This is a genomic window from Mesorhizobium sp. CNPSo 4671 (genome assembly GCF_057784245.1).
Genome location: NZ_JBWLUW010000003.1, coordinates 224,572 through 337,230 on the forward strand (window position 1 = coordinate 224,572; position 112,659 = coordinate 337,230).

Genomic DNA, 112,659 nt, shown 5'->3' on the forward strand with positions numbered 1-112,659 from the left:
GGGCTGGTCTATCTGTTCGGCGGCGACAAGCTGGCCCGCGACGTGTTTTCGCGCATGGTCTATGGCAGCCAGATCGTGCTGATCATCGCTCCGGCGGCGACCGGTTTCGCGCTCATGGTCGGCATCACGCTCGGCCTGCCGGCCGGCTATTACGGCGGCAAGATCGACACCGTGCTGTCGTTCCTGGCCAATCTCGTGCTGGCCTTCCCGGTCATCCTGTTGTTCTACCTCCTGGTGACGCCGGGGATCATGGACACGCCGATCCCCTACGCGCTGGCCGGCGTCTTCTTCCTGTTTCCGATCATTTTCTTCTGCGTGCTGTTCTGGACACGCTTCAAGAACCGGCCGGACCGGATCTACATCCTGCTCGGCCTGACGCTGATCATCGGCGGCTGGATCTACCTCGGCCTTGTCTTCGACAGGGACCCGCTGCACATCGTCCACATCGACCCCAACCAGTTGAACATCTTCGTGGCGGTGGTGTTCGCCTCCAGCCCCGGCGTGTTCCGCATCGTGCGCGGCCTGGTGATGGACATCAAGACACGCGACTATGTGGCGGCGGCGCAGACGCGCGGTGAATCGCCCTGGTACATCATGCTGTGGGAGATCCTGCCCAATGCGCGCGGACCGCTGATCGTCGATGCCTGCCTGCGCATCGGCTACACGACGATTCTGCTCGGCACGCTCGGTTATTTCGGCCTCGGCCTGGCGCCGGAAAGCCCCGACTGGGGCACGGCGATCAAGGATGCCAGTCGGCTGCTGCGTTCCTTCATCCACCCGGCGCTGCCGCCGACGATCGCGCTGATGTCGTTCGTGCTGGGCTTGAACCTGCTCGCCGACTCGCTGCGCGAACAATCGATGAAAGACTGATTGACGGGCTCTGGCCCGCATCTGGTAGAATTTGGATTGGAGCGACCCATGAACGAGGCAGTTCGAAATCCCGCAGAGCCGATCATCGAGATCGAAAACCTGTCGATCTCCTTTTTCACCCGCAAGGGCGAGATACCGGCCGTCATGGATTTTTCCTGCACGGTCATGCCTGGCGAAGCGATGGGCATTGTCGGTGAATCGGGCTGCGGCAAGTCGACCGTGTCGCTCGGCATCATGCGCGACCTCTCCAACATCGGGAAGATCGTCGGCGGCAAGATCAAGTTCCAGGGCAAGGACATGGGCGAGCTCTCCGACGAGGAGCTGCGCGCCATCCGTGGCAATAAGATCGCGATGATCTACCAGGAGCCGATGGCCAGCCTCAATCCGGCGATGAAGGTCGGCCAGCAGTTGATGGAAGTGCCGCTGATCCATGACAAGGTGTCGAAGGAAGAGGCCTACAAACGCTCGCTCGAAATGGTGCGCGCGGTCAAGCTTCCCGATCCCGAGCGCATGATGCGCTCGTACCCGCATCAGCTCTCCGGCGGCCAGCAGCAGCGCATCGTCATTGCCATGGCGCTGCTGTCGAAGCCGGCGCTGCTTCTGCTCGACGAGCCGACGACGGCGCTCGACGTGACGGTGGAGGCGGGCATCGTCGAACTGGTCAAAGGGCTGGGCGAAAAATTCGGCACGTCGATGATCTTCGTGTCGCACAATCTCGGCCTCATCCTGGAAACCTGCGACCGCATCACCGTGATGTATTCGGGCGAGGCGGTGGAGACCGGCAAGATCAAGGACGTGTTCGACCGGATGCGCCATCCCTATACGCAAGGGCTGTTCCGTTCGATCCCGCTGCCGGGCGCCGACAAGAACTCGCGGCCGCTGATTGCCATTCCCGGCCAGTTGCCGCTGCCGCATGAGCGGCCCAAGGGCTGCAATTTCGGTCCGCGTTGCCACCATTTCGTCGAGGGCGTCTGCAACGCCGCCGAAATCCCGATGATCGAGGTCGCCGGCCACGAGGGCCATTTCTCGCGCTGCGTGCGCTTCAACGAGATCGACTGGGAGGCGCTGCCGCCCGGCGCCAAGAAGGTCAATGAGCGCGTCGTGCCCGGCGCGCCGGTGCTCAAGATCGAGGATCTGCGGAAATACTACAAAGTCGGCGGCAGCGAGGTGTTCGGCTCGAGCGAGGGCCGCGTCGTCAAGGCCAACGAGACGATCTCCTTCATGGCGCGCGAATCCGAGACCGTCGCCATCGTCGGTGAATCCGGCTGCGGAAAGTCGACGCTGGCCAAGGTGCTGCTCGGACTAGAGACGGCGAGTTCAGGCACAGTCACGCTGGGCAACAAGCAGATCCAGTCGACCGGCATCGAGAGCCGCAGCGTCGAAACCGTGTCGTCGATCCAGATGGTGTTCCAGAACCCGTTCGACACGCTGAACCCCAGCCATTCGGTCGGCTCGCAGATCATCCGCACGCTTGAGAAATTCAACGTCGGCAAGACGGTCGCCGACCGCCGCAAGCGTATGCTCGAACTGCTCGACCTGGTGAAGCTGCCGCGCGCCTTCGAGACGCGCAAGCCGCGCCAGCTGTCCGGTGGCCAGAAGCAGCGCATCGGCGTGGCGCGCGCCTTTGCCGGCGATGCCAAGGTGGTGGTGGCGGACGAGCCGGTCTCGGCGCTCGACGTGTCGGTGCAGGCGGCGGTGACCGAACTGTTGATGGACATCCAGCGCAAGAACAAGACGACGATGCTGTTCATCAGCCACGATCTGTCGGTCGTGCGCTACATCGCCGACCGCGTCGTCGTCATGTATCTGGGCTACATCGTCGAACAAGGCACGACCGACCAGATCTTCGCGCCGCCCTATCACCCCTATACCGAGGCGCTGCTGTCGGCGATCCCGATCGCGGACACCAGCGTGGTCAAGAAGCACATTGTGCTGGAAGGCGACATTCCTTCGGCGATGAACCCGCCGTCCGGCTGCCCGTTCCAGACACGCTGCGGCTACAAGAAGCTGGTGCCGGACAATCTGTGCGAGACCAAGGTTCCGCCGGTCAAGCATCTCGGCGACGGCCATATGAGTCTGTGCTGGCTGGCCGACGACGTGCTGGCCAAGATGGAGCCGGTGATCAAGTTCGACAAGGAGCATGCGGCCCACGAGGGCGTGCCGGAAGATGCCCACGGCACTGGGCTGGGTTCGACAGGAACAGCGCCCAACCGGCCGCGTGGCAAATCGTCGACCGCGGAAGCGGACGCGATCGGCGATGCTGTGGAGCAGGGCCAGGCTGGGATGCGAGCCCGTCGCCACAAAGTAAGCGACGAGTCCTCCGAAACCGGTGTTAAAAAGCCGAAAGATACGACAAGGCGACACTGACCCGGGACGGCGCTAGTTTCCGCATTGCCGTAGCTGCGCGTCGTAGTCACGCGCCATCTTGTCGGTGGCCCGGGCGTAACCCTGCACGCCGGCGTCGCCACGATTGCCGCGGCCATAGGCGGTCCAGCCGAGATAGTAGGCGAGGTAGAGATTGTAGGTGTCGTTGCGCGCGACGCCGTAGGTATCTGCTGTCTTGGAATGATACCAGCCGACGAAATCGACGGCGTCGGCGAATTTGGTGCGCCGCGCCGCCCAATTGCCGGTTTCGCGCTGATATTGCGACCATGTGCCGTCGAGCGCCTGCGAGAAGCCGGTGGCCGAGGACACGTGCTTCCAGGGAATGAAGCCGAACAGCTTGGTGCGCGGCGGCCGGGCGTTGCTTTTGAAGCCGGATTCCTTGCGCACCGTCGCCATCAGCACCGGCACGGGGACGCCGTATGTCCGAGAGGCGCGTTCGGCCGCCGACTGCCAGTTGTCGAACCAGCCATCATTCTGGTCGAAGACGGCACAGACATTGTTGATGTGGCTGGGCGCGGTCGCGCAGGCCGAAAGTGCCAGCAACACGCCAACCGCTACAATTTTACTAAAACTCGACCTACGCATTGGATGAGCAATAGGCCGAAATCATAAAGGGAATCTTGCTGTCGCCGTTAACGCCTCGCCAGCGCGAGCGCTCGGGAAAATGCTGTATCGATATTCCGACGCCAAATGTCGCTTTTTATAAAGACGCGCTGTGAAAATGCCGCCTTGGCTAAAATCACGCCTGTAAACGGCGTATTTCTGACAGCTCGTCCGACCTGCCAAGGCTTTGATGCTTGGCATGAATGAACCAAGACGCAAGCGCGGCGCCGAGCGCACCAGCAACCGGGGGCCAGCGCCCATCCCACAACTGCCGCAAAGGCGCGTGACCAATCCCTATCCACCGATGGCGTTGCTGTCGCCCGACCAGATCGAGGCGATCCACCAGGCATCGATGCATATATTGGAAAATTTCGGCATCGAGGTAATGAGCCCGAGGGCGCTGTCGCTGTTCGAGAAGGCGGGTGCTGTGGTTGATCACGCCTCGGCGAATGTCCGCATCGATCGTGGCATGGTCGCCGAGGCGCTGAAGACGACGCGGTCCAGCTATACGCTGACGCCCCGCAACCCGTCCAACACGATCTATCTTGGCGGCAACACCATCAATTTCACGCTGGTTGCCGGGCCGCCCAATGTGCATGACATGGAACGCGGCCGCCGCGCCGGAAATTTGCGCGACTATGCCGATCTCACCCGGCTGGCGCAGCATTTCAACTGCGTCCACATGCTCGGCAACCAGGTCTGCGCGCCGGTCGAGCTGCCGGCCAATTCGCGCCATCTCGACACCTACTTCACCAATCTGACGCTGACCGATAAGAGTTTCCATGTCTCGGCGATCGGCCGGGGCAGGGCGCTCGACGGCATCGAGATGATGGCGATCGCGCGCGGGCTGACGCTGGACCAGATGCGCGACGATCCGGGCATCGCCACCATCATCTCGGTCAACTCGCCGCGCCGCTTCGACGAGATGATGGCCGAGGGGCTGATGACCATGGCCGAATTCGGCCAGTCGGTGGCGGTGACCCCGTTCACGCTGATGGGAGCGATGAGCCCGGTGACGCTGGCGGGTGCCTTGGCGCAACAGAATGCCGAGGCGCTGTTCGGCGTCGTGCTGACGCAGCTGGTGCGGCCTGGGGCGCCGGTGATGTATGGCGCCTTCACCTCCAATGTCGACATGAAGTCCGGCGCGCCGGCCTTCGGCACGCCGGAAAACACCAAGGCCAACATCGCCTCGGGGCAATTGGCGCGGCGCTATGAGCTGCCTTACCGGACAACACCCGGCTCGGCCTCCAACGCGGCGGACGCGCAAGGCGCCTATGAGACGCTGATGGCGCTGTGGGGCGCGGTGCTTGGCCATGGCAACCTCGTCTATCATGCCGCCGGCTGGCAGGAGGGCGGGCTGACGGCGTCGTTCGAAAAATTCATTATCGATGTCGAGATGATCCAGCACATGATGGAGTTCCTGCGACCGATCGTGGTCGACGAGGCGGAGCTTGCCGTCGAGGCGCTGGGCGCGGTGCCGACCGGCGGCCATTTCTTCGGCGAGCCGCACACGCTGGAACGTTACACCACCGCCTTCTACCAGCCGATGCTGTCCAACTGGCAGAATTACGAGGCCTGGCAGGAGGCCGGTGGGCTCGATGCGACAGCGCGCGCGACGCGGCTCTGGAAGAAGGCGCTGGAGGACTATGTCGAGCCGGCGATGGATATCGCCGTGCGTGAGGCGCTGGAGGCCTATGTCGCCAGGCGCAAGGAAGCGATCGGGCAGGGCGAGCCGTGAGTTCTTTAGCGTCGGCGCGCGGCACCCCTCTCTGCCCTGCCGGGCATCTCCCCCTCAAGGGGGGAGATCGGCTGTTACATTTGCTTTCGCCAATCGCCAGCGTTGAAAGGTGGGCAGCTAGGTTGCCACTGCTAATCTCCCCCCTTGAGGGGGAGATGTCCGGCAGGACATAGGGGGGTGCCTGGCGCTTCCCGTGCCGATTCATCTCGCCAATCCAACACACTGAATTAACGAGAAAAACCTCATGAAATCGCATGCAAAGGTCGTGGTCATCGGCGGCGGGGTCGTCGGGTGTTCCGTGCTGTTCCATCTTGCCCGCCATGGCTGGACCGACGTGGTGCTGCTGGAGCGCGACGAGCTGACATCCGGCTCGACCTGGCATGCGGCGGGCGGCATGCACACGATCAATGGCGATCCCAATGTCGCTAAGCTGCAGAAATACACGATCAGCCTCTACAAGGAGATCGAGGAGCTGTCTGGACAGGCAACCGGCGTGCACCTGACCGGCGGCGTGCTGCTCGCCGCGACCGAGGCGCGGCTGGACTGGCTGCGCGGTGTCGTCGCCAAGGGCCGCTATCTCGGCATCGACCTGGAAGTGATCTCGCCGAACGAGGCGGCTGAAATCATGCCGCTGCTCGATCCCAAGCAGTTCGTCGGCGCTGTCCGCAACAAGGAGGATGGCCATCTCGATCCCTCTGGCGTCACCCACGCCTATGCCAAGGCCGCGCGAAAACTCGGCGCCGAGGTCGAGCGCTTCACCAAGGTCGAGGACATTGTGCGGCGGCCCGACGGGCTGTGGCACGTCATCACCAACAAGGGCGAGGTGGTGGCTGAACATGTCGTCAATGCCGGCGGCCTGTGGGCGCGCGAGGTCGGCCGCATGGTCGGGCTCGAACTGCCGGTGCTGGCCATGGAGCACATGTACCTGATCACCGAGGACATGCCGGAAGTCGCCGCCTGGAACGCCAAGACGGGTACGGAGATCATCCACGCCGTCGATTTCGACGGCGAGCTCTATCTGCGCCAGGAACGCGGCGGCATGCTGATGGGCACCTACGAGAAGGCCAACAAGCCGTGGTCGGAACACCAGACACCATGGAATTTCGGCCATGAACTGCTCGAGCCGGACATCGACCGCATCGCGCCGTCGCTCGAAGTCGGCTTCCGCCACTTCCCGGCTTTCCAGCACACCGGCATTAAGCAGATCATCAACGGGCCCTTCACCTTCGCGCCCGACGGCAATCCGCTGGTCGGGCCGGTGCGCGGCCTGCCGGGCTTCTGGGTCGCCTGCGGCGTCATGGCCGGCTTTTCACAGGGCGGCGGCGTCGGGCTGGCGCTGTCCAACTGGATGATCGAGGGCGACCCCGGCGCCGACATCTGGGCCATGGATGTGGCGCGCTATGGCGACTGGGCGACGATGGCCTACACCAACGCCAAGGTGCGCGAAAACTATTCCAGGCGCTTTTCGATCCGCTTCCCCAATGAGGAACTGCCCGCCGGACGGCCGCTGAAGACGACGCCGGTCTACGATCTTCTGTCGGCCAAGGGTGCGCAGTTTGGCGTCGCCTATGGGCTGGAAGTGCCGCTCTGGTATGCGCCGGAAGGCATCAAGGACGAGTTCTCCTGGCGGCGCTCCAGCGATTTCACCCATGTTGCAAGCGAGGTTGCGACGGTCCGCGACGGCGTCGGCCTGGCGGAGATTTCGAGCTTTGCCAAATACAAGGTGACGGGCGAGGGCGCTGCTGCCTGGCTCGACCGCCTGCTCGCCTGCAAACTGCCGAAACCCGGCCGCATGACGCTGGCGCCGATGCTGAAAGAAGATGGCAGACTGATCGGCGATTTCACGCTGGCCAATCTGGGCAGCGATGGCTGGTTCCTTGCCGGCTCCGGCATTGCCGAGCAGTACCATATGCGCTGGTTCGAGGCGCATCTGCCTGGGGACGGTTCGGTCCAGATCGAGGCGGTGGGCGCGAAACTCACCGGCCTTGCGATCGCGGGGCCGAAGGCGCGGGAGGTGCTGGCCAAGGTCAGTCGCGCCGATGTTTCGAACGCGGCGTTTCCCTTCATGGCGGTGGCTAGGATGGATATCGGCATGGCGCCGTGCCTGGTCGGCCGCGTCAGCTACACCGGCGATCTCGGTTACGAGATCTGGGTGGTGCCCGAATATCAGCGCGCGGCCTATCATGCGCTGATGGCGGCGGGCGAAGAATTCGGCATCGGCCTGTTCGGCTCGCGTGCCCTGAATGCGCTCAGGCTGGAGAAGAATTACGGCTCATGGGGACGCGAATACCGGCCGATCTACGGGCCGCTCGAAGCCGGGCTCGACCGCTTCGTCGCCTATGGCAAGGAGGCGGACTTCATCGGTAAGGCGGCGGCGCTTGCCGAGCGCAAGCAAGGCGGCAAATTGCGGCTGCGTGCCTTCATTGTCGATGCAGACGACGCCGATGTCATCGGCGACGAGCCGATCTGGTTCGGCGGCGCGGTACGCGGCTGGGTGACGTCGGGCGGCTACGCGCATCACTCGAAAAAGTCGGTCGCCATCGGCTATGTGCCGAAGGAGATCGCCGATGAGAGCGACGGCTTCGAGATCGAGCTGCTGGGCAAGCGCCTTGCCGCGCGCATCCAGGCGGCGCCGCTGTTCGATGCCAATTTCGAACGGATGCGAGGGTGAGGGCTCACCCCCGCATGGGGCATCAGGCCTTGCTGCGATTGTCCAGCGCGAAGGCGCCGGCGCCGGCGAAGACCAGATAGAGGAAGATGAAGCAGAAGGAGATCGCCGCGTCGCCGCCATTGTTGGCCGGGAAGAAGTCGCGCGGGTAGTGTGCCATGAAATAGGCGATCGCCATTTCGCCGGCCAGGAGGAACGCGACGGGCCGAGTGAACAGGCCAAGCGCCAGCAGGATGCCGCCGGCGAATTCGAGGATGCCGGCGGTCGCGGTCAGCCCGTTGAGGGCGTGAGGCTCGGCGCTGATGGGGAAGTTGAACAGTTTCTGGCTGCCATGCTCGATAAACTGCAGCGCGGTCATGATGCGCAGCACGCCGAGCGCCTGCGGTCGGTATCGGAAGAGGCCTTCGAAAAGCTTCATCTAAAACTCCATTTTCACCCTCCCGATCCGGCCATAGATTGTTGCCCGGCGATGGACCATTCACTTCCCATGGCGTGCCATCAACAATCGGTGATTGGCAATGTTTCCCGGTATGCCCTTTGATATTGTTCTCGCTTGGGTTGCACTTGTATCGCTATGGTTGTAGCAATATGGACACTCTGAACATGTGGGTTCCCTTGCCATGAAAAAAGCCGTCATCAGCCTATTCGCACTCCTTGCAGGTACCAGCTTCGCCATGGCGGAGGACGCCGGCTGCGAGGCCTTCAAATGGCCGGTGACGCGGGAACAGGCGCTGTTTGCCGCGGCGCCTGCCACGCCGGCTGGAGCGGAGCTGGCGGTGGGCGCTGCCGCGGATCTGGCATTGGTCCCGGCGGAGAAAGCTGGTTTTACCCTGCCGCCCGAGCGCGCGCCGGCGGAGGGCACGTTCGGCGCCGTCGCCAGCGTGGAGGTCCCGGCCGAGGGGGCCATTCAGATCAGCCTGTCGGGTGAGGCCTGGGTCGATGTCATCCAGAACGGCAAGGCCATCAAGTCGGCGGGTTATAGCGGCGTGAAAACCTGCCCGGGCATTCGCAAGAGCGTGCGCTTCAAGCTCGCAGCCGGACCGGCCATCGTCCAGTTCAGTGGCGCGAAAAAGCCTGAGCTGAAGGTCGCGGTGCTGACGCCGGAGTAAGGCGGCAGGCAAGGCCGTCGCTTCGTGTCAGCGGTGATTTTGCCGTCAGCGCACCGGCGCCATCAGCGCGAAATGCGCGCCTTGCGGGTCCTGGCATTGCACGATCCAGCTGCCGCCGGGCACTTCCATCGGCCCCATCAGGATCTTGCCGCCACTGTCGGTGACGCGTTTTGCGGCCGCGTCGATGCCGGTGACGTTGAAATAGAACTGCCAGACCGGGGCCGGGATTTGCGCAGGCTTGTTCATGATGCCGCCGCCGGATTCGGGGCCGGCCGTAAACGTCTGGTAGGTGCCCATCGGGCCCATGTCGAAATCACCGGCATTGGCCCAGCCGAACTGGCCGGAATAGAAGTCGAACGCGGCCTTCCAGTCGCTGGTGTACAGCTCGTGCCAGCCTATATGGCCAGGTGTGCTGGCCGGCACGACAGGCTGGTCGGGGCCGTTCGGCTGCAGGAGCATAAAGGTCGCGCCCTGCGGGTCGGCGACGACGGCAAAGCGGCCGACGCCCGGAATATCGCTGGGTTCACGGTGGATGCCACCGCCGGCCGCCTTCAAGGCTTTCGTCGAGGCGTCTACGTCCTTGGTGTGGATGTAACCAAGCCATGCGGGCGGCATGCCCATCTTGGCGGCGTCCTCGGGCATCGTCATCAGGCCGCCGACGCCACGCTCGCCAACATTCATGACGATGTAGCGCGGCATGCCGGGCGCCTTGTCGAAAGGCTGCGCCGTCCAGCGGACGACCTTGGTGTAGAAGGCCTCGGCGGCGTCGAGGTCTGAAGTCATCAGCTCGTACCAGAAGAAGGGCATCGGGGATTTCGGCATGGTCGGTCTCCTCACGGTTCAGCATCGATCGTTGTCCGATCCACCGCAGGACGATCCTGGAGCCGGACATCCGACAACCGCCCGCACAATAATGACTGTCCATGACATGCGTTCCCCGGTTGCATGCCATGCGGTTTTCGATTTCTGTACGGCAAGGGGGTTGTTCATGCGCCTTATGTCGCTGCCACGCCAGATGTCGCTCACGCCTGAGCTCGTCGCACTGTGCCACAGGGAAGAGGCCGATCCCGGCCCGGATCCAAGTTGGACGGAACTGAACGATGAGGATTTCAGGGTGCTGGCCATGCGGCTTGCCGGTGAAGCCGACGAGGGGCCGCTCTGGGTGTTCGCCTACGGCTCGCTGATCTGGAAACCGGAATTCGAATCGGTCGAGCAACGGCTCGCCACGGCCTTCGGCTGGCACCGCTCCTTCTGTCTCGACATGGTGCGCTGGCGCGGCAGCGCCGCGCAGCCGGGGCTGATGATGGCGCTCGAACGCGGCGGACGCTGCAACGGGGTGATCTACCGCTTGCCGGAGGGCGAAAAGCCGGCTCAGATCGAAAGGCTGCTGCGCCGCGAGATCAGCGACCATGAGAGCGTCAGTTCGGTCCGGTGGCTGCCGGTGCATACGGCGCAAGGCGGGCTGCGGGCGCTCGGTTTCTGGGTTGGCGTGAAGGGGCGGGGAACGTCACTTGGCCAGCCGCTGGACAGAGTGGCGAGCATCTTGGCCAGAGCCTGCGGCCATATCGGCTCCGGCGCCGAATATCTCTACAACACGGTCAGCCATCTCGAAGCGTTCGGCATCCATGACCGCAATCTGTGGCGGCTGCAGCAACTGGTGGCGGACGAGATCCGGGCACTCCATGGCCGGCCAGCCGGCGAGGACCATCCACCTCGGCAAGAGCAGCCATCCACGGCATAACATGAGTAAAAAATTCATGTTTTTATTCAGCCTTTTCAGCGACTTGCGCTGAAAATTGACCAATTGATAAAAAAATAAAACGTGCTAGCCTTCCCCAAAACGAAAACATGGGGAACTGACAATGCCAAACGGCCAGTTCAAGGAAGGTATCGTCGGCGGGCGGCTTGCCGCCGAGCAGTACGCGGACAATTTCTCCGACCTGCATCCGCCGCTCGATCACCATGAGGCGCTGGTCGAATCCGACCGCTGCTATTTCTGCTACGACGCACCGTGCATGAATGCGTGCCCGACCTCGATCGACATTCCGCTGTTCATCCGCCAGATCTCGACCGGCAATCCGATCGGGTCGGCCAAAACCATCTTCGACCAGAACATCCTTGGCGGCATGTGCGCCCGCGTCTGCCCGACCGAGACGCTGTGCGAAGAGGTCTGCGTGCGCGAGGTGGCGGAAGGCAAGCCGGTGCAGATCGGCCGCCTGCAGCGCTATGCCACCGATGTCGCCATGGCCGAGAACAAGCAGTTCTATCCGCGCCCGGAGCCGACCGGAAAGACGGTCGCCGTGGTCGGCGCCGGTCCGGCCGGCCTTGCCGCCGCGCATCGGCTCGCCCGCCATGGCCATGACGTGACCATACTGGAGGCGCGGCCGAAGGCTGGCGGGCTCAACGAATACGGCATCGCCGCCTACAAGAGCGTCGACAATTTCGCCCAGGCCGAGGTCGACTATGTCACCGCGATCGGCGGCATCGACATCCAGAACGGCAAGGCGCTCGGCCGCGACTATCAGCTCTCCGACCTGATCCGCAATTACGACGCGGTGTTCCTCGGCATGGGGCTCGGCGGCGTCAATGCGCTGCGCGCCGATGGCGAGGATGCCGCCGGCGTCACCAATGCGGTGGAGTTCATTGCCGAACTGCGCCAGGCCAGCGATCTCTCCGGCCTGCCTGTCGGCCGCCGCGTCGTCGTCATTGGCGGCGGCATGACGGCGATCGACGCCGCCGTGCAGTCGAAACTGCTCGGCGCCGAGGAGGTGACGATCTGCTACCGGCGCGGCCAGGAGCACATGAACGCCTCCGAGTTCGAACAGGATCTGGCCGCCGCCAACGGCGTCACCATCCGCCACTGGCTGCAGCCGAAGCGGGTGATCGCCGAGGCCGGCAAGGTGTCGGGCATCGAACTTGAATACACCTCGCTTAGGGGCGACAAGCTTGCCGGCACGGGCGAGACGCTGACGCTCGTCGCCGACCAGGTGTTCAAGGCGATCGGCCAGAGTTTTGTCCCGGCCGCGCTCAATGGCAGTGGCGCTGCGATCGAACTCGAAGGCGGCCGCATCAAGGTCGATGCGGAAGGGCGCACCTCGCTGGCGAAAGTCTGGGCCGGCGGCGACTGCATCTTTGGCGGCGACGACCTGACCGTCTCGGCCGTGGCGCAAGGGCGGGATGCTGCGGAGAGCATACACAGGAGTCTGACGCAGGGATAAGGATCATGGCCACGGTGGAACCGGGCGTCGCCCGTCACTATGACATATCGGGTCTCGAGCAGCGTATCCTTGACGCGCTTGCCGACACTGGCGTGGACATTGCCCATCTGCGCGCCGGCGATCTCGAAGCGGTCGACGAATTCCACATTGGCGGTATCGCTGCCACCAGGGAACTGCTTGGCCAGATGGGTTTGAAGCCGGGAGCCAGGCTGCTTGATATCGGATCGGGAGTGGGTGGTCCCGCCCGTTTTGCGGCCAACGACGTCGGCGCCGATGTCACCGGTATCGATCTCACGCAAAGCTATGTCGACATCGCGACCAGCCTGTCGAAGCGCACGGGAATGGCCGAGATGACGCGCTTCGTGCAAGGCAGCGCGCTGGACATGCCATTCGCCAACGCCAGCTTCGACGCGGCCATGATCCTGCATGTCGGCATGAACCTTCCCGACAAGGCAAGGCTGATGAGCGAGGCCGCGCGCGTGCTCAGGCCGGGCGGCGTTTTTGCGGTCTATGATGTGATGCGGCTCAAGGCCGGCGCGCTGACCTATCCGCTGCCATGGGCATCGGATGAGACCATGTCCTTCGTCGCCACGCCCGACGACTATCGCTCGGCGGCTACGGCTTCCAGCTTCTCCGTAATCACTGAGCGGCAGCGCGGTGCTTTCGCCGTCGAATTCTTCGCCGCGATACGCGCCCGGATGGCCGCCGCGCAGGCCGAGGGCAAGACGCCGCCGCCCGGCGTCGGCCTTGTCATGGGCGAGGATGCCCGCACCAAGATCGCCAATATCACCGCCGCGCTTGAAGGCGGCATTCTCGCACCCGTCGAACTGCTTCTTCGTCTCGGCTGAAAGGGACCTGTTATGGCAGACCTCCGCAACAATTTCGTCGGCATCAAATCGCCAAATCCGTTCTGGCTGGCCTCGGCGCCGCCGACCGACAAGGCCTACAACGTCATCCGCGCCTTCAAGGCAGGGTGGGGCGGCGTGGTGTGGAAGACGCTTGGCGAGGAAGGCCCGCCGGTGGTCAACGTCAACGGCCCGCGCTACGGCGCGATCTGGGGTGCCGACCGCCGTCTGCTCGGCCTCAACAACATCGAGCTGATCACCGACCGCGACCTGCAGACCAATCTGCGCGAGATGAAGCAGGTCAAGATGGATTGGCCCGACCGCGCGCTCATCGCCTCGATCATGGTTCCCTGCGAAGAGGCAAGCTGGAAAGCCATCCTGCCGCTGGTCGAGGAGACCGGCGCCGACGGCATCGAGCTCAATTTCGGCTGCCCGCACGGCATGTCGGAACGAGGCATGGGTGCGGCTGTCGGCCAGGTGCCGGAATATATCGAAATGGTGGTGCGCTGGTGCAAGCAGTACACGCGCATGCCCGTCATCACCAAGCTGACGCCCAACATCACCGACATCCGCAAGCCCGCGCGGGCTGCTCATGCAGGTGGAACAGATGCGGTGTCGCTGATCAACACCATCAATTCGATCACCGGCGTCGACCTCGACAGTTTCGCGCCGATGCCGACCATCGACGGCAAGGGCACGCATGGCGGCTATTGCGGCCCGGCCGTGAAGCCGATCGCCATGAACATGGTGGCCGAAATCGCGCGCGATCCCGAAACGCGCGGCCTCCCGATCTCGGGCATTGGCGGCATCACCACCTGGCGCGACGCGGCCGAATTCCTGGCGCTCGGCGCCGGCAATGTGCAGGTCTGCACGGCGGCGATGACCTACGGCTTCAAGATCGTCCAGGAGATGATCGCCGGTCTGGAAAACTGGATGGACGAGAAAGGCCACCGCTCGCTCGACGACATTATCGGCCGCGCCACGCCCAACGTCACCGACTGGCAGTATCTCAACCTCAACTATGTCGCCAAGGCGCGTATCGACCAGGACGCCTGCATCAAATGCGGACGCTGCCACATTGCCTGCGAGGACACCTCGCACCAGGCGATCACCAACATGGTCAATGGCGTGAGACACTTTGAAGTGATCGAGGCCGAGTGCGTCGGCTGCAATCTGTGCGTCAATGTCTGCCCGGTCGACAATTGCATCACCATGGAACCGTTGGCCGCCGGCGCGATGGATGAGCGCACCGGCAAGCCGGTGTCGCCGATCTACGCCAACTGGACGACGCACCCGAACAACCCGATGGCCAAGGTGGCGGCGGAGTAGGGATTCGTCACGAGAAGGGCGCCGAGGTTGCAGCAGTTCCCTTCTCCCCGTCATTATACGGGGAGAAGGTGCCGGCAGGCGGATGAGGGGCAGCGCGACCTTGAGATGATCTGCCCGCCAGTCCCCCGCATTTCATGCGTCCCTGACGATCTGGCGCAAGCGCCCTGTGTGTTCGCACAGGGCGCTTTTGTATGGTCCTAGCCATTAGATCGCAAAGTTGGCGCTGCCCCTCATTGCCCTGCCGGGCATTTCTCCCCGTATAGTGACGGGGAGAAAGGCGCCGTCATCGCCGATTTCGCCAATCACCAACGTATTCTCGTTTCAAAAGCAGGGGGCTCCATTTTTCCTATTGCAGATAAAAATTATCCACGATAAAAGATATCCATGAATAGGAGGTTGGCATTATGAAGCTGGGCGAGGGCGTTGAAGCGGCCATCCACTGCGCGGCCACGCTGGCAAGCGTCGAGGGCAACAGCACCATGCCGGGTGCGGCGCTGGCCGAGTGTTTCGGCCTGTCGTCGAGCTATCTCCTGAAGCACCTCAACATGCTGACCGCCGCGCGCATCCTGGAATCGGTGCCGGGTCCCGCGGGCGGCTACCGGCTGGCCCGGCCGGCCGAACGCATCACGCTGCTCGACATCGTCTTGGCCATCGAGGGGCGTGAGCCGGCGTTTCGCTGTGGCGAAATCCGCCGCAACGGTCCGGTCAAGCTCGATGCTTCGGCCTATGTCAAACCCTGCGGCATCAATGCCGCGATGCTCAAGGCCGAGCGCGCCTATCGGGCGGCGCTGGCCGAAGTGAAGCTCTCCGACGTCGTGGCGAACTACGCGGCCGAAGGCGATCCGAGATCCTTTGCCGCCAGCTGTGCCTTCGTCGCGCGCCACCAGCGGCCGCAGAAACCCAGTTCAACCCCTTCAAAGCAGATGTGAAAGGACATCAGATGAAACAGAGACTTCAATTTTTCGCCAAGGCGCCCGAGATCATGAAGTCGGTGTCGGCGCTCAACAAGGCGGTCGACGAATGCGGGCTGGAGGTCGGCCTGCTGCACCTGATCAAGCTCAGGGCTTCGCAGATCAATGGCTGTTCCTACTGCGTCGAGATGCACAGCCGCGAGGCGCGGCGCGACGGCGAAACCGAGCAGCGGCTCTATCTCGTCGCGGCCTGGAAGGAATCGCCGCTGTTTTCCGAACGTGAGCGCGCCGCCTTCGCCTGGACGGAGGCGGTGACCCTGATCGCCAACAATGGCGTCTCGGATGAGCTCTATGCCCGCACGCTCGAGCATTTCTCGGAAGAGGAACTGGTCAAGCTGTCCGTCGCGCTCGGCATGATCAACACCTGGAACCGGCTGTGCATTCCGTTCCAGGCCATTCATCCGATGCCAGCCGCCAAGGCAGCCTGATTTTTCTTGTTGCCATGGGAGCGCCGTCGAGGAGTCGGCGCTCCAACTGTGTTCAAGGGGAGTGTTTTATGCCTGCCGATTTACCATCGACCTTGTTGTTTCTCGGCCGCCTGTTGCTCGGCGGCGCCTTCGTCTTCGCCGGCCTGCGCAACATCCAGAACGCGGCTTTCCTCACCGGGCTGATGGCCGCGCGCGGCGTGCCGCAGGCGCGGCTGGCGCTGTGGGCCGGCATTGTGCTCCAAGTCATTGCCGGAGCCCTGGTGATAGCTGGCCTTTGGGTGACACTCGCCTGCGCGGTGCTGGTGCTGTTCCTGATCGCGGCCACGCCGATGTTCCACAATTTCTGGGATCACCAAGGCCCGGACCGCGCGGCGCGCATAAACGGCTTCGTCGGCAATGTCGCGCTGACGGGCGGTTTCCTGACGCTGATCGCGCAGTCCGTTTAAAGGCTGAGGTCACGCCGCGAACCGCAGGCCACCATCGCAGGTCAGCACCTGGCCGGTCATGAAACCGTTGGAGACGAGGAAGGCTATCGCCGAGGCGACGTCCTCGGCGCGGCCAATCCTGCCCACCGGCGTCTTGCCGGCATATTCGGCAAAAACCGCCTGCCGCTGCTCGTCCGGCAAAAAGTCCCACCACGGCGTGTCGATGACGCCGGGGGCCACGACGTTGACGCGCAGCGGCTTCAGTTCGACAGCCAGGATCGGCGTTACGGTCAGCAGCATGCCGTTGACGGCACCGATGCCGGCGACGCCGGGCATGGTGACCTGCGCCGACACCGCCGAGATGAAGGTGACCGATCCCGATCTGTTGAGCGTCGGCAAGGCGGCCTGCAGGCAGGACAGTTGCGGCCGCACCTTCTCCTCGACGCCGCTGCCGATATCGGCAAGGTCGAGGGTCTCGAAGGGGCCAAGACCCTTGCCGCCGCTTGCGGCCAGAACGAGGTGGTCGAACGGGCCGAGGCACTCGAAGAATTGGCGAACTTCGTCCGGCTTCGACGCATCGAATGCGGCCTTGTGGGCGGCGCCGCCAAGGCTTTTCCAGGCGCTGATGAGCTTGTCCTGGTTGCGGCCGGTGATCGTCACCTTCATGCCCGGGCCAAGCAGTTTTCGCGCCGTAGCCAGGCCGATGCCGGACGAGCCGCCGATGATGACTGTGTGTTCGGTTCTGTCGGTCATGAATGCTGTTCCTTCTGTTCTGCGGAAGCCAAGCCGACAAGGTCGAGGCTCAGGCTTCGCAATTGTTGTCTTGCCCTGGCGTCGTAGGCCTGGGCGTCGGCACGGGATTCACGCAGGCCGTCGAAATAGTGGCCGCTGCGCCCTTCAAGCGCGGGTGAGGTGGCGAGGTTGACGATGGCGTCGGCGCCGGTTTCGACAGAGCTCCATGGCGTCACGCCGGCCTGCCTGACCATGGTGGTGTTCATGTAGCTCGCCGGATGCAGCGCATTGACGGTGACGCCGGTGCCTTTCAGTTCCTCCGCCAGATCGACGGTGAACAGGATCTGCGCCAGCTTGCTCTGACAGTAGGCGCGCACGCCGCTATAGCCATGGGTCAGCATGACATCGCTGAAGTCGATCGCCTGCTGGCCCGCCGAGGCGACATTGACGATGCGCGCCGGCGCGCTCGCCTTCAGCAGCGGCAGAAGTTCCGAGGTCAGCAGGAAGCCGGCGAGATAGTTGACCGCGAAACGCAGTTCGTAGCCATCGGCGCTGATCTGTCTTTTGGCGCCTGCCGTGCCGATGCCGGCATTGTTGATGAGGATGTCGAGCCGGTCCGTTCGGGCACGCACGGCCTCGGCAAGGCGGCGAACTTCGGCCAGCGAGGCGAGGTCGGCGGCGAAGAACTCGGCTCTGCCGCCGGCGGCCTCGATTTCGGCGACCACGGCCTTGCCACGCGCGGCATCGCGGCCGTGCACCAGCACGCGGGCGCCGGCGGCACCCAGCCTTTGCGCGACGACGCGGCCGACGCCGTCGGTCGAGCCGGTGATGAGGATTGTCTTGTCTTTCAGGTCCATGTCGGGAGCCTCCTGTCTGTTGCTCCAGACGCAAGATGGGACGTCCCACGGATCTCAAACAGTTCAAACTTTATCCTGGTATCAGTACTGCTATAATAGACATCATGGACGCTCCCCCTCATTCCGCTGAAGACAGCCGCCGGCGCGAACTCGGCGCTTTCCTGCGCTCACGCCGCGAAAGGCTGACGCCCTCGGCGACCGGCATCACGACCGGCCTCAGACGGCGCACGCCAGGCCTGCGCCGCGAGGAGGTGGCGATGATCGCAGGCGTCGGCACCACCTGGTACACCTGGCTGGAGCAGGGCAGGGACGTGCGGCCTTCCGTGGAGGTGCTGACGGCGCTGTGCGGGGCGCTGCGCCTCGACGCCGCGGAGAAACGGCATCTCTTCACGCTTGCCGGCCGTCAGCAGCCGGAGCGACGTCGCATTGCGGCTGGAAAGGTCGATGGCCCGTTGCTGCATATGCTGCAAAGCCTGGTGCTGCAGCCTGCCTATGTCGTCGGCCCGCGCTGGGACGTGCTGGCCTGGAATGACGGCGCCGTTGCTATTTTCGGCGATTATGGCCTGCTTGAGGGCGACGCCCGCAACATCATCCACGGCGTGTTCACCGATCCGCACCGGCGGCATTTGCTGGCCGACTGGGAACAGCTCGCCCGCGCGACTCTTGCCGCGTTCCGCGCCGAGAGCGCGAAATATGTCGGCGATCCGGATTTCGAGCGGCTGATCGCGCTGATGATGCGCTCAAGTCCCGAATTCCGGGAATGGTGGCCGCAACGCGACGTCGTGCACCGCTTGTCCGGCATGAAGCATCTGCGCCATCCGATCGCCGGCCCGATGGTGTTCGAGCATATGAGCCTGTCGATCGATGACGGCTCCGATATGAAGCTGATCGTCTACACGCCGCTCGCCGAGCAGAACTCGATCGCCAAGCTGCAGAAACTGCTGGACGACCTTCCGGCCGAGCGGCGCAGCGCCTGAGAGGGGTCAGCCCCTCGGCTTCAGCCCCTCAAGAAACAACTGCTCCAGGAACCGTGCCGCGTCCTCGAAGCGGCCGTCGCCGCCGCGGTTCGGTCCGAGCACGGCGCGGACCTGGACGTCGAAATCGGCATAGTGCTGCGTGGTTGCCCAGATCGAGAAGATCAGGTGCCAGGGGTCAGTCCGGGCGATCTTGCCGGCACGCATCCAGCCCTTGATGACGGCGGCCTTCTCGTCGACCAGCGTCTTCAACTCGCCGGCCAGCAGCGGCATGATGCGCGGCGCCCCTTGCAGGATTTCATTGGCGAAGAGCCGGCTCTCGCGTGGAAAATCGCGCGCCATTTCGAGCTTGCGCCTGATGTAGCTCCTGAGTTCGGTCATCGGGTCGCCGATGTCGTCGAGCTCGCGCAGCGGCGCCAGCCAGGTGTCGAGCAGGCGCTGCATCAACGTCTCGTGAATGTCTTCCTTGCGGCGGAAGTAATAGAGCAGGTTCGGCTTCGACATGCCGGCGGCTTCGGCGATCTGGTCGATGGTCGAACCGCGGAAGCCATGGGTGGAGAACACTTCGAGTGCCGCCTCCAGGATAAGTTCTCGCTTTTCCTGCTGGATGCGGGTGCGGCGAGGCGCTTCCGTGCCGGTGTTCACCGTTGCGAACCCTCGTGTTGCCAAATCTCGCATTCAAGGTCATCTGGACCAATTCTCTGGACCAGTTTTTCTCTGGGCTGTGGAACGCACTTCAGGAGCCGCATTTCCGCTAGTAATCCCTTGACCGCCGACAGGGCGGTGCTAACGTTTGTCCAATCGGTCAAAAATTTGCGTAGCATGAAAACGGCGCAAAGACCAAGCGTTGGACGCACCGAAACAGGTTACAAGGGGAAGTCTTGGTCATGTCCAACCGGCTGAAAGTCACGCCGAACGATCTCAGCGCATTCTGGATGCCGTTCACGGCGAACCGGCAGTTCAAGCAGGCGCCACGCATGTTCGTGTCCGCCAAGGACATGCATTACACCACCAGCGACGGCCGCAAGGTGCTGGACGGCACCGCCGGCCTCTGGTGCGTCAATGCCGGCCACTGCCGCCCGAAGATCACCGAGGCGATCCAGCATCAGGCCGCCGAACTCGACTACGCGCCGGCCTTCCAAATGGGCCATCCCATCGTGTTCGAGCTGGCCAACCGCCTGGTCGACCTCGCGCCCAAGGGCATGGACCATGTCTTCTTCACCAATTCCGGTTCGGAATCGGTCGAGACGGCGCTGAAGATGGCGATCGCCTATCACCGGATGAAGGGCGAGGGCGCGCGCACCCGCCTCATCGGCCGCGAGCGCGGCTATCACGGCGTCAATTTCGGCGGCATCTCGGTTGGCGGCATCGTCTCCAACCGCAAGATGTTCGGCACGCTGCTCGGCGGCGTCGACCACATGCCGCACACGCATCTGCCGGAGAAGAACGCCTTCTCCAAGGGCGTGCCGGAATATGGCGCGGAGCTCGCCAACGAGCTGGAGCGCATCGTCACATTGCATGACGCCTCGACCATCGCCGCCGTCATCGTCGAGCCGGTCGCCGGCTCCACCGGCGTCATCCTGCCGCCGAAGGGCTATCTGCAGAAGCTGCGCGAAATCTGTACCAAACACGGCATCCTGTTGATCTTCGACGAGGTCATCACCGGTTTCGGCCGTCTCGGCGCGCCCTTCGGCGCTGACTATTTCGGTGTCACGCCTGATATCATGACCACCGCCAAGGGCGTCTCCAACGGCGTCATCCCGATGGGCGCGGTGTTCGTGAAGAAGGAAATCCACGACGCCTTCATGACCGGCCCCGAGCACATGATCGAGTTCTTCCACGGCTACACCTATTCGGGCAATCCGATTGCCTGCGCCGCGGCCCTGGGCACGCTCGACACCTACAAGGAAGAGGGCCTGCTCACCCGTGGCGAGGAACTGGCGCCCTATTGGGAGGACGCGCTGCACTCGCTGAAGGGCGAGCCGCATGTCATCGACATCAGAAACATCGGCCTGATCGGCGCGATCGAACTGGCACCGATCGCCGGCAGCCCGACCAAGCGTGCCTTCTCGGCCTTCGTCAAGGCGTTCGAGCGCGGCGCGCTGATCCGCACCACCGGCGACATCATCGCGCTGTCGCCGCCGCTGATCATCACCAAGGGCCAGATCAACGAACTGATCGACCATGTGCGCGAAGTGCTGAGGTCGATCGACTAATCCTATCCACCCAAGCGGGCGGCAGCGGGAACCGCCGCCCGCTTGGCGACATGAAATGAAAGGACTTTGAATGGCCGCCCCAGGCGAGAATCTGCGAATCAATTCAGACCGTTTGTGGGACTCCCTGATGGAGATGGCGAAGATCGGCCCCGGCGTTGCCGGCGGCAACAATCGCCAGACCGTGACCGACGAGGACGGCGAGGGCCGGCATCTGTTCAAGCGCTGGTGCGATGCCGCCGGGCTCGAAATGGGCGTCGACGAGATGGGCACGATGTTTGCCCGCCGCGAAGGCACCGATCCCAGCCTGCCGCCGGTCTATGTCGGCAGCCATCTCGATACGCAGCCGACCGGCGGCAAATATGACGGTGTGCTCGGCGTTCTTGGCGGCCTGGAGATCGTGCGCTCGCTCAACGATCTCGACATCAAGACAAAACATCCGATCGTCGTCACCAACTGGACGAACGAGGAAGGCGCGCGCTTCGCGCCGGCGATGATGGCGTCGGGCGTGTTCGCCGGCGTGCTCGAACAGGCCGATGTCTACGAGCACACCGACAAGCAGGGCAAGAAATTCGGCGAGGAGCTCGAGCGCATCGGCTGGAAGGGCACCGAGAAGGTCGGCGACCGCAAGATCCACGCCTTCTTCGAACTGCATATCGAGCAGGGGCCGATCCTTGAGGACGAAGGCATCGATATCGGCGTCGTCACCCATGGCCAGGGCCTGAAATGGCTGCAGGTGACGCTGACCGGCAAGGAAGCCCATACCGGCTCGACGCCGATGCCCAAGCGCCGCAATGCCGGGCTCGGCATGGCCCGGGTGATCGAGCTGGTGCACGAGATCGCTATGGACTACCAGCCCGACGCCGTCGGCGCGGTCGGCCACATGGAAGTGTTCCCGAACTCGCGCAACATCATCGCCGGCCGCACCGTCTTCACCATCGACATCCGCTCGCCCGAGAAGGAGGTGCTGGACGCCATGGATGGCCGCATCCGCGAAGGCATCGACACGATCTGCGAGGCGCTCGACATCCAATACAAGATCGAGCAGGTCGGTCATTTCGACCCGGTGACCTTCGATGCCGGCTGCGTGAAGGCCATCCGCGATGCCGCCGACCGCCTCGGCTATACCCACCGCAACATCGTCTCGGGGGCCGGCCACGATGCCTGCTGGATCAACCGCGTCGCGCCGACCGCCATGGTGATGTGCCCTTGCGTTGACGGGTTGTCACACAACGAGGCCGAGGAAATCACCAAGGAATGGGCTTCGGCGGGCGCCGACGTGCTCTTCCACGCGGTGGTGGAGACGGCTGTCATCGTGGAGTGAGCTTAGCCATCTAGATTCCAAACGCCGCTCATAAAGAAGCGCGAAGAGAACAAGGGAACAGAAAATGACCAAAGTCATCAAGAACGGCACCGTCGTCACCGCCGACCGCAGCTGGAAGGCCGATGTGCTGTTCAGCCACGGCAAGATCGTCGCCATCGGCTCGGACCTGCACGGCGACCATGAGTACGACGCCACCGGCTGCTATGTCATGCCGGGCGGCATCGACCCGCACACCCATCTCGAAATGCCGTTCATGGGCACCTATTCGGCCGACGATTTCGAATCCGGCACGCGGGCAGCGCTCGCGGGCGGTACCACGATGGTGGTGGATTTCTGCCTGCCGGCGCCGCAGCAATCGCTGCTTGAAGCCCTGCAGATGTGGGACAACAAGACGTCGAAAGCTGCCTGCGATTATTCCTTCCACATGGCCATCACCTGGTGGGGCAAGCAGGTGTTCGACGAGATGGCGACCGTCGTCGACAAGGGCATCACCTCGTTCAAGCACTTCATGGCCTATAAGGGCGCGCTGATGGTGGATGACGACGAGATGTATGCGTCGTTCCAGCGCTGCGCCGACCTTGGCGCGCTGCCGCTGGTGCATGCCGAGAATGGCGACGTGGTTGCAGCGCTCTCGCAAAAACTGCTCGCCGCCGGCAACAACGGCCCCGAGGGTCACGCCTATTCGCGTCCGCCGGAAGTGGAAGGCGAGGCGACCAACCGCGCCATCATGATCGCCGACATGGCCGGCGTGCCGCTCTATGTCGTGCATGTCTCCTGCGAGCAGGCGCACGAGGCGATCCGCCGGGCGCGGCAGAAGGGCATGCGCGTCTTCGGCGAGCCGCTGATCCAGCATTTGACGCTCGATGAGAGCGAATATTTCAACAAGGACTGGGATCATGCGGCGCGCCGCGTGATGAGCCCGCCCTTCCGCAACAAGCTGCATCAGGATTCGCTGTGGGCCGGCCTGCAGGCCGGATCGCTGCAGGTTGTCGCGACCGACCATTGCGCCTTCACCACCAAGCAGAAACGCAACGGCGTCAGCGATTTCACCAAGATCCCGAACGGCACTGGCGGCCTCGAGGACCGTTTGCCGGTGCTGTGGACCACGGGCGTCAACACCGGTCGGCTGACGATGAACGAGTTCGTCGCGGTGACCTCGACCAACATCGCCAAGATCCTGAACATGTATCCGAAGAAGGGCGCGATCGTCGAAGGCGCGGATGCCGACATCGTCGTCTGGGATCCGAAGCGGAAGAAGACGATCTCGTCGAAGAAGCAGCAGTCTGTCATCGACTACAATGTCTTCGAAGGGTTCGAAGTGACCGGCCTGCCGCGCTTCGTCTTCTCGCGCGGCGAACTGTCGATCGAGGAAGCCGAGGTGAAGGCGAAGCCCGGCCATGGCCAATTCGTCGGCCGCGAGCCGAACGCCGCGGTCAACCGGGCGCTGTCGACGTGGAAAGACATCACCGCGCCGCGCAAGGTGGAACGCACCGGCATCCCGGCGACGGGGGTCTAGGCTTGGCGCGTTCCGCCGCGCTCATCCTGGTGGTCCTGGCGGCAGTTGCCGGTGGTCCGGCGACCGCGGCCGGCGTGCTGGCCGGCTCCTGGGGCAATGATGTCGGTTGTGCCGGCGTAAAGGCCGGTTATCAGGACAGCGATGCCTATATCCTGCTGACCGCGGAAGGCATCGAAACCTATGGCGGTGGTTGCCGGTTCGAGCAGCAGTTGACGTCGGCGCCGGGTACGCAATCGCTTGATGCAACCTGTTCGGCCGAGGGCGAGGCGGGGACGACGATCGAAACGATTGTGGTCACCAACAAGGGAGGGGATGGTTTCTTCGTCACCATTCCCGGCCTGGAAGAACTGGGGCCGCTGCAATCATGTTCTTGACGTTTTGAGCAATGGGATCTGGGGGATGAGTATGCGCGGTTTTGGTTTGTCTGTTGCGATGGTTGTCGTTTTAGCTGCCGGTCAGGCTTTCGCGGCAGGCATCGACCTGTCGAAGCCCTATGGCGACAAATATGGCTGCATCAACCGCAACGGCCAGGAAGTCGCCGCCGATCAGATGCTGCTTTTGACCGACAAGGAATTGATCACCGCCGCCAGCGCCTGCACGTTCACGAAGACGCAAGCGCAGGCTGACGGATCGCTGGTGGTGACGGCGACATGTGAGGCCGAAGGCGAAGACGGACAGGCGCCGACCAATTTCACCATCAAGCGCAGTGCCAAGAACGCCAAGAAGCTGACGATCACCGATGCGGACGGCAACGTCATGGGGGAAGTCTCGCGGTGCAAATGACCGCGATCCCGTCGACCTCAGGCGACCAGCGCATCCAGTTCCGGCAGCAGGACGACGCTTTCCTGTTCGTTGGGATCGGTGCGCGCAATGACGGCCGAAGAGGGAGCGTTGCTCAGATTGGCCGGCAGATGCGGCACGCCGGCCGGAATGTAGAAGAGGTCGCCAGCCTTGACGACGATGTGGTGCTCGAGCCGGTCGCCATACCAAGTATGGACCTCGCCGGAGAGCACGTAGATCGCCGTTTCATGGTTCTCGTGCAGATGCGCCTTGGCGCGGGCGCCGGGCGGCATGGTGAGCACGTGCATGCAGATGCCGGAGGAGCCGACCGACTCGGTGGCGATGCCGGCGAAATAGGTCAAACCCTGCTTGCCTTCATAAGTGCTTTCAGGGCGGATAAGATGACAAGTGGGCGACATCGGGAACTCCGGGCGTCGATTTGAGTGGGACAGGCTTAGTGGGACAGGGCCAAATGGGACAGGGTAAGTGGAAAACAACATCGCGATAAAAGCAATCGGATTCCGGCCGGCGCCGCTGTGGCGGGAACAGGCAGGCAACGGTCGATGACAGGGATTTCGCCAGCCGTCGTCGCGGCAAGCAAACTTGGCCTCACCTTCCAGACCAATGACGGGCCGGTGCAGGCGCTGTCCAATGTCGACCTGACCATCGGCAAGGGCGAGTTCGTCTCCTTCATCGGACCGTCGGGCTGCGGCAAGACCACGCTGCTGCGTGTCATCGCCGATCTGGAGAAGCCGACCTCGGGGACGATCTCGGTCAACGGCATGACCGCGGAGCAGGCGCGCGAGAAACGCGCCTATGGCTATGTCTTCCAGGCCGCTGCGCTGTTTCCCTGGCGCACCATCGAACGCAATGTCGGCCTGCCGCTGGAGATCATGGGCCTGTCCAGGGCGGAGCAGGCAGAGCGCATCAAGCGCACGCTCGACCTCGTCAACCTCTCAGGCTTCGAGAAGAAATACCCGTGGCAGCTGTCGGGCGGCATGCAGCAGCGCGCCTCGATCGCCCGCGCGCTTGCCTTCGATGCCGACCTGCTTTTGATGGACGAGCCGTTCGGGGCGCTGGACGAGATCGTGCGCGACCACCTCAACGAGCAATTGCTGCAACTGTGGGCGCGGACCAACAAGACCATCTGCTTCGTCACCCACTCCATCCCGGAAGCCGTGTATCTGTCGACGCGCATCGTCGTCATGTCGCCGCGCCCGGGCCGGGTCAGCGACATCATCGAATCGACGCTGCCCAAGGAGCGGCCGCTCGACATCCGCGAGACGCCGGAGTTTTTGGCGATCGCCGCGCGGGTGCGGGATGGGCTGCGGGCAGGGCACAGCTATGATGATTGAGGCGGCCCGCTAGATGGACTCCTTCCGCGACAAGCTCGTCCCCGTCACCTCCATCCTCGCCGGCGTGGTCGTGCTCTGGTACGTCTTCGCCGTCATCCTCAACGCGCCATTCCAGCGCGATCTCGACACCCGTGCGAACGAGACGCCCGGCGCGGTCGAGTTCATCGGCAAGACGCTGGCGCAGCCGAAGCCGACGCTGCCGGCGCCGCATCAGGTGGCGGTGAACTTCTTCGAAAACACTTTCCTGCGGCCCATCAATTCGAGCCGCAGCCTCGTCTACAACGCCTGGGTGACGCTGTCGTCGACGCTGCTCGGCTTTGCCTTTGGCACCGCGCTCGGCATCATCATCGCCGTCGGCATCGTGCATGTGGCGACGCTCGACCGCAGCCTGATGCCGTGGATCATCGCCTCGCAGACCATCCCGATCCTGGCGGTGGCGCCGATGATCATCGTGGTGCTCGCGGCTATCGGCATCACCGGCCTGATCCCGAAGGCGATGATCTCGACCTATCTGTCGTTCTTCCCGGTCACCGTCGGCATGGTGAAGGGGCTGCGCTCGCCCGAAATCATGCATCTCGACCTGATGCACACCTACAATGCCAGCCCCTCGCAAACCTTCTGGAAACTGCGCGTGCCGGCCTCGGTGCCGTTCCTGTTCACTTCGATGAAGGTGGCGGTGGCCGCGAGCCTGGTCGGCGCCATTGTCGGCGAACTGCCGACCGGTGCGGTAGCCGGCATCGGCGCCAAGCTGCTCGCCGGCGCCTACTACAGCCAGTCCATCGACATCTGGTCGGCGCTGGTCGCCGGTTCGATCGTGGCGGCGCTTCTGGTCATGGTGGTCGGCATTGCCGGCCGCATCGTCGACCGCGCCATGGGCGGGAGGCCGGCATGAACTGGCTGAGACCCTCCTGGCAGGCGGTGCTGGCGATTGTGCTTTGCTTGATTGCCGTTGTCTTTAAGGATCCCAATGCTGGCTTAAATTATTGGCAAAGTTGGGGGCCGATGATCAGCTTGGCTGTGTTGACTAGCTTGATCTCGATGATCAGGTTAGGCCCCGCCGTCGAAGCGCTGGTGCTCCTTATCGGCGCACATCTCGTCGCCTGGTTGTTGATCCGCGGGATTGGCAGTTTCGAAGGTGAAGTGTTGGTTCCATATCTCATGGCCTTGATTGCGGCCTGGGTGCTTGGGATCAACCTTGCGACGCTGGCGCCATACTTTTTGCTCCTGACCAGCGCTTGGCTGCTCGCTTGGCGAGGTGTGGCAGTGCTGTCATCGTTGCAGCCCATTGAGAAGTGGGCCAGGATCGCCCTTCGCCTGATCATCCCCGCCATCTTCGGCGCCTGGATCCTGATCATCTGGGAAGCGGTGACGCGGGGCGCCGGCATCCCCTTCATCCTGCTGCCGCCGCCCAGCGCCATCGGTGCGCGCATTGCCGGTTCGCTGCCGGTGCTCGGGGCGGATGTGCGGCAGACCATCTTCAAGGCGGTGATCTTCGGTTATGTCGTCGGCAGCGGCGCCGGCTTCATCACCGCGATCCTTGCCGACCGCGTGCCGTTCCTGCGGCGTGGGCTCCTGCCGATCGGCAACATGGTTTCGGCCCTGCCGATCATCGGCGTGGCGCCCATCATGGTGATGTGGTTCGGCTTCGACTGGCAGTCCAAGGCGGCGGTCGTCATCATCATGACGTTCTTCCCGATGCTGGTGAACACGGTCGCAGGCCTTGCCGCCTCCGGCCATATGGAGCGCGACCTGATGCGCACCTATGCGTCGGGCTACTGGCCGACGCTGATCAAGCTCAGGCTGCCGGCGGCGGCTCCCTTCATCTTCAACGCGCTGAAGATCAACTCGACGCTGGCGCTGATCGGCGCCATCGTCGCCGAGTTCTTCGGCACGCCCGTCGTCGGCATGGGCTTCCGCATTTCGACTGAGGTCGGGCGGATGAACATCGACATGGTCTGGGCCGAAATCGCAGTTGCAGCACTTGCGGGTTCGGTCTTTTATGGCGTGGTCGCTCTTGTCGAAAGAGCCGTCACGTTTTGGCATCCCTCTGTCCGTGGTGGATAGGGGCGGTGGGTTTAAGGGTGCTAACCTCAGAGGGTAAAAAGATGAAAAGACTGATTATTCCCGTTCTGGCCGGCGCAATGTCGCTGGCCGCGTTCCAGGCAATGGCCGCCGACAAGGTGACGTTGCAGCTGAAATGGGTCACGCAGGCGCAGTTTGCCGGCTACTATGTCGCCAAGGCCAAGGGTTTCTATGAGGCCGAAGGCCTCGACGTCGATATCAAGCCGGGCGGCCCGGACATCGCGCCCGAGCAGGTGATCGCCGGCGGCGGCGCCGACGTCATCGTTGACTGGATGGGCGGTGCGCTCGCCGCGCGCGAAAAGGGTGTGCCGCTGGTCAACATCGCCCAGCCGTTCAAGAAGGCCGGCATGGAGCTGGTCTGCCCGAAGGACGGCCCGATCAAGACCGAAGCCGACTTCAAGGGTCATACGCTGGGCGTCTGGTTCTTCGGCAATGAGTATCCGTTCTATGCCTGGATGAACAAGCTTGGCCTCAAGACCGATGGCGGCCCGGACGGCGTCACTGTTCTCAAGCAGAGCTTCGACGTGCAGCCGCTGATCCAGAAGCAGGCGGATTGCATCTCGGTCATGACCTACAACGAGTACTGGCAGCTGATCGACGCCGGCTACAAGCCGGAACAGTTGACCGTTTTCAACTATTCGGCGATGGGCAACGACCTGCTCGAGGACGGGCTCTATGCCTCTGAGGACAAGCTCAAGGACCCGGCCTTCGCCGACAAGATGGTGCGTTTCGTGCGCGCCTCGATGAAGGGCTGGAAATACGCCGTCGACAACAATGACGAGGCTGCCGGCATCGTCATGGACGGCGGCGGCCAGGACGAGAATCACCAGAAGCGCATGATGAGCGAAGTCGCCAAGCTGGTCGACAATGCCGACGGCAAGCTCGATCCGGCGACCTATGAGCGTACCGCCAAGGCGCTGCTCGACCAGAAGATCATCACCAAGGAGCCGAAAGGCGCCTATACCACCGCGATCACCGACAAGGCGATCAAGTAAGCCTGGCTGGAATATCTCGATGTTAAGACCGGCGCCTCTGGCCAAGTGTCAGAGGCGCCGTTCCTTTATGGTGTTCATGACGAAGCTGGTCTCGATCGAGGCGACGCATTTCAGCCGCGCGATCTTCTCCTTGATGAAGCGCTCGTATTGTTCCAGGCTGCCCGTCACCACCTTCAGTACATAGTCGCGCGAGCCGGTGACGAGATGGCACTCCAGCACCTCTTCCCAGCCGCGGATCGCGTCCTCGAACATCACAATCTCGTCCTCGTTCTGGCGGCTGAGCCGGATGGTGGCGATGGCGACCATGCTCCAGCCGAAGGCGGCGGGGTCGACCAGCGTGGTGTAGCCCCTGATGACGCCGGTCTCCTCCAGCCGCCGCACGCGCCTGAGGCAAGGCGACGGCGACAGGCCGATGCGCTCGGCAAGCTCATTGTTGGTAATGCGGGCGTCGGCCCGCAATTCCCTGAGAATCCTGAGGTCGAAATCGTCAGCTATCTTCTGCTGCATTTTTGCTCTCTCGCGGCAATTTGTTGCCGGCATGCAGCCATGCGAGCCCAAGAATAGCAAGGACTGGCTGATCGGGATCGCATAAATTGCGGTCCGATATCCCTTGAACGCAGGAAAAGGCCATGACCGCGCCACGCCCGTCGAAAACCCATATCGGCAACCACAAGCTCCATCCGGAGACGCTGATGCTGAGCTACGGTTTCGACCCGCAGCTTTCGGAAGGCGCGGTCAAGCCGCCGGTGTTCCTGACCTCGACCTTCGTGTTCAAATCGGCGGAAGAGGGACGTGACTTCTTCGACTACACGTCGGGTCGCAAGGAGCCGCCGAGCGGCACGGCATCCGGCCTTGTTTATTCGCGCTTCAATCATCCCAACAGCGAGATCGTCGAGGACCGGCTGGCGATCTATGAGGGAACGGACGCCTGCATCCTGTTTTCGTCTGGGATGTCGGCGATCGCCACCACACTCCTCGCCCATGCCCGCCCGGGCGATGTCATCCTGCACTCGCAACCGCTTTATGGCGGCACCGAGACGCTGCTGACCCGCACGCTGTCCGGCTTCGGCATCGGCGCTGTCGGCTTCGCCGATGGCGTCGACGAGAAGGCGGTGCGGGCGGCGGCCGATGCCGCGGTGGCGAAGGGGCGTGTTTCGGTCATCCTGATCGAGACGCCGTCAAACCCGACCAACAGCCTGGTCGATATCGCGCTGATGCGGACGATCGCCGACGAGATCGGTGCAGGCCAAGGGTCGACGCCGATTATCGTCTGCGACAACACGCTGCTTGGCCCGGTGTTCCAGCGGCCGATCGACCACGGCGCCGATGTCTCCGTCTATTCGCTGACCAAATATGTCGGCGGCCATTCCGACCTGATCGCGGGCGCGGCCATGGGCAGCAAGGTGGTCACCAAGCCGATCAAGGCGCTGCGCGGCGCCATCGGCACGCAACTCGACCCGCATTCCTGCTGGATGCTCGGCCGTTCGCTGGAAACGTTGTCGATCCGCATGGAGCGTGCCAACGACAATGCGCGCCTGGTCGCCGAATTTCTGCGCGATCACGCCAAGGTCGAGAAGGTGCATTATCTGCCCTTCCTCGGCGAGGATACGCCGGCGGGGCGCGCCTATCTCAGGCAATGCAGTGGCGCCGGCTCGACCTTTTCCTTCGACATCAAAGGCGGAGAGAAGGCGGCTTTCGCCTTTCTCAACGCCCTGCAGATCTTCAAGCTGGCGGTGAGCCTCGGCGGCACGGAGTCGCTCGCCAGCCATCCGGCGGCCATGACCCATTCCGGGATTCCCTTCGACGTGCGGCAGCGCATCGGCGTGCTGGAGACCACGGTCAGGCTGTCAATCGGTGTCGAGCATCCCGACGATCTGATCGCCGACCTGACGCAGGCGCTGGCGGCGGTCTGACGGCTCTCTTCTCGAAACTGAAAAGGGGCGAGCGATCGGCCCTTCTTGTTTTCCCGGTCACAAAAACGTGTGCAGGGAAACATTGCGCCGCCCAACCGTTGCGTTGGAGCATGCGCGCGTCGGGGGACCGTGACCCATGCGACAGCCAATCGGAGGTTATTCATGCGCACACATTCTTTCCTGCCGGTATTTTCGGCGCTGGCCGTTTCGACCGCTTTCCTGCTCGCATCGCCGGCCATGGCCGAGGTGGTGAAATACAAGGCGACGCTCGATGGCAGCCAGCAGAGTCCGCCCGTCACCACCAAGGGCAAAGGCACCGCTACGCTCACCTTCGATACCACCAAGAAGAAGCTCAGTTGGGACGTCAAATATTCCGGCCTCAGCGGACCGGCGACGGCAGCGCACATTCACGGCCCGGCTGCGATGGGGGCGAGCGCCGCTCCCGTCATCCCCTTCAAGGGCAAGCTTAAGAGCCCGATCAAGGGGTCGGCAACGCTGACGGACGCCCAGGCAGCCGACCTGGCGGCCGGCAACTACTATGTCAACGTCCACACCGCAGCCAACAAGGACGGCGAGATCCGCGGCCAAATCGAGGCAGCGAAATAGCGGAAACCGCTTAGAAAAAGGGGCGGGCGACCGCCCCTTTTTTGTTTGGATCACGCCTTGTCGCGGATTTGCGTCATCGTCCGGGTCGGCGTGATCGCTTCGGGATCGAGCCTGATTTCGACGATGGCCGGCTTCCCGCTGGCCCGGGCACGCTCGAAGGCCGGCGCGAAATCGGCCGTCTTCTCAACCGTCTCGCCATGGCCGCCATAGGCGCGCGCCAGCGACGCGAAGTCGGGGTTTTTGAGATCGGTGGCAACGACGCGGCCGGGATATTCGCGCTCCTGGTGCATGCGGATGGTGCCGTAAATGCCGTTGTTGACGACGATCACGATGATCGGCAGGTCGTATTGCACGGCGGTGGCGAATTCCTGGCCGTTCATCAGGAAGCAGCCGTCGCCGGCGAAGGCGATCACGGTGCGATCCGGATAAAGTGCCTTGGCGGCGACCGCGGCAGGGGTGCCATAACCCATAGAGCCGGAGGTTGGTGCCGCTTGCGTGGCAAAGCGGCGGAAGCGATGGAAGCGGTGCACCCAGGTGGCGTAGTTGCCGGCGCCGTTGGCGAAGATGGCATCGTCCGGCAATACCTGTTCCAGATATGTCATGATCGGGCCCATCTGCACGTCGCCCGGACCCGTCTGCGGCGGTGTCGACCATTCGAGGTAGGCGCTATGCGCTTTCGCCGTCTCGGCTGCCCAGGATGGCGTGCCGGCCGGCTTGCGCTTGGCGAAAGCCTCGACGAAGGCGGCGGGCGAGGCGTTGATCGCCAGCGTCGGCCGGTAGACGCGGCCGAGTTCGCCGGCGTCGGCATGGACATGCACCAGCGCCTGATCGGGGTAGGGGCTTTTCAGCAGCGTGTAGTCCGAGGAGGGCATCTCGCCCATGCGGCCGCCGATCAACAGCACGACGTCGGCCGCCTTGATCTGGGCCGCCAGCTTCGGATTGATGCCGATGCCGACATCGCCGGCGTAGTTCGCATGAAGATGGTCGAACAGCATCTGGCGGCGGAAGGAGCAGCCGACGGGGAGCGACCATGCCTCCGATATTGCGCGCATGCGCGCGACGGCTTCCTCATTCCAGCGCGTGCCGCCGAGGATGACGAACGGCCGCTTGGCGCCGGCAAGCAGCCTTTCCAGCGCGTCGAGTTCGGCCCCGCCGGGATAGGTCTCGACCGGCGTGTGGGGAAGCGCTGCCGGCGCCTCGACCTCGCTGGTCAGCATGTCTTCAGGCAGCGAGATGACGACCGGCCCAGGCCGGCCCGACGTCGCCACCGCGAAGGCGCGGGTGACGAATTCGGGGATGCGCGCGGCGTCGTCGATCTCGACCACCCATTTGGCGATGTCGCCGAAGAACCTCTTATAGTCCACCTCCTGGAACGCCTCGCGTTCCTTGGCATGGCTGGCGACCTGGCCGATGAACAGGATGAGCGGCACCGAATCCTGCATGGCAATGTGGATACCGGCGGAGGCGTTGGTGGCGCCGGGGCCGCGGGTGACGAAGCAGATGCCGGGCTTGCCGGTCAGCCGCCCCTGGCAGTCGGCCATCATCGCGGCGCCGCCTTCCTGGCGGCAGACGATGGTGCGGATCGCCGAGTCGTGCAGCGCGTCGAGCACCGCCAGATAGGATTCGCCCGGCACGCAGAAGATGCGGTCGGTGCCGTTGGCTTCCAGCGCTTCGACGATCAGTTGTCCACCGGTCTTCATTTCCCAAACCTCTCCAGTTCGGCAAGGATTTCTTGCGTGTGTTCGCCAAGGCGCGGCGAGGGGCGTTCATAGACCAGCGGTGTTTCAGACATCACCATCGGCGCGCGTACCGAGGGCAGACGGTTGCCATGGCCGTCGTCGAGGTCGAGCCGCATGCCGCGCGCGATCGTCTGCGGGTCGGCGAACATCTGGCCGATAGTGTTGATCGGGCTCGCCGGCACGCTTGCCGCCTCCAGCTTTGCCAGCAGCGGGTCGCGATCGACCGTGCTCAGCACCTCGACGATGCGTTCGCGCAGCTTCACCCGGTTGGCGACCCGGGCCGGATTGGTGGCGAAGTCGGGATTGGTCGACAGCTCATCCAATCCGACGGCGGCGCAGAATTTGGCGAACTGACCGTCATTGCCGACCGCCAGGATGATGTGGCCGTCGCGGACCGGCACCACTTCGTAAGGCGCGATGTTCATATGCGCATTGCCCATCTGCACCGGCGACTTGCCGGAGACGAGATAGTTGAGGTTCTGGTTGCCGAGCGCCGAGATCTGGGTGTCGAACAGCGCCATGTCGATATGCTGGCCTTCGCCGGTCCGGTCGGCATGCCGCAACGCGGCCTGGATGGCGATGACCGAATAGAGCCCGGTGAAGATGTCGGAGATGGCGACGCCGGCCTTTTGCGGCTCACGCCCGACTTCGCCGGTGATCGACATCATGCCGGCCATGGCCTGGATGATGAAGTCGTAGCCGGCGCGCGGCGCGTAAGGTCCGTCCTGGCCGAAGCCGGTGATGGAGCAATAGACGAGGCGCGGGTTGATCTTGCGCAGGCTGTCATAGTCGAGCCCGTATTTTTTCAATCCGCCGAGCTTGAAGTTCTCGATCAGCACGTCCGACGTGGCGACCAGCCGGCGGATGGTTTCCGCCCCCTCCGGCGTCGAGAAATCGATGGCGATGGAACGCTTGCCGCGATTGCAGGAATGGTAATAGGCGGCCGACAGGTTCTCGCCGTCATGGCTCATGACGAAGGGCGGTCCCCATTTGCGGGTGTCGTCGCCGCCATCTGGGCTTTCGACCTTGATGACATCGGCGCCGAGATCGGCAAGCAATTGCCCGGCCCAGGGCCCGGCAAGGATGCGGGCGAGTTCGACGACGCGGACGCCTTTCAGGGGTGGTTCGGCCATAAATCACCGTGATTGCTGCGAAAGCAGAGCCTCTATCAAGCCGGGCCGCGGCTGTCACGGCCCTTGCGATGGGCCAACGGGCCGGTTCGAAACGGATGCGGGTCGCTATTTCAGCACGCTGTCGGCCCAGGCGGCGAAATCGTCCATGATGATGTCGCGGTTCACCTCGTTCAGGCTTTCGTGGCGAGTGTCGGTGTAAATCTTTGAAACGAGATTCGAAAAGCCCATCCTGCGCATGCGGTTGGCAAGGTGGGTGATGCCTTTGCCATAGTCCGAAGCGGGGTCTTTGTCGCCGCCGACGATGGCGACGGGAAGGTCGCGCCGGACGTCGGCGAAGGCGGCATCCTTGCCGCCGTTCAGCGCCATCGAGACCACGTCGCGCCACATCGAGATCGAGGCATCCCAGCCGCACAGCGGATCGGCGATATATTTCGCCACCTCCGCCTCGTCGCGCGACAGCCAGTCGAACAGCGTGCGGTGGTTGGGCACCGCCTTGCCCCAAGCCTGGAAGGTGAGTCTCGGCAGCAGGCGGGAGGGGACATCGGAGCCCAGCCGCATCCGTTCCCAGGCTAGGACGCCGAGCGCCACCTGGCCAAGCAGGCCTTGCGAAAAATTGCCGTTCCAGATCGCGGCGGCATGGACGCGCGGGGAGTGGCTCAGAAGGTAGTTCAGCGCCACCGACGCGCCCATCGAATGGCCGAAAAGGATGACCGGCAGATCAGGGCATTCGCCGGCGATGAGGTCTTGGATGGCATCGACATCGGCGATCACCTTGGCCGAGCCATCCCTATCGGCGAATCTACCGAGCGGTGCGTCTGGCGCCTTGGTCGCGCCATGACCGCGATGGTCATGGACATAGACGTGGAAGCCGCGCGTAGAGAGAAAATCGGCAAAGCGGGCATAGCGCGCGGCGTGCTCGGCCAGCCCATGATTGATCTGGACGACGGCGCGTGGCTTGCTGTCAGCCTGCTTGACCAGGAGATTGAGATCGGCGCCGGTCGGTGAGCGGACCATGCGTTGCTGATTGAAAGGCACGGCCGCCCTCTCTCCCTCATTTTATCGTTGTTGGTTTTGTTTGCGCTGACGCCGGTTTTGCGTCAATCCACAGCAACTGTTTTTGCGCGACGATCTTTCTTGCCACGGGCCAGCAAAATATCGCAATTCTGACATGGAGACAGCTTCAGTCTGTCGCCCACTTTCTCAGCCGGGGATTTGTCATGCGCATTGGTGTCGTTTTCGGATTGGCCATGCTGGCGGTTTCGCTGGCCAATGCTGCGCATGCCGAAGTCAAGATGAGCGGCACCTTCGTTGCCGACGCGGCCTGCCCGGCAACGCAGGCCATCAAGAACGGCAAGAACCCCGGCAATGTCTCGACCGATGCCGGACAGAGCTACCAGTTGCTTGCCGGCAACAAGGATGCGCCGACGCATTATCTGATCCTGGTGCCGGGCGCCGATCCGGAGCGGCGCTGGGTGAAGGTCACTTGCGGCCATCTGTCGGGCAGCAGTGCGGCGACGGTGCCGGCGGCCCCTGGCGGGCAAGGCAAGCCGGCCGCGGCGGGAAAACCCGAATATGTCTTCGCGCTGAGCTGGCAGCCGGCTTTTTGCGAGACCAAGTCGAACAAGACCGAATGCAAGGCGCAAAACCCGAACGAGTTCGATGCCACCAACTTCACCTTGCACGGCCTGTGGCCGCAGCCGAACGGCAATTTCTATTGCCAGGTGGCGGCAGGCGACAAGGCCAACGACAATCCGGCCCATTGGAAGGACCTGCCGCCGGTCAATCTGGAGGCCGGCACCCGCAAGGAGCTCGATCAGGTGATGCCGGGCACGGCCTCCCAGTTGGAACGGCATGAATGGATCAAGCACGGCACCTGCTATGGCAAGAGCCAGCAGGAGTATTTTTCCGATGCGCTCGGCCTGATGCGGCAGGTCAACGCCTCGCCGGTGCGTGAACTCTTCGCCAAGACCATTGGCGGCAAGCTGACGGCGGACCAGATCCGCGGCGCCTTCGACACCGCCTTCGGCGCCGGAGCAGGGGATCGCGTGCGGGTATCCTGCGTCATCGATCCTTCGAACGGCCGGCGGCTGATCGGCGAACTGACGCTCGGCCTTGCCGGCCCAATCGGCCCGAATTCTTCGCTCAAGGACTTGCTGCTTGCCTCCGTGCCGACCAACAAGGCCGGTTGCCCGACCGGCACCGTTGACGCGATCGGGTTCCAGTAAGGACGCCGCGGGCTTTCGATACGCCGTCGCGGCTGTCGCCGGCCAGTGAACTGGTGCTATGCTGTCCCGGCATCATTGAACGGGGGCGGCAATGAATGGCATAACAAGCAGCGCGCTGGCGCGGCTGGCCTTCTGGGCCAAGGGCATGGTTTCGATCAACGACGCCCGGATGGAGTGGCCGGGTTTTTCCTACAGCGATGCCGAGTGGGCGCGCATGCGCACGCTGTCCGAGCCGATCGGCACCGGGACCTACCAGCTGTTCACCATCGTCAACGCGGTGATCTTCATCGCCATCGCCGCGCTCGGCATTTTCGGCGTCTTCCTGCCGCTTGCGACGCGGCTGTTTCCGGTGCCGGCTGAAACCAGCGCGCTGAAGTTTTCGCTGCTTCTGGCCGCCTGCGCCTTCCTCATCATCGGGCTCGGCCTGCCGATCTCGATGCGCCTCTCGGCCATGCTGCTGGGCGGCAAGACGGTGCGCGCGGCGCTGGCCCCCGCTGCCGGCGATGAGGCGCTGGCCGCAAAAGTGTCCTGGCAGATCAACCGCATCATGCTGATCATGTGCGGGCTGCTGGTGCCGGGCATTCTTTTGTTCATCGCCTATGACATCCAGGCCGGGCCGATCATCACGGCGCTGAAATGGCTGGCGATCGCGCTGATGGCGGTCTCGACGCGAACAGGTATTGCGCGACAGAGAAAATCGTAGATCAGAACTGCGCCGACTTCGTCCAGGCAGTGGCGGTGTCGGGCTCGTGGCCGCCCGGCTCGCCGACGACGCGATCGCGTCCTGTCGACTTCGCCTTGTAGAGGCGCTGGTCGGCGAGCGCGAACAGATCGGCAAGGCAGCGTGTCGTTTCGCCGACGGTTGAAACGCCGGCGCTGACGGTCAGCTCGAAGCGGCTGGTGGCGGCCGATGCCTTGACAGCGTGGCGGATGCTCTCGCCAAACAGCCTGGCGACCGGATGCGGGCGCGAACTCAGGATGGCGAATTCCTCGCCGCCGATCCGGAACACCTGGTCTTCGGCGCTCGCCACTTCGCGAAGCAGGCTTGCGAGCGCCTTCAGCACCTTGTCGCCTTCGGCATGGCCGAAACGGTCGTTGATCGACTTGAAATGGTCAACATCGACGATCAGCAGGCTGAGCGGCCTCGCCGTGCGCAGGCTGACCTCGACAGCGGCTTCACCGTCGGCGTCGAAGCGGCCGCGGTGCAGCAGGCCGGTCAGGCCGTCGCGGCCGACATGTTCGACCAGCGCTTCATAGCGTTCGCGATAGGTCAGCGTTTCGAAAATATCGGTCAGCCCGCGCGGCAGCGGAATGTCACGGGCCTCGAACCATTTGAGATAAGCCACGAGCATGGCGCTGAAGGTCAGCGCCGCCGCCATCTTGGCGAACCAGCCGCCGAAGAAGACCGCGATCGGCGCGCCGGCGACGAAATGCAGCGCCGTGAAGAAACCGGCCTGGTCGAAGGTCAGCACGCAAGCGACGCAAATCAGGATGCGCGCGAATTGCGCCTGGCGCAGGTGCCGGCCAAGCTTTTCATAAAGCAGGATGATCAGGATGGCGTCGATGAACAGCAGGGTCGTGCCCCACACCATCAGCCAGCCCATCTCGTCGATGAAGCCGATGTCGGGAAGCTTGCCGTCGGGGAGCGGTGCGATGACGTGCAGGCGCAAAAGCAGCACCAGCCCGATCATCAACGCATTGCCGAGCAGCAGGCCGTAGATCGGCTGGCGCACGGTGGCGGCGTCCTCCTTGATGTAGAGCAGGAGCAGCATCACCAGCTTGCCCGAAAACAGCACCGCCGAGCCCGGCGAGACCAGGCCGAATGGCAGCGCGACGTAAAAGACGCTGGCGAGATAGGTTTCCAGGAAATGCATGACGCCGAGCGCGCAGACGAAGACGCCGAGGCCAATGCGCTTGCGGAAGCGGAAAAGCGTCACCATGACGCTGAAGTAGACGACCGCTTCGGCAAGGAGCAGGAAACTGTTCAGCAATGCCGTCGATCCGCTTTCTCTACCGGAATCGCGGCCAGCCAGCGATTCCACCCCGATCCTGTTTTGACGCGGAAGGGTTAACCAGAGATTTCAACATGCCTCGCGACCGGTGGAAAACTTCGGCGGTCGGCGCACACTTGACCGTGTGTTCGGCTTGATCTGGCAAAAGCGATTGCCGTTCGGCCCCGCATCGCCTACATAGCGCCCAACCTCCATTCAATTCGACAATCCAGTCAGTTTTCAGGGAAAAGCGCGCGTGGCACGCCAGTTCATCTATCACATGGCCGGCCTCAACAAGGCCTATGGCACCAAGAAGGTGCTCGAGAACATTCATCTGTCCTTCTATCCCGATGCCAAGATCGGCATTCTCGGCCCCAACGGCGCCGGCAAGTCGACGATCCTCAAGATCATGGCCGGCATCGACAAGGAGTGGAGCGGCGAGGCGTGGCTGGCCGAAGGCGCCACCGTCGGCTACCTGGCGCAGGAGCCGGCGCTCGACCCGAAGAAGACGGTGTTCGAGAACATCATGGAAGGCGTCGCCGCCAAGACCGCTATCATCGAACGCTACAACGAACTGATGATGAACTATTCCGACGAGACGGCCGACGAGTCGGCCAAGCTCCAGGACGAGATGGACCGGCTGAACCTGTGGGATCTCGAACAGCAGGTCGAAATGGCGATGGAAGCGCTGGGCTGCCCGCCCAAGGATGCCGATGTCACCAAGCTTTCGGGCGGTGAGCGCCGCCGCGTCGCGCTTTGCCAGCTCCTGCTGCGCCAGCCCGACCTTCTGCTGCTCGACGAACCGACCAACCATCTCGACGCAGAAACCACGGCGTGGCTGGAAAAGCATCTGCGCGCCTATCCCGGCGCCGTGATGATCATCACCCACGATCGCTACTTCCTCGACAACGTCACCGGCTGGATTCTCGAACTCGATCGCGGCCGCGGCATTCCCTATGAGGGCAACTACACCAAATATCTCGAAGCCAAGGCCAAGCGCCTCAAGCAGGAAGGCCGCGAGGACGATGCCCGCCAGCGTGCCATCGGCCGCGAGCGCGAGTGGATCCAGTCGAGCCCGAAGGCCCGCCAGACCAAATCCAAGGCACGTATCCAGGCCTTCCAGGACCTGCTGGATGCAGCCGACAAGCGCCGCCCGACCGACACGCAGATCGTCATCCCGCATGGCGAGCGGCTCGGCAATGTGGTGATCGAGGTCGACGGCCTGTCGAAGGGTTTTGGCGACACGCTGCTGATCGAGGGCCTGGAATTCAAGCTGCCGCCGGGCGGAATTGTCGGTGTCATCGGCCCGAACGGCGCCGGCAAGACGACGCTGTTCCGCATGATCACCGGCCAGGAAAAGCCCGATGCCGGCACCATCCGCGTCGGCGAGACGGTCAAGCTCGGTTATGTCGACCAGAGCCGCGATGCGCTTGATCCGTCGAAGACGGTGTGGGAAGAAATCTCGGGCGGCGCCGAAGTGGTCAAGCTCGGCAAGTTCGAGGCCAACACGCGCGCCTATTGCGCATCATTCAACTTCCGCGGCGGTGACCAGCAGCAGAAGGTCGGCAATCTCTCCGGCGGCCAGCGCAACCGCGTGCACCTGGCCAAGATGCTGAAGACCGGCGGCAATGTGCTGCTGCTCGACGAACCGACCAACGATCTCGACACAGAAACGCTTGCCGCACTCGAAGACGCGCTGGAAAATTTCGGTGGCTGCGCGGTCATCATCTCGCACGATCGCATGTTCCTCGATCGTCTGGCCACGCACATCCTCGCCTTCGAGGGTGACAGCCATGTCGAATGGTTCGAGGGCAATTTCGAGGACTACGAGCAGGACAAGATCCGTCGGCTCGGGCCCGAAGCCGTCAACCCGCACCGCATGACCTACAAGAGGCTGACGCGGTAGGGGACAAACCGGGGCGGCGAATTCTCAAGGCGATATGAGGAGTTCAAATGGCTGACTGGTCCGCCGCCCAATATCTGAAATTCGAGGACGAGCGCACGCGGCCGGCGCGTGATCTCGCAGCGCAAGTGCCGGTCGATTTTCCGCGCCGGGTCGTCGACATAGGTTGCGGGCCCGGCAACTCGACAGAGCTTCTGGTAGAGCGCTGGCCGGATGCGCAGGTGAGCGGCTTCGACACCTCGCCCGACATGATCGAGAAGGCGAGGGCGCGCCTGCCCAATGTCAGCTTCGATCTTGCCGATGCATCGACATGGCAGCCGGCCGAGCCGGTCAATGTGATCTTCGCCAACGCGGTGTTCCAGTGGCTGCCCGAGCATCCGGCAGTCTTCCAGCGGCTGATGGGCTTTCTCGCCCCTGGTGGCGCGCTCGCCATCCAGATGCCGGACAATATGGCCGAGGATTCGCACCGGCTGATGCGGGAAACAGCGGCAGAAGTGCCGTTCGCGGCGAAGATCAAGGATGCGGCGCGCGCGCCGCTGCGGCCGGTGTCGTTCTACTATGACCTCTTGTCGCCGCTCTCCGACCGGCTCGACATCTGGCACACCGTCTACAACCATCCGCTGGCCGATGCCGAGGCGATCGTCGAATGGGTGAAGTCGACGGGGCTGAAGCCGTTCCTTGATCCGCTCGATGCCGACGAGCGCAAAATCTTCCTCGACAGCTACACCGCAAAGATTGCCAAGGCTTATCCGAAGACCGCCAACGGCAAGGTGCTGCTCCGCTTCCCGCGCATCTTCATAGTCGCCAAGCGGGCAGGCTAGGAAAGAATTACCCACTTTGTGTGCGGCCCTTTGCGGCGGCTTGACCCGGTTTAACCGCCGTGCCCAACTCATCGCGTGGGATCACGATGGCCCGTGTGGCAGGGGGTGAATGATGACTTTGAAAAGATTGCTTTACGGTGGCGGCGTGTGCGCGGCCGCACTTCTGGCGTTCTCGGTTTCGGCGGAAGCCAAGCGGGCGCGCTGCTTCACCACGGATGACGGCTATTTCGCGTGCAGCTATCGCGCGATCGACGATGCCGGCAGCTTCCGCATCTCGGCGCCGGGCTATCCGACCTATGTGTTGGAGATCGATGGGCCGGGCTTTGCCTATGGCTATGTCAATCTCGGCCGCCGCAACGTGCCGTTGCCGGGACAGTTTGTTCGCAGCCGCGACGACGGCGCCTGCTGGAACAACCCGCAGACCAACACCAAGCTGTGCGCCTGGTGAGATCGGATTCAAGCCGGCCAAAACCTTTGGTTTAAGCCGGCGTAAACCGGCCGGATGAGAAAAGTGTTGCGCCGAAGCGTTTCGGCGCCCACATGAAGCCGCAATGCTGCGGATGGGACTGACTGAAACATGCATCGCGTCATCATCAGCGGCATCGGCGCTGAAATTCCTGAAGCTGTCATCACGAATGAAGAACTGGTCGAGAGCTTCAACAGCTGGGTCGACACCGAGAACGCGCGGCGCCAGGGCACCGACGAGCCCTTGCTGCAGAAATCCGACAGCGACTTCATCGTCCATGCCTCAGGCGTGAAATCCCGCCATGTCATCGAGCGCGAAGGCATTCTCGATCCGACCCGCATGACGCCGCGCATTCCGGCGCGGCCGGATGATGCGCTGTCGCTGGAAGCCGAATTCGGCATCGCCTCGGCCAGGAAAGCGCTCGACCATGCCGGACTTGAACCGTCCCAGATCGACCTGATCATCTGCTCAGCCTCGCATCACCAGCGGCCCTATCCGGCGATCGCCATCGAAATGCAGGAGGCGTTGGGGACCAAGGGCGCGGGCTTCGACATGGGGCTTGGTTGTTCGTCCGCGGCGGCTGCGCTGCATATGGCCGTCAATCTGGTGCGCTCGGGCGCGCACAAGCGCATCCTGGTGACGACGCCGGAAATCATCACCGGCCATCTCAATTTCCGCGACCGGCAGACGCATTTCATCTTCGGCGACGCCTCGGTGTCGATGGTGGTGGAGGGACTTGCCCAGGGCGACAAACGGCCGGGGCGTTTCGAGGTGTTGGACACCCGCCTGTGGACGCAGATGTCGAACAACATCCGCACCAATCTGGGCTACCACACCCGCACCGCCCAGGATGATCCCTACATGATCAACCTGGAAGGCAATCTGATCAAACAGGTCGGCAACAAGGTGTTCAAGGAAGTCACCGTCGCCGGCCAAAAATTCATCGTCGAGTTCCTGGCCGAGCACGGTCTGACGCCACAGGCCGTCCGGCGCTTCTGGCTGCATCAGGCCAATGCGCGCATGAATGCGATGATCCTGAAACTGTCGTTCGGCCACGATGTCGATCACGACCGTGCGCCGATGGTGCTGGAGCGGCTCGGCAACACGGCGGGTGCCGGCGCCATCGTCGCGCTGTCGGAGAACCATGCCGACATGAAGCCCGGTGATTTCGGCTTGATCTGCGCCTTCGGCGCGGGGTATTCGATAGGCGGCGCGCTTATCCGAATGCTCTAAGCGATGTCGCGCTGACGCTGGCCTGAAAGGCCATTCGGACCTTCGTCCGCAGTTCGGCCGCTTCGCGCCCGTTTTCCACTCCCATTCAGCCTGACCTGACCCTCGACGCAACCCGTGTTGGGGCTCGGCTTGAATCGACGCGATCTCGTTTCAGAAAGGAGAGTTTCCAATGGTTGATGCCCGATGCAGTTGCGGCGCTCTCACGCTGACGCTTCAAGAACCGTCAAAACTGGTTGTCGCCTGCCATTGTCTCGACTGCCAGCGCAGAACCGGCTCACCCTTCGGCGTCGGTGCCTTTTATCCTGCCGACGCCGTCGCCATCTCTGGAACCGCGAAGGAATTCACCCGTGAGGCGGCGAGCGGCGGCAAGGTGCACAACTACTTTTGTTCCAACTGCGGCTCGACGGTCTATTGGAAAGCCGACAGGCTGCCGTCGATGATCGGCGTCGCCGTCGGCGCGCTGGCTGACCCGAACTACCCGCCTCCTGTCCGCTCGGTCTTCGAACAGTCGAAACATGATTGGGTTCAAATTGACGGTGCCGTCGACCATTTTCGGCAAGGCAGCGGGGCGAGAAAATCGGGCTGAGCCGGCGTTCCAACGCGCCTTGCCGTGTCAGGCCGGCGTAAAGGGAACCAGCATCGGCACCCGCCGCGCGTAATCGTCATAGGCAGGGCCAAGTTCGCCGCGCAGGAAACGTTCCTCGAGCTTTGCCTTGATGATGATGCCGATAGTGAGCAGTGCGACACCTGCAATGCCCCAGACAGTGCCTTTCGCCGCCATGGTGGCAAGAAGCGCCAGCAGCAATCCTGTGTAGATCGGATGCCGGACCAGCCCATAGGGGCCTGTATCGACCACACGGTGGTCTGCCTTCGCGGTGACCGAGGCCGACCACAGCCTGCCCAGATGGATGCGTGCCCACCACGAGAAGATGAGGCCGATGGCGATCAGGGCGATGCAAACCCAGGCCTCGGCCAAGGTCGGAGTCCACAATCTCAGCCTGCCTTCGTAGCCGTGCGCCGGGACGAACAGCAGGACGGTGCCCGCCAGCCAGAAGATGCGATAGCGGACCTCCGCGCCGATGGTGGCGCGTTTTTGAGCCGGATCAGCCCACACGGCAGCCGCAATCCAGGTGACCACCCAGACGAGCCAGAGCAGCCCGATTATCGTCACCGGTCGCATGAGTGCCTCCGCAGTGTCAGGTCTTTTTATGCATGTCGTTTTCCCAAAACCGAGGTCACTTTTGGGCGACATGCATCAGACCACCATGAAAGCGATCCGACGCGGCGGCAATGCGGCACCAATTCCCATTTCCGGTAAGAAGATCGTGATCCCTTCTTCATTCACTGGCGAACATCCACTGCACGCCATAGGCGTCGACCAGCATGCCGAAGCTGCTCCCCCAATATTGCCGCGCCAGGGGCACAGTGATGCGGCCACCGACGGCCATGCGGGAGAAGAGGTCCTGCATGGCGACGAGGTCGTCGAAATCGAGCACCATGGCGGAGCCTTTCATGGGCTCCGCATCGTCATTGTCGGAGGCATGGAACAAGACGCCCGGGCCTTCGAAGCGCGCGTGCAGGATTTTTCCGCGCATGGTTTCTGTGCGCACCGGCATGCCGTTGTCACCCCAGCGCAGCAGGATCGTTGCCCGGCCAAGGCCGCACTGTTCGTAGAAGGCCAGTGCCGGCTCGCAATTGGTGGTGAAAAACAGCGAAGGGGAGAGCCGCATTAAATCTTCCCTATCAGATCAGTGCGCGGCGGCGGTGGCGGCGGCAATGAGAGCATCGCCGGTAAATTGCCTGTCGCCGATGCCCCAGCCGCCGTCGGGCGCGTTGACGATGTTGATCCAGGTGTTTTCGGGCCTGTGCTCGGGCACGCAGAGTTCGGCGACAATCCCGGCGGCCGTGGTGATGAAGACCTGGCGGGCCTCGATCGAGCCAAGGCCGATATTGGGCAATTTCAACTCGACCATCACCACGGGCCGATTGGTGCCGCCGGCATAAATGTGGTGCGGCGGCAGGACATGGACTGTGCCGCCGACGATCGACGTGAAGAAGGAATTGCCGCTGGCGCCGGAGGCCTCGATAAGGGCGGCGCTGAGGCGGGGCAGGATCTCGCGCTCTCCGGCCTCTGTCAGGACGCTTTCCGGCGCGGTCACGGTAATGGGCATTCGGTCTCTCCTTGTCCTCGGGCTGCACGGCCTTGCCGGAAGATCGTCTTCCGCCTTGCCATGTTTCGTATCAATTGTTACGTTATGTGGAGTGAGCAAGTCAACGGGTTTCGTATCGATCACTATGGATAATTTGGAAAAGCCGCGCGGCGGCCGGCCGCGCGCGTTCGACCCCGACCGGGCACTGGATGCGGCTATGCATCTGTTCTGGGAGCATGGCTATGAGGCGACGTCGCTGGCCATGCTGCGGGAGGCGATGGGGCTGACGCCGCCGCAGATCTACAACGCCTTCACCGACAAGGAGACTTTGTTCCGCAAGGCGCTGACGCGCTACCACGAGACGGAGATCAGCTTTGCGCTGGAGGCGCTGAGCGCGCCGGTCTCGACACGGGAGGCGATCCGGCGGTTGCTGCTGGGGGCGGCGGAGGCCTATTCCAGGCCCGGCAAGCCCGGCGGCTGCCTTTTCGTCAGCGGTGCCCTGGCGGCCTCGCCGCAGGCGCAAGCCATTGCGGATGAACTCAAGGCCTATCGCAAGGCGAGTGAGGCGGCGATCGCGGAGCGGCTGGCCAAGGGGAGGGCGGTGGGCGATCTGCCGGAAGGCTTCTCCGTCGAAAGCTTCGCCAAATATATCGCCGGCGTCATGAACGGCATGTCGATCCAGGCGCGGGACGGTGCATCGGTCGAAGAGTTGCGCCTTTTGGCCCAAACCGCTCTTGCGGCCTTGCCGGCCGAAGAGCAAAAACGGGAAGCATGATTCAAGGACGGAACGCCATGCTGGATCTCTTCCCCGAGGCCGAGAAACCGGTCGAAATCATCCCTGCCAAGAAGCTCTCCGCCCTCGCGGCAGCGCTCTATGTCGCGCCAGCGGATCATTTCCAGACAAAACCGGTGGAGGAGTTGCGGCTCGGCTTCGACGGCATTTTGGGCGATTTCCACGCCGGATCGACACGGCGCTCGGGCGGGCGCGAACCCTGGTATCCGCGCGGCACCGAAATGCGCAACGAGCGGCAGCTATCGATCGTGGCTGCGGATGAACTGGCCATCGTCGCCGAGCGGATGGGCTTGGCCGAGATCAAGCCGGAATGGATCGGCGCCAATCTGGTGGTCGAAGGCGTGCCGCATCTGTCGATGCTGCCGGCCGGCACGCTGCTGTTCTTCAAGGATGGCGTGACCCTGAAGGTCGACGCCCAGAACGGACCATGCCGCATTGCTGGGCGGTCGATCGCTGAAAATGCCGGAATGGCCGACATCGAAGCCGGCGCGCTGTTGTTCCCCAAAATGGCAAAGCGGTTGCGTGGTGTCGTCGCCTGGGTCGAGAAGCCCGGAACGATCAGGGCCGGCGAAGAGATTTCGGCGCGAGTGCCGGAACAGTGGATTTATCAGGCATAGCCGCGCGTTCTCATCGTGGCCGAAGGGCTACGCCGCCGATGAACGGCGTAGCAGAAGCGCCGGGCCTCAGCCCTTGCGGTTCTTCCTGGCGCCTTGCGCCATGACCGACACGTGGTCCCATTTGTCCCAGGTGGCGAGGCGGTTGGCGTATTCCTGGCGGATCATCGGCAGGCCGCCGTCACCGAAGAACACTCTGAGCGGCGGCTCGGCCGCGTCGACGATGGCCAGCATCGCCGGACCGGTGGCTTCGGGATCGCCGGCGACCGAGTTGGCGCGGCGCTCGGCCATCTTGGCGCGGGCGGGCGCATAGGCCTCGATCGGCTTGGACACCTTGGCGGAGGCGCCGGACCAGTCGGTGGAGAAGCCGCCCGGCTCGACCAGCGTGACATGGATGCCGAATTCCCCAACCTCGATGCTCAGCGACTGGCTGAAGGCCTCCAGCGCCCATTTCGAGGCGTGGTAGAGGCCGAGCGAGGCGAAGGCATTGACGCCGCCGATCGACGAAATCTGGATGATGTGGCCGGACCCCTGTGCCCGCATGATCGGCAGGACCGCCTGCGTGACCCACAGAGCGCCGAACACATTGGTTTCGATCTGGTCGCGGGCTTCCTGCTCGCTGACTTCCTCGATGGCGCCGAAATGGCCGTAGCCGGCATTGTTGATGACGACGTCGAGCCGGCCAAAACGCTTGTGCGCCTCGGCGACAGCGGCATCGACGGCTTTCTTGTCGGTGACGTCGAGCTTTATCGCGGCGATGTTGTCGCCATACTTCTCGACCAGATCGGCGAGCGTGCCGGCGTCACGGGCTGTCGCGGCAACGCGGTCGCCACGCGCCAAAGCGGCCTCGGCCCAGACGCGGCCAAAACCCTTCGACGATCCGGTGATGAACCAAACCTTGTTTGTCATGATGTGGAATCCTTGCCCCTGCGGGCGTGATTTTGGGTGGAAGCGGAGGCTTCTCCGCTTTCGGGCATATACGGTCTATGGCGCGGTTTTCCAGAGGCGAGGGGAAATCTTTTTGAACAAGAGGCCCTTTGATCAGGGGTAATTCACCTGAGACGACCACGCCGGATCGTCGTGCTTTCGCCAGTAGAGTGCCATCAGCCGGCTGGTGATAGGCCCGATCTTGCCATCGGCGATCGCCGCGCCATCGATCTCCGTCACCGGCATGATGCCGCCGGCGGTTGAGGTGATGAAGACCTCGTCGGCCGCCTTGAGCGCGGCGACGCTGACATCGGCCGCGGTGGCGACAAGACCTTCCTCGCCACAGAGATCGAAGACGGTGCGCCTTGTGATGCCGGGCAGCACGCCGATGGCCGGCGTCGACAGTCTGCCGCCCTTGACGCAGAAGACGTTGAAGCCTGGCCCTTCGGCGGCGTTGCCGTTGAAGTCGAGGAGGAGCGCGGTCTCGGCGCCGCGGTCATAGGCATCGTAGAGGCCGCGCACCAGGTCGAGCCAGTGGTAGTTCTTGATTGCCGGATCGATCGAAGCCGGCGGGATGCGCATCTTGTCGCTGATGGCGACGCGCAGGCCGCGTTGCAACTGCTCGGCATTGGCGACCGAGCCGAAGGGCACGGCGAAGGCCATGAAGCGGTTGATCGCCTGGCGCGGATCGCGGCTGAAGGTCGGCGAGGCGCCGCGCGTGCACAGCATCTCGACATAGGCGGCGCGATGGCCGGACAGCGCCACGCAATTGTGCAGGATTTCAGCCACGCCATCCCTGTCGAAGGGGATCGCCATGCGCAGTTTTTCCAGCCCGCCGAAGAAGCGATCGAGATGCAGATCGAGGCGGAAGAAGCGGCCGTCCCAGACATGCACCGTGTCGTAGGTGGCGTCGGAATGCAGGAAGCCCCAATCCAGCACCGAGATCTTGGCTTGCGACATCGGCAGGTACTGGCCGTCGAGGAAGGCGATGCCCTCGGGATAGGCATGCGGGTCGACATGGCGATCGCTCACCGCTGGCAGCGGCTTTGAAGCCTGTGTTGCCGTCGTCTGGTCCATCGGGGCCTCCTCGCGCAGGATCATCAGCCTATCGGCGCCGGGTAGAAGGCATAGAGCCAACTCCTCGGTGCTGTTCGTCCTCCATGACGATCTGGCCGATACACTGGATTGGAATTGCCTTATGGTCGAGGGACACTGAGCTGGAGGGGATATGGGCAAGCTTGGGGCTGTCATCGCAACCATGATGATCTTCGCCACCGCGGGTGAAGCCAGCGCGCAATGCACGAAAGAAGGCGACGAGCTCTGCCAAAACGGCCAGACCTATCGCTGCGAGCAGACCGGCAGCGAACTGACGCCGATCTTCCAGAATGTACCTTGCGCGGTAAACGTGCCGGCGCAGACGCTGACCGGCACTTGGGTCGGCAGCGGCCACCAGAGCCCGGCGGGTGACGCCGGCGCCGACTGGTCGATCGCCATGACGATCAGGGATGACGGCGCGTCGATCGACTATCCGTCACTCGGCTGCGGCGGATCGCTGTCGCAGACGTCGCAGGATGAGACGTCAGCGGAGTTCCACGAGAGCATCACCTATGGCCAGGACAAGTGCATCGATGGCGGCGATATCACCGTCCGGTTTTTCAAGGGGAACCTGTCCTGGACCTGGGTCGGCCAGGCCGACGGCCAGCCTTACAATGCGATCGCCGTGCTGACCCGGCAGTAAGACTGTTTGGAAATCCTACTCCGGCGGCCATCTGATGGCGTTTTCTGCGCTTCCGGTGCTCACGGACCCAAATGTCCGCTGCGCTCCGGTTCTCGAAAACACCACCAGCTGACTCACCAGAGCGAATTTCGAAACAGTCTAGGCGGGCTGCGCCTCATTCCTCTTCATCGTCGGCGTCGAGCAGGCGTGTCGCGCGCCAGCGGGTGAGCACGATGTTGGTCTGCTCGATGACGAAGAACCGGGCGGAGTCGCGGTCATAGCCCTCGGCCAGCAGCTTTTCGTAATCGGTGTGCATGTGGCGGATGTGGGCAATGGTTGCCAGCCACACGGCGATGCCTGGCGGCAAGGTCTTCATATGCACCGCGCCGGCGTCTGTGCGGATCTTCTCCATGTCGGCATAGGGCGCCAGCGGCAGAAGGGCGGTCAGCGCCTTGGCGATGGCGCGGCGGCGGCCGGTTGGTGCTGTCATCGTTCATCGCGTCCTTCGACAGTCGCCTCCGGTATGGCGTCGGTCGAGGCGAAGTAAGGCTTGATGTCGATGACCGGCGTGCCGTCGAGCACGTCGATGGCGTCGAGATTGATGCGCCCGGTGGCGATGTCCAACCCAACGAGCCTTGCCACATGCAGGCCGACCGGGTTCGGCCGGGCAGGGGAGCGCAGGCCGAATACGCCTTTCGCTTCAGCTGCATGGCGCGGTTTCTGCACAATCAGACTCCGCGGTGCATGGTGCAGCCAGGACAGGATGATGACATGGCTGGCGCGCTCCAGGCCCTGCAGCCCACGGCGATAGGGCGCGTCGATGGTCAGCACCGCCGGCTGCCCGGTCTCGCGGGCCGTGCGCATGTTTTTCGGACAGCTCTCCCGTGACGTCCAAGGCGAGGCGATGCGGCCGATGAAGACGACACCGCCATCCGCCGGCATCGTTGCCGGATCCTGTTCCAGCCTCTGCTCGCCTTCGCGTGCCTCGAACATTTCGCGCGGCCCGGTCATTCTGCCCATCTCTGCTTTGGCGTCTGTCATTGTCCCAAGACCGCACCACATTTTTGGGCGGCACGCACCGGAAAATCACGCATGCGGCATTTTCTTGTCCGGAAGCGACATAGCGCTTGCAAGGTTTTGAAAATCGACATAAACATATGTTTATATCTTTTTCAAAGTGAATGCGCTGAAAAGAGTACGCTGATGCATGTCTCGCTCGACACCATGGTGGATACGCTGAAGGCGGCGGCCGAATCCAGCCGCCTGCGCATATTGGCACTGTTGTCGCGCGGCGACCTTACCGTTTCCGATCTTACCGAAATTCTCGGCCAGTCGCAGCCGCGCGTGTCGCGGCATTTGAAGCTGCTGCTCGAGGCCGGGCTGATCGACCGCTACCAGGAAGGGTCATGGGCGTTCTTCCGCCTGTCGGATGCGGATTCCGCGCGTGACTTCGTCATGGGGCTGGTTGCCAGCATTCGCGGCGCCGATCCGCAGGTCGAGCGCGATCTCGAGCGGCTGGCCTCGGTCAAGCGCAAGCGGCAGGACCGCGCCACCGAGTATTTTTCCGTGAATGCGGCGAGCTGGGACCATATCCGTTCGCTGCATGTGCCGGACCGCGCGGTCGAGGCGGCGATGTTGAAGCTGGTCGGCAAGCGGCCGTTCCAGGCGATGCTGGATCTCGGCACCGGCACCGGGCGCCTGCTCGAAATCTTCTCGCCGCTCTACCGGCGCGGCGTCGGCATCGACATGTCGCGCGAGATGTTGACCGTGGCGCGCGCCAATCTCGACAAGGCCGGCGTTTCGAACGCGCAGGTGCGGCAGGGCGATATCTTTTCACCGCCGGTTGAGCGCGATGGCTTCGATCTGGTCACCATCCACCAGGTGCTGCACTATCTTGATGATCCGGCCCGCGCCATCCACGAGGCGGCGCGGCTTTTGCGCCCGTCGGGCCGGTTGGTCATCGTCGATTTCGCGCCGCACACGCTGGAATTCCTGCGCGACGAGCATGCGCATGTCAGGCTCGGCTTTTCCGACCGGCAGATCGGCGAATGGTTTGCCGAGGCAGGGCTTGATCTCGAGGATGCCCAGGAGTTCGAGCCGCGCGGCGGCAACGAGGCCAGGCTTACCGTAAAACTCTGGCTTGGCCGCGACCGGCGCCTGCTGATCGCCGATCCCGCCAACGACCAGACCAAAGTGAACTCGATAGGGGAAATCGCCTGATGAACCAGTTCCGCTTTTCCCGCCGCCCCGACATTGGCGACAAGGTCAAGGTTTCCTTCGAATTCTTCCCGCCCAAGAACGATGAGATGGAGGCGCGGCTCTGGGACACCGTCACGCGGCTGGAACCGCTGAAGCCGAAATTCGTCTCGGTGACCTATGGCGCCGGCGGCTCGACGCGTGAGCGCACCGCGCGCACCATCAGCCGCATCCTGAACGAGACCAGCCTGACGCCGGCCGCGCACATGACTTGCGTCGACGCTGCCCGCCATCAGGTCGACGCCGTGATCCAGGAATTCGCCGATATGGGCGTGAAGCGCTTCGTCGCGCTGCGCGGCGATCCGGCGGCCGGCGTCGGCACCGCCTACCGTCCGCATCCGGACGGCTACGCCAATGGCGCCGAACTGGTCGGCGCGATGAAGGACGCCGGCGATTTCGACATTTCGGTCTCTGCCTATCCGGAAAAGCATCCCGAAAGCCCCGATTTCGCCACCGACATCGACATGCTGAAGCGCAAGGTCGACAATGGCGCGACGCGGGCGATCACCCAGTTCTTCTTCGACAACGATCTCTACGAGCGCTATGTCGAGCGCGCGCGCCGGGCCGGCATCTACATCCCGATCGTTCCCGGCATTCTGCCGGTGCATAATTTCACCCAGGTCGCCAATTTCTCAGCACGCTGCGGCGCGCTGGTGCCGGCATGGCTGGCCGAGCGCTTCGACGGCCTGCAGAACGACCCGCAGACGCATGCGCTGGTGGCGTCCGCCGTCGCCGCCGAACAGGTTCTCGATCTGGTCGAGCGCGGCGTGGGCGACTTCCATTTCTACACGATGAACCGCGCCGACCTCGTCTTTGCCATTTGCCACATGATCGGCATCCGCTCGCACGAGGCGGAGGTGGCAGGCTCGGCTGCGGCGTGAGGCAGGGCTGAACAGCAAAAGGCCGGGTAAAAACCCGGCCTTTCGAATTGCTTAGACTATCTGGTGCTGGTCTTCCCCGTCTTGGCGGGTTCAGGGAAGGACGCCCATAATGAGGGCGCCGATGAAAGCAAACGCAGCACAAATCATCAATGCGTTGATCGGCCTCGTGAGTCCCATGACATAGCCTCCTCTTAAAGAGCTATGCCTGAGAGTCTAGGTTCATTTGTGCCACAGGCAAGCGGAAAATGTGCTGCATTGCGACGTGATTGTGAAGATTGCGACCTCGGTTTCGCCGTTAGCCGTTGAAACTCCTGCGCAAAAACCCGCTTCGGACCTGTGAATAAATTGTGGCGGGATGGTGTCGCCAGTATGTCATGGCAGCGCTACCACCGCGAAAGTCGACTTCGACCTTGGCGCCGATACGGAGATTCAATCCAAGTCGTCAGAGCGTCCAATCGGACGAGCGGCGCTCTACCGTCGACCGAACACGCGCCCATCGATCGTGACCAGGCCGAGGCCGATCAGCACCACGCCGCCGATCTCGAACAGTTCCAGCCGCTCTCCCAGGAAAAGAAAACCGAGCAGCATGGCGCTGGCCGGCACGATCAGCGTCACCAGCGAGGCATTGGTGGCACCGGCCGAAGCGACCAGGTTGAAATAGAGGATATAGGCAAAGGCGGTGGAGAGCAGCGCCAATGCCAGCACCGCCGCCCAGACCGGCGGCGACGCAGAAAACAGGCCGGCGGGGCCATGCGCCAGCAGCACGACCGGGATCATGATGATGGTCGAAGCGGTCAGCTGCCCGGTGGCGATGACCGGCGAGGGCACGCCCTTGAAGCGGCGGGCAACCATCAGCGCGACGCCATAGGACAGAGACGCGCCGATCAGTGCGAATTTCGCCCAGACCGGACCGCCGAGCCCGGCGAGTAGGCCGGGACCGATCATGACAGCGGTGCCGGCGACGCCGAGCCCGATGCCGGCGAGCTTGTTCCAGGAGAGCTTCTCGTCCGATGTCATCGCGTTGGCGAGGATCAGCGTCCAAAACGGCGTCGTCGCGTTCAGCACTGACGCGACGCCGGCCCCAAACTCGGTCTGGCCGGCGAAGATCAGCGAGAAGGGGATGACATTGTTGGTCAAGGCCAGCAGGAAGAACAGGCCGGCATGCGGAAAGGCGAGGCGGAAGGACGGACCGCGCAGGCCGAGATAGATCTGCAGCGCGATTGCCGCGATGGCGACGCGGAACAGCACCAGCACCAGCGGGTGAAGCTCCGCCACCGCGATGCGGGCGAAGAAGAACGAACCGCCCCAGATCGCGCCAAGCAGCAGCAACCGCCCCCAGTCGGTGAGCGTCATCGGTCCGCGTGGTGCGGATGTCGCGGCTATTGCCATGTCTATCGTCCTCCCCAAGACGGTCCGAATACCAGTCGGTCAGACACAGGGCATATCCGGTTCGGCGACAAGGGCCACCCGAAACCTGATCGCTGGCAAACGATGCTGCCAAAAACTAGAGCCGCTGCGTGAGTGCCGCGAGACACAGAATTGTTTTCATTAGTCGCTAGCTTGGATTAATTGTGCGCAGCCGAGATCGAGGATTCGTCAATGCAGCGATTCGAGAATGCCCGCGAGGCGGCACTGGCGCTTCGTCCGGACGATCCGGTCTATTGCTTCCGCCCGCAGGTGCTGAAGGCCGATGCCAGGCAGTTCATGGGCATGTTCCCCGGCAAGACCGCCTATGCGGTCAAGACCAATGGCGAGCAGATCGTGCTGAAGACTTTGGTCGAGGCCGGCGTCACCGCCTTCGACGTCGCTTCGCCCGGCGAATTCGCCGCCGTGCGCGCCGTCTCCCCCGATGCCGAGATGCTCTACATGCATCCGGTCAAGGCGCAGTCGGACATCAAACTGGCGCTGGAGAAATACGGCATCCGGGTCATTTCGCTCGATCATGAGGACGAGATCACCAAGCTGACGCGGGTGGTGCGGGCACTCGACATCGACCCCGGCGCCATCAGCGTCTTCGTGCGCATCCAGACGAAAGGATCGGCGGCCTACGAACTGTCGAAGAAGTTCGGCGCTGGCCCGGCCTATGCCGTGGAACTCGCCGAGCGGCTGAACCGCACCGGCTACAAGGTTGGCCTGTGTTTCCATGTCGGCAGCCAGATCGAGGATCCCGACACTTATGAGCGGGCGCTGGCCTCGGCCGACTGGGTGCGCAACCGGCTGACTTTTGACCTCGCCGGGCTCGACGTCGGCGGCGGCTTTCCGGCCGAGTATGGGCACGATCCCAATCGCAAGCTGATCGAGATGCCATCGCTCGGCCAGATCATGTCGCGGTTTTCCGGCGACCTGAAAGAATATCAGTTCGACCAGATGCCGCTGGTGGCCGAGCCGGGCAGGGTGATCGTGGCGCGCTGCCTGTCGCTGATCGTGCGCGTGCTGCTGCGCAAGGGCAAGCGGCTCTACATCAATGACGGCATCTGGGCGTCGCTGTCGGATTCATGGACCGGCAAGATCACGCTGCCGGCGCGCTTCATTCCCGATCCGGCGATCAGGACCCGCAATGGCGATGAAAAGAACATCGTGCCGTTCAAGGTCTGCGGCGCGACCTGCGATTCCGTCGATATCCTGTCCAGGCCGTTCTGGCTGCCGGAAACCGTCGACACCGGCGACTGGATCGAAATCGGCCATATCGGCGCCTATTCGCTGTCGCTACGCACGCGCTTCAACGGCTTCTATCCCGACACATTCGTCGAGGTGACGACGCCATTCGACGAGGGCGACGCGCCGCAAGGCTTTGCCAGCCTGGAGACGATGGCGGACTAGGCCACACCACCGCCGGCCTGGATGTTCTCGCCGGTCAGCCAGCGGGCCTCGTCGCTGGCCAGGAAGACCGCGACATCGGCAACATCGTGCGGTGCGCCGATCCTGCCGAAAGGCGACATGCCGGCCGCGACGGCGCGGTCGCGTTCGGGAAGCAGGTCCGTGTCGGTGAAGCCCGGCGACAGTGCATTGACCGTGACGCCGCGCGGCCCGAGTTCACGCGAGAGCACGCGGACGAACTGTTCGACGGCGCCCTTGCTGCCGAGGTAGAGCGCCGTCTGTGTGAAGAACATCTTCGTGCCGCCAGTGGAGACAGCGATGATACGGCCGCCGTCGCGCACCCGGCGCGCTGCTTCCTGAAGCGTGAAGAAGGTGCCCCTGGCATTGGTGCCGAAGACAAGGTCGAAATCGGCTTCGGTTGCGTCGGTCAGCGGTTTGATGACGGCGACGCCGACATTGGCGACGACGATGTCGATGGCGCCCAGCTCACTCTCGGTCTGGTCAAACAGGCTGCGAATATCCGAAACGCTTGATATGTCGGCCTGGAGGGCGAGCGCCTTTCCTCCCTTGCCGACGATGCCGGCCACGACCTCATCGGCGGCTGTCTGGTTGCCGACATAGTTGACGACGACGGCGGCGCCCCGTGCCGCGAGCCCTTCGGCGATGGCCCGGCCGATGCCGCGTGAACTGCCGGTGACGATTGCGGTTTTGCCGTGCAGGGACTGGGACATGATCAATTTCCTTCAACCATTCTGGCCCGCAGATTTGCCTGCAATGGGGCTGACGGCTGAGAGATAGCGTCATGGAATTGATCAGATAATGACCTATTATCTGATCAGCTTGTTAATCCATGGATACACAATGCGCGGATCCGAATTCACCGAACTCAAGGCATTTTCCGCAATCGTCGAAGAGGGCAGTTTCGTCCGTGCCGCCGCAAGGCTGCGTGTGTCGCCGCCGGCGCTCAGCCAGTCCATCCGGCAGTTGGAGGCGCGCGTCGGCGTCAGGCTCCTTAACCGCACGACGCGCAGTGTCTCTGCGACCGCGGCTGGCGACGCGCTTTTTTCGCGCCTTGCTGTCGCCTTTGGTGAACTGGAAAGCGCCATTGCCGACGTCCATGCAGCGCGCGACCGGCCGGCGGGTTCGTTGCGCATCAATGTGCCGCGTGTGGCCGCGACGCGGTTCATCGCGCCGATCCTCGGGGATTTTCAGCGCAGCTATCCCGATATCGCGCTGACCGTCATCGTCGACGACAGGCTGGCCGACATTGTCGGAGGCCGGTTCGATGCAGGAATCCGGCTCGGCGAGCGACTGGAGAAGGACATGGTGGCGGTGAAACTGAGCGAGGATTTGCAGATGGCCGCGGTGGCCGCTCCCGCTTACCTCGAAAACCGGGCCATACCTCGTCATCCGCAGGAACTGCACCAGCACCAATGCATCAAATTCGAGTGGCCGGGCGGCGGCAACCTCTATCGATGGGAGTTTGCGCGCGGCAAACGGGCCCTCGAAATCGCCGTCGAAGGCAGCCTGACCGTCAACGATACCGAACTGATGCTCAATGCCGTGCTGGATGGCGTTGGCATTGCCTACATGTTGGAATACCAGGTTCGGCCCTGGATCGAGCAAGGCAGGCTGGTCCGTTTCCTGGAAGCCTGGTCGCCCAGCTTTCCCGGCTTTTATCTATACCACCCCAGTTCGCGGCATGTGCCGCCGGCCTTGCGGGCGTTCATCGATTTCATGCGGGGGAGGAGGTAGGCGGTAGCCGGTAGCGACGGCCTCAAGAATGGCGGCGCGTCACAGCTTCGCCAAAAGCTCCGGCGTTGGCCAGCCGTCCACCGGCAGGCCAAGCCGCATCTGCTCCTTGCGGATGGCTTCGCGGGTGTTGGTGCCCAGAATGCCGTCGACCGTGCCGACATCGTAGCCCCTGGCTTCGAGCTTGGTCTGCAGCGCCTTCATCTGCTCGTTGTTGAGGCCTTGTTCCGGGTTGCGCGGGTCAAGCGGCGGCGCGCCGGCGAGGCGCGCGGCGAGATTGGCCGCGGTCAGCGCATAGGTGAAGGACTGGTTCCATTCGAGGTAGACGTCGAAATTGTCGTAGGTGAGGAAGGCCGCTCCCTTGCGACCCATGGGTAGCGCCAGGCCGGCCTTCAGGCCCTTGTCGACCAGCGGCGAGCCGTCGGGATTGGTGACGCCCCACTGCGCCCACTGGGTCAGCGGCAATTTGTTGGTGCGCCCGGTCTGGTCCCAGGGCATCTCGTCGGGCACCCGCACTTCCTGGATCCAGGGCTCGTCGCGCTTCCAGCCGCGCGACAGCACCTTGCTGGCCGTGGTCATGATCACGTCGGGCACGCTCTTGCGCAGGTCGACCTTGCCGTCGCCGTCACCGTCGACGCCGTGCGTCAGATAATCGGAAGGCAGGATCTGCGTCTGGCCGATCTCGCCGGCCCAGGCGCCAGTGACATCGGCCGGCAGCACGCCGCGATCGATCAGCTCCAGAAGCGGCACCAACTGCTGGCGGAACAGCTGTGGGCGGCGGCAGTCGTGCGAAAGCGTCACCAGCGCGCTCAGCGTGTGGAAATCGCCCTGCACGGCGCCGAAATCGGTCTCCAGCGCCCAGAAGGCGGTGATGACCGGCGCCTGGACGCCGAACTGCTGGTCGGCACGGGCGAAGATATCGGAGTATTTCTTCATGTTCGCCGCACCTTGCTTCAGCCGGTAGGCGGAAATCATGCGGTTGGAGAATTCGATGAAGGTCTGGGTGAAGACGCCCTGGGCGCGGTCGCGTGCCAGCGCCCGCTCGTCGAAGGTGGCGTCTTCCAGCGCGTCGAGGCCGACCGCGCCGACACCGGCCGCCTTGGCTTCTGCCGCCACGCCCTGTTTCCAGGTTTCGAAGTCGCCGCCGCATTCCTGCGCCATCGCCGGCAAGGCCGTGGCGCACAGGAATAGCGCCGCGAGGGCTTGAGAACGCAGTCGCATCAGCTTCCTTTCGAAACGAAGAGGGCATTGTCGTGCTTGGCTGGATGCCCAACGCCCTGAATTGCCGGCGGTTGCACTCTTTACCGCTGGCTGTGTCGAAAAGCAGGCGGCAGGCCCGGTGTCAACGGTTCTTCTGCCGCAGCCCGTTATTCCTCAAGACGGCTGCTGCGCGATCACATAGCGGAACCGGTTTCTCAAACGGAGCGATCCGTCGCCATCGAGGAAAGGGCTGAGCGCGTTACATAGCGCATCCTGCACTGCAATGACGCCGGCATAGCGCTCGGCGCGGGTGATGGGCGCGGCCGCGCCGAGCGCGCGCCTGGCTGTCTCCAAGTCGGGATAGACAAACACACGGTCGGTTTCCTTGGTGCTGATCGGCGTCAGGCCGACCTTGCGCATCCAGGTTTCCATAACGCCTTCCTGATGGAAGGCTGGAGCCGCGGCGGCGCCGGCAGGCGCGGGCGGAAGTAGCGCCATGACCTTGGGGACGATCCTCGAGGTTATGTCGCAGTCGGCGGGTGGTCCCCAGACAAACATCACAACCGCTCCGCCCGGTCGGCAGACCCGGCTGCTTTCGGTCAATGCGCCGAGCAGGTCGCCTGCGAATTGGAACGCATTGAAACTCGTGACCAGGTCAAACTGACGGTCAGCGAATGGAAGGGCTTCCATCTCACCGACCTCAATCTGCGCCTTCGGCAGTCGACGGCGCGCTACCGCTACGAGCGCTTCGGACGCGTCGAGCCCTACTGGCTCGGCCCCCAACTCAAGCGCCGCCAGGAGGGCTTCACCGCCGCCACAACCCACGTCCAGCATGCGCGTGTGGCGTCCTGCACGGGCCTGACGCAGCACCTCGTCATAGAGAGGGCGCCAATAAGGCTCCTGGACGAGAGCCCAGTCCTCAGCCTTCGCGCCCCAAAGCGGGCCCTGGATGGTTGCGGTTCCCATGTCGAGTTCGCCCCTACTGGATATCTCTCCTCTGTGACTGTGACGCGATAGGATGCGCCGGGCGTGTGAGGCCTACAAGGGAGGTTCGGATGCGAACACCAAGTACTGGCTTGGACGGGTGCCAATCGTCAGCCTCTTGTTGCCGCTGACGTCGCTGCCGTTGAACCTGGTTCAACGAGTGTTCTGCCGCAGCCACTTGTTCCATGCGGCTTCCGAGCCGTTGAAGACGTTGATGTCGGACTTGCCGGTCATGCCTGGGACGATGCCGGTTCCGGTGTACTGCCAGAAGGTGAAGGGGTGGCTGCCGTATTTTTCGCGCGGGTGGCCAGCGACGGAGCGCAGCCAATAGGGGTAACCGCGGAAGGTCGACAGCTCGTTGTCGTCGAAGAAGTCGACCGAGGTGTAGATGATCGGCTTCTTGCCGTAATGCCGCTCGACGATCTCGAGGAAGGTGGTCATCTCCGCGCGCACCGTGGCAGCGTCGGGACGCAGCCTGCAGGTCGGCGATTTGGGGTTCCATTCCATGTCGAGCACCGGCGGCATCGCCGAGCGGTCGACGGGAACGTTCTGGATGAACCAGCGCGCCTGCTGGGCGGCGGGGGTGCAGAAATAGAAGAAATGATAGGCCGCGCGCGGAACACCGGCGGCTTTCGTGCGCGCCCAATGCTCGCTGAAATACTCATCGAAGCGATCGCCGCCCTCGGTGGCCTTGATGAAGGCGAAGGAAATGCCGCTCGCCTTGGCCGTCGGCCAGTCGACCGAGGTCTGGTATTTGGAGACGTCGGTGCCGTGAACGGCATAGTTCCACGGCGCCCCACTGTCCCATTCATGCGGCTTGGAATCCTCGAAGCGCGGCGCGCGCACGGCGACCGTCGTGCTGGACGACGATGGCGACAGCGGCGACAGATCGTCCACGGTCGAGCAGGCGCCAAGCAGCGTCAGCATGAAAAGAGCCGCAAGACGGCGCATCACAACTTCCAAGCCGGAATCAGCCGGTCGCTGATGGGTCTGTGAACTGATGGCCGGTCTGGCCCCTCCGAACGATCGCCCCACGCATCGTCCAGCATATCCTGTGATGGCCGATCATGGTTGATAATCCGTTGATGGCGCTCGACAAGAGCTCCGATTTTGCGGAAGCAATGGCGGCAATTCGATGACATAAGGGTCGGGCGAAAGCCCGGGAGGAAGCAGATGCGGATCGTCGTCAAGATCGTCAAGTGGCTGCTTGGCCTGATCGTGCTGGCGGTCGTTGCGCTGTTTGCCTGGCTTTACATCGCGCCGCCCGAACTGATCCGCGTTGGTTCGGGCTATTCTGCCAAGATCGTCTGCTCCAACGTCTTCATTGCGGGACGCGATGCCAACGAGGTGCTTGCCGTCGACGTGCAGGCGCCCGGCCACCCGCTGCTGCGGCTGATGCGGGTCTCGGTCGACAAGAACCGGGGGACGGTTTCGGCGGCCCTGCTTGGCTTCCTCGGCAAGAGCGAGGCGGTTTCCCGTGACGGGCTCGGCTGCGCCTCGGTTCCGGACGGCGATGTCGGCAAGGCGCGGCGCACGGCGGTCCATGCCGAGCCCGCGGCAACCAGCCAGGATACGCTGTGGCCCGAGGGCGAGCGGGTCGAGGCGTCGCAGGATCCGGTGATTGCTAAGCTGCTCGACGATGCGGCGCTGATCGGCACCGGCATGCGCGCGGTGGTCGTGGTCAAGAACGGCCGCGTCGTTGCCGAACGCTATGGCGACGGCTTTTCCGCCAAGACGCCGCTGCTCGGCTGGTCGATGACCAAGACGGTGAACGCCGCCATCATCGGCACACTGGTCAAGGACGGCAAGATGGCTGTCGACAACAAGGGCCTGTTCGCACCGTGGAAGGCTGACGGCCGCGCCGCGATCAGCCTTGCCGACATGATGGCAATGTCGAGCGGGCTGGAATTCAATGAGGACTATGGCGACGTCGCCGATGTCACGCGCATGCTCTATCTCGAACCCGACATGGCGGGCTTTGCCGAATCAAAGCCGCTGGCGGGCGAGGTCGGCAGGGTGTTTTCCTATTCGAGCGGCACGGCGGTGATGCTGTCGCGGCTCTGGCAGGACGCGATCGGCGACAAGGCCAAGGCGCTGACATGGCCGCGCAGTGCGCTGTTCGAGCCGCTCGGCATGCACAGCGCCGTGCTCGAAACCGACGAGCAGGGCACGTTCGTCGGCTCATCCTATCTCTACGCCACCGCGCATGACTGGGCCCGCTTCGGCCAGTTCCTGCTGCAAGGCGGAGTGTGGAACGGCGACCAGGTGCTGCCGGCGGGCTTCGTCGACTGGATGCGCGAGCCGGCGCCGGCCTCGAAAGTCTACGGCAAGGGCCAGCTGTGGATCGAGGCGCCGGGCGATGAGGACAGTCCCGGCGCCGGCGTCGCCGCCGGCCTGCCCAAGGACACTTATTGGATGGAGGGGCATGACGGACAGACGGTCACCATCATTCCCTCGGAGCAATTGGTGGTGGTGCGGCTGGGGCTGACACCGGCCAAGCTCGGCTATCGCCCGCAGACGATGGTGGGGGCGCTGGTGAAGGCGCTGCATTAGCTAGTTGCGCGGTCCAATCACGCCAAGCCAGGCATAACCGCGATAAAGCGTGCGGAAACGGAAGGTTCCGCCGGTTCGCCGAGATTCCGATTCCAGGACTTCGCGCAACGATTCACGCGGCGAGACGTGGAATTTTTTCAGCCAGCCGCGTAGCATCGCTCGGAACCAACCCGGCAGGCCTTCCTGCTGGCCGAAATCGACGACATGGAGGGAACCGTTCGGGGCGAGTGCGGCCAGGGCCGCCGACACCGTCTTTTCCCAACCGGGGATCATCGACAGCGAATAGGAGACGAACACGCGGTCGAAACGTTCGATGCCGTAAAGGGAACCCGCATCGAAGTCAGTGGCGTCGCCTCGTGCCAGCGTGACGCGGCTGGACAGGCCTTCACGATCGATCGCCTTGCCGGCGGTCTCCAGCATTTCAGCCGAAATATCCAGGCCGAAGAAGCGGGCGTCGGGGTAGCGGCGGGCGGCCAGGATGATGTTGCGGCCGGTGCCGCAGCCGAGTTCCAGCACGGTGCCGCCAGTCGGCACCTCGAGCCCCTCGATCAGCCCGTCACGGCCGAGCAGATAGTATTTACGGGTCAGGTCGTAGATGTGGCGCTGCCAGCGGTAGACGCCGTCCATCAGTTCGGCATGGTTGGCCTTGAATTCGGGGCTGGCCGGCAGTTCCGTCGTGTTCATGCGGCGCGCTTCACATAGAGGTGGAAGCCGCCATAGATGGCCGAGCGGTCGCGGGCGGAGAATTCGCGCGACGCCTCGTCCTGATAGTCCCACTGGTCGAGCAGCGAGGTTGAGACACGGCCGGGCAACAGGCTGGGCTCGGCGGCGGTGCGGAAGATGACGCGGGCGCCGGTGGAGGCGGTGCGGCTGATTTCCGACCACAGCGCGTTGAGCTGGTCATCGGTCATCCAGTCCTGCGCATCGAGCAGGATGAAGCGGTCGACGGTGCCCGCATCCTTGCCGGCCAGGAACTCGATCAGATTGGCATGATGGATGGCGACGCGGTCGATGTTGTCGCGGATGGTGTCGTAGTTCTGCTTTTCCAGATAGGCGGGCAGGGCGGCTTCGCCCGGCTCGGGATAGCGGCGGGCGAAGGCCTGCCAGGCGAAGTAGTTGTTTTCCAGCGGGAAATCGCAGGCGAGCTTTTCCAGCCGGGCCTTCAGCACGCTGGCCATGGTGCCGTCGCCTGATGTGATCAGCGAATCATACTGCGCCGGCGGAATGCCGAGGCCGAACAGCGAAGCCTTGCGCGACGTCGCCCATTTCAGAAGCTTCTTGTCGAAGACCGGCGCCAGCTCTTCGTTGAAGAAACGGCGCTGTTCGCCGATATTCCTGGCTTCCATCATGCGGGCCGGGTTGACGCCGAAGAACTTCGCCGTGCGGTGACCCATGGCGATGAACAGGCCGAGCAGGCCGGTCTGGTAGAAATTGCGGTCGAAAACGCCGATGCGCCGGCGGCCGCGCCAGTTGCGGCGCTCCCAGTACTGGCGGCTGACCGGATCGAGATGCGGCGCGATGAAACGATCGTAGGCTTGCGAATTATGGCTGGTGTCGGCGGCGCCGAAGAAGCGGAATAGGTCGCCCTGCGAGGGCAGGCGGCGCACCGCCTCCAGCTTCATGCGGTTCAGCGCGACGTGGGCGGTGTTGAGGTCGACGGCGTCGACCCTTGCCGGCGAGCGGGTGAGGTAGGCCAGAATGTTGCAGCCGCCCGAGGCGATGGTGACGACGCGGTGGCCCTGGCCGAGCTGCATGGCCTCCATGTCGACATCGGGGTCTTCCCAGATCTGCGGATAGACGAGGCCGGAAAACAGGAAGGCGAACAGCCGCTCGGAGATGCCGGCTTTGGAAAGCGCGCGGTTCTGGTAGACGGCCTTTCCAACTTCCTTGCCGCGGCGAAAAACCAGATCCGAGGAGACGTCCGTCATGACAAAGTGATTCCCCATTTGCTTTGGCGCAAGCGGGTAACGCAGGGTCATGACAGGCCGGTGACAGTCGGAGACATCGATAATTCTACTGCAGCGGTCATCTGGTGCGGCTTTCTGCGCTTCCGGTGCTCACGGACTCCAATGTCCGCTCCGCTCCGGTTCTCGAAAGCCACGCCACCTGACTCGCCGCAGCGAATTCTCGAAGCCTCCTCAGGCGCGTCCAAATCCACCCGGTGTCGGCGTCGTCAGGATCACCGCCTCGCCGGCGTCGAGCACGGTCTGGTCGCAGGCCTTCAGCACCTCGACCGCCCCATCCTTGCGGCGTATTTTGGTCGAGCCGACCTCGCCGTCGCCGCCGCCGTCCAATCCTTGCGGCGGGCGGTTGCGGTGTGACGACAGGATCGCGCATTCCATCTTCTCGAGGAAGCGGATGGTGCGTTTGGTGCCGTCGCCGGCGCTCCATTTGCCCTTGCCGCCGGATCCCTTGCGGATGTGGAAATCCTCCAGCACCACGGGAAAGCGCAGTTCCAGCACTTCGGGATCGGTGAGGCGCGAATTGGTCATATGGGTGTGCACGCCCGACGTGCCGGCAAAGCCGCGGCCGGAGTTCATATGGCCGGCCGGCGAGCCGGAGCAGATCGTCTCGTAATACTGGTATTTCTTGTTGCCGAAGGTCAGGTTGTTCATCGTGCCCTGCGCATTGGCCATCGCGCCCATGGCGCCGAACAGCGCGTTGGTGACGTGCTGCGAGGTCTCGACATTGCCGGCGACGACGGCGGCGGGGTAGGCGGGCTTCAGCATGCAGCCGTCGGGAATGACGATGTTGATCGGCCTGAGACACCCGGCATTCATCGGAATCATGTCCTCGACCATGACACGGAAGGCATAGAGGACCGCGGCGCGGGCAACGGGCTCCGGCGCATTGAAATTGTTCTTCATCACCGGCGACGTGCCGGTGAAGTCGACCGTCGCTTCGCGCTTTTGCCGGTCGACCGATATCTTCACCTTGATCACCTGGCCGGTGTCGGTGGGATATTCATAGGCCGATGTGTCCGGCAACCGCTCGATCACCCGCCGCACGCTTTCGGCAGCATTGTCCTGGACGTGGCCCATATAGGCCTCGACGACATCGAGGCCGAAATGCGCGACCATCTTGCGCAGTTCGGCGACGCCTTTCTCGTTGGCGGCGATCTGCGCCTTGAGGTCGGCGATGTTCTGATGCGGGTTGCGGGCCGGGTAACGGTGGTCGGTGAGCAGCGCATGCAGCTCTTTTTCGCGGAATTTTCCGCGGTCGACGATGCGGAAATTGTCGAACAAGACACCTTCCTCGTCGACCGTGGTGGCGAGCGGCGTCATCGAGCCGGGGGCGGTGCCGCCGATATCGGCGTGATGGCCGCGCGAGGCCGCCCAGAAAAGGATTTTTTTCGGGGCGTCGTCGAAGACCGGCGTCACCACGGTAATGTCAGGCAGATGCGTGCCGCCATTGTAGGGGGCGTTCAGGGCAAAGACGTCGCCTGGGTGGATGTCGCCGGAGTTCAGCCGGATGATGGTCTCGACCGAGCGATCCATCGAGCCGAGGTGCACCGGCATGTGTGGCGCGTTGGCGACCAGCGCCCCGGTGTGGTCGAAGACGGCACAGGAGAAATCCAGCCTTTCCTTGATGTTGACGGAGTAGGCAGTGTTCTGCAGCGTCACGCCCATCTGCTCGGCGATCGACATGAACAGGTTGTTGAAGACTTCCAGCATCACCGGATCGGCGTCTGTGCCAAGTGCGGCGGCGCGCGCTTTCCTTGCCGTGCGGCGGATCACGACGTGGTTGAGGTTGGTGATTTCGGCTTGCCAGCCCGGCTCGACGACGATGGTCTGGTTGGGTTCGATGATGAGGGCGGGGCCTGCGACCAGATTGGATGGGCGCAGGTTTTCGCGACGATGGATGCCGGCTTCATGCCACCGGCCTTCGGTGTAGATGCGCCGCGTTCCGGAAGCGCCGGCTTCAACCCTTGCCGGTCCGGCGGGCGCATAGGCTTCGGCGCTGCTTTCACCGATTTCGCTGCCCTCGACACCGACCGTCTCGACGATCATCGGCTTGTCGTCATAGACGAAGCCGAATTGCGCCTTGTGGGCGATTTCGAAATCGCGCTTGGCCTGGAAAATCGAGTCGTTTTCGAATTTCACCGGCAGCGTCGTGTCGGTGCCGTCATAGCGGATATGCAGCACCGGCTTGGCGGCAACCGCGTCCTCGGCGATGCCTTGCACTGCCAGCTCGGCGATGACGGCCTTTTTCAAGACGGCGATGAGGGCGTCGATGTCGGTTCTGGACTCTTCGGCCAGCGGCTTGAGCAGCGCCTGCTGACGTGAGGCAAAGACCGAGGCCAGGCCGATGCCATAGGCGGAAAGCAGGCCGGAGAAGGGGTGGATCAGCACCGCTTCCATGCCAAGCGCATCGGCGACCAGGCAGGCGTGCTGGCCGCCGGCACCGCCGAAGCAGTTGAGCAGATATTCAGTGACGTCATAGCCACGCTGCACGGAAATCTTCTTGATGGCATTGGCCATGTTCTCGACAGCGATGGTGACGAAGCCTTCGGCGACAGCTTCCGGTGAGCGGCCGTCGCCGATCTCTGCGGCCAGTGCCGCGAATTTCGTCCGCACGGTCTCGACGTCCAGTGGCTGGTCCTGGCCCGGGCCGAAGATCGCCGGGAAGAAATCCGGCTGCAATTTGCCGAGCATGACGTTGGCGTCGGTGACGGCCAGCGGGCCACCGCGCCGGTAGGCGGCGGGGCCGGGATTGGCGCCGGCGGAGTCCGGTCCGGCGCGAAAACGGCCGGCCTCGTAATGCAGGACCGAACCGCCGCCGGCGGCGACGGTGTGGATGCGCATCATCGGGGCGCGGACGCGCACGCCGGCGACTTCGGTGTCGAAGGCGCGCTCATACTCGCCATCGTAATGGGCAACGTCGGTGGAGGTGCCGCCCATGTCGAAGCCGATGACCTTGTCGAAGCCGGCGAGCTTCGCCGTCTCGACCATGCCGACGACGCCGCCAGCCGGACCGGACAGCAGCGCGTCCTTGCCCTGGAACATGTCGGCGGCGGTGAGGCCGCCCGACGACATCATGAACATGAGGCGAGGGGTTTGGTCGCTCTCGCGCGCCGCACCCAGTTCTCCCGCCACCCTTTGCACATAGCGCGACAGGATGGGCGAGAGATAGCTGTCGACCACGGTGGTGTCGCCCCGGCCGACCAGCTTGATCAGCGGCGAGACCTCGTGGCTGACGGAGACTTGGGCGAAACCGATCTTGCGGCAGACCTTTGCCACCGCCTTCTCGTGGTCGGGATATTTCCAGGCATGCATGAAGACGATTGCCACGGCATTGATGCCGTCGGCCTTCGCCAGCTCGATCGCAGGCCGGCACGCGGCGATGTCGAGCAGCCGTTCGACGGAGCCATCGGCGAGCACGCGCTCGTCGATTTCGATGACCCGCTCATAGAGCTGCTCGGCAAGGATGATCTCCTTGGCGAAAATGTCGGGCCGCGCCTGGTAGGCGATCCTGAGCGCATCGCGAAAGCCCTTGGTGATGAGCAGGAGCACGCGGTCGCCCTTGCGCTCAAGAAGCGCGTTGGTGGCGACCGTGGTGCCCATCTTGATGTCGCCGATCCGGCCGGACGGGATCGCGGTGCCCGGTCCGACGCCGAGCAGGTCGCGGATGCCCTGGATGGCGGCATCGGCATAGGCTTCGGGATTCTCCGAAAGCAGCTTGCGTGGATGCAGTTCACCCAGCGGGTCACGGCCGATGACATCGGTGAAGGTGCCGCCGCGGTCGATCCAGAAATCCCATTTCGCGGCCATGGCTGAAGTCTCCGGCATTTTCGTTTCCAGCTTTCGTTGTTAATGCGCCAAAGCGCCGGCAGCAACGCATCCCGTTGATGTTACATGCGGAAACGCAACGTTACGAAACTCATGGCCGCGTGGCGCATTTCCTCTGTAACCGTTCACTGCAACGTGAGCGTGTGTTGAAGGAGAGATAGTATGAAAAAGCTCATTTTGGCTTCTGTGTCCGCTCTTGCCCTGCTGGGCGTCGCAGCCTGCAGCGACAGCGGCAAGGGCACTGACACCACCACTACGCAGAGTACCAATCCGCCGGCTGCCGAGCAGCCGATGAAGCCCGCGGCCCCGGCCGACAATTCGACCAAGCCTGCCGAGCCGGCTCCGGCAACGCCTGCTCCTGCGCCCGCGCAGTAGTTTGTAAGCTGTAAAGCATGTCTTGGGAGGAAGGGCCGGCGTCTCGCCGGCCTTTTCTTGTGAGGGCGGACCGACAAGGTGCCTCTGGTTCAAGGGCCTGGCAGCGGCCGTTATTGGCTTGATAGCGGGGACCGGTTGGCTCTATGAAGCGGGCCATGTCGATTTGGGACCGCCTCGGCGAGTTTATCACACGGGTATCATCTTCAGCGACGTCGGGCGTTGCCGACGTTGTCGAGGCCGTGCGCACAGTGTTCTCCGGCGATGCGGACCTGCGCCGCCGCGTTGCCTTTTCGGTGGCGATGATCGCGCTCTCGGCCAAGATGGCCAAGGCAGACGGCATCGTCACCCAGGATGAGGTGCGCGCCTTCCAGGAAATATTCGAAGTGCCGCCGAAGGAGACGCGCAACGTTGCCCGGCTGTTCGATCTCGCCCAACGTGACGTGGCCGGTTTCGAAACCTATGCCGAGCGTATGGCGCAACTGTGCGGTTCCGGGCATTCGAACTGCGTGATGCTGGAAGACATACTCGACGGCCTATTCCACATCGCCAAGGCCGACGGACTGGTGCACGAGCGCGAAGGCATCTTCCTGCACCGTATCGCCGAGATCTTCCGCATCGACGATGCGCATTACGAATCGATCCTGGCCCGCCACGTCAATCTTGGCGCCGGTGATCCCTATGTCGTGCTCGGCATCGAGCGCGGCAAGCCGTTCGAAGAGGTCAAGAAGCGGTATCGCAAGCTGGTGTCGGACAATCATCCGGACCGGCTGATCGCGCGCGGCCTGCCGCAGGAATTCATCAAGATCGCGACGACCAGGGTCGCGGCGATCAACGCCGCTTATGAGATGATCGAGCGGGGCCTGCGGCACGTATGAGCGGTTTCCTGCCCGACGAGCCGAGTGCCGAGGTCAGGGTGTCGCCGAATTTCGGGCCAAGGCGCGATACGCCGAAGCCCGACATGATCGTGCTGCACTATACCGGCATGGCGACAGGTGCCGGAGCGGAAACCTGGCTGTGCGATCCGGCGAGCGAAGTCTCCTCGCACTATCTCGTCCATGAGAATGGCCACATCGTGCAGATGGTCCGGGAAAGCGACCGCGCCTGGCACGCCGGCAAGAGTTCCTGGTTCGGACGCACCGACATCAACTCCTGCTCGGTCGGCATCGAGATCGTCAATCCGGGACATTCGCTGGGCTATCCCGGCTTCCCCCGGCGCCAGATCGATGCGGTGATCGGCCTGTGCAAGGGGATTGCCAGGCGGCATGCGATCCCCGCCATGCGGGTGCTGGCGCATTCCGACGTGGCACCCGGGCGCAAGATCGATCCGGGCGAGAAGTTCCCTTGGACCGCCCTGTTCAAGGCCGGTGTCGGCCATCTCGTGCCAGCCGCACCCATCAGGCGCGGGACCGCGCTGAAGCTCGGCGACAACGGTGCCGACGTCGAGGCGCTGCAGTCGATGCTGGCGCTCTATGGCTACGGTGTCGAGATATCAGGCATTTTCGATGATCAGACACGGATCGTCGTCGAGGCTTTCCAGCGGCATTTCCGGCCGCGCCGGGTCGACGGGCTGGCCGACGGCTCGACGATGCGCACGTTGCAAAAATTGCTCGCTTCCATAAGCCGCTGACCCCGGGGCAAGGCGCCGTTCAAGTAATCTTTTTCCCCGGTCAGGTTACAAACTGTCACTCAAAGTGACTTGCCCCGCCTTCATTGGCGCCAAATCGGGCCTCAAAGGGCAGTCCGTACAGTTTGTCGGACCTCTAGCCCCCGGATGTTCCGCTATTAATCAAGCAGCGCCACGCGAACATCTTCGCGTGGTCCAGACAGAACAGGATCACATGCAGAAATTGACCGTTGTAACGGCAGCTCTTGCTGCCGGCGTAATGACTTTTGCCTTCAGCGCGGCTAACGCTGCGCCGTTAAGCCCACGGGCCGATCAGGGGCTCGTCGTGGTGACCGCCAAAGGCAAGGCCATTTCCGCCAAAGGCAGCAAGAGTGTGAAGGCATCGGCGAAGCAGGCTTCCGCGAAGGTGGAAAAGGCCAGCTGGGCCAAGGCGAAGAAATCCACCGCCAAGGCCAAGCGCGGCCGCAAAACCATCGACATGACGACGACAGCATCGATCGGCCTGAGGAATGTCGCGGCCTCGACGGCGGCGGTGGCCAGCGGCGGCCAGTATTCCGCGATCGTCGCGCGCTATGCGGCAAGCTACGGCGTTCCGGTCTCGCTGGCTCATGCCGTCATCACGATCGAGAGCAACTATCGGCCGAACATGGTCGGCAGCGCCGGCGAGATCGGCCTGATGCAGATCAAGCCAGCAACCGCGCGGATGATGGGCTATAACGGCTCGGCCAAGGGCCTGTTCGATCCCGACACCAACATCAAATACGGCATGAAGTATCTCGCCTTGGCGCAGAACCTTGGCGGTGGCACGACCTGCGGCACGATCCTGAAATACAATGCCGGCCATGCCGCGACGCGGATGAACCCGATCTCGGCCGCCTATTGCAGCAAGGTCAAGGTTCAGATGGCCGCGCTCTGACAGCAAGTTGCGAGAGCCGGTAGACAAGCCGGCTTTTTCGTTTGCGTTTTCCCGGCTGAACCCCTTTATACGCCTTGCCAGCTGGCTGGGCGGCCGCACTCGCAAACGCCGAAAGGCCGCGAGTGAGGAAAGTCCGGGCTCCATGGAGACACGGTGCCGGTTAATGGCCGGCGGGGGCGACCCCAGGGAAAGTGCCACAGAAAGCAAACCGCCACGACTTTGTCGGGGTAAGGGTGAAAGGGTGGGGTAAGAGCCCACCGCGCGACTGGCAACAGGAGCGGCACGGTAAACCCCACCGGGAGCAAAACCGAATAGGGGCGGTGCGAGGGGTAACCCTCGAGGGCTGTTTCCGGCTCACCGTCCGGGTAGGTTGCGTGAGGCGCATGGCAACATGCGCCCAAGATGAATGGCCGCCACGTTCTCGTCCCGCAAGGGGCGAGGGCCATACAGAACCCGGCTTACAGGCCAGCTGGCAGTTTCGTCCTCGAAGAGAAATCCTTTGAGATCAGCAGGTTGCGCCTTCGGGTGCGCCCTGTCGATCCAGATTTTCTAGCTGTTGCTTTTACGAACCGTAATCGGTCGTCGCTTGAAGCTGGTGCGATTAAATCGTACCATTGTACGAGAGCAATACCAGGAGCCAATCATGGGACAGGTGAACAAACGTAGCATCACGCTGTCGCCAGAACTGGCGCAAGCGGTGGACGACGTGGTCGCCGCCGGCGAATATGCCTCGGCGAGCGAGGTCATCCGCGATGCGCTGCGGCAATGGAAGGACCGCCGCGATCTCTTCGGTTATACCATCGAGGAGTTGCGTAGACTGGTGCAGGAAGGGATCGATAGTGGGCCGGCGCTGGAGGGATCCCCTATCCTCGAACGAGCGCGCGCCAAATATCTCAAGATGGCTGAGGCAAAAGGCCTTGAGGAGTGAAATACCGGCTGCTTCCTCAAGCAGTGGTCGATCTTGAGGGGATTGGCGATTACATCGCCAGCCATAATCCCAATGCCGCAGTCCGTTTCGTGGATGCCTTGGAACGACGATGGAACTTACTCACCCTCCATCCCTTTTCAGGCGCGCCGCGGGACGACATCGCGCCGGGCATTCGCCATCTGGTCATTGGCGAATACCTGACTTTGTATCGGGTCGGCGGCGACGCGATCGAAATTCTTCGCGTGCTGCACGGCCATCGCAATATCGAGGCCGACGACCTCGGGTCGTGATCGGTTCGGTCAGCCGCTGATCCTATCCAACGATGCCTCGATCGCCGCCCAAAGCTCTTCCACAGGTTCACAGCCTACCGACAGGCGCACAAAGCCGGCAGGAACCGCATCGCCTCGTTTCAAGCGCCGCTCTGCCGAAGAATGAACGCCGCCGAAGGATGTCGAGGCCTGCAGCAACTCGCAAGTGTTGATGAAATCCTCGGCCTTGTCCTCCGAGGCGAGTTCGAAAGAGATGAGGAAGCCGAAGCGTTCCATCTGGGCGCGGGCGAGGTTGTGCGACGGATCGCTTTCGAGGCCGGGAAAACGCAAGCCGCTGACCGCGTTGTGGCTTTGCAGCCGTCGCGCGATCACTTCCGCCGAGGAGCACATGCGGTCGAAGCGCACATCGAGCGTTTCCAGGCCGCGGTGCACCAGCCACGCTTCGAACGGTCCCGGAATGCCGCCGGCGGTCTCGCGCCAGCCTGTCACGGCCGCGATGATTGCTTCATCGCGGCTGGCGACATGGCCGAACAGCACGTCGGAATGGCCGTTGGGCGCCTTGGTGTCGGCGGCAACCACGATGTCGGCACCATGGTCGAGCGGGCGCTGGCCGAAAGGCGTCATCGTCGTGTTGTCGACAACGACGATCGCGCCGGCCCGGTGAGCGCTCTCGGCGACGGCCGTGATGTCGCAGATGTCCAATCGCGGATTTGAAGGGGTTTCGACGTAGACGAGGCGATAGCCGTCGAAGCCGCCGTCGAGGAAAGTCGATGTCGGTCGTAAATCGAAGTCAATACCGAACGGTTTCAGGAAGCGTTCGGCCAACGCCCGTGTGGCATGGTAGCCGTCCGAAGGCAAAAGGATGCGGTCGCCGGATTTCAACAGTCCGAAAAACACCGCCGAGATTGCCGCCATTCCCGAAGGGAAACCGACACATTGCGCGTCTTCCAGATGCGCCAGCATGTGCTCGACTGCATCCCACGTCGCGTTGCTGTAGCGGCCATACTGACTGTAGTCGGTCCCTTCTCCCGGGTTGTGGAAGATGGCGGCCATGGTCAGCGGCAACGGAATGGGGTCGCCTTTGGCAAGGTTGTCGCGGCGCAGATGGGCGAGGGACGCGGCGCGTGACCTGGCTGTTTCGGACATGGATTTTCAAACCTTGTTGCTAAGCGGAAGACACGGCTGACGCTATGCGCGGCGGCCGTGCGCGGCAAGCCGCCTCTGTTTGGGCCAAAGCGCTCTAAACGCTTCGTTAGGCTTAATGGATCATAAAAATGGGACGTGCCGAAACGGCTGCTCTGATTGGTCGCGATGCGCGTGTTTGTGAAGCCTATTCCCGTTGACGCCCATAGTGCCCCATGATATCCCATTTCGACATCAAAGCCTTCGTTCCGTGTCAGGGTAAAGCGTACGCCAATCGGGCAGCCGCGGCGGCTGCGCGTTTGCCGGTTTTTGCCCGTATGGGCGAGGCTGATACGGGGCAGGGAGCGCGCAGCGGTGGCGCGTGCAAGACGATGAAGAGGGGTGCGGCGGCGCAAGCGGCTGTGACGTTTAATGGACCGGTTTCTGTCGAACACGGTGAGCAGGATCGATGCGAAGGGTCGGGTTTCCGTTCCGGCGCATTTCCGCACCGTCGTGCAGAAGCGCGGCTATTCGGAACTCTACGCACTGCGCTGTCTGGATCTGCCAGCGATGGATGTCGGCGGGTTGGATCTGCTCGATCGCTACGAGCAGCGCATCGCGCAAGAGGATCCATTCCTGCAGACGGCGGACGACATGTCGTTCTTCTGTCATGGCGATGGAGCGTTCCTGAAACTCGACCAGGATGGCCGCATCACCATGACCGATTTCATTCGCGAGCATACCGGCATCTCGGCGGAGGTGGCCTTTGTCGGGCGCGGCAATTTCTTTCAGATCTGGGAGCCGGGACGGCTTGCTGCCTATGGGGCGCAGGCGCGGGCCAGGCTTTTGCAGCTTCGGCAGGGGACGAAGCCTGGGGAGCGACCGGAATGACGGTGGGCCACGGCGATGATACCAACGCCGTTGGCGGATCGGTCCGCCACATTCCGGTCCTCCTTGGCGAAGTGCTCGAGGCGCTGGCGCCGGTGGAGGGCGACATCATCATCGACGGCACGTTCGGCGCCGGCGGCTACACAAGAGCCATCCTGGCGACCGGGGCGTCCGTTGTGGCGATCGACCGCGATCCCGACGCCATCGCTGCTGGGCGCGATCTGGAGGCGCAATCGGGCGGCAGGCTAAAACTGGTGCAGGCGCCGTTCTCGACGCTCGACGAACATGTTGAGAGCGCCGACGGCGTCGTGCTCGACATTGGCGTGTCCTCGATGCAGCTCGATCAAGCGGAGCGCGGCTTTTCCTTCCGTTTCGACGGACCGCTCGACATGCGCATGGCGCAGGCTGGCCTGAGCGCCGCCGACGTCGTCAACAGCTTCAAGCCCGGCGACCTTGCCCGCATCTTCGGCTTCCTCGGCGAGGAGCGCCATGCCGGGCGCATCGCCCGCATGATCGAGGCGCGCCGTGAAAAGCGGCCGTTCGAGCGCACGCTGGAACTGGCCGACGCCATCGAGACGCATATCGGCCGTGCGCCGAAGGACAAGATCCATCCGGCGACCCGCGTCTTCCAGGCGCTGCGCATTTACGTCAATGACGAGCTCGGCGAACTGGCCAAGGCGCTGTTCGCGGCCGAACGCGCATTGAAGCCCGGCGGGCGCCTCGCCGTAGTGACGTTTCATTCGCTGGAAGACCGCATCGTCAAGCGCTTCATCGCCGACCGGGCCGATGTCGCCACCGGCTCACGTCATCTGCCCGAGGCGCAGGCGCGCACCGCGACCTTCCGTAAGGCCGGCGGCGGCGTGACGGCTGATGACGCCGAGGTGGCGGCCAATCCGCGTGCCCGTTCGGCCAGGCTGCGCGCGGCGATCCGCACCGAAGCGCCGGCGCGCGCCGGCGACTTTTCGATTTTCGGCCTTCCAAAGCTTCCCGGCATCGACCTGCCGGGGGAGAGGTAAAGCACGTGTTCCGTACCAGCGACATTGTCCTGATCGCCGTCATGGTTTCGGCGGCGGCCCTGACCTACAAGACCAAGCGCGAGGCCGAGGACCAGCTGGCAGCGGTGCAGAAGATCCATAACCAGATACGCTATGAGGAGGAGACGATCGACCTGCTCAAGGCCGACTGGAGCCTGCTCACCCAGCCGTCGCGGCTGCAGAAGCTCGCCGAACTCTACAAGTCGCAGCTTGCGCTCGAGCCGGTCAGTGCCCGACAGATCGTCGGTTTGGGCGATCTGCCGGCCAAGGCCTTGGACATTCAGGACATTCTGAAGGGGCGCCAGGACAGCATGGCCGACAATTCCGACAAGGCGCCGTCCGGCGACAAGGATCCCGTCGTGACTGGAGGCATCGCCCAATGATCGGCAAACTGCTGAGGCGTCGCGCCAGGACGGGCGAAGACAGATCTATCGTCGTCGAAGGCGCCCGTAAGGCGACCGGCGGCAAGGGCAAGGCGCGCATCGTGATGACGATGGCGGTGTTCTTCGGCATCTTCTCGACCATTTCAGGGCGGCTGGTCTATCTCGGCTTCCAGACCCCAGATTTGTCGGGCGGCCCGCAGAGCCGGATCACTGCCTCGCGGCCCGACATTGTCGACCGCAATGGCGAAGTGCTGGCGACCGACATCAAGACGGCGTCGCTGTTTGCCGAGCCGCGCCGCATCGTCGATGCCGACGAGGCGATCGAGAAACTGTCGACCGTACTGCCCGAGATCGACTACGAGCAGACCTACCACAAGCTCAAGAGCGGCGCCGGCTTCGTCTGGCTGCAGCGGCAGCTGACGCCCAAGCAGCAGGCCGACATCATGCAGCTCGGCATTCCCGGTTTCGGCTTCCGCACGGAGAAGCGCCGTTTCTATCCGAGCGGCGAAACCTCGTCCTACATTGTCGGCCTGACCAACATCGACAACCAGGGCATCTCCGGCATGGAGAAATATATCGACGAGCAGGGGCTGAGCGACCTGCAGGCGTCGGGCCTTGCGGTGGCCAAGGATCTCAAGCCGGTGAAGCTTTCGATCGATCTGCGTATCCAGCATGTGGTGCGCGACGAGATCGCCGCCGGCCTCGAGCGCTACCGCGCCATCGGCGCCGGCGCCGTCGTGCTCAACGTCAAGACCGGCGAAGTGGTGGCCATGGCCTCCGTGCCGGATTTCGATCCGAACAATCCCTACAATGCACAGGAAAAGGACCGGCTGAACCGGATGTCGGCGGGCCTCTACGAGATGGGCTCGACCTTCAAGAGCTTCACCTCGGCCATGGCGCTCGATTCCGGCAAGGCGACGATGAACAGCCGTTTCGACGCTTCGCATCCCATCCGGGTCGGCCATCAGGCCATTCACGATTTCCACGGCAAGAACCGTGTGCTGTCGCTGCCAGAGGTGTTCCTCTATTCATCCAACATCGGGTCGGCCAGGGAGGCCGAGCTGGTCGGCATCGAAGGGCACCGGGAATTCCTGCATCGCCTTGGCATCCTGGAACGGATGCAGACCGAACTGCCGGAAGTCGCCCGCCCGACCGAACCGAAGGTGTGGAAACAGGTCAACTCGTTCACCATCGCCTTCGGTCACGGCGTGTCGACGACGCCGCTGCAAGCGGCTGTCGGTTGCGCGGCGCTGATGAATGGCGGCTTCCTGATGAATCCGACCTTCCTGGTGCGTACGCAGGAAGAAGCGATGGCAACCGCCAAGAGAGTTGTGAGTGAAAAGACGGTCGAGGGCATGCGCTACCTCTATTCGCTCAACGCCGAAAAAGGGTCGGCCAGAAACGCCAGAGTCCCCGGCTACCGCGTTGGCGGCAAGACCGGAACGGCTGAGAAGGTCATCAACGGCCGCTACTCGAAGGAGTTGAATTTCAACACCTTCGTCGCTGCCTTCCCGATGGACGATCCGCAATATCTGGTGTTTACGATCGCCGACGCTCCGCACCCGGAAAAGCCGGGGATGACCGACGTCGCGGCGGCGAATGCTGGGGTTATGGCCGGCAATATCATCAGGCGCTCAGCGGCCATGCTTGGCGTGAAACCAGATTTCAGCCATGAAAATGGTGCAACGTTGGTTTCCTATGAGTGATTCTTAGGGCGCGCCGGCGACTGCGCGCTATTTTATTGCGGTGAACGGAACTCGATGAAGCTCAGAGATCTAGCCGGTATCCTACCAGTCGAAGGAATAGCTTCCGCCGATCTGGAGATTACCGGAATTTCGTCCGATTCCCGCCAGGTAAAACCGGGCGTCGTCTTTTTTGCGCTCGCCGGCACCAAGGCGGACGGTGCGGCCTACGCTGCCGACGCGGCCAAGCGCGGCGCGCTGGCGATCGTGGCAAGCAAAGGCAGCTCCGTTGCCGGACTGCCGGTTCCGGTGCTGGCGGTCGACGATCCGCGCCTGGCTTTGGCGCTGAGTGCTGCCCGCTATTTCGGCAAGCAACCGCAGACCATGGTCGCGGTGACCGGCACCAGCGGCAAGACCTCGGTCGCCGCCTTCACGAGGCAGATATGGGAGCAGGCGGGCTACGCAGCAGCCTCGATCGGGACCACCGGCGTGGTGGCGCCCGGCCGCAACGAATACGGCTCGTTGACGACGCCCGATCCGGTGGCGCTGCACCAGTTGCTGCGGGAATTGGCCGATGCCGGCGTAACCCATGCCTCGATGGAGGCTTCCAGCCATGGGCTCGACCAGCGCCGGCTTGACGGGGTGAAGCTCGCCGCCGGCGGTTTCACCAATCTCGGCCGCGACCATATGGATTACCATCCGACGGTCGAGGATTATCACCGCGCCAAACTGCGCCTGTTCGACACGCTGCTGCCGAAAGGCGCGCCCGCGGTGATCTTCGCGGACGATCCGTGGTCGGCGCCGACGATCCAGGCGGCACAGGCTGCCGGGCTCAAGGTGCTGACGGTTGGCCGCCATGGTGATTTCCTCACGCTGAAGCGGGTTGAGCACGAGCGCCACCGCCAGCGCGCCGAGGTCGAGGCCGAGGGCGTGCTTTACGAAATCGACCTGCCGCTGGCCGGCGATTTCCAGATTTCGAATGCGCTGGTTTCGGCGGGCCTCGCCATTTCCACGGGAACACCTGTCGCCAAGGCATTGGCCGCATTGGAGAAATTGAAGGGCGCGCCGGGCCGGCTCGACCTTGTCGGCACCACCGCCAGCGGCGCGCCGGTCTATGTCGACTATGCCCACAAGCCCGATGCGCTGGAGAATGTTCTGGCCTCGGTGCGGCCGTTCACCACCGGCCGCGTGATGGTCGTGTTCGGCTGCGGCGGCGACCGCGACCGGGGCAAAAGGCCGATCATGGGCGAGATCGCGACCAGGCTTGCCGATGTCGTTATCGTCACCGACGACAATCCGCGCTCCGAAGTGCCGGAAACCATCCGCGCCGCCATTCTGGCCGCCGCACCTGGCGCCATCGAGATCGGCGACCGGCGCAAGGCGATCCATGAGGCTGTCGCCATGCTTCATGCCGGCGACACGCTGATCGTCGCCGGCAAAGGCCATGAGGAAGGCCAGACGATCGGCTCCGAAACCCTGCATTTCTCCGACCATGAGGAAGTCCGCGCGGCGCTGCGGGAGCGTGCCGCATGAGTTTGCTGTGGACCTCCGAGGCACTGGTTGCCGCCATGGATGGCCGGCCGCTCGGCCCGATGCCCGAGGGCATATCGGGCATTTCGATCGACAGCCGCAGCCTGCAGCCGGGTGATGCCTTCTTCGCCATCAAGGGCGAGGTGATGGACGGTCATGACTTCGTCACCGCTGCTATCAAGGCCGGTGCCGGCGTGCTGGTGGTGGCGGAAGGCAAGCTGCCGTCGCTCGGCCGGCTGACGGCCCCGATCATCGTCGTCGAGGATGTGCTGACCGCGCTGGAAAAGCTCGGTGTCGCGGCACGCGCCCGCTCCCAGGCCAAGATCATCGCGGTGACGGGTTCGGCCGGCAAGACCACCACCAAGGAAGCGTTGCGCCACGTGCTGTCGGCCGTCGGCAAGGTGCATGCCTCGGCGCAGTCCTTCAACAACCATTGGGGCGTGCCGCTGACGCTGGCGCGCATGCCCGATTATTGCGACTATGCCGTCTTCGAGATCGGCATGAACCATCCCGACGAGATCCGGCCGCTGGTGAAGATGGTGCGGCCGCATGTCGCCATCGTCACCATCATCGCGGCCGCGCATCTCGGTTTCTTCCGCAATCTCGACGAGATCGCCAAGGCCAAGGCCGAAATTTTCGAAGGGCTGGAGCCCGGGGGTGCCGCCGTCCTCAACCGCGACGATGCGCGTTTCAAGCTTCTCGACAAGATGGCGCATGCCGCCGGCATCGAGCATGTCTACGGCTTCGGCGAGAATGCGCGCTCGACGTTCAAGCTCACCAAATGCGAATTGCACGCCGACCATTCAGACATTGCCGCCAGGATCGGCGGCCATGACATGATCGCCCGTATCGGCGCGCCTGGCCGCCACATGGTGCAGAACGTGCTGGCGGTTCTGGGCGCGGCGCAGCTGGTTGGCGCCGATCTCGACAAGGTGGCAATCGCGCTGAACGATCTCTCGGCCGAGCGCGGCCGTGGCAAGCGCCATGTGTTGCGGCACCCCGGTGGTCCGATCACGCTGATCGACGAGAGCTACAACGCCAATCCGGCCTCGATGGCGGCGGCCATGGCGCTGCTCAACGCGACGCCGGTGAAGGGTGAGGGGCGCCGCATCGCCGTGCTTGGCGACATGCTCGAACTCGGCGATCACTCGGCCAAGCTGCATGCCGCGCTCGCCGATCTCATCGTCGGCACCGGCACGCAGACGGTCTTTCTCGGCGGCCCGGAAATGCGGGCGCTGGCGGAAGCGCTGCCTGAAGACATCAAGACGGAATACCGTGCCGGCGTCGAGGAACTGAAGCCGGTGCTGCTTGCTGCGCTGAAGCCGGGCGACGTAGTGATGATCAAATCGTCGAAGGGCATCGGTTTTGCAAAACTGGTCGATGCGCTGCTGGGCAAATACCCGGCTGAAACGACAACCAGCAAACTGACCTAAGTCGGGGGACGAAAGCGCATGTTTACACTGCTGGTCGATTTCGCGGACAAGATCTCGGTCTTCAATGTCTTCCGCTACATCACCTTCCGCACCGGCGGGGCGCTGATCACCTCGGCGCTGATCGTCTTCATCTTCGGGCCGACCATCATCAATTCGCTCAGGCTGCGCCAAGGCAAGGGCCAGCCGATCCGCGCCGACGGACCGCAGACGCATTTCAAGAAGGCCGGCACGCCGACCATGGGCGGGCTGATGATCCTGTCCGGCATCATCGGCTCGTCGCTTCTATGGGCGAACCTGTCGAGCATCTATGTCTGGGTGGTGCTGCTGGTGACGCTGGGCTTCGGCTCGATCGGCTTCTACGACGACTATCTGAAGGTGACCAAGCAGTCGCATCTCGGCTTCTCCGGCAAGGCACGGCTGGGGCTCGAATTCATCATCGCCGGCATCGCCGCCTGGGTGATCATGCATAACGGCCAGGCGCCGTTCTCGTCATCGCTGACATTCCCCTTCGCCAAGGAATTCATTGTCAATCTCGGCTGGTTCTTCATCCCGTTTTCCTGCTTCGTCATCGTCGGCGCCGGCAATGCGGTGAACCTGACCGATGGCCTCGACGGGCTGGCGATCGTGCCGATCATGATCGCGGCGGCATCCTTCGGCGTCATCGCCTATCTCTCGGGCAATGCGGTGTTCGCCGAATATCTGCAGATCCATTTCGTTCCCGGCACCGGCGAGCTCGCGGTCGTGCTCGGCGCCGTCATCGGCGCCGGCCTCGGCTTCCTCTGGTTCAACGCGCCGCCGGCGGCGATCTTCATGGGCGACACCGGCTCGCTGGCCATGGGCGGCCTGATCGGCACGGTGGCGGTCGCCACCAAGCACGAGATCGTGCTGGTCATCGTCGGCGGCCTGTTCGTGGTCGAGATCCTCTCGGTCATCATCCAGGTCGGCTACTTCAAGATGACCGGCAAGCGCGTGTTCCTGATGGCGCCGATCCACCATCATTTCGAAAAGCTCGGCTGGACCGAGAGCCAGGTGGTGATCCGTTTCTGGATCATCGCCGTCATCCTGGCGCTCGTCGGCCTCTCCACCTTGAAGCTCAGATAGGGAGAACTTCCTTGATCCCCGCCGCATCCTTCGCAGGCAAGCACGTCTCGCTCTTCGGGCTCGGTGGCTCGGGGATCGCGACCGCGCGGGCATTGATCGAGGGCGGCGCGCAGGTGCTGGCCTGGGACGACAATCCCGACAGCGTCGCCAAGGCGGCCGCCACCGGCATCGCAACCGCCGATCTGCGCAGCGCCGACTGGGCGAAATTCTCGGCCTTCGTGCTGTCGCCCGGCGTGCCGCTGACGCATCCCAAGCCGCATTGGACGGTGGAACTGGCGAAGTGCGCCGGCGTCGAGGTGATCGGCGACATCGAACTTTTCTGCCGCGAGCGGATCTTGCAGGCACCAACGGCACCTTTCATCGCCATCACCGGCACCAACGGCAAGTCGACGACGACGGCGCTGACGGCCCATATCCTGAAGGCTTCCGGCCGCGACACCCAGATGGGTGGCAATATCGGCCGTGCGGTGATGACGCTCGATCCGCCGAGGCCTGATCGCCACTATGTCGTCGAGTGCTCGTCCTACCAGATCGACCTCGCGCCCACGATCAACCCGACGGCCGGCATCCTGCTCAACCTGACGCCGGACCATCTCGACCGTCACGGCACCATGCAGCACTACGCCTCGATCAAGGAGCGGCTGGTGGCCGGCAGCGAGACCGCGATCATCGGCATCGACGATTCCTGGTGCGCACAGATCGCCGAGCGGCTCGAGCGGGCGGGGCGCCAGGTCATCCGCATTTCCAAACGGCTGCCGTTGACCGACGGCTATTTCGCCGACGGCACCAATCTGATGGAAGCCGTGCACGGCCGCTACAGCAAGGTCGCCTTCCTAGAAGGCATCGGCTCGCTACGCGGCCAGCACAATGCGCAGAACGCGCTTGCAGCGGTCGCCGCGTGCCTGAAGGTCGGGCTCGACCTCGGTGAAATCCAGTCCGGGCTCGAAAGTTTTCCGGGCCTTGCCCACCGCATGGAGCAGGTCGGCCGCAAGGACCATGTGCTGTTCGTCAACGATTCGAAGGCGACCAACGCCGATGCGGCGGCACCCGCCCTGTCGAGCTTTCCGCGTATCTACTGGATCGCCGGCGGCCTGCCCAAGGAAGGCGGCATCGAGCCGTTGCGCGGCTTCTTCCCGCGCATCGCCAAGGCCTATCTGATCGGCGAGGCGGCGCCCGCCTTTTCGGCGACGCTGGGCGAGGCGGTGCCCTACGAGATATCGGGTACGCTGGCCGCTGCGGTCGAGCATGCCGCGCATGACGCGGCCAAGGATGACAGCGGCGAGGTGGTGGTGCTGTTGTCGCCGGCCTGCGCCAGTTTCGACCAGTTCAAGAATTTCGAAGTTCGCGGCGAAGCCTTCAGGCAAGCTGCGAGCGCTATAGATGGCGTCAAACCCATCGGAGGGGCACGATAATGCAGAGCCGTCTCGATAAAAGTCCTGTCGCAACCTGGTGGTGGACGATCGATCGCTGGTTCCTGGCGGCGTTCCTGTCGCTGATGGGCCTGGGCATCGTCCTGTCCTTCGCCGCCAGCCCGGCGGTGGCCGAGCGCATCGGCCTCGACAGTTTCCACTTCGCCACCAGGCAGATCATCTTCACCGTGCCGGCGCTCGGCGTGATGCTGGCCGTGTCCTTCCTCGATTCCAGGCAGATCCGGCGCATGTCGCTGATCATGCTGTGCCTGATGCTGGTGCTGATGGTGGCGGTGCTCTATGTCGGCGTCGAGGTGAAGGGCGCGCGGCGTTGGGTCTCGCTCGCCGGCCTGTCGATCCAGCCGTCGGAGTTTTTGAAGCCAGCCTTCGTCATCATGTGCGCCTGGCTGTTCGCCGAGCACAAACGCCAGCCCGACATTCCCGGCAATCTGTTCGCCATGTTGCTCCTGGTGCTGGTCGTGTCACTGCTGGTGGCGCAGCCGGACCTCGGCCAGACCATGCTGACGACCGGGACCTGGGGCATCATGTTCTTCATGGCGGGGCTTCCCTGGCTGTGGATCATCGTGCTGGGCGCGGCTGGGGTCGGCGGCGTCTTCGCCGCCTATACGGTGTTTCCGCACGTTGCCTTGCGCATCGACAAGTTCCTCACCGGCGAGGGCGACACGTTCCAGGTCGACATGGGACGCGACGCGCTGATCAATGGCGGCTGGTTCGGCGTCGGGCCGGGCGAGGGCACGGTCAAGCGGGTTATCCCCGACAGCCATGCCGACTTCGTCTTCTCGGTCGCGGGCGAGGAATTCGGGCTGATCATGTGTTTCTTCATCATGTCGATCTTCGCCTTCATCGTGCTGCGCGGCCTCAACACGGCGCTCAAGGAACATGACGATTTCACCCGCTATGCGGTCGGCGGCCTCGTCACCGTGTTCGGCCTGCAGGCCGTTATCAACATGTGCGTCAATCTGCAGCTGGTGCCGGCCAAGGGCATGACGCTGCCCTTCATCTCCTATGGCGGCTCCTCGCAGATCGCGATTGCCATCTCGATGGGCATGGTTCTGGCGCTGACGCGCAAGCGGCCGGAAAAGCGCAAGCAGATGGGCTTTACAATGCCACAGCGCGCCATGCCGGCGGAGTGACATGGCGAGGGGTGTGATCCTTCTCGCGGCGGGCGGAACCGGCGGACATCTGTTTCCGGCCGAAGCGCTGGCGCATGAGTTGATCGAGCGCGGCTGGTCGGTGCAACTGGCCACCGACGACCGCGCCGAGCGGTTTGCCGGTCACTTTCCGGCTGCCGCTATCCATCCGATCCAGTCGGCGACGATGGGTACGAAAAATCCGATTGCCCTGCTTGGCGCCTTCTGGAAAATCTGGCGCGGCGTGCGACAGGCCTCGGCCATTATCGGCAGAATCAAGCCGGATGCGGTGGTCGGCTTTGGCGGCTATCCGACCCTGCCGCCGCTCTACGCGGCGACGCGACGCAAGGTGCCGACGCTGATCCATGAACAGAACGCGGTGATGGGGCGCGCCAACCGGGCACTGGCCAGCCGTGTCGATGCCATCGCCGGCGGCTTCCTGCCGCAGGATACGAGCGCCACCGGCGAAAAGACGGTGACGACAGGCAATCCGGTTCGGCCGGCGGTGCTGGAGGCGGCCAAGACGCCTTACGCGGCGTCGACCGGGGAGGAGCCCTTCCGTCTCCTGGTGTTCGGCGGCAGCCAGGGCGCCCAGTTCTTTTCCGATGCCATGCCGGGAGCCATCGCGCTCCTTTCGGAAGCGCAGCGCAAACGGCTGGTGATTACACAGCAGGCCCGGGCGGACGACGTGGCGCGGGTGAAGGCGGCCTATGCCGCCCTTGGCGTCGCCGTCGAGGTTTCGCCCTTCTTCACCGACATGGCGGCGCGCATGGCGGCGGCGCATCTGGTGATCTCGCGCTCCGGCGCCTCGACCGTCTCGGAGATCGCCGTCATCGGCCGGCCGGCACTGCTGGTGCCTTATCCCTACGCGCTCGACCACGACCAGGCGGCGAATGCGGCCGCCCTTGCCGCTGCCGGTGGCGGCGAGGTGCACCCGCAATCGACGTTGTCGCCTGAACGCATCGCAGCTCTTATTGGCGGGTTGATGGACAATCCCGAGCGGCTGGCGGCGATGGCCGCGGGCGCGAAGTCGGCCGGCAGGCCGGACGCGGCACGGTTGCTCGCCGATCTCACAGAGGCTATTGCGTCCAGAAAAACCGTTACGGATTTCAGGAAGGCGACGCACCCATGAAGATGCCGCAGACCATAGGCCTCGTGCATTTCATCGGCATTGGCGGCATCGGCATGAGCGGCATTGCCGAGGTGCTGCACAATCTCGGCTACAAGGTGCAAGGGTCCGACCAGGCCGACAGCGCCAATGTGCAGCGGCTGCGTGACAAGGGCATCGAATGCTTCGTCGGCCACAAGGCCGAGAATCTTGGTGATGCCGAGGTGGTGGTCGTCTCGACGGCGATCAAGAAATCCAATCCGGAGCTGAAGGCCGCGCGCGAAAAACTGCTGCCGATCGTGCGCCGTGCCGAGATGCTGGCCGAATTGATGCGCTTCCGCCAGGCAGTTGCGATCGGCGGCACGCATGGCAAGACGACGACGACCTCGATGGTAGCGACCTTGCTCGAAGCGGGCGGCCTCGACCCGACCGTCATCAATGGCGGCATCATCAATGCCTATGGCACCAATGCGCGCATGGGCGACGGCGAGTGGATGGTGGTCGAGGCCGACGAGAGCGACGGCACTTTCCTGAAGCTGCCCGCCGAGATCGCTGTCGTCACCAACATCGATCCTGAGCATCTCGACCACTATGGCAGCTTCGACAAGGTGCGCGAGGCGTTCCGCCAGTTCGTCGAGAACGTGCCGTTCTACGGTTTTGGGGTGATGTGCACCGACCACCCCGAGGTGCAGGCGCTGGTCGGCCGCATCGAGGATCGCCGCGTCATCACCTATGGCGAGAATGCGCAGGCCGACGTGCGCTTCACCAACCACCGCATGGCGGGTGCCACGTCCGAGTTCGACGTGGTGATCCGCGACCGCAAGACCGGCAGCCAGAAGACGATTTCAGGCCTGCGCCTGCCGATGCCCGGCCGTCACAATGTCTCTAACGCCACCGCGGCGATCGCCGTCGCGCATGAACTCGGCCTGTCCGCCGAGGCGATCAAGAAGGGCCTGTCGTCCTTCGCTGGCGTCAAGCGCCGCTTCACCCATACGGGTTCGTGGAACGGCGTCGATGTGTTCGACGATTACGGCCACCATCCGGTCGAGATCTCGGCGGTGCTGAAGGCGGCGCGCAGCGCCACCAAGGGACGCGTCATCGCCATTGCCCAGCCGCACCGCTTCACCCGGCTGCATGATCTGTTCAACGAGTTCTCCGCCTGCTTCAACGATGCCGATACGGTGATGGTCGCCCCGGTTTACGCTGCCGGCGAAGACCCGATCGACGGTGTGACGTCGGATGAGCTGGTGTCGCGCATCCGCGCCGGCGGCCATCGCGACGCGCGCTATATCGAGGGGCCGGCGGCCATCGCGCCCATCATTCGCAATCTCGCCAAGCCCGGCGACTTCGTCGTCTTCCTCGGCGCCGGCAACATCACCCAATGGGCCTATGCTCTGCCAAAGGAGCTTGCCGCCTCATGATGCACGGCCAGGCCCTGATCGACAAACTCGGCGACCGGCTTGCCGGCCTGCGCGGCCGGCTGACGCCAAATGCCGAGATGGACAAGATCACCTGGTTCCGCGCCGGCGGCCTGGCCGAGGTGCTGTTTCAGCCGGCGGACGAAGAGGATCTTGCCGCGTTCCTGCGCGCGGTTCCTGAAGAAATACCTCTCACCGTCGTTGGCGTCGGTTCGAACCTTCTGGTCCGTGACGGCGGTATTCCTGGCTTTGTCATCCGGCTTTCGGCCAAGGGCTTTGGCGAGGCCGAAATCGTTTCACCGATCAGGATCAAGGCTGGGGCCGCCACGCCCGACAAGCGCGTGGCGGCCCTGGCGCTGGAGGCTGGTATTGGCGGTTTCCATTTCTATCACGGCATTCCGGGCGCCATCGGTGGCGCGCTCAGGATGAACGCTGGCGCCAATGGCGTCGAAACGCGCGAGCGCGTCGTCGAGGTGCGGGCGCTTGACCGCAGGGGCAACGTCCAGACGCTGAGCAATGCCGAGATGGGCTATGCCTATCGCCATTCGGCGGCCCCGTCCGGGCTGATCTTCACCTCGGCCGTGTTCGAAGGCTTTGCCGAGGACAAGGCCACGATCAAGGCGGCGATGGATGCGGTGCAGAATCACCGCGAGACGGTGCAGCCGATCCGCGAGAAGACCGGCGGCTCGACCTTCAAGAATCCCGAAGGCACGTCGGCCTGGAAGGAGATCGACAAGGCGGGCTGCCGTGGCCTGATGATCGGTGGCGCGCAGATGTCGCCGATGCATTGCAACTTCATGATCAACACCGGAACCGCGACCGGCTACGACCTCGAATATCTCGGCGAGACGGTGCGCGCCCGCGTGCTCGAGCATTCCGGCATCCGGCTGCAGTGGGAGATCAAGCGTATCGGCAATTTCCGGCCCGGACATGCCGTGCAGGAGTTTCTGGGCCAACTGCTTTAGTGTCCCTTGAAGTTCATGTGATGCATGAACTTCAACCCGCTCTCAAAACGCGCGAAACCGTTGCCGCAAAGACTCAGCGACACGGTTTTCGCGGCCATTTTCTCACAAAGTGAATCTCTCGGAATCATAAGCACTTGCCAGTGAATCAACTCTCTGATTCTCTGCTCGAAAGCGTTTCCTGATTTGAGTCGTTCGACGCGTTACCCGCGTTTTCCGTCTGGGGGGGCAACCTGCCGGGAGACTCGGACTCAATGTTGCGGAAATCTTGGTTTTTGGTCCGCCGTGAGAGGGGATGACGGGGAATGAAAAGCAAGCATGTGGCCGTCCTGCTGGGAGGTTTTTCGTCCGAGCGGCCCGTGTCCCTGTCTTCTGGAAAGGCTTGCGCCGATGCGCTCGAGCAGGAAGGCTACCAGGTCACCCGCGTCGATGTCGGGCGCGATGTCGGCTCCGTGCTTGCCGAGCTCAAGCCGGATGTCGCCTTCAATGCGCTGCATGGCCCCTTTGGCGAGGACGGCACCATCCAGGGCATTCTTGAATATCTCGCCATTCCCTATACCCATTCCGGCGTGCTCGCCTCGGCGCTCGCCATGAACAAGGAACAGGCGAAGAAGATCGTCAAATCGGTCGGCGTTCCCGTCGCCGAATCGAAAGTCACCAATCGCTTCGCCATCCAGAACAAGCATCCGATGAAGCCGCCCTATGTGATCAAGCCGGTCAATGAGGGGTCGAGCTTCGGCGTCGTCATCGTGTCGGAGGGGCAGTCGCATCCGCCGCAGGTCGTCGGGTCGTCCGAGTGGAAATATGGCGATACCGTCATGGTCGAGCGCTACATCCATGGGCGCGAGCTGACCTGCGCCGTCATGGGCGATGTGGCGCTTGGTGTCTGCGAGATCATCCCGACCGGCCATTCCTTCTACGATTACGATTCAAAATATGTCGCGGGCGGATCAAAACACGAATGCCCCGCAAAAGTTTCACCGAATATTTACCAAAAAATACAGACACTGGCGCTCAAGGCTCACCAAGCTGTCGGCTGTCGGGGCGTTTCCCGGTCGGACTTCCGTTATGACGATCGTCACTCCGAAAATGGCGAGGTTGTATGGCTCGAGGTCAACACTCAGCCGGGCATGACGCCGACGTCTTTGGTGCCTGAAATCGCTGCCCAGGCCGGGCATTCGTTTGGTGAATTGTTGAGTTGGATGGTGGAGGACGCTTCGTGTCTGCGTTGAAATGGGGACAAGGCAAGGGGAAGGGGGCGGTCGTGCCGTCGCTGTTCGGCCTGTCATTGTCGTTTGACCATTTCGTGCTGCCGCGCGTGCTTCGCCGCCCGGTGCGCATCCTGGCGCGCCTGGGCGATGGCGAATTCGAGGCGCCGCGCTTCTCCGTCGCGATCATGTCGGCCGTGCTGCTCGCTTCGAGCGGGGCCTATGGCGCCTATCTCGGCGGCCATGCCGACGGCATCATCCAGAGCATCACCGCCCGAACCGGCTTTGCTGTCGATCAGGTCAAGGTGGTCGGCAACCGCCAGACCTCCGAGATCGACATTCTCGACAGGCTCGAACTCGACGGCTGGACCTCGCTGATCGGCTTCGACGCGGAGGCCGCGCGCGAGCGCATCTCCAGCCTGCCTTGGATCGAAATGGCGGCGGTGCGTAAGGTCTATCCGCATACGCTGGAAGTGCGTGTCGAGGAGCGCGAGGCCTTCGCGCTCTGGCAGCAGGGCAATGATCTCTCGGTTATCGAGAAGGATGGCGCCGTCATCGCGCCGTTCTCGGGAGGCAAGCAGGTGACGTTGCCGCTGCTGATTGGCGACGGCGCGCCGGCCAAGGCGCCTGACTTCCTGGCCAAGGTCGAAAAATACCCCGACCTGGCGATCCGCGTAAAAGGCTATATCCGCGTTGGCGATCGGCGCTGGGATCTGAAGCTGGACAACGGCATCACCGTCAAGCTGCCTGAGGACGAAGAGGACCAGGCGCTCGCCGAGCTCGTCAAGATGGACAAGGACAAGGGCTTGCTGTCGCGCGACATCGCTGCTGTCGACATGCGTCTGACAGACCGGCTGGTCGTGGAATTGACGCCTGAAGCGGCGACGCAGCGCGAGGCCGCTCTCAACGAGAAGCCGAAGACCCTCAAGCGCAAGTCGGAGACGAAGATATGAGCTGGCTTGGCGGTTCAGGCGATGCCTCGTCGCGCCGATCCGGCACTCTGACGGTGCTGGATGTCGGCTCGAACAAGGTCTGCTGCATGGTGGCCAAGCTCAAGCCGAACGATGACGGCAAGCTCTTGCGCGGCCGCTCGCATCGGATCCAGGTGATCGGCATCGGCCATCAGAAGTCGCAAGGCGTGAAGTCGGGCGTGGTCGTCGATCTTGATCGGGCCGAACATGCCATCCGCCTGTCCGTCGACGCTGCCGAGCGCATGGCGGGGCTGACGGTCGATTCGCTCATCGTCAACATGACCGCCGGTCGGCTGAAGAGCGAAAGCTTCTCGGCGACCATCAATCTTGGCGGCCACGAGGCCGACGAGGCCGACATCAAGCGCGTGCTGGGCGCCGGTGCCAAGCAGGCGCTCAAGGCCGAGCGCGAGGTGATCCATTCACTGCCCGTCGGCTTCTCGCTCGATGCCGAACGCGGCGTGCGCGATCCGCGCGGCATGGTCGGCGACGCGCTTGGCGTCGACATGCATGTGCTGACGGGGGATGCAGCCCCGATGCGCAACCTGGAACTTTCCATCAACCGCTCGCATCTGTCGGTCGAGCGCATGGTGGCGACGCCCTATGCCAGCGGCTTGGCGGCTCTGGTCGACGACGAGCTGGAACTGGGTGCGGCCTGCATCGACATGGGCGGCGGCACGACGACCATCTCGGTGTTTTCGGAAGGCAAGTTCGTCCATGGCGACGCCATCGCTATTGGCGGCAACCACGTCACGCTGGATATGGCCAAGGGGCTCTCGACCTCGCTCGACGCCGCCGAACGGCTGAAGGTCATGCATGGTTCGGCGCTGCCGGGCAGTGCCGACGACCGCGACCTGGTCTCGATTCAGCCGATCGGCGATGATGGCGAGGTGCCGCTGCAGATACCGCGCTCGGTGATGACGCGCATCGTGCGCGCCCGCATCGACGAAACGCTCGAATTGTTGCGCGACCGGCTGAACAAGTCCGGCTACGGCAATGCGGTCGGCAAGCGCGTCGTGCTCACCGGGGGCGCCAGCCAACTGGCCGGCCTGCCGGAAGCGGCGCGCCGCATCCTGGGACGCAATGTACGCATCGGCCGCCCGCTCGGCGTGGCCGGCCTGCCCGAAGCGGCGAAGGGGCCGGCTTTCTCGGCCGCCGTCGGGCTTCTGATCTATCCGCAGATGGCGAGTTTCGAGAGCCATCCGGCGAAAGGCATTTCCGGTCTCAGGATGACCGGAACGGGTGGAAAACTGCATCGCATGAGTCAGTGGTTGAGAGACAGTTTCTAATTGACGGGGACAGCCCCATAGGCGGCCGCGGCGGCGAAGCGGCGTGAAAGGCAAAGGACGGAGACAATGACCATCAATCTGCAGAAGCCGGACATCACCGAGCTTAAGCCGCGCATCACCGTGTTCGGTGTCGGCGGCGGCGGCGGCAACGCCGTGAACAACATGATCACCGCCGGTCTGCGCGGTGTCGAGTTCGTGGTGGCCAACACCGACGCGCAGGCGCTGACCATGTCGAAGGCCGACCGGCTGATCCAGCTTGGCGCGCATGTCACCGAGGGGCTCGGTGCCGGATCGCAGCCGGAAGTCGGCCGTGCGGCGGCGGAAGAATGCATCGACGAGATCATCGACCACCTGTCCAACACCCATATGTGCTTCGTCACCGCCGGCATGGGCGGCGGCACCGGCACCGGTGCTGCTCCGGTCGTTGCCCGCGCCGCGCGCGAAAAGGGCATCCTCACCGTCGGCGTCGTCACCAAGCCGTTCCACTTCGAAGGCCAGCGCCGCATGAAGACGGCCGACATGGGAATCGAGGAACTGCAGAAATGCGTCGATACCCTGATCGTCATCCCCAACCAGAACCTGTTCCGGCTGGCCAATGACAAGACCACCTTCGCCGACGCCTTCGCCATGGCCGACCAGGTGCTCTATTCCGGTGTCGCCTGCATCACCGACCTGATGGTCAAGGAAGGCCTGATCAACCTCGACTTCGCCGACGTGCGTTCGGTGATGCGCGAGATGGGCAAGGCGATGATGGGCACCGGCGAGGCTTCGGGCGAGGGCCGCGCGATGGCCGCCGCCGAAGCCGCGATCGCCAACCCGCTGCTCGACGAGACCTCGATGAAGGGCGCCAAGGGCCTGCTGATCTCGATCACCGGCGGCCGCGACCTGACCCTGTTCGAAGTCGACGAAGCGGCGACCCGTATCCGTGAGGAAGTCGACCAGGACGCTAACATCATCCTGGGCGCCACCTTCGACGAGGAACTCGAAGGCGTCATCCGTGTCTCGGTGGTTGCCACCGGCATCGACAAATCGGCGGCTGAAATCGCCGCTGCTCCGATCTCGATCCGTACGGCACCGCAGAAGCCGGTCGCCCGTCCGGCCGTGGCCGCGGTGGAAAGCCGCCCGGCACCGGTCCAGCAGCCTGTCTATGAGCCGCGTGCCGCCGATCCGGTCGCCGAGGCCATCCAGCTCGCCGAGGCAAACGCCGCCGCCATGGCGCAGGCTCGTCCGGCTCCTGTCGCTCATGCGGATGATTTCCGTCCGCAGAGCAAGATCTTCCAGGCGCCGCCACAGCAGCCAATGCCGCAGCCGGTCGTCCAGCAGATGCAGCCGGCCCCGCAGCCGCGTGAAATGCTGCGTGAGGTCCAGCAGCCGGTGGCTATGGCACCGCAGCGCATGCCGCGCGTCGAGGACTTTCCGCCGGTCGTCAAGGCCGAGGTCGACGCCAAGAGTCGCCCAGTGGACCACGAGAACAACAGCGGACCGATGGGCCTGTTGAAGCGCCTGACCAACGGCCTGACCCGCCGCGAGGAGGAGCCCGCAAGGCTGCAGCCGGCGCAACCGCGCGAGCCGAAGCTTCGCCAGGCTGCCCCCGAAGTGCGCCGTCTCGCCAGCCAGGACGCCCAGCTCTACGCGCCGCGCCGTGGCCAGCTGGATGACCAGGGCCGCCTGACGCCGCAGACCAGGGCGACTCAGGACGACGATCAGCTGGAGATTCCGGCGTTCCTGCGCCGCCAGGCCAACTGAGCGGTTAACGGACTGTAATAATTGTTAACAGGCAAGCAAGGAATTGCTTGCCTGTTAACGTTTTAAATGCCGCAAAATCAAAAGGTTACAATATCGAGCTCGCTCCGACTTGCGGTTACAAAGGGTAAGAAACTGTGATTTGGAGTCTCCCTGCCGGAACATTATCTTCGCTGCCTACCATAGTCGGTGTGCCGGGATTTCGGGGGAAGTGACCCTGCCTGCCGATTTTCACAAGAGCCGCGCCCTCGGGCTGGAGAAGCGGACCTAGGCATTTCGGGCTTATGGGGATTGTCTTGCACGACTATCAGACGACAGTGAAGACGCGCGCGTCGCTTACCGGCACCGGCGTTCACAGCGGCAAAGAAGTTTCCATCAGTTTCCTTCCCGCGGATGCCGACACCGGCATCGTGTTCCAGCTTGTCAACGGAGACGGGCAGGGCCGCGAGTTCCGCGCCCTGGTTGCCGAGGTCGGCGCCACCGATCTGTGCACCATGCTTGGCGATCCCGCGGGCGAGCACATCGCCACGGTGGAGCACATCATGGCTGCCCTGTTCGGGCTTGGGATCGATAATGTCGTTATCGAGATCGACGGTTCCGAGGTTCCCATCCTCGACGGCAGCGCCATGGCCTTCGTGGAAGCCATCGATCAGGCAGGCATCGAGATGCTGTCGGTCAAGCGGCGCTACATCAGGGTCGTCAAGCCGGTCCGTATCGAGAACGGTGCTTCCTGGGCGGAGTTCAGGCCCTATGACGGCACTCGTTTCGAAATCGAGATCGATTTCGAAAGCCCGGCCATCGGCCGCCAACTGTTTGCCTCCGACCTCAATGCCGATATTTTCCGCCGCGACATTGCGCGGGCTCGCACCTTCGGCTTCATGAAGGATGTCGAGCGGCTGTGGGCCGCCGGCTATGCGCTGGGATCCTCGCTGGAAAATTCGCTGGTGATCGGTGACGACAACCGCGTCATCAATATGGGCGGCCTGCGCTATCCCAACGAATTCGTACGCCACAAGACGCTTGACGCCATGGGCGACCTGGCGCTGGCCGGAGCCCGCTTCATCGGCTGCTTCCGCTCCTATCGCGGCGGCCACAGGATGAATGCCGCCGCGCTGCGGCGCCTGCTGTCGGACCGCACGGCCTTCGAGATTGTCGAGACGACGCGCCGCGAGCGTGGCCGCGCGGCGGAGATGAGCGCCGTCAATGCGCCGCTCTACGCACCCTGGATGATCTGAACTCGCAACGTTTTCGCACTTTGTGGCGCGATGCCTTAGTGTTGCAGGAATGCATCATCGGCCGGCGAAATCACAGGGATGTTCCAGTGCCGCCGCGCCGCCATAAAAATGCGCGATTGCCCGGAGATAGCGTTGCCGGGCAAGGCGGTTATGGTTTATGGCTGCTGCCGTCGATTAGTGCATGTCGCTCAAAAGTGGGGACCAGTTTTGGGACAACAGCATGCAAGAGGCATTAAAATAACGCCGAAAGGGCGCAATCCAATCATGTTCTTCAAGCGAGCCGGTCAATCGAAAGCGCGCCAGCGGTCTGTTATCCTGGCGCTTTCGCTGGTTGTTCCATCGCTCTTTCTGTCGGCCTGCATGTCGTCGGAGAAAGACATCGACCTGTCGACCTATGTCGACCAGACCGAGCCCGCCGACGTTCTCTACAATCAGGGTCTCGCCAATTTGAATGCCGGCCGCCTGGACGAGGCTAGCAAGAAGTTCGACGCCGTCGACCGCCAGCATCCCTATTCGGAATGGGCCCGTAAATCGATGGTGATGGGCGCGTTCGCCGACTATCGAAAGGGCAGCTACGACGACGCGATCTCGTCGGCCAAGCGCTATCTGGCGCTGTATCCGTCCACCGATGACGCGCCTTACGCACAGTACATTATCGGCCTGAGCTACTATCGCCAGATCAAGGATGTGACGCAGGACCAGAAGGAAGCGCGCCAGACCCTGCAGACGATGCAGGATCTGGTCACGCGCTGGCCGACATCAGAATATGTCGACGACGCCAAGGAGAAGATCCGCTTCGCCAACGATCAGCTCGCCGGCAAGGAAATGCAGATCGGCCGCTACTATCTGGAGCGCCGCGAATACATTGCCGCCGTCAAGCGCTTCCGCACCGTGGTGGAGAACTATTCCAATACACGCCATGTCGAGGAAGCGTTGGCCCGCCTGACCGAAAGCTACTACGCGTTGGGGCTGACCTCGGAGGCCCAGACGGCCGCCGCGGTGCTTGGCACGAACTATCCTGACAGCTCATGGTACAAGGATTCCTACAAGCTCCTGCAGAGCAACGGGCTTGCGCCGCGCGAAAATGCCGGATCGTGGATATCCAAGGCCGGGAAGCTGATCACCGGCGCCTGATCCTTAAAGCGCGTCGCAGCGGCGCGCTTTTCGGATTGATCCGATGCTGAAACAAAAAGATAGTGCGGCGCTGCGACTCCGATTGGTCGCGTGCCGCTCCACGGCGGTTCAGTGTGATTTGAAGCGCTGAGCCGTCCCAACTTTTTGTTCTACGCAATTCCGGTGGGAAAAACGCTCCGCACGTTTCCTGGAATTGCCTGAGGTCCGGGTTCTGATGCTTTCCAGACTGTCGATCCGCGATATCGTCCTGATCGAGAAGCTGGATATCGACTTCCAGCCGGGCCTTTCCGTGCTGACCGGCGAAACCGGCGCCGGCAAATCCATCCTGCTCGATGCCCTGTCGCTGGCGCTTGGCGCGCGCGGCGACGCCTCTTTGGTGCGCCATGGCGCGGCGCAAGGCCAGGTGATTGCCGTGTTCGATGTGCCGCGCAACCATCCGGTGCGCGCGCTGCTTGTCGAAAACGCCATCGAGGATGACGGCGACATCATCCTACGCCGCGTGCAGACGGCGGACGGCCGCACCCGCGTGTTCGTCAACGACCAGCCATCCAGCGTGACCCTGATGCGCGATGTCGGGCGTGCGCTGGTCGAGATCCACGGCCAGCACGACGAGCGCGCCTTGGTCGACCCCGGCGCCCACCGCGACGTGCTCGACGCTTTCGGCGGCCATCTCGGCGCCGTTCGCTCGACCGGGGAGGCCTGGCGGCATTGGCGCGCCGGCGAGCAGGAGCTTACGCGCCACCGCGCCAAGGTAGCGGCCGCCGCGCGCGAGGCCGACTATCTGCGCGCCGCGGTTGCGGAACTCACCAAGCTCGATCCGCAGCCTGGCGAGGAAACGGAACTGGCCGAACTGCGCGCCCATATGATGCGCGCCGAAAAGATCGCATCCGAAATCCATGACGCCCAGGATGTGCTGTCCGGCCCGTCTTCGCCCTTGCCGCAACTCGCCAGTCTGCTGAGACGGCTGCAGCGCAAGGCGACGGAGGCGCCCGGCCTGCTCGAGGACGTGGTCAAGTCGCTGGACGAGGCGATGCTGTCGCTCGACGCGGCGCAATCCGGTGTCGAGGCGGCACTTCGCGCCACCGAATATGATCCGCAGCGGCTGGAGAAGGCGGAGGAACGGCTGTTTTCGCTGCGCGCGGCGTCACGCAAGCACAGCGTCGCCGTCGACGATCTGGCGCAATTGCGTGACACGATGGTAGCCGATCTCGCCGATCTCGACGCCGGCGAGGAGCGTCTGCATGGGCTGGAAAAGCAGGCCGCCGCGGCACGCGAGGCGTATGACATCGCCGCAGCACAGCTGTCTTCGCTCCGCCACGCGGCGGCGGTCGGCCTGACCAAGGCCGTGATGGCCGAACTGCCGGCGCTGAAACTCGAACGCGCCGCCTTCATCGTCGAGATGAAGGGCGAGGCCGAGAGCCGCATGGAAGAGGGCATCGACCAGATCGAGTTCTGGGTGCGCACCAATCCCGGCACGCGGCCCGGCCCGATGATGAAGGTGGCGTCCGGCGGCGAGCTGTCGCGCTTCCTCTTGGCGCTGAAAGTGGCGCTGGCCGATCGCGGCTCGGCGCCGACGCTGGTCTTCGACGAAATCGACACCGGTGTCGGTGGCGCCGTGGCGGATGCGATCGGCCAAAGGCTGGCGCGGCTGTCGAAGCGCGTGCAGGTGCTGTCGGTCACCCACGCGCCGCAAGTGGCGGCGCGCGCGGCGACGCATTTCCTGATCTCCAAATCGGGCAGCACGGACCGGGTAGCGACCGGCATTGCCGAGATGGACAGGCCGGCGCGGCAGGAAGAGATCGCCCGCATGCTGGCCGGCGCAACGATCACCGACGAGGCTCGCGCCGCCGCCGAGCGACTGCTGCGGGAAAATACAAACGCGGCATGAGACTATACGGCGTGATGACCGATTTAGGATATGGCAGCGAGTCAGGATATGGCTCCATCCTGCTGTTCAGGAATGATCTTTTCTGAAAACCGGTTCCCACTTTTCGGGATCATGCTCTATGGTGGCGCGCCACCGTTCGGGGGAGAAAAGCATGGCTGAAAAACCTGTCGATTCGCTCAGCGAAAGCGAGGCTGAAGCCGAGCTGAAGCGCCTGGCGGAGCAGATCGCCGAGCACGATCGGCGCTACCATGCCGAGGACGCGCCGATAATCTCGGACGCCGCCTATGATGCGCTGACGCGGCGCAACCTTGCCATCGAGGAGCGTTTTCCCGATCTGGTGCGCGAGGATTCGCCATCACGCAGGGTCGGCGCGCCGCCTGCCGAGGGTTTTGCCAAGGTGCGCCATGCCGTGCCGATGCTCAGCCTCGCCAAGGCTTATACCGACGAGGATGTCACCGATTTCATCGAGCGCGGCCGGCGCTTCTTCGACCGCGACAAGGACCTAGATATCGCCTTCACCGCCGAGCCGAAGATCGACGGGCTGTCGGCATCGCTGCGCTATGAGAACGGCGTGTTCGTGCAGGGCGCGACGCGCGGCGACGGCGCGGTCGGTGAGGACATCACCGCGAACCTCAGGACCATCGCCGACATTCCCGCCAAGCTGAAAGGATCGGGCTGGCCCGAGACCATCGAGATCCGCGGCGAGGTCTATATGACCTATGCGGAATTCGAGGCGCTGAAGCAGCGCTCGGCCGCTGCCGGCGGCCAGGACTACGTCAATCCACGCAATACGGCCGCCGGCTCGCTGCGCCAGAAGGACGCCTCCGTTACCGCCAGCCGCAACCTTAAATTCTTCGCCTATGCCTGGGGCTTCACGACCGCGGATCCGGCGCCGACCCAGTACGAATCGGTGCAGAAATTTGCCGATTGGGGGTTCAAGATCAGCCCGTTGATGGTGCGGGCGAAGTCGGCCGAGGAACTGGTCGCGCACTACCATCGGATCGAGGAGCAACGCCCCTCGCTTGGCTATGACATAGATGGCGTCGTCTACAAGGTCGACCAGCTGGAGCTGCAGCGCCGCTGGGGTTTCGTCACCGGCGAGCCGCGCTGGGCCGTTGCCCACAAATTCCCGGCCGAGCAGGCAATGACGACGGTAGAGAAGATCGACATCCAGGTCGGTCGCACCGGCACGCTGGCGCCGGTCGCAAGGCTTGCGCCCGTCACGGTCGGCGGCGTCGTGGTCGAGAACGTCACGCTGCACAATGAGGATTACATCAAGGGGTTCGATAGCAACGGCCTGCCGATCCGCAACGGCGTCGACGTGCGCATCGGCGACACGGTGGTGATCCAGCGGGCGGGCGACGTCATTCCGCAGATCGTCAGCGTTGTCATCGACAAGCGTCCGGTCGATGCCGTGCCTTATGAATTCCCGCATACCTGTCCAGTCTGCGGTTCGCCGGCGACGCGCGAGATCAACGAGAAAACCGGCAAAGAGGATTCCCGCCGGCGCTGCACCGGCGAGCTGATCTGCCCAGCCCAGGCTGTGGAGGGGCTTCGCCATTTCGTGTCGCGCGGCGCCATGGATATAGAGGGGCTGGGCGCCGAGAACATCGACACGTTCTTCAATGCGGGACTGATCAAGACAGCCGCCGATATTTTTACGCTCAGGGATCGTCGCCCAGCCGTCACTAAGGCGCTTGCCGAGCGGCGCGAGGAGCAGGCCAGGCAGCGCGAGGCGGCATCCGGCAAGACGCGCAAGAATGTGCGCAGCGTCGAGGATCGCAACTATGAAGGCCTCGATAAGCTGTTCGCAGCCATCGATTCGCGCCGCGAGCCGGAACTCGACCGCTTCATCTTCGCGCTCGGCATCCGTCATATCGGCGAGACGACAGCCGCCGTGCTCGCCAAGACCTTTTCCACCATCGAGGAGCTGATCCGCGTCGGCAAGGAGACGGCGGCGGCGGAGGATCCGCACACCGTCTTCCCATCGGTCAACGGTATCGGCGACACGGTGATCGATGCGCTGCGCGATTTCTTCGGCAATGAGCGCAATGACGACGTGCTCGACAAGCTGCTCGAACAGGTCAAGCCGAAGCCCTATATCGTCACCGTCTCGGCCGACAGCGAGGTTGCCGGCAAGACCATCGTCTTCACCGGTTCATTGGAAAAGATGACGCGCTCGGAGGCCAAGGCGATGGCCGAGCGTCTTGGCGCCAAGGTCGCCGGCTCGGTTTCGGCCAAGACCGATCTGCTGGTGGCGGGACCGGGCGCCGGCTCCAAGCTCAAGCTTGCCAGTGAACTCGGCGTCGAAGTCATCGACGAGGACACCTGGCTGCAGCGGGTCGGCAAGTCGTGATGGCGTTCAAAGGGTTCGGCCCGAAAGCCATTCCGTTCCTGAAGGCGCTGGATTTCCACCAGAGCCGGGAGTGGTTTCTGGAGAACCGCGACCTGTTCGAACAGGAATTGCGCGATCCTCTGGGTGATCTTGTCGAGACGCTGACGCAGCGTTTTGCAGAGGCGGGTCTCGGTCTGCGCGGCGACCGCAAGAAGTCACTGTTCCGCATCAATCGGGACGTGCGCTTCGCCAAGGACAAACGGCCTTATAATCGGCATGTCTCGGCGATCCTGTCGCCGGATGGCAGCAAAGCCGTGCAGGGCGTGTTCTACATTCATATCGGGTTGGAGGGCTGCTTTGCCGGCGTCGCCTGGTGGCAGCCGGAAGCCGCGCTGCTGCTGGCGATGCGGCGCGCCATCGAGACATGGCCCGACAGGTTTCGCGCCATGGTGAAGGCGTTGAAGAAGAACGGCCTCGAACTGGATGCGGAGGATCGCATGAAGCGCACGCCGCGCGGCTTCGAGCATGTCACCGACCAGGATCTTGTCGCTGCCATCCGCAACCGGCATTTCGCCGTCCGGCATGCGATCGATCCGGCTGGCATCCACGGGCCGGAACTGGTCGAGGAACTCGTCGATTTCACCTTGCGCGCCAAGCCGCTGCTCGACTGGGGCAGGGCGATCGAGGGCAGAATCGCGAAGGACTAAGTTTCATCTGGAGCGTGGCGACGATCATTTCCGCTGATCGTTTGGCTCAAGCGAATTCGTGTGACAAGGCGGGCTGCACTACCTACATCGGCGGTTTCGACCCTGGGAGCGATCGATGGCGACGGACGTGATTTCCGAGAGCGGCGGCAGAAGCGACTTCTGGCAGGGCGTGCGGCTCTCCATGCCTGTCGTGGTGGCGTCGGCGCCGTTCGCGGTGCTGTTCGGGGCGCTTGCCGTCGACAATGGTTTTTCGGTCCTCGAAGCCTTCTTGATGAGCGCGCTGGTGTTCGGCGGCGCCAGCCAGATGGTCGGCATCCAGCTGTTCGGCCAGCATGTCGCGCCGTGGCTGATCGTGCTGTCGATCTTCGCGGTCAACTTCCGCCATGTGCTTTATTCCGCCGGTATCGGCGGGCGCATCGCGCACTGGCCTGTCATCAGCCAAGCGCTCGGCTATTTCATCCTCACCGATCCGCAATACGCCGTGGCCGAAGCCCGGGCGCAATCCGGCCAGACCGTCGGCTTTGCCTGGTATCTGGGGCTTGGCCTGCCGGTCTATGTGTTCTGGGTGATCGAGAGCGCGCTTGGCGCGGTGTTCGGCAAGCTGATCCCCGACACGCATGCGCTGGGAATCGATTTCCTGCTGCCGATCTACTTTCTCGGCCTGGTGCTGGGGTTCCGCAAGCGGCCGCTGTGGCTGCCGGTGGTGGTCGCCAGTGCCTGCGCCTCGATCATTGCCTACAAGACGGTCGGCTCGCCCTGGCACGTCTCGATCGGCGCCATTGCCGGCGTGCTGCTCGCCGTCATCCTGCCACCGCACCATAGCGGCGTGGAGACAAGGCCATGAGCACGACATTCTGGATCATCATCGCCGGTGCGATCGCCACCTATCTGACGCGCATCGGCGGACATCTGGTCATCTCCCGCTTCGAAAACATCCATCCGCGCATCGAGGCCGGCCTCAATGCCGTGCCGGCGGCGGTGCTGACGACGCTGGTGGCGCCGGAACTGCTGAATGCGGGGCCGGCGGAATGGGCGGCACTAGTCGTCACCGCGGTGGTCTCGCTGCGGGGCGGGCTGATGTCGATGTTTTTGGCCGGGGCAGCGGTGTTGATCGTGGCCCGGCAGTTCGTCGGGTAGGGCATGTCGATATTCAGGTGATGACGGCCTGCAAACGGCGGCTTCCTGCGCTTCCGGTGCTCACGTACCCAAAAGTACGCTCCGCTCCGGTTCTCGGAATCCGCCGTTTTCGGCTCGTCCTGACCTGAATCTCGACACGCCCTCGCGCCTCAGAAAATCTAGATCTTCGCGTCGTGCGGCAGCGGTGCGGTCGCCTTCTCCAGCCAGGCCAGCGTTTCGCCGTCGAGCATCGGTCCGATCTCGGCCAGTACCCAGGCATGGTAGGTGTCGAGCCAATGCAACTCCTCGCGCGTCAAGAGGTCGGTCCGCACCAGCCGGATGTCGATCGGCGCCAGCGTCAGCGTCTCGAAGCCGTGCATGGCGATGTCGCCGCCCTCGATTTGTTCAGCCGGCGTCACCAGGATGAGGTTTTCGATGCGGATGCCGTAGGCGCCTTCCTTGTAGTAGCCGGGTTCGTTGGACAACATCATGCCCTCAAGCAGCTTTTCGGTGCCGGTGCGGGCAATGCGCTGCGGGCCTTCATGCACGGCGAGGTATGAGCCGACGCCATGGCCGGTGCCGTGGGCGAAATCGCAGCCATGCTTCCACAGCGCCATGCGGGCGACGGCGTCGATCTCCGAGCCGCGCGTGCCAGCAGGGAAGCGCAGCGTGGAAATGCCGATCATGCCTTTCAGCACCAGCGTGAAGCGCTCGCGCATCTCCTCGGTCGGCTGGCCGATCGGCACGGTGCGGGTGATGTCGGTGGTGCCGTCCTGATACTGCGCGCCGGAATCGAGCAGGAACAGCTCGCCCGCCTGCAGCTTGCGGCTGGTGGCGCGCGACACGCGGTAATGCATGATGGCGCCGTTCGGGCCGGCGCCGGAAATGGTGTCGAAGGAGACGTCGCGCAGCGGCATTTGCGTTTCCTCGCCGGTCTGCCGGCGGCTCTCTTCCAGCCTGGTGACGACCGCGATCTCGTCCAGCGATCCGGGTTTCTGGCGCTCCAGCCAGCACAAAAGCTTGGCTACCGCCGCACCGTCACGGCGATGCGCGGCGCGCGAGCCGTTGATCTCGGCCTGGTTCTTGGTGGCGCGCGGGATGCGGGCCGGGTCGGGCGCGGCGATCACCGTGCCGCCATTGTCCTCGACCAGCATGCGCAGCCGGTCGGCCGCCAGCACCGGGTCGAGCGCGATCTTGGCGCCGCCCTTGGCGAGTGCTGCGATCGCCGCCTCGAATTCGCCGGGCTCGTGTGGGTCGGCGAGCTGGGTGAGATAGGCCGCGACCTGGCGTGAAAATTTGCGCTTGTCCATGAACAGCTGGTGCGATCCGTCGGCGGCAAGGATGGCAAAGCCGAGCGCCAGCGGCGTGTGCGGCACGTCGCCGCCCCGAATGTTGAAGGCCCACGCGATGGAGGAAGGGTCCGTCAGCACCGCATGGGTGGCGCCGTCCTTGCCGATCGCCGTCGCCAGCCGCACCAGCTTGTCCTTGGCGAGTTCGCCGGCAAAGCCGATCGGGTGCAGCTCAACCGGGGTCACCGGTGCGGCGGGCTGATCCTTCCAGATGATGTCGATCGGGTTTTTCTCGAGCGGCACCAGCACGGCGCCGGTCTTGTCGGCCGAGGCCTGCAGCGCCTTGACCTCGCTGATCGTGTGCAGCCAGGGATCGAAACCCAGCCGCGCGCTCTTACCGATATTGTCCTTGAGCCAGACGGCCGGCGGGTTGTCGACCAGGCTTTCGACCGAAAAAATGTCGAGATCGACCTCACTGCGCACCTGCAGCGTGTAGCGCCCATCGACGAAGATGAAGGCGCGGTCGCGCAGCACGATGGCGACGCCGGCCGAGCCGCTGAAGCCGGTCAGCCATTTCAGCCGTGCCGAACGGTCGGCGACATATTCGCCCTGATGCTCGTCCGCGCGCGGAACGATAAAGCCGTCGAGGCCATTTGCCGCCAGCCACTGGCGCAACAGCGCTACGCGCGGCTTGCCGACTGCCGGGTCGCCCGCGGAATCGAAGGTCTGGAACATGATGGGCCTCCTGATATCGGCGTGACCGTAGCCTATGGGTCCGGAAATCGGAATCGATTTCCGGTTGGCGCAACCTGCTACAGCGTAGCCTGGCTGACAACCAAATGGGGCTGGTCCAGCAGCACGAAAGCTGGGTTGTCGTTCCTCATCCCCGACACGACGCGGCATTGCCGCGCTGCCGCCAGCACCCGGGAATTGCAACCAGAAAAAGTCAGCAAAGGCTGCTTTTTGAGCGTGCGTCACTTCGCACGGCAAGTTATCTGGTTCGGGTTTTCTTGTCTTGACCGCGGGGGTGGGGCCTTCCGGTCAAGGTTGGTGTCGGCGGACCAATTCTGCCACGCTGTTGAACGCCATGATGCTTGCCGCGCGCCGCTTGCAGGATCGATGTTGAAAAAGAGGACTATTATCCTGAGCCAGTCAGCCGGCAGAAACCGTGCTTGTTCGCAGTCCGGCATCTGGTGTGGCCAACTATTGATTGATGCAAATTCGCAACGGATTTGCTCTGATTTCTTGTCTGGGCACCGTGTTGCTTGGTTCCGGTAATTTTTACGGCCTACATTCGCTTGTCTGTCGGCGGCGGTTTTCGTAGCGTCGCCATGGGCTTCAAGGGTCGATTCAGCCAAGGGATGGCTGGTCGGGGGATTTTCATGAGACATTCCGTTTCTACAGTGCGTGCCAAAGGCCATGGCGAGGTGAATGCGCGGCTTGCGGGCTCGCTTCTGTCGTCCACGTCGCTTCCGGCTCTGCTGATGGCCGGGCTGATTGCGGCCGCTGTAACGCCGATCAACTCCGGTGCCGCCTCGGCCGAGGATTTCATTCATAACAGCGGCGATTGGGGCATAGCTGCGAACTGGACTCCCGAAACGATTCCCAACGGCGTCGATGCGGTCGCGAACTTCAACCATGATGCGCCGGACCAGGGGCTCGGCTATACCGTTTTCCTGACTGGCGGACCCTATACGGTCGGCACGCTGAACTTGAATGCCACGAGCACCTCCGGCGGTTACCGGTTTTCAAGCGGCGTTTTGAATTTCCAGGCCTCTGGGCAGGCCGCGGTCAACGTGCAGACGAACAATCTCCTTCCCGATCTGGACGCCGGTGCCAGTTTCAATCTGGCCTCCGACACCGTTTTCACGGTTTATGCCGGTGCTCATTTTACGGCGGATGGAGTGATCTCAGGCGCGGGCCTCACCAAGAGCGGCAATGGCTTGCTTACCTTGAATGGAGCAAACACCTACACCGGCGGCACCAACCTCTATGGCGGCACGCTTAGCCTCGGCAACAACAACGCGCTGGGAACCGGCGTGCTTTCCGCCTTCAGCGGAACGGTGATCGATATCCAGAATGGCGTCACCATCAACAACGACCTGACCATCGATCTCAGCCAGACGATCAACGTCGGATCCGGATCAACCGGAACCTATGCCGGCCAGATTTCGGACCTCAGCGATCCATCCGCGATCGTCAAGACCGGTGCCGGCACGCTCGTGCTCACCAACAACAACAGTTTCGGCTCAGGCGCCCGGATCGAGGAGGGGACGATCCGGGCCACGGCCGATTATGCTTTGGGTGTTGGGCCGATCACGCTGGATGGCGGCACGCTGCAGGCGGGTGCGAACCTCACCCTGGCCAATGGTTCTATCCTGTTCGGCGCCGCCGGCGGCACCATCGACACGAATGGCTTCGACGTCAGCACCTCCGCCAGCATGGGAGACGACGGCACGCCGAGCGGGACGTTCACCAAGACGGGGGCCGGCACGCTGACAATAGAGGGTTTTGCTGGCAATAACACCTATGCAACGGCCACCGACGTCGCCCAGGGCACGCTGAAGGCGGGCCTGAGCCCCAACATTTTCAGTGCAAACAGCGCCTATACGATCGAAAGTGGCGCGACGCTCGATCTCAACAATTTCGACCAGGCGATCGGCTCGCTCGCCGGCGCGGGAACGGTCATTGCCGGGGCAGGCAAGCTGACGACCGGAGGCAACAACGGCTCGACGGTGTTTTCGGGCGTCATCACCGGTACCAACGGGCTGATCAAGGACGGCACGGGAACTTTCGAGCTGTCGGGTTCAAGCCTGTTGTCGGGCGGGGTCGAGGTGAAGGCCGGCACCTTGCTGGTCTCCGGCTCGCTTGGCAATGCGGGGGTTACAGTCGATAGCGGCGCCACGCTCGGCGGCGGCGGCACGGTTGGCGTGCTCGATGCTTCCGGCACGGTCGCGCCTGGCAAGAACACGATCGGCACGCTGACCGTCAACAACTCCGCCCAATTTCGGGCCGGCTCGACCTATGCGGTGGAACTCAATTCCACTGGCCTTTCCGACCTGATCCAGGTGTCCGGCGCGGCGACAATCGTCAGCGGCGCCGGCTTGACGGTGAGCAATATCGGGTTGGGTAGCCTGGTGGCGGGCACCCGCTACACGGTGCTCGAAGCCGCCAGCGTCAGCGGAACCTTCACCCTGGTCGGAGATCCGCAGGTCTCTGCCTTTGTCAGGCTGAGCACAACGTCGGATGCGACGCATGCCTATGTCGATGTCACCCAGACGCAGACCTTCGGCTCGGCCGGTGTGACGCCGAACCAGATTGCCACTGCCGACGGGCTGGAGAGCGCGGCCAGCAGTGCCTTGGTCAGCGCTGTGCTCGCCTTGCCGAGCGACGCGGCGGCGCAGGCCGCTTTCGACCAGCTTTCGGGTGAAATCCATGCCTCGGCCAAGGGCATGCTGCTGCAGGACAGCCACTTGCTGCAGGACGCGGTGACGGCGCGCCTTCGCGGTGCCTTCGGCGACAGCGGCAAGACAGCATCGCTGCCGGTCATGGCCTATGGCGAGAACGGCGTTCAGCCGGTCGCCGCCGACACCGACCGCTTCGCCATCTGGTCGCAGGGATTTGGCTCCTGGGGCAGCACCGACAGCGACGGCAATGCCGCCGCCTTCGACCGGTCTACAGGCGGCCTGCTGGTTGGCGCCGACGGCCTGGCCGGCGCCTGGCGCATCGGCGTGGTCGGCGGCTACAGCCGCACCAGCTTCGATGCCGATGACAGGCATTCTTCCGGCGACAGCGACAATTATCACCTCGGCCTCTATGGGGGGACCAATTGGGGCGCCATCGCGTTCAGGACTGGTGCCGCCTACACCTGGCACCGGATCTCGACATCGCGCTCCGTCGCTTTCCAGGGCTTCACCGACAGCCTGTCGGCCGACTATGACGCCGCGACCGCGCAGGCCTTCGGCGAACTGGCCTACAAGACCGACGCCGGGCCGTTTGCCTTCGAGCCCTTTGCCAATCTCGCTTATGTCAACCTGCACACGGATGGTTTTGCCGAGAGCGGCGGCGCCGCGGCGCTGACCAGCGGCAGCTCAACGTCGGATGCGACCTTCACCACGCTCGGCGTCAGGGCGTCGACCGACATCACCCTTGGCGGCGTCGCGGCGACAGCACGCGGCATGCTCGGCTGGCGCCATGCCTTCGGCGACGTGACGCCGCTGTCGACCGTCGCCTTTGCCGCCGGCGACAGCTTCACCGTCGCCGGCGTGCCGATCGCCAGGGATGCTATGCTGGTCGAAGCCGGCTTCGACGTGCAATTGGCGCGCAACGCCACCCTTGGCCTGTCCTATGCCGGACAGTTCGGGGCGGATGCCTTCGACAATGGGTTCAAGGCCAATCTGGGCATCAAGTTCTAGAAATTCGACCGTCGAGGGCCGGCAGTGCCTGCCGACCTCAATGCTTGAGGTGGATCGTCACCCAGCCTTCGCGGTGCAGCGTGCGCACGTGCCGAAAATTCTGGCCGACATAAGCCGAGATAACGGCGTCGCGCTGGCGATCGAGAATGCCCGACAGCACGATCGAGCCGCCAAGCGCGATGTGCCCGGCCATTTGCGGTGCCAGCCGCATCAGCGGCCGCGCCAATATGTTGGCGACGATCAGATCGAAGGGGGCGCGCTTGCCGAAGATCGGGTGGTGGAAGCCCGGCGCGGTCACCGTTTCGATGAGTGCCTTGACGTGGTTGAGCCGCGCATTGGCGGCGGCGACCTTCACCGCCACCGGGTCGATGTCGGTGGCCAGCACCGGAATATGCGCCAGCTTGGCGACGGCAATGGCCAGCACGGCGCTGCCGGTGCCGAGGTCGAGCGCATTGCGCGGGTGCTCGCGCCGCACCACTTTCTCCAGCATTTCCAGGCAGCCTGATGTGGTGCCGTGATGACCGGTGCCGAAGGCGAGACCGGCCTCGATCTCGATGGCGAGCTCGCCGCTGTGGCGCTTCCTGCGGTCATGCGCGCCGTGGACGAAGAAACGGCCGGCGCGCACCGGCTTCAGGCCCTCCAGCGAACGCGCCACCCAGTCGATGTCGGGCAACACCTCGCGCTCGATCGGTTTCGGCAGAGCGAGGCCCGCGACAATGTCCTTGACCCGCGCCTCGACTACGTCGACGTCGCCATCGGCGTAAAGCGAGACCTCGTGGATGTCCTGGTCCTCGTCGACCTCCAGCACGGCGATCGGCAGGCCTTCATCCTCGAAGGCCAGCTCAAGCGCCGCGAAGACGCGCTCGGCTTCGATCTTGCCGGTGGTGAAATACAGCCGCGTCTGGGTCATGGGGTCCGTATCAGCCCTTGCCCGCGAGGCGCTTCAGTTTCTCGACTGCGGTGCTGGCGCTTTCGCCATAGGCGATCGTGCCGGCAAAGTCGCCCTTGGAGTTGAGCAGCAGCACCGAGGCGGTGTGGTCCATCGTGTAGTCGCCATCGCCGGTGTCGACCTTCTTCCAGTAGATGCCGAACGACTTGGCCATGGCATGGACCTTGTCCGGATCGCCGGTGATGCCGGTGATGCGGTCGGAGAAATTGCTGACATAGGCGTTCATCACCGCCGGCGTATCACGCTCCGGGTCGACCGAGACGAAATAGGCATGCAAGGTCTTGCCATCGTCGCCGAGCGTCTTCAGCCAACCGGAGAGTTCGAACAGCGTGGTAGGGCAGACCTCGGGGCAGTGGGTGAAGCCAAAGAAGACGACGCTGGGCTGCCCCCGGAAGGCGGCTTCGGTGATCGGCGCGCCCTTCTGGTCGACCAGGGTGAAAGGGGCGCCGAACGGTTCGCCGCCGTAATGGCCGCGATACCAGTCGAAGGTCAGCCAGCCGATGCCGGCCGCCATCAGGACGAGAATGCCGACCAGGATAGAACGCATCATCACAAAAGTCCGTCTGCAGAAATTATCGCGCCGGCTCAATGCCGCGCTGGTGCGACAGTCTTAGCGGTTCGGCCCTGCGCAGGCAAAGTGCCGCGTTGCCGCAACCGTTGGAGTTGACGCTTCCGCTTGCAAAGCCGCACAACGCGTCCCACCTGATACCGGCAACTCGAACCGCAGGAGGCTCCTTTGCTTGAACTGGTTGGGCGCGAACGGATTGGGCGAAAACTGATCGGCGGCGCCTTGGCCGCCTGCGTCGTGCTTGGCGCCGGCAGCGCCCTCGCCGAGGAAGTCGGCAAGGTCGGCGTCGACTGGGTCGGCAACGACATCATCGTCGAAGCGATCAAGGACCCGAAGGTGGATGGCGTGACCTGCCATGTCTCCTATTTCGACCGCAGCATCATCGACCGCCTGCACAAGGGCAACTGGTTCGAGGATCCCTCCGATTCGTCGATTTCCTGCCGTCAGACCGGCCCGATCACCATCGGCGACATCGACATGAGCGAGGGCGGCGAGGAGGTGTTCAAACAAGGCATCAGCCTGATCTGGAAGAAACAGGTGGTGAACCGCATCTATGACAAGACCAACGAGACGTTGATCTATCTCTCGCATTCGCGCCAGGTGCAGAACGGCTCGGCGAAGATGTCGGTCACCACGGTGCCGCTCTATGGCCAGAACGTGGTGTGGAGCAAGGGCAAGCCGAAATAAGTGGGTGGGCGTCTTTTGTGCTGATTGGTCCCGCGGACAATTGCTCCTGCCTTGCAGGAGCAATTGCTCTGAAGTAAAGCGCCGCATGGACCGCACCGAAAACCTTGTGCTGAAAGATCCCGAGCCGCGCATCCATCCGACCGCGGAGCTGAAGGCGTGCAAGCTCGGCCGCTATGCCTCGATCGGTGAGCGTGTGGTGCTGCGCGAGGTGAGTGTAGGCGACTTCTCCTATTTCGAGCGCCATTCGGAAGCCATCTATGCGAGCATCGGCAAGTTCTGCTCGATCGCCGCCAACAGCCGCATCAATGCGCTGGAACATCCGATCGAGCGGCTGACCCAGCACAAGGTCAGCTATCGGCCAAACGAGTATTTCCGCTGGCTGGGTGTCGATGCCGCGTTCCGCGAACGGCGGCAGTCGAAGGCCGTGAGCATCGGCCATGACGTCTGGGTCGGCCACGGCGCGGTGATCATGCCTGGCGTCACCATCGGCAATGGCGCCGTCATCGGCGCCAATGCGGTGGTGACGCAGGACGTGCCGGCCTACACGATCGTCGCCGGCGTGCCGGCCAAGCCGCTCCGGCCTCGCTTTGCGCCTGACATAGCGGCGCGGATCGACGCGCTCGCCTGGTGGGACTGGCCGGTCGAGAAACTCGCGAGGGCAGTTCCCGACATCCAGGCCATGCCGATCGAGGCCTTCCTCGATCGTTGGGAAAACGACGTCCTTTAAGTTTCCGCTGAGACCGGTTTGGGCCAGGCCGTCATAGCTGCCAAGGATTTCAGCAGGCCAAGGGCCTTGCTGCGAAGCAAGCTGCGGGAGCGATCGTCTGTGCGTGTGCCGCCCCGCGCTTTCGCGGAACCATGCTCCGCGCTCTCTGGACTGAAACCCCTTCCGCCATGCGGGGGTGGCGCAGCGGAAGGGGCTGGAGGTAAACCGCTGTGAAGCGGAGGAACAGGCTCTCTTGCCTGCACGGTAACCATGACACTAAACCGATAAGGTGTGTTTTTCACCGCATGCCCGCCTTGCGTGTATTCAATTGCACCTGATGTATTTGCTGCCGTGGGGAACCTGGAACGGTCGCCGATTGTTTCTCATCGCGGCAGCCATTGAGGGATCTCGACAGATGGAAAAGCTCTTCACCAGGATCGCCAATTGGGTCGCCCACGTAACCGGCCTGCCGCTGACATTCGTCGGCTGCTGCCTGATCATCATCGTCTGGGCGGTAAGCGGGCCGTTCTTCGGCTTCTCGGACACCTGGCAGTTGGTGATCAATACCGGCACGACCATCATCACCTTCCTGATGGTGTTCCTGATCCAGAACACCCAGAATCGCGACGGTGCGGCAATCCAGGCCAAGCTCGATGAGCTGATCCGGGTCAGCGCGGGGCACAACCGTTTTATCGGCATTGAGCACCTGACCGAATCCGAGGTCGAGGAAATCCGCGACAAGTGCGAGCGGGCGGCGCGACGGCATGACGAGAAGATCGCTGCCATGGCCGCTAAGAAGGCCGTGGCGCAAAAGCGGGCTCCGAAAAAGCACGCGGCTTGAGGAACTTGAAGCTCAGCCTTTGATGAAGGCCGCGAACGCATCCTTATGATCCGGATGCCAGCGCGACAGGGCCGGGCGGTTTTCGATGATGTCGCCGATCGCCCAAGCCATGCGCTTCTCGTCCAGCGGCCGCGCCACGTCATTGTCGGGGCACAGGATGTAGAAGTCGCCCCTGACCAGGGATTCCAGCATGAAATCAATGACCTGCTCGCCGGTCCAGGCGCCGGCTGGTTTTTCCGTCGCGCCTTCGGTGAGGCCGGTATAAGTGAAGCCGGGGATGAGCAGATGCGCCGACAGGCGGGCGCCTGGTTCGTTGCGCAGCGCATGCGCCAGGCCTTCGGTGAATGTCTTCACGCCGGCCTTGGAGACGTTGTAGGCGAGGTTGCCGGGCGGCGTGGTGATGCCTTGCTTGGAGCCGGTGTTGACGATCAGGCCCGGCCTGACCGACGCCAGCATGCGCGGCGCGAAGGCTTCGACGCCATGCACGACACCCCAGAAATTGATGTCGAGCAGCCGTTTCCAGGCATCGCGGTTTTCCCAGGGCTTTCCGGGATTGTCGCCGACACCGGCATTGTTCATCAGCAGCGAGACCTCGCCGAAGGCGCCGAATGCCCGGTCGGCGAGACGATCGACCTCATCCGCATTCGAAACATCTGCAACAACGGCAAGCACGGCGCCGTCGCCGGCAATGGCCGAGACGGCGCGGGAGGCATCGTCAAGGCGCGCGCCGCCAATGTCGGCGAGCACGATCTTCATGCCCATCAGCGCAAGCCGCTTGGCGGCCGCCAGACCGATGCCGCTGGCGGCACCGGTGATGACGGCGGTGTTGCCCGGAACAAGCGCGGGCAGGGCGGTCTGGATTTCGGCGTCGGTGATCATGAGCAACGGGATCCTTTTCTCGATGGCGCCGAACTTAGCGCTGGAACAGGCTAGCGCAAGCCTGCATCAGCGCGTGTTCGGGTTGACCAGTCGGACCGCAACTGCGCATGTTGCCCCCACAAACGGAGATTTTCGATTGACAGACTGGGTCGCAATTCTGAAGGAGCAGACCGCCACCGGCGACCAGATGGGGCGCGAGGTGCCGCAGATGCTGGCCAACCCCGACATCACCGAAGCCCAGGTGAAGACACTGTTCTCGGCGCTGGAAAAACAAGCCGAGTTCGTCGAGAAACTGCGCATGGCGCTGGAGAAATTCGGCCATGATTTCTCGATCATCAAGGCAGCGGAACGGCTGGAGGAGCGTTACGCCGACCTCGCCGCGTCGGTGGCGGAAAGGCTTAAAGCGATGCGCTAGTAGGGATCTACTTTTCGATCACCCGCGCGAAACGCGTATCCGGCACCAGCCAAACCATGGTGATGGCAACGTAGATCGCCACACCGATCCACTGGTTGAGGAAGGTCAGCGGTATGGCCGCGAGGTAGAAGGCGAGCGAGATCTTGCCTTTGCGGTCGCTGCCCACGGCCCTGACAAAGGCGCTCTCGCTGCCGTGAAGCCGGTGCAGAGTGATGGTCAGGATGTTGAACGCAATAGCGCATAGCGCGAGGTCGGCGCCGTAGACGGCGACCGGCACCGGCGCGAAATGATTCTCGCCCATGAAGGCCGTCGTTGCGGGCATCAGCGACAGCCAGAACAGCAGATTGAGGTTCGCCCACAGCACGCGACCGTCAACGCGTTGCACGGTGTGGAACATGTTGTGCAGATTGTTCCAGTAGACGCCGACATTGATGAAGGACAGCACGTAACAGAAGAAGATCGGCCACAACGGCACCAGGGCCGAAAAATCTTCGCCATGCGGCACTTTCAGTTCAAGCACCATGATGGTGATGATGATGGCCACCACGCCATCGGTGAATGCCTCGACCCTGCCTTTGCCCATGGAGCCTCCCCGACTATCTCATAAAATCTACGCGATGGCTGGACGTACGGCTACCCGCCATGTGGCTGGGCGAACGGTGGGTGGCGCGCATTGGCGCGCCAAATCATTCAGCCGTTCGGCGTTTCAGGAGCCATGTTGGCGCGGCCGCGCGGCACGCCAAGCCCGGTGTCCGGCGGATCGCCGGCGGCCGGCCTGTTCTCGATCATCTGCAAGGCGCGCCAGCCGCCGAAGCGATAGTACGCCGCGGCCAGAACCAGCGAGGTGATCGAACCCGCCGGGAAACTCCACCACAACGCTTCCTCGCCGATCACGCCGCGCATGAAATAGGCAAAGCCGGTGCGCACGATAAGCACCGAGATCACCAGGATGATCAGCGGCGGCATCACAGCACCGGTGGCGCGCACGGTGGCGAACAGTACGATGGTGAGCCGAACAGGATGAACGACCACGACGCGACCGTGTTGATGTGGGCGGCGACGTCGATCGCCGCG

108 protein-coding genes and 1 other RNA gene (2 of these 109 cut by a window edge) are annotated in these 112,659 nt (G+C 63.5%); 74 read left to right on the forward strand and 35 right to left on the reverse strand.

The genetic code is table 11. From position 1 onward, the window contains the following. Both AC04SF_RS09260 and AC04SF_RS09265 read left to right on the forward strand, forming a co-directional pair. Positions 1 to 870: the 3' portion of an ABC transporter permease gene (locus AC04SF_RS09260; RefSeq protein WP_096447590.1), read on the forward strand. Its footprint begins 288 nt before the window's first position; only the last 870 of its 1,158 coding nucleotides appear in the window; its start codon lies off the left edge, out of view; the stop codon is at positions 868 to 870. Positions 871 to 918: 48 nt separating this feature from the next. Continuing rightward, positions 919 to 3,237: a dipeptide ABC transporter ATP-binding protein gene (locus tag AC04SF_RS09265; RefSeq protein WP_488477531.1), complete on the forward strand. Its 2,319-nt coding sequence runs from the start codon at positions 919 to 921 to the stop codon at positions 3,235 to 3,237. Positions 3,238 to 3,249: 12 nt separating this feature from the next. Here the strand turns inward: AC04SF_RS09265 and AC04SF_RS09270 are convergent, their stop codons facing one another. Next, on the reverse strand, positions 3,250 to 3,840 hold the full coding sequence (locus AC04SF_RS09270; RefSeq protein ID WP_488477532.1) for a transglycosylase SLT domain-containing protein: 591 nt from the start codon (positions 3,838 to 3,840) through the stop codon (positions 3,250 to 3,252). A gap of 217 nt (positions 3,841 to 4,057) precedes the next feature. Between AC04SF_RS09270 and AC04SF_RS09275 the strand changes: the two genes are divergently transcribed. Beyond that, positions 4,058 to 5,596 carry a trimethylamine methyltransferase family protein gene (locus AC04SF_RS09275; RefSeq protein WP_488477533.1) on the forward strand — a complete coding sequence of 513 codons (1,539 nt, stop codon included), beginning with the start codon at positions 4,058 to 4,060 and terminating at the stop codon, positions 5,594 to 5,596. A 244-nt stretch (positions 5,597 to 5,840) separates the two neighbouring features. Then, positions 5,841 to 8,267 (forward strand): GcvT family protein, encoded by a 2,427-nt coding sequence (locus tag AC04SF_RS09280; protein WP_488477534.1) that lies wholly within the window; start codon positions 5,841 to 5,843, stop codon positions 8,265 to 8,267. A gap of 22 nt (positions 8,268 to 8,289) precedes the next feature. On the opposite strand, the gene AC04SF_RS09285 is transcribed toward AC04SF_RS09280, so the two are convergent. Continuing rightward, positions 8,290 to 8,682: a DoxX family protein gene (locus AC04SF_RS09285; protein WP_488477535.1), complete on the reverse strand. Its 393-nt coding sequence runs from the start codon at positions 8,680 to 8,682 to the stop codon at positions 8,290 to 8,292. 202 nt (positions 8,683 to 8,884) lie between these two features. Here AC04SF_RS09285 and AC04SF_RS09290 point away from each other — a divergent pair, with 202 nt between their 5' ends. Then, positions 8,885 to 9,373: a hypothetical protein gene (locus AC04SF_RS09290; RefSeq protein ID WP_488477536.1), complete on the forward strand. Its 489-nt coding sequence runs from the start codon at positions 8,885 to 8,887 to the stop codon at positions 9,371 to 9,373. A 45-nt stretch (positions 9,374 to 9,418) separates the two neighbouring features. Here the strand turns inward: AC04SF_RS09290 and AC04SF_RS09295 are convergent, their stop codons facing one another. Further along, positions 9,419 to 10,195 (reverse strand): VOC family protein, encoded by a 777-nt coding sequence (locus AC04SF_RS09295; RefSeq protein ID WP_488477537.1) that lies wholly within the window; start codon positions 10,193 to 10,195, stop codon positions 9,419 to 9,421. A gap of 166 nt (positions 10,196 to 10,361) precedes the next feature. On the opposite strand from AC04SF_RS09295, the gene AC04SF_RS09300 reads away from it, so the two are divergent. From AC04SF_RS09300 to AC04SF_RS09330, 7 genes are all read left to right on the forward strand, one after another. Continuing rightward, positions 10,362 to 11,114 carry a gamma-glutamylcyclotransferase gene (locus AC04SF_RS09300; RefSeq protein ID WP_488477538.1) on the forward strand — a complete coding sequence of 251 codons (753 nt, stop codon included), beginning with the start codon at positions 10,362 to 10,364 and terminating at the stop codon, positions 11,112 to 11,114. 121 nt (positions 11,115 to 11,235) lie between these two features. Then, complete coding sequence (locus AC04SF_RS09305; protein WP_488477539.1) at positions 11,236 to 12,591, forward strand: NAD(P)-dependent oxidoreductase; 1,356 nt, start codon at positions 11,236 to 11,238, stop codon at positions 12,589 to 12,591. Between the two features lie 5 nt (positions 12,592 to 12,596). Further along, entirely contained in the window at positions 12,597 to 13,439 is an 843-nt protein-coding gene (locus AC04SF_RS09310) for a class I SAM-dependent methyltransferase (protein ID WP_488477540.1), read from the forward strand. A 12-nt stretch (positions 13,440 to 13,451) separates the two neighbouring features. Next, the gene (preA, locus tag AC04SF_RS09315) at positions 13,452 to 14,765 is read left to right on the forward strand and encodes an NAD-dependent dihydropyrimidine dehydrogenase subunit PreA (protein WP_488477541.1); all 1,314 of its coding nucleotides are present in this window, start codon (positions 13,452 to 13,454) and stop codon (positions 14,763 to 14,765) included. A 404-nt stretch (positions 14,766 to 15,169) separates the two neighbouring features. Beyond that, on the forward strand, positions 15,170 to 15,694 hold the full coding sequence (locus tag AC04SF_RS09320; RefSeq protein ID WP_488477542.1) for an RrF2 family transcriptional regulator: 525 nt from the start codon (positions 15,170 to 15,172) through the stop codon (positions 15,692 to 15,694). A gap of 11 nt (positions 15,695 to 15,705) precedes the next feature. Next, positions 15,706 to 16,164 (forward strand): carboxymuconolactone decarboxylase family protein, encoded by a 459-nt coding sequence (locus tag AC04SF_RS09325; RefSeq protein WP_488477543.1) that lies wholly within the window; start codon positions 15,706 to 15,708, stop codon positions 16,162 to 16,164. Between the two features lie 68 nt (positions 16,165 to 16,232). After that, entirely contained in the window at positions 16,233 to 16,610 is a 378-nt protein-coding gene (locus AC04SF_RS09330) for a DoxX family protein (protein ID WP_488477544.1), read from the forward strand. A 9-nt stretch (positions 16,611 to 16,619) separates the two neighbouring features. Here the strand turns inward: AC04SF_RS09330 and AC04SF_RS09335 are convergent, their stop codons facing one another. Both AC04SF_RS09335 and AC04SF_RS09340 read right to left on the reverse strand, forming a co-directional pair. Beyond that, positions 16,620 to 17,342, reverse strand: a complete 723-nt coding sequence (locus tag AC04SF_RS09335; protein ID WP_488477545.1) for an SDR family oxidoreductase — start codon at positions 17,340 to 17,342, stop codon at positions 16,620 to 16,622. Further along, complete coding sequence (locus tag AC04SF_RS09340) at positions 17,339 to 18,178, reverse strand: SDR family oxidoreductase (RefSeq protein ID WP_488477546.1); 840 nt, start codon at positions 18,176 to 18,178, stop codon at positions 17,339 to 17,341. Before AC04SF_RS09340 ends, AC04SF_RS09335 begins: the two co-directional genes overlap by 4 nt. 104 nt (positions 18,179 to 18,282) lie before the next feature. Between AC04SF_RS09340 and AC04SF_RS09345 the strand changes: the two genes are divergently transcribed. Continuing rightward, positions 18,283 to 19,155, forward strand: a complete 873-nt coding sequence (locus AC04SF_RS09345; RefSeq protein WP_488477547.1) for a helix-turn-helix transcriptional regulator — start codon at positions 18,283 to 18,285, stop codon at positions 19,153 to 19,155. A 6-nt stretch (positions 19,156 to 19,161) separates the two neighbouring features. Here AC04SF_RS09345 and AC04SF_RS09350 read toward each other — a convergent pair whose 3' ends face one another. Further along, a complete protein-coding gene (locus AC04SF_RS09350) occupies positions 19,162 to 19,797 on the reverse strand; it encodes a TetR family transcriptional regulator C-terminal domain-containing protein (RefSeq protein WP_096447554.1) in 636 nt (211 codons plus the stop codon). Positions 19,798 to 20,039: 242 nt separating this feature from the next. Between AC04SF_RS09350 and aptA the strand changes: the two genes are divergently transcribed. From aptA to AC04SF_RS09375, 5 genes are all read left to right on the forward strand, one after another. Then, the gene (aptA, locus tag AC04SF_RS09355; RefSeq protein WP_488477548.1) at positions 20,040 to 21,368 is read left to right on the forward strand and encodes an omega-aminotransferase AptA; all 1,329 of its coding nucleotides are present in this window, start codon (positions 20,040 to 20,042) and stop codon (positions 21,366 to 21,368) included. 70 nt (positions 21,369 to 21,438) lie between these two features. Continuing rightward, positions 21,439 to 22,689, forward strand: a complete 1,251-nt coding sequence (locus AC04SF_RS09360) for a Zn-dependent hydrolase (protein ID WP_096447550.1) — start codon at positions 21,439 to 21,441, stop codon at positions 22,687 to 22,689. Between the two features lie 64 nt (positions 22,690 to 22,753). Beyond that, entirely contained in the window at positions 22,754 to 24,205 is a 1,452-nt protein-coding gene (gene hydA / locus AC04SF_RS09365; protein ID WP_488477549.1) for a dihydropyrimidinase, read from the forward strand. 2 nt (positions 24,206 to 24,207) lie between these two features. Beyond that, on the forward strand, positions 24,208 to 24,579 hold the full coding sequence (locus AC04SF_RS09370; protein ID WP_488477550.1) for a hypothetical protein: 372 nt from the start codon (positions 24,208 to 24,210) through the stop codon (positions 24,577 to 24,579). 31 nt (positions 24,580 to 24,610) lie between these two features. Next, a complete protein-coding gene (locus AC04SF_RS09375) occupies positions 24,611 to 24,988 on the forward strand; it encodes a hypothetical protein (protein ID WP_202353550.1) in 378 nt (125 codons plus the stop codon). A gap of 17 nt (positions 24,989 to 25,005) precedes the next feature. Here the strand turns inward: AC04SF_RS09375 and AC04SF_RS09380 are convergent, their stop codons facing one another. Continuing rightward, a complete protein-coding gene (locus AC04SF_RS09380) occupies positions 25,006 to 25,404 on the reverse strand; it encodes a cupin domain-containing protein (RefSeq protein WP_477439813.1) in 399 nt (132 codons plus the stop codon). A 144-nt stretch (positions 25,405 to 25,548) separates the two neighbouring features. Between AC04SF_RS09380 and AC04SF_RS09385 the strand changes: the two genes are divergently transcribed. The 4 genes from AC04SF_RS09385 to AC04SF_RS09400 are packed head-to-tail and all read left to right on the forward strand — an operon-like array spanning position 25,549 to position 29,417. Then, on the forward strand, positions 25,549 to 26,340 hold the full coding sequence (locus AC04SF_RS09385; RefSeq protein WP_488477551.1) for an ABC transporter ATP-binding protein: 792 nt from the start codon (positions 25,549 to 25,551) through the stop codon (positions 26,338 to 26,340). A 13-nt stretch (positions 26,341 to 26,353) separates the two neighbouring features. Then, positions 26,354 to 27,232 (forward strand): ABC transporter permease, encoded by an 879-nt coding sequence (locus AC04SF_RS09390; protein WP_488477552.1) that lies wholly within the window; start codon positions 26,354 to 26,356, stop codon positions 27,230 to 27,232. Beyond that, complete coding sequence (locus AC04SF_RS09395; protein WP_488477553.1) at positions 27,229 to 28,404, forward strand: ABC transporter permease; 1,176 nt, start codon at positions 27,229 to 27,231, stop codon at positions 28,402 to 28,404. The genes AC04SF_RS09390 and AC04SF_RS09395 overlap by 4 nt, the downstream gene beginning before the upstream one ends. A gap of 41 nt (positions 28,405 to 28,445) precedes the next feature. Further along, a complete protein-coding gene (locus AC04SF_RS09400; RefSeq protein ID WP_202353552.1) occupies positions 28,446 to 29,417 on the forward strand; it encodes an ABC transporter substrate-binding protein in 972 nt (323 codons plus the stop codon). Positions 29,418 to 29,465: 48 nt separating this feature from the next. Here AC04SF_RS09400 and AC04SF_RS09405 read toward each other — a convergent pair whose 3' ends face one another. Continuing rightward, positions 29,466 to 29,924, reverse strand: a complete 459-nt coding sequence (locus tag AC04SF_RS09405; protein WP_027029765.1) for an Lrp/AsnC family transcriptional regulator — start codon at positions 29,922 to 29,924, stop codon at positions 29,466 to 29,468. Positions 29,925 to 30,046: 122 nt separating this feature from the next. Here AC04SF_RS09405 and AC04SF_RS09410 point away from each other — a divergent pair, with 122 nt between their 5' ends. Beyond that, positions 30,047 to 31,330, forward strand: a complete 1,284-nt coding sequence (locus AC04SF_RS09410) for a cystathionine gamma-synthase family protein (protein WP_488477554.1) — start codon at positions 30,047 to 30,049, stop codon at positions 31,328 to 31,330. A 162-nt stretch (positions 31,331 to 31,492) separates the two neighbouring features. Next, positions 31,493 to 31,936, forward strand: coding sequence for a CHRD domain-containing protein (locus AC04SF_RS09415; protein ID WP_096447530.1), 444 nt, complete (start codon positions 31,493 to 31,495; stop codon positions 31,934 to 31,936). A 50-nt stretch (positions 31,937 to 31,986) separates the two neighbouring features. On the opposite strand, the gene AC04SF_RS09420 is transcribed toward AC04SF_RS09415, so the two are convergent. From AC04SF_RS09420 to AC04SF_RS09430, 3 genes are all read right to left on the reverse strand, one after another. Then, positions 31,987 to 33,636 (reverse strand): thiamine pyrophosphate-binding protein, encoded by a 1,650-nt coding sequence (locus AC04SF_RS09420; protein WP_488477555.1) that lies wholly within the window; start codon positions 33,634 to 33,636, stop codon positions 31,987 to 31,989. Further along, entirely contained in the window at positions 33,633 to 34,808 is a 1,176-nt protein-coding gene (locus AC04SF_RS09425) for a CaiB/BaiF CoA transferase family protein (protein ID WP_488477556.1), read from the reverse strand. The genes AC04SF_RS09420 and AC04SF_RS09425 overlap by 4 nt, the downstream gene beginning before the upstream one ends. Positions 34,809 to 34,913: 105 nt before the next feature. Continuing rightward, the gene (locus AC04SF_RS09430) at positions 34,914 to 35,843 is read right to left on the reverse strand and encodes an alpha/beta fold hydrolase (RefSeq protein ID WP_488477557.1); all 930 of its coding nucleotides are present in this window, start codon (positions 35,841 to 35,843) and stop codon (positions 34,914 to 34,916) included. Positions 35,844 to 36,025: 182 nt separating this feature from the next. Here AC04SF_RS09430 and AC04SF_RS09435 point away from each other — a divergent pair, with 182 nt between their 5' ends. Continuing rightward, a complete protein-coding gene (locus AC04SF_RS09435; RefSeq protein ID WP_488477558.1) occupies positions 36,026 to 37,033 on the forward strand; it encodes a ribonuclease T2 family protein in 1,008 nt (335 codons plus the stop codon). Positions 37,034 to 37,124: 91 nt separating this feature from the next. Then, positions 37,125 to 37,736: a hypothetical protein gene (locus tag AC04SF_RS09440; protein ID WP_488477559.1), complete on the forward strand. Its 612-nt coding sequence runs from the start codon at positions 37,125 to 37,127 to the stop codon at positions 37,734 to 37,736. Between the two features lies 1 nt (position 37,737). Here the strand turns inward: AC04SF_RS09440 and AC04SF_RS09445 are convergent, their stop codons facing one another. Then, positions 37,738 to 39,024, reverse strand: coding sequence for a GGDEF domain-containing protein (locus tag AC04SF_RS09445; RefSeq protein ID WP_488477560.1), 1,287 nt, complete (start codon positions 39,022 to 39,024; stop codon positions 37,738 to 37,740). 256 nt (positions 39,025 to 39,280) lie between these two features. On the opposite strand from AC04SF_RS09445, the gene ettA reads away from it, so the two are divergent. The 5 genes from ettA to AC04SF_RS09470 all read left to right on the forward strand — a co-directional run bounded on the left by ettA (position 39,281) and on the right by AC04SF_RS09470 (position 44,033). Continuing rightward, positions 39,281 to 40,930 carry an energy-dependent translational throttle protein EttA gene (gene ettA / locus AC04SF_RS09450; RefSeq protein WP_488477561.1) on the forward strand — a complete coding sequence of 550 codons (1,650 nt, stop codon included), beginning with the start codon at positions 39,281 to 39,283 and terminating at the stop codon, positions 40,928 to 40,930. A gap of 47 nt (positions 40,931 to 40,977) precedes the next feature. After that, entirely contained in the window at positions 40,978 to 41,748 is a 771-nt protein-coding gene (tam, locus tag AC04SF_RS09455; protein ID WP_488477562.1) for a trans-aconitate 2-methyltransferase, read from the forward strand. 112 nt (positions 41,749 to 41,860) lie between these two features. Continuing rightward, positions 41,861 to 42,196 carry a hypothetical protein gene (locus tag AC04SF_RS09460; protein WP_475450069.1) on the forward strand — a complete coding sequence of 112 codons (336 nt, stop codon included), beginning with the start codon at positions 41,861 to 41,863 and terminating at the stop codon, positions 42,194 to 42,196. Between the two features lie 129 nt (positions 42,197 to 42,325). Then, positions 42,326 to 43,447: a beta-ketoacyl-ACP synthase III gene (locus AC04SF_RS09465; RefSeq protein ID WP_096447512.1), complete on the forward strand. Its 1,122-nt coding sequence runs from the start codon at positions 42,326 to 42,328 to the stop codon at positions 43,445 to 43,447. 169 nt (positions 43,448 to 43,616) lie between these two features. After that, positions 43,617 to 44,033 (forward strand): GFA family protein, encoded by a 417-nt coding sequence (locus tag AC04SF_RS09470; protein WP_488477563.1) that lies wholly within the window; start codon positions 43,617 to 43,619, stop codon positions 44,031 to 44,033. Between the two features lie 27 nt (positions 44,034 to 44,060). Here the strand turns inward: AC04SF_RS09470 and AC04SF_RS09475 are convergent, their stop codons facing one another. The 3 genes from AC04SF_RS09475 to AC04SF_RS09485 all read right to left on the reverse strand — a co-directional run bounded on the left by AC04SF_RS09475 (position 44,061) and on the right by AC04SF_RS09485 (position 45,618). Then, on the reverse strand, positions 44,061 to 44,627 hold the full coding sequence (locus tag AC04SF_RS09475; protein ID WP_488477564.1) for a methyltransferase family protein: 567 nt from the start codon (positions 44,625 to 44,627) through the stop codon (positions 44,061 to 44,063). 157 nt (positions 44,628 to 44,784) lie between these two features. Next, positions 44,785 to 45,177, reverse strand: coding sequence for a VOC family protein (locus AC04SF_RS09480; RefSeq protein ID WP_488477565.1), 393 nt, complete (start codon positions 45,175 to 45,177; stop codon positions 44,785 to 44,787). A gap of 18 nt (positions 45,178 to 45,195) precedes the next feature. Next, complete coding sequence (locus AC04SF_RS09485; protein ID WP_488477566.1) at positions 45,196 to 45,618, reverse strand: tautomerase family protein; 423 nt, start codon at positions 45,616 to 45,618, stop codon at positions 45,196 to 45,198. 91 nt (positions 45,619 to 45,709) lie between these two features. On the opposite strand from AC04SF_RS09485, the gene AC04SF_RS09490 reads away from it, so the two are divergent. After that, the gene (locus AC04SF_RS09490) at positions 45,710 to 46,372 is read left to right on the forward strand and encodes a TetR/AcrR family transcriptional regulator (protein ID WP_488477567.1); all 663 of its coding nucleotides are present in this window, start codon (positions 45,710 to 45,712) and stop codon (positions 46,370 to 46,372) included. 17 nt (positions 46,373 to 46,389) lie between these two features. Then, positions 46,390 to 47,007: an MOSC domain-containing protein gene (locus AC04SF_RS09495; RefSeq protein ID WP_488477568.1), complete on the forward strand. Its 618-nt coding sequence runs from the start codon at positions 46,390 to 46,392 to the stop codon at positions 47,005 to 47,007. A gap of 66 nt (positions 47,008 to 47,073) precedes the next feature. On the opposite strand, the gene AC04SF_RS09500 is transcribed toward AC04SF_RS09495, so the two are convergent. Both AC04SF_RS09500 and AC04SF_RS09505 read right to left on the reverse strand, forming a co-directional pair. After that, positions 47,074 to 47,913 carry an SDR family oxidoreductase gene (locus AC04SF_RS09500; RefSeq protein ID WP_488477569.1) on the reverse strand — a complete coding sequence of 280 codons (840 nt, stop codon included), beginning with the start codon at positions 47,911 to 47,913 and terminating at the stop codon, positions 47,074 to 47,076. A gap of 132 nt (positions 47,914 to 48,045) precedes the next feature. Next, a complete protein-coding gene (locus AC04SF_RS09505; RefSeq protein ID WP_488477570.1) occupies positions 48,046 to 49,008 on the reverse strand; it encodes a D-amino acid aminotransferase in 963 nt (320 codons plus the stop codon). A 151-nt stretch (positions 49,009 to 49,159) separates the two neighbouring features. Here AC04SF_RS09505 and AC04SF_RS09510 point away from each other — a divergent pair, with 151 nt between their 5' ends. Continuing rightward, a complete protein-coding gene (locus tag AC04SF_RS09510; RefSeq protein ID WP_488477571.1) occupies positions 49,160 to 49,669 on the forward strand; it encodes a hypothetical protein in 510 nt (169 codons plus the stop codon). A 154-nt stretch (positions 49,670 to 49,823) separates the two neighbouring features. Here AC04SF_RS09510 and AC04SF_RS09515 read toward each other — a convergent pair whose 3' ends face one another. Beyond that, positions 49,824 to 50,138 (reverse strand): DUF2293 domain-containing protein, encoded by a 315-nt coding sequence (locus AC04SF_RS09515; RefSeq protein ID WP_095202134.1) that lies wholly within the window; start codon positions 50,136 to 50,138, stop codon positions 49,824 to 49,826. Beyond that, positions 50,135 to 50,659 carry a tRNA (N6-threonylcarbamoyladenosine(37)-N6)-methyltransferase TrmO gene (tsaA, locus tag AC04SF_RS09520; protein ID WP_488477572.1) on the reverse strand — a complete coding sequence of 175 codons (525 nt, stop codon included), beginning with the start codon at positions 50,657 to 50,659 and terminating at the stop codon, positions 50,135 to 50,137. The genes AC04SF_RS09515 and tsaA overlap by 4 nt, the downstream gene beginning before the upstream one ends. Before the next feature lie 192 nt (positions 50,660 to 50,851). On the opposite strand from tsaA, the gene AC04SF_RS09525 reads away from it, so the two are divergent. Both AC04SF_RS09525 and metF read left to right on the forward strand, forming a co-directional pair. Further along, the gene (locus AC04SF_RS09525) at positions 50,852 to 51,868 is read left to right on the forward strand and encodes an ArsR/SmtB family transcription factor (protein ID WP_488477573.1); all 1,017 of its coding nucleotides are present in this window, start codon (positions 50,852 to 50,854) and stop codon (positions 51,866 to 51,868) included. Beyond that, positions 51,868 to 52,785 (forward strand): methylenetetrahydrofolate reductase [NAD(P)H], encoded by a 918-nt coding sequence (gene metF / locus AC04SF_RS09530; RefSeq protein WP_096447488.1) that lies wholly within the window; start codon positions 51,868 to 51,870, stop codon positions 52,783 to 52,785. The genes AC04SF_RS09525 and metF overlap by 1 nt, the downstream gene beginning before the upstream one ends. Before the next feature lie 471 nt (positions 52,786 to 53,256). On the opposite strand, the gene AC04SF_RS09535 is transcribed toward metF, so the two are convergent. Next, positions 53,257 to 54,174, reverse strand: coding sequence for a DMT family transporter (locus AC04SF_RS09535; protein ID WP_488477574.1), 918 nt, complete (start codon positions 54,172 to 54,174; stop codon positions 53,257 to 53,259). A 210-nt stretch (positions 54,175 to 54,384) separates the two neighbouring features. On the opposite strand from AC04SF_RS09535, the gene AC04SF_RS09540 reads away from it, so the two are divergent. Further along, entirely contained in the window at positions 54,385 to 55,605 is a 1,221-nt protein-coding gene (locus tag AC04SF_RS09540; protein ID WP_488477575.1) for an alanine racemase, read from the forward strand. Here AC04SF_RS09540 and AC04SF_RS09545 read toward each other — a convergent pair. Continuing rightward, positions 55,602 to 56,333 (reverse strand): SDR family oxidoreductase, encoded by a 732-nt coding sequence (locus tag AC04SF_RS09545; RefSeq protein WP_488477576.1) that lies wholly within the window; start codon positions 56,331 to 56,333, stop codon positions 55,602 to 55,604. The genes AC04SF_RS09540 and AC04SF_RS09545 overlap by 4 nt on opposite strands. 130 nt (positions 56,334 to 56,463) lie before the next feature. On the opposite strand from AC04SF_RS09545, the gene AC04SF_RS09550 reads away from it, so the two are divergent. After that, entirely contained in the window at positions 56,464 to 57,357 is an 894-nt protein-coding gene (locus AC04SF_RS09550) for a LysR family transcriptional regulator (protein WP_488477577.1), read from the forward strand. A gap of 39 nt (positions 57,358 to 57,396) precedes the next feature. On the opposite strand, the gene AC04SF_RS09555 is transcribed toward AC04SF_RS09550, so the two are convergent. The 3 genes from AC04SF_RS09555 to AC04SF_RS09565 form a co-directional block, all read right to left on the reverse strand. Further along, positions 57,397 to 58,575: a lytic murein transglycosylase gene (locus AC04SF_RS09555; protein ID WP_488477578.1), complete on the reverse strand. Its 1,179-nt coding sequence runs from the start codon at positions 58,573 to 58,575 to the stop codon at positions 57,397 to 57,399. Between the two features lie 153 nt (positions 58,576 to 58,728). Further along, complete coding sequence (locus tag AC04SF_RS09560) at positions 58,729 to 59,520, reverse strand: class I SAM-dependent methyltransferase (RefSeq protein WP_488477579.1); 792 nt, start codon at positions 59,518 to 59,520, stop codon at positions 58,729 to 58,731. Between the two features lie 171 nt (positions 59,521 to 59,691). After that, positions 59,692 to 60,489 (reverse strand): glycoside hydrolase family 25 protein, encoded by a 798-nt coding sequence (locus AC04SF_RS09565; RefSeq protein ID WP_488477580.1) that lies wholly within the window; start codon positions 60,487 to 60,489, stop codon positions 59,692 to 59,694. Positions 60,490 to 60,711: 222 nt separating this feature from the next. On the opposite strand from AC04SF_RS09565, the gene AC04SF_RS09570 reads away from it, so the two are divergent. Then, on the forward strand, positions 60,712 to 62,091 hold the full coding sequence (locus AC04SF_RS09570; RefSeq protein ID WP_488477581.1) for a serine hydrolase domain-containing protein: 1,380 nt from the start codon (positions 60,712 to 60,714) through the stop codon (positions 62,089 to 62,091). Here AC04SF_RS09570 and AC04SF_RS09575 read toward each other — a convergent pair whose 3' ends face one another. The 3 genes from AC04SF_RS09575 to AC04SF_RS09585 form a co-directional block, all read right to left on the reverse strand. Next, positions 62,092 to 62,775, reverse strand: coding sequence for a class I SAM-dependent methyltransferase (locus tag AC04SF_RS09575; protein ID WP_488477582.1), 684 nt, complete (start codon positions 62,773 to 62,775; stop codon positions 62,092 to 62,094). Continuing rightward, positions 62,772 to 64,070: a BtaA family protein gene (locus AC04SF_RS09580; protein WP_488477583.1), complete on the reverse strand. Its 1,299-nt coding sequence runs from the start codon at positions 64,068 to 64,070 to the stop codon at positions 62,772 to 62,774. The genes AC04SF_RS09575 and AC04SF_RS09580 overlap by 4 nt, the downstream gene beginning before the upstream one ends. 159 nt (positions 64,071 to 64,229) lie before the next feature. Then, on the reverse strand, positions 64,230 to 67,862 hold the full coding sequence (locus AC04SF_RS09585) for a hydantoinase B/oxoprolinase family protein (protein ID WP_488477976.1): 3,633 nt from the start codon (positions 67,860 to 67,862) through the stop codon (positions 64,230 to 64,232). 180 nt (positions 67,863 to 68,042) lie between these two features. On the opposite strand from AC04SF_RS09585, the gene AC04SF_RS09590 reads away from it, so the two are divergent. From AC04SF_RS09590 to AC04SF_RS09620, 7 genes are all read left to right on the forward strand, one after another. Next, complete coding sequence (locus AC04SF_RS09590; RefSeq protein ID WP_019859105.1) at positions 68,043 to 68,255, forward strand: hypothetical protein; 213 nt, start codon at positions 68,043 to 68,045, stop codon at positions 68,253 to 68,255. Positions 68,256 to 68,410: 155 nt separating this feature from the next. Next, a complete protein-coding gene (locus AC04SF_RS09595) occupies positions 68,411 to 69,130 on the forward strand; it encodes a TerB family tellurite resistance protein (protein ID WP_488477584.1) in 720 nt (239 codons plus the stop codon). Further along, the gene (locus AC04SF_RS09600; protein WP_488477585.1) at positions 69,127 to 69,882 is read left to right on the forward strand and encodes an N-acetylmuramoyl-L-alanine amidase; all 756 of its coding nucleotides are present in this window, start codon (positions 69,127 to 69,129) and stop codon (positions 69,880 to 69,882) included. The genes AC04SF_RS09595 and AC04SF_RS09600 overlap by 4 nt, the downstream gene beginning before the upstream one ends. A gap of 211 nt (positions 69,883 to 70,093) precedes the next feature. Then, a complete protein-coding gene (locus AC04SF_RS09605; RefSeq protein ID WP_488477586.1) occupies positions 70,094 to 70,795 on the forward strand; it encodes a lytic transglycosylase domain-containing protein in 702 nt (233 codons plus the stop codon). Between the two features lie 77 nt (positions 70,796 to 70,872). After that, positions 70,873 to 71,272: RNase P RNA component class A (gene rnpB, locus AC04SF_RS09610), an RNA gene on the forward strand. A gap of 166 nt (positions 71,273 to 71,438) precedes the next feature. Then, entirely contained in the window at positions 71,439 to 71,723 is a 285-nt protein-coding gene (locus tag AC04SF_RS09615) for a type II toxin-antitoxin system ParD family antitoxin (RefSeq protein WP_488477587.1), read from the forward strand. Next, positions 71,720 to 72,013 (forward strand): type II toxin-antitoxin system RelE/ParE family toxin, encoded by a 294-nt coding sequence (locus AC04SF_RS09620; protein WP_488477588.1) that lies wholly within the window; start codon positions 71,720 to 71,722, stop codon positions 72,011 to 72,013. The genes AC04SF_RS09615 and AC04SF_RS09620 overlap by 4 nt, the downstream gene beginning before the upstream one ends. 9 nt (positions 72,014 to 72,022) lie before the next feature. Here the strand turns inward: AC04SF_RS09620 and AC04SF_RS09625 are convergent, their stop codons facing one another. Then, on the reverse strand, positions 72,023 to 73,138 hold the full coding sequence (locus AC04SF_RS09625; protein ID WP_488477589.1) for a cystathionine gamma-lyase: 1,116 nt from the start codon (positions 73,136 to 73,138) through the stop codon (positions 72,023 to 72,025). A gap of 408 nt (positions 73,139 to 73,546) precedes the next feature. Here AC04SF_RS09625 and mraZ point away from each other — a divergent pair, with 408 nt between their 5' ends. The 23 genes from mraZ (at position 73,547) to AC04SF_RS09740 (ending at position 100,857) form a co-directional block, all read left to right on the forward strand. After that, the gene (mraZ, locus tag AC04SF_RS09630) at positions 73,547 to 74,005 is read left to right on the forward strand and encodes a division/cell wall cluster transcriptional repressor MraZ (RefSeq protein WP_488477590.1); all 459 of its coding nucleotides are present in this window, start codon (positions 73,547 to 73,549) and stop codon (positions 74,003 to 74,005) included. After that, positions 74,002 to 75,018 (forward strand): 16S rRNA (cytosine(1402)-N(4))-methyltransferase RsmH, encoded by a 1,017-nt coding sequence (gene rsmH, locus AC04SF_RS09635; RefSeq protein WP_488477591.1) that lies wholly within the window; start codon positions 74,002 to 74,004, stop codon positions 75,016 to 75,018. The genes mraZ and rsmH overlap by 4 nt, the downstream gene beginning before the upstream one ends. Before the next feature lie 5 nt (positions 75,019 to 75,023). Beyond that, a complete protein-coding gene (gene ftsL / locus AC04SF_RS09640) occupies positions 75,024 to 75,419 on the forward strand; it encodes a cell division protein FtsL (RefSeq protein ID WP_488477592.1) in 396 nt (131 codons plus the stop codon). Continuing rightward, positions 75,416 to 77,125, forward strand: coding sequence for a peptidoglycan D,D-transpeptidase FtsI family protein (locus AC04SF_RS09645; RefSeq protein ID WP_488477593.1), 1,710 nt, complete (start codon positions 75,416 to 75,418; stop codon positions 77,123 to 77,125). The genes ftsL and AC04SF_RS09645 overlap by 4 nt, the downstream gene beginning before the upstream one ends. Positions 77,126 to 77,179: 54 nt before the next feature. After that, positions 77,180 to 78,634, forward strand: a complete 1,455-nt coding sequence (locus AC04SF_RS09650; protein ID WP_488477594.1) for a UDP-N-acetylmuramoyl-L-alanyl-D-glutamate--2,6-diaminopimelate ligase — start codon at positions 77,180 to 77,182, stop codon at positions 78,632 to 78,634. Beyond that, positions 78,631 to 80,064: a UDP-N-acetylmuramoylalanyl-D-glutamyl-2,6-diaminopimelate--D-alanyl-D-alanine ligase gene (locus AC04SF_RS09655; protein WP_488477595.1), complete on the forward strand. Its 1,434-nt coding sequence runs from the start codon at positions 78,631 to 78,633 to the stop codon at positions 80,062 to 80,064. The genes AC04SF_RS09650 and AC04SF_RS09655 overlap by 4 nt, the downstream gene beginning before the upstream one ends. A gap of 18 nt (positions 80,065 to 80,082) precedes the next feature. Beyond that, the gene (mraY, locus tag AC04SF_RS09660; protein ID WP_096447448.1) at positions 80,083 to 81,165 is read left to right on the forward strand and encodes a phospho-N-acetylmuramoyl-pentapeptide-transferase; all 1,083 of its coding nucleotides are present in this window, start codon (positions 80,083 to 80,085) and stop codon (positions 81,163 to 81,165) included. 11 nt (positions 81,166 to 81,176) lie between these two features. Next, the gene (gene murD / locus AC04SF_RS09665; protein ID WP_488477596.1) at positions 81,177 to 82,577 is read left to right on the forward strand and encodes a UDP-N-acetylmuramoyl-L-alanine--D-glutamate ligase; all 1,401 of its coding nucleotides are present in this window, start codon (positions 81,177 to 81,179) and stop codon (positions 82,575 to 82,577) included. Next, positions 82,577 to 83,728 (forward strand): putative lipid II flippase FtsW, encoded by a 1,152-nt coding sequence (gene ftsW / locus AC04SF_RS09670; protein WP_095202159.1) that lies wholly within the window; start codon positions 82,577 to 82,579, stop codon positions 83,726 to 83,728. The genes murD and ftsW overlap by 1 nt, the downstream gene beginning before the upstream one ends. 1 nt (position 83,729) lies before the next feature. Next, on the forward strand, positions 83,730 to 84,857 hold the full coding sequence (murG, locus tag AC04SF_RS09675; RefSeq protein WP_488477597.1) for an undecaprenyldiphospho-muramoylpentapeptide beta-N-acetylglucosaminyltransferase: 1,128 nt from the start codon (positions 83,730 to 83,732) through the stop codon (positions 84,855 to 84,857). Further along, positions 84,854 to 86,254 (forward strand): UDP-N-acetylmuramate--L-alanine ligase, encoded by a 1,401-nt coding sequence (gene murC / locus AC04SF_RS09680; RefSeq protein WP_488477598.1) that lies wholly within the window; start codon positions 84,854 to 84,856, stop codon positions 86,252 to 86,254. The genes murG and murC overlap by 4 nt, the downstream gene beginning before the upstream one ends. Continuing rightward, the gene (murB, locus tag AC04SF_RS09685; RefSeq protein WP_488477599.1) at positions 86,251 to 87,216 is read left to right on the forward strand and encodes a UDP-N-acetylmuramate dehydrogenase; all 966 of its coding nucleotides are present in this window, start codon (positions 86,251 to 86,253) and stop codon (positions 87,214 to 87,216) included. The genes murC and murB overlap by 4 nt, the downstream gene beginning before the upstream one ends. Positions 87,217 to 87,518: 302 nt before the next feature. Next, complete coding sequence (locus AC04SF_RS09690) at positions 87,519 to 88,445, forward strand: D-alanine--D-alanine ligase (protein WP_488477600.1); 927 nt, start codon at positions 87,519 to 87,521, stop codon at positions 88,443 to 88,445. Continuing rightward, positions 88,433 to 89,374, forward strand: a complete 942-nt coding sequence (locus tag AC04SF_RS09695) for a cell division protein FtsQ/DivIB (RefSeq protein WP_488477601.1) — start codon at positions 88,433 to 88,435, stop codon at positions 89,372 to 89,374. Before AC04SF_RS09690 ends, AC04SF_RS09695 begins: the two co-directional genes overlap by 13 nt. Continuing rightward, positions 89,371 to 90,678: a cell division protein FtsA gene (gene ftsA / locus AC04SF_RS09700; protein WP_488477602.1), complete on the forward strand. Its 1,308-nt coding sequence runs from the start codon at positions 89,371 to 89,373 to the stop codon at positions 90,676 to 90,678. The genes AC04SF_RS09695 and ftsA overlap by 4 nt, the downstream gene beginning before the upstream one ends. 66 nt (positions 90,679 to 90,744) lie before the next feature. Continuing rightward, positions 90,745 to 92,424 carry a cell division protein FtsZ gene (gene ftsZ, locus AC04SF_RS09705; RefSeq protein ID WP_096447431.1) on the forward strand — a complete coding sequence of 560 codons (1,680 nt, stop codon included), beginning with the start codon at positions 90,745 to 90,747 and terminating at the stop codon, positions 92,422 to 92,424. A gap of 281 nt (positions 92,425 to 92,705) precedes the next feature. Further along, entirely contained in the window at positions 92,706 to 93,656 is a 951-nt protein-coding gene (gene lpxC / locus AC04SF_RS09710) for a UDP-3-O-acyl-N-acetylglucosamine deacetylase (RefSeq protein ID WP_488477603.1), read from the forward strand. Between the two features lie 264 nt (positions 93,657 to 93,920). Next, complete coding sequence (locus tag AC04SF_RS09715) at positions 93,921 to 94,790, forward strand: outer membrane protein assembly factor BamD (RefSeq protein WP_096447427.1); 870 nt, start codon at positions 93,921 to 93,923, stop codon at positions 94,788 to 94,790. Positions 94,791 to 95,004: 214 nt separating this feature from the next. Continuing rightward, positions 95,005 to 96,678 (forward strand): DNA repair protein RecN, encoded by a 1,674-nt coding sequence (gene recN, locus AC04SF_RS09720; protein WP_488477604.1) that lies wholly within the window; start codon positions 95,005 to 95,007, stop codon positions 96,676 to 96,678. Between the two features lie 151 nt (positions 96,679 to 96,829). Beyond that, the gene (ligA, locus tag AC04SF_RS09725; protein ID WP_488477605.1) at positions 96,830 to 99,034 is read left to right on the forward strand and encodes an NAD-dependent DNA ligase LigA; all 2,205 of its coding nucleotides are present in this window, start codon (positions 96,830 to 96,832) and stop codon (positions 99,032 to 99,034) included. Beyond that, positions 99,031 to 99,720 carry a DUF2461 domain-containing protein gene (locus AC04SF_RS09730; protein WP_488477606.1) on the forward strand — a complete coding sequence of 230 codons (690 nt, stop codon included), beginning with the start codon at positions 99,031 to 99,033 and terminating at the stop codon, positions 99,718 to 99,720. Before ligA ends, AC04SF_RS09730 begins: the two co-directional genes overlap by 4 nt. Before the next feature lie 115 nt (positions 99,721 to 99,835). Next, positions 99,836 to 100,564: an AzlC family ABC transporter permease gene (locus AC04SF_RS09735; RefSeq protein ID WP_488477607.1), complete on the forward strand. Its 729-nt coding sequence runs from the start codon at positions 99,836 to 99,838 to the stop codon at positions 100,562 to 100,564. Then, on the forward strand, positions 100,561 to 100,857 hold the full coding sequence (locus AC04SF_RS09740; RefSeq protein WP_488477608.1) for an AzlD family protein: 297 nt from the start codon (positions 100,561 to 100,563) through the stop codon (positions 100,855 to 100,857). Before AC04SF_RS09735 ends, AC04SF_RS09740 begins: the two co-directional genes overlap by 4 nt. 158 nt (positions 100,858 to 101,015) lie before the next feature. Here the strand turns inward: AC04SF_RS09740 and AC04SF_RS09745 are convergent, their stop codons facing one another. Further along, positions 101,016 to 102,860, reverse strand: coding sequence for an aminopeptidase P family protein (locus tag AC04SF_RS09745; protein ID WP_488477609.1), 1,845 nt, complete (start codon positions 102,858 to 102,860; stop codon positions 101,016 to 101,018). Between the two features lie 647 nt (positions 102,861 to 103,507). Between AC04SF_RS09745 and AC04SF_RS09750 the strand changes: the two genes are divergently transcribed. Beyond that, positions 103,508 to 106,540 (forward strand): autotransporter outer membrane beta-barrel domain-containing protein, encoded by a 3,033-nt coding sequence (locus tag AC04SF_RS09750; protein WP_488477610.1) that lies wholly within the window; start codon positions 103,508 to 103,510, stop codon positions 106,538 to 106,540. 37 nt (positions 106,541 to 106,577) lie between these two features. On the opposite strand, the gene AC04SF_RS09755 is transcribed toward AC04SF_RS09750, so the two are convergent. Then, positions 106,578 to 107,450, reverse strand: coding sequence for a 50S ribosomal protein L11 methyltransferase (locus AC04SF_RS09755; protein WP_488477611.1), 873 nt, complete (start codon positions 107,448 to 107,450; stop codon positions 106,578 to 106,580). 10 nt (positions 107,451 to 107,460) lie between these two features. Further along, complete coding sequence (locus tag AC04SF_RS09760) at positions 107,461 to 108,039, reverse strand: SCO family protein (RefSeq protein ID WP_095202294.1); 579 nt, start codon at positions 108,037 to 108,039, stop codon at positions 107,461 to 107,463. Positions 108,040 to 108,225: 186 nt separating this feature from the next. Here AC04SF_RS09760 and AC04SF_RS09765 point away from each other — a divergent pair, with 186 nt between their 5' ends. The 3 genes from AC04SF_RS09765 to AC04SF_RS09775 all read left to right on the forward strand — a co-directional run bounded on the left by AC04SF_RS09765 (position 108,226) and on the right by AC04SF_RS09775 (position 110,291). After that, complete coding sequence (locus AC04SF_RS09765; RefSeq protein ID WP_488477612.1) at positions 108,226 to 108,744, forward strand: CreA family protein; 519 nt, start codon at positions 108,226 to 108,228, stop codon at positions 108,742 to 108,744. 85 nt (positions 108,745 to 108,829) lie between these two features. After that, positions 108,830 to 109,471, forward strand: a complete 642-nt coding sequence (locus AC04SF_RS09770) for a transferase hexapeptide repeat family protein (RefSeq protein WP_488477613.1) — start codon at positions 108,830 to 108,832, stop codon at positions 109,469 to 109,471. Between the two features lie 394 nt (positions 109,472 to 109,865). After that, positions 109,866 to 110,291 (forward strand): low affinity iron permease family protein, encoded by a 426-nt coding sequence (locus AC04SF_RS09775; RefSeq protein ID WP_488477977.1) that lies wholly within the window; start codon positions 109,866 to 109,868, stop codon positions 110,289 to 110,291. 12 nt (positions 110,292 to 110,303) lie between these two features. Here the strand turns inward: AC04SF_RS09775 and AC04SF_RS09780 are convergent, their stop codons facing one another. Continuing rightward, entirely contained in the window at positions 110,304 to 111,170 is an 867-nt protein-coding gene (locus AC04SF_RS09780; protein WP_488477614.1) for an SDR family NAD(P)-dependent oxidoreductase, read from the reverse strand. Positions 111,171 to 111,306: 136 nt separating this feature from the next. On the opposite strand from AC04SF_RS09780, the gene AC04SF_RS09785 reads away from it, so the two are divergent. Further along, positions 111,307 to 111,585, forward strand: a complete 279-nt coding sequence (locus AC04SF_RS09785; protein ID WP_488477978.1) for a hypothetical protein — start codon at positions 111,307 to 111,309, stop codon at positions 111,583 to 111,585. Between the two features lie 7 nt (positions 111,586 to 111,592). Here AC04SF_RS09785 and AC04SF_RS09790 read toward each other — a convergent pair whose 3' ends face one another. The 3 genes from AC04SF_RS09790 to AC04SF_RS09800 form a co-directional block, all read right to left on the reverse strand. Further along, complete coding sequence (locus tag AC04SF_RS09790; protein ID WP_488477615.1) at positions 111,593 to 112,168, reverse strand: TMEM175 family protein; 576 nt, start codon at positions 112,166 to 112,168, stop codon at positions 111,593 to 111,595. Between the two features lie 107 nt (positions 112,169 to 112,275). After that, positions 112,276 to 112,551: a hypothetical protein gene (locus tag AC04SF_RS09795; protein ID WP_488477616.1), complete on the reverse strand. Its 276-nt coding sequence runs from the start codon at positions 112,549 to 112,551 to the stop codon at positions 112,276 to 112,278. Further along, positions 112,551 to 112,659, reverse strand: partial view of an MATE family efflux transporter gene (locus AC04SF_RS09800; RefSeq protein ID WP_488477617.1) — the end only. It continues 1,076 nt past the right edge of the window; the window shows 109 of its 1,185 coding nt (coding positions 1,077-1,185); the start codon falls outside the window, past its right edge; it ends in the stop codon at positions 112,551 to 112,553. Before AC04SF_RS09800 ends, AC04SF_RS09795 begins: the two co-directional genes overlap by 1 nt.

Coding starts and splice junctions, on each gene's coding strand:
- AC04SF_RS09265 (WP_488477531.1), top strand. CDS start 919: ATGAACGAGGCAGTTCGAAATCCCGCAGAGCCGATCATCGAGATCGAA.
- AC04SF_RS09270 (WP_488477532.1), bottom strand. CDS start 3,840: ATGCGTAGGTCGAGTTTTAGTAAAATTGTAGCGGTTGGCGTGTTGCTG.
- AC04SF_RS09275 (WP_488477533.1), top strand. CDS start 4,058: ATGAATGAACCAAGACGCAAGCGCGGCGCCGAGCGCACCAGCAACCGG.
- AC04SF_RS09280 (WP_488477534.1), top strand. CDS start 5,841: ATGAAATCGCATGCAAAGGTCGTGGTCATCGGCGGCGGGGTCGTCGGG.
- AC04SF_RS09285 (WP_488477535.1), bottom strand. CDS start 8,682: ATGAAGCTTTTCGAAGGCCTCTTCCGATACCGACCGCAGGCGCTCGGC.
- AC04SF_RS09290 (WP_488477536.1), top strand. CDS start 8,885: ATGAAAAAAGCCGTCATCAGCCTATTCGCACTCCTTGCAGGTACCAGC.
- AC04SF_RS09295 (WP_488477537.1), bottom strand. CDS start 10,195: ATGCCGAAATCCCCGATGCCCTTCTTCTGGTACGAGCTGATGACTTCA.
- AC04SF_RS09300 (WP_488477538.1), top strand. CDS start 10,362: ATGCGCCTTATGTCGCTGCCACGCCAGATGTCGCTCACGCCTGAGCTC.
- AC04SF_RS09305 (WP_488477539.1), top strand. CDS start 11,236: ATGCCAAACGGCCAGTTCAAGGAAGGTATCGTCGGCGGGCGGCTTGCC.
- AC04SF_RS09310 (WP_488477540.1), top strand. CDS start 12,597: ATGGCCACGGTGGAACCGGGCGTCGCCCGTCACTATGACATATCGGGT.
- preA (WP_488477541.1), top strand. CDS start 13,452: ATGGCAGACCTCCGCAACAATTTCGTCGGCATCAAATCGCCAAATCCG.
- AC04SF_RS09320 (WP_488477542.1), top strand. CDS start 15,170: ATGAAGCTGGGCGAGGGCGTTGAAGCGGCCATCCACTGCGCGGCCACG.
- AC04SF_RS09325 (WP_488477543.1), top strand. CDS start 15,706: ATGAAACAGAGACTTCAATTTTTCGCCAAGGCGCCCGAGATCATGAAG.
- AC04SF_RS09330 (WP_488477544.1), top strand. CDS start 16,233: ATGCCTGCCGATTTACCATCGACCTTGTTGTTTCTCGGCCGCCTGTTG.
- AC04SF_RS09335 (WP_488477545.1), bottom strand. CDS start 17,342: ATGACCGACAGAACCGAACACACAGTCATCATCGGCGGCTCGTCCGGC.
- AC04SF_RS09340 (WP_488477546.1), bottom strand. CDS start 18,178: ATGGACCTGAAAGACAAGACAATCCTCATCACCGGCTCGACCGACGGC.
- AC04SF_RS09345 (WP_488477547.1), top strand. CDS start 18,283: ATGGACGCTCCCCCTCATTCCGCTGAAGACAGCCGCCGGCGCGAACTC.
- aptA (WP_488477548.1), top strand. CDS start 20,040: ATGTCCAACCGGCTGAAAGTCACGCCGAACGATCTCAGCGCATTCTGG.
- AC04SF_RS09360 (WP_096447550.1), top strand. CDS start 21,439: ATGGCCGCCCCAGGCGAGAATCTGCGAATCAATTCAGACCGTTTGTGG.
- hydA (WP_488477549.1), top strand. CDS start 22,754: ATGACCAAAGTCATCAAGAACGGCACCGTCGTCACCGCCGACCGCAGC.
- AC04SF_RS09375 (WP_202353550.1), top strand. CDS start 24,611: ATGCGCGGTTTTGGTTTGTCTGTTGCGATGGTTGTCGTTTTAGCTGCC.
- AC04SF_RS09380 (WP_477439813.1), bottom strand. CDS start 25,404: ATGTCGCCCACTTGTCATCTTATCCGCCCTGAAAGCACTTATGAAGGC.
- AC04SF_RS09385 (WP_488477551.1), top strand. CDS start 25,549: ATGACAGGGATTTCGCCAGCCGTCGTCGCGGCAAGCAAACTTGGCCTC.
- AC04SF_RS09390 (WP_488477552.1), top strand. CDS start 26,354: ATGGACTCCTTCCGCGACAAGCTCGTCCCCGTCACCTCCATCCTCGCC.
- AC04SF_RS09395 (WP_488477553.1), top strand. CDS start 27,229: ATGAACTGGCTGAGACCCTCCTGGCAGGCGGTGCTGGCGATTGTGCTT.
- AC04SF_RS09400 (WP_202353552.1), top strand. CDS start 28,446: ATGAAAAGACTGATTATTCCCGTTCTGGCCGGCGCAATGTCGCTGGCC.
- AC04SF_RS09405 (WP_027029765.1), bottom strand. CDS start 29,924: ATGCAGCAGAAGATAGCTGACGATTTCGACCTCAGGATTCTCAGGGAA.
- AC04SF_RS09410 (WP_488477554.1), top strand. CDS start 30,047: ATGACCGCGCCACGCCCGTCGAAAACCCATATCGGCAACCACAAGCTC.
- AC04SF_RS09415 (WP_096447530.1), top strand. CDS start 31,493: ATGCGCACACATTCTTTCCTGCCGGTATTTTCGGCGCTGGCCGTTTCG.
- AC04SF_RS09420 (WP_488477555.1), bottom strand. CDS start 33,636: ATGAAGACCGGTGGACAACTGATCGTCGAAGCGCTGGAAGCCAACGGC.
- AC04SF_RS09425 (WP_488477556.1), bottom strand. CDS start 34,808: ATGGCCGAACCACCCCTGAAAGGCGTCCGCGTCGTCGAACTCGCCCGC.
- AC04SF_RS09435 (WP_488477558.1), top strand. CDS start 36,026: ATGCGCATTGGTGTCGTTTTCGGATTGGCCATGCTGGCGGTTTCGCTG.
- AC04SF_RS09440 (WP_488477559.1), top strand. CDS start 37,125: ATGAATGGCATAACAAGCAGCGCGCTGGCGCGGCTGGCCTTCTGGGCC.
- tam (WP_488477562.1), top strand. CDS start 40,978: ATGGCTGACTGGTCCGCCGCCCAATATCTGAAATTCGAGGACGAGCGC.
- AC04SF_RS09460 (WP_475450069.1), top strand. CDS start 41,861: ATGACTTTGAAAAGATTGCTTTACGGTGGCGGCGTGTGCGCGGCCGCA.
- AC04SF_RS09465 (WP_096447512.1), top strand. CDS start 42,326: ATGCATCGCGTCATCATCAGCGGCATCGGCGCTGAAATTCCTGAAGCT.
- AC04SF_RS09470 (WP_488477563.1), top strand. CDS start 43,617: ATGGTTGATGCCCGATGCAGTTGCGGCGCTCTCACGCTGACGCTTCAA.
- AC04SF_RS09475 (WP_488477564.1), bottom strand. CDS start 44,627: ATGCGACCGGTGACGATAATCGGGCTGCTCTGGCTCGTCTGGGTGGTC.
- AC04SF_RS09480 (WP_488477565.1), bottom strand. CDS start 45,177: ATGCGGCTCTCCCCTTCGCTGTTTTTCACCACCAATTGCGAGCCGGCA.
- AC04SF_RS09485 (WP_488477566.1), bottom strand. CDS start 45,618: ATGCCCATTACCGTGACCGCGCCGGAAAGCGTCCTGACAGAGGCCGGA.
- AC04SF_RS09495 (WP_488477568.1), top strand. CDS start 46,390: ATGCTGGATCTCTTCCCCGAGGCCGAGAAACCGGTCGAAATCATCCCT.
- AC04SF_RS09500 (WP_488477569.1), bottom strand. CDS start 47,913: ATGACAAACAAGGTTTGGTTCATCACCGGATCGTCGAAGGGTTTTGGC.
- AC04SF_RS09505 (WP_488477570.1), bottom strand. CDS start 49,008: ATGGACCAGACGACGGCAACACAGGCTTCAAAGCCGCTGCCAGCGGTG.
- AC04SF_RS09510 (WP_488477571.1), top strand. CDS start 49,160: ATGGGCAAGCTTGGGGCTGTCATCGCAACCATGATGATCTTCGCCACC.
- AC04SF_RS09515 (WP_095202134.1), bottom strand. CDS start 50,138: ATGACAGCACCAACCGGCCGCCGCCGCGCCATCGCCAAGGCGCTGACC.
- tsaA (WP_488477572.1), bottom strand. CDS start 50,659: ATGACCGGGCCGCGCGAAATGTTCGAGGCACGCGAAGGCGAGCAGAGG.
- AC04SF_RS09525 (WP_488477573.1), top strand. CDS start 50,852: ATGCATGTCTCGCTCGACACCATGGTGGATACGCTGAAGGCGGCGGCC.
- metF (WP_096447488.1), top strand. CDS start 51,868: ATGAACCAGTTCCGCTTTTCCCGCCGCCCCGACATTGGCGACAAGGTC.
- AC04SF_RS09535 (WP_488477574.1), bottom strand. CDS start 54,174: ATGGCAATAGCCGCGACATCCGCACCACGCGGACCGATGACGCTCACC.
- AC04SF_RS09540 (WP_488477575.1), top strand. CDS start 54,385: ATGCAGCGATTCGAGAATGCCCGCGAGGCGGCACTGGCGCTTCGTCCG.
- AC04SF_RS09545 (WP_488477576.1), bottom strand. CDS start 56,333: ATGTCCCAGTCCCTGCACGGCAAAACCGCAATCGTCACCGGCAGTTCA.
- AC04SF_RS09550 (WP_488477577.1), top strand. CDS start 56,464: ATGCGCGGATCCGAATTCACCGAACTCAAGGCATTTTCCGCAATCGTC.
- AC04SF_RS09555 (WP_488477578.1), bottom strand. CDS start 58,575: ATGCGACTGCGTTCTCAAGCCCTCGCGGCGCTATTCCTGTGCGCCACG.
- AC04SF_RS09560 (WP_488477579.1), bottom strand. CDS start 59,520: ATGGGAACCGCAACCATCCAGGGCCCGCTTTGGGGCGCGAAGGCTGAG.
- AC04SF_RS09565 (WP_488477580.1), bottom strand. CDS start 60,489: ATGCGCCGTCTTGCGGCTCTTTTCATGCTGACGCTGCTTGGCGCCTGC.
- AC04SF_RS09570 (WP_488477581.1), top strand. CDS start 60,712: ATGCGGATCGTCGTCAAGATCGTCAAGTGGCTGCTTGGCCTGATCGTG.
- AC04SF_RS09575 (WP_488477582.1), bottom strand. CDS start 62,775: ATGAACACGACGGAACTGCCGGCCAGCCCCGAATTCAAGGCCAACCAT.
- AC04SF_RS09580 (WP_488477583.1), bottom strand. CDS start 64,070: ATGACCCTGCGTTACCCGCTTGCGCCAAAGCAAATGGGGAATCACTTT.
- AC04SF_RS09585 (WP_488477976.1), bottom strand. CDS start 67,862: ATGGCCGCGAAATGGGATTTCTGGATCGACCGCGGCGGCACCTTCACC.
- AC04SF_RS09590 (WP_019859105.1), top strand. CDS start 68,043: ATGAAAAAGCTCATTTTGGCTTCTGTGTCCGCTCTTGCCCTGCTGGGC.
- AC04SF_RS09595 (WP_488477584.1), top strand. CDS start 68,411: ATGTCGATTTGGGACCGCCTCGGCGAGTTTATCACACGGGTATCATCT.
- AC04SF_RS09600 (WP_488477585.1), top strand. CDS start 69,127: ATGAGCGGTTTCCTGCCCGACGAGCCGAGTGCCGAGGTCAGGGTGTCG.
- AC04SF_RS09605 (WP_488477586.1), top strand. CDS start 70,094: ATGCAGAAATTGACCGTTGTAACGGCAGCTCTTGCTGCCGGCGTAATG.
- AC04SF_RS09615 (WP_488477587.1), top strand. CDS start 71,439: ATGGGACAGGTGAACAAACGTAGCATCACGCTGTCGCCAGAACTGGCG.
- AC04SF_RS09625 (WP_488477589.1), bottom strand. CDS start 73,138: ATGTCCGAAACAGCCAGGTCACGCGCCGCGTCCCTCGCCCATCTGCGC.
- mraZ (WP_488477590.1), top strand. CDS start 73,547: ATGGACCGGTTTCTGTCGAACACGGTGAGCAGGATCGATGCGAAGGGT.
- rsmH (WP_488477591.1), top strand. CDS start 74,002: ATGACGGTGGGCCACGGCGATGATACCAACGCCGTTGGCGGATCGGTC.
- AC04SF_RS09645 (WP_488477593.1), top strand. CDS start 75,416: ATGATCGGCAAACTGCTGAGGCGTCGCGCCAGGACGGGCGAAGACAGA.
- AC04SF_RS09650 (WP_488477594.1), top strand. CDS start 77,180: ATGAAGCTCAGAGATCTAGCCGGTATCCTACCAGTCGAAGGAATAGCT.
- AC04SF_RS09655 (WP_488477595.1), top strand. CDS start 78,631: ATGAGTTTGCTGTGGACCTCCGAGGCACTGGTTGCCGCCATGGATGGC.
- mraY (WP_096447448.1), top strand. CDS start 80,083: ATGTTTACACTGCTGGTCGATTTCGCGGACAAGATCTCGGTCTTCAAT.
- ftsW (WP_095202159.1), top strand. CDS start 82,577: ATGCAGAGCCGTCTCGATAAAAGTCCTGTCGCAACCTGGTGGTGGACG.
- murG (WP_488477597.1), top strand. CDS start 83,730: ATGGCGAGGGGTGTGATCCTTCTCGCGGCGGGCGGAACCGGCGGACAT.
- murC (WP_488477598.1), top strand. CDS start 84,854: ATGAAGATGCCGCAGACCATAGGCCTCGTGCATTTCATCGGCATTGGC.
- murB (WP_488477599.1), top strand. CDS start 86,251: ATGATGCACGGCCAGGCCCTGATCGACAAACTCGGCGACCGGCTTGCC.
- AC04SF_RS09690 (WP_488477600.1), top strand. CDS start 87,519: ATGAAAAGCAAGCATGTGGCCGTCCTGCTGGGAGGTTTTTCGTCCGAG.
- ftsA (WP_488477602.1), top strand. CDS start 89,371: ATGAGCTGGCTTGGCGGTTCAGGCGATGCCTCGTCGCGCCGATCCGGC.
- ftsZ (WP_096447431.1), top strand. CDS start 90,745: ATGACCATCAATCTGCAGAAGCCGGACATCACCGAGCTTAAGCCGCGC.
- lpxC (WP_488477603.1), top strand. CDS start 92,706: ATGGGGATTGTCTTGCACGACTATCAGACGACAGTGAAGACGCGCGCG.
- AC04SF_RS09715 (WP_096447427.1), top strand. CDS start 93,921: ATGTTCTTCAAGCGAGCCGGTCAATCGAAAGCGCGCCAGCGGTCTGTT.
- recN (WP_488477604.1), top strand. CDS start 95,005: ATGCTTTCCAGACTGTCGATCCGCGATATCGTCCTGATCGAGAAGCTG.
- ligA (WP_488477605.1), top strand. CDS start 96,830: ATGGCTGAAAAACCTGTCGATTCGCTCAGCGAAAGCGAGGCTGAAGCC.
- AC04SF_RS09735 (WP_488477607.1), top strand. CDS start 99,836: ATGGCGACGGACGTGATTTCCGAGAGCGGCGGCAGAAGCGACTTCTGG.
- AC04SF_RS09740 (WP_488477608.1), top strand. CDS start 100,561: ATGAGCACGACATTCTGGATCATCATCGCCGGTGCGATCGCCACCTAT.
- AC04SF_RS09745 (WP_488477609.1), bottom strand. CDS start 102,860: ATGTTCCAGACCTTCGATTCCGCGGGCGACCCGGCAGTCGGCAAGCCG.
- AC04SF_RS09750 (WP_488477610.1), top strand. CDS start 103,508: ATGAGACATTCCGTTTCTACAGTGCGTGCCAAAGGCCATGGCGAGGTG.
- AC04SF_RS09755 (WP_488477611.1), bottom strand. CDS start 107,450: ATGACCCAGACGCGGCTGTATTTCACCACCGGCAAGATCGAAGCCGAG.
- AC04SF_RS09760 (WP_095202294.1), bottom strand. CDS start 108,039: ATGATGCGTTCTATCCTGGTCGGCATTCTCGTCCTGATGGCGGCCGGC.
- AC04SF_RS09770 (WP_488477613.1), top strand. CDS start 108,830: ATGGACCGCACCGAAAACCTTGTGCTGAAAGATCCCGAGCCGCGCATC.
- AC04SF_RS09775 (WP_488477977.1), top strand. CDS start 109,866: ATGGAAAAGCTCTTCACCAGGATCGCCAATTGGGTCGCCCACGTAACC.
- AC04SF_RS09780 (WP_488477614.1), bottom strand. CDS start 111,170: ATGATCACCGACGCCGAAATCCAGACCGCCCTGCCCGCGCTTGTTCCG.
- AC04SF_RS09790 (WP_488477615.1), bottom strand. CDS start 112,168: ATGGGCAAAGGCAGGGTCGAGGCATTCACCGATGGCGTGGTGGCCATC.
- AC04SF_RS09795 (WP_488477616.1), bottom strand. CDS start 112,551: ATGCCGCCGCTGATCATCCTGGTGATCTCGGTGCTTATCGTGCGCACC.